This window comes from Reyranella massiliensis 521 (assembly GCF_000312425.1).
GTDB lineage: Bacteria > Pseudomonadota > Alphaproteobacteria > Reyranellales > Reyranellaceae > Reyranella > Reyranella massiliensis.
The window spans coordinates 344,002-457,633 of sequence record NZ_HE997181.1 but is presented as its reverse complement, the minus strand read 5'-3'; the positions used below and the strand labels follow the sequence as shown (position 1 = coordinate 457,633).

At 64.6% G+C, this 113,632-nt stretch carries 105 protein-coding genes, 1 tRNA gene and 2 rRNA genes (2 of these 108 running past the window's edge); 50 read left to right on the top strand and 58 right to left on the bottom strand.

The genetic code is table 11. The annotated features are described in order from the left end of the window. Positions 1-514: the final stretch of an adenylate/guanylate cyclase domain-containing protein gene (locus BN60_RS02250; RefSeq protein ID WP_020694353.1), read on the top strand. 896 nt of this gene lie to the left of the window's left edge; 514 of the gene's 1,410 nt are visible here — the last part of the coding sequence; its start codon lies beyond the left edge, outside the window; it ends in the stop codon at positions 512-514. Here the strand turns inward: BN60_RS02250 and BN60_RS28490 are convergent. From BN60_RS28490 to BN60_RS02230, 4 genes are read right to left on the bottom strand one after another with little or no spacing between them, the layout of a single operon-like run. Next, a complete protein-coding gene (locus BN60_RS28490) occupies positions 499-1,389 on the bottom strand; it encodes a DUF3592 domain-containing protein (RefSeq protein WP_020694352.1) in 891 nt (296 codons plus the stop codon). The two genes, BN60_RS02250 and BN60_RS28490, sit on opposite strands and share 16 nt — an antisense overlap. An 11-nt stretch (positions 1,390-1,400) precedes the next feature. Further along, the gene (locus BN60_RS02240) at positions 1,401-2,084 is read right to left on the bottom strand and encodes a hypothetical protein (protein WP_020694351.1); all 684 of its coding nucleotides are present in this window, start codon (positions 2,082-2,084) and stop codon (positions 1,401-1,403) included. Next, complete coding sequence (locus BN60_RS02235; protein WP_020694350.1) at positions 2,081-2,848, bottom strand: SDR family NAD(P)-dependent oxidoreductase; 768 nt, start codon at positions 2,846-2,848, stop codon at positions 2,081-2,083. Before BN60_RS02235 ends, BN60_RS02240 begins: the two co-directional genes overlap by 4 nt. A gap of 7 nt (positions 2,849-2,855) precedes the next feature. Continuing rightward, complete coding sequence (locus BN60_RS02230) at positions 2,856-3,725, bottom strand: aldose 1-epimerase (protein WP_020694349.1); 870 nt, start codon at positions 3,723-3,725, stop codon at positions 2,856-2,858. 174 nt (positions 3,726-3,899) lie between these two features. On the opposite strand from BN60_RS02230, the gene BN60_RS02225 reads away from it, so the two are divergent. The 6 genes from BN60_RS02225 to BN60_RS02200 all read left to right on the top strand — a co-directional run bounded on the left by BN60_RS02225 (position 3,900) and on the right by BN60_RS02200 (position 10,742). Then, complete coding sequence (locus BN60_RS02225; protein WP_083855917.1) at positions 3,900-5,258, top strand: extracellular solute-binding protein; 1,359 nt, start codon at positions 3,900-3,902, stop codon at positions 5,256-5,258. Between the two features lie 70 nt (positions 5,259-5,328). Then, on the top strand, positions 5,329-6,213 hold the full coding sequence (locus tag BN60_RS02220; RefSeq protein ID WP_020694347.1) for a carbohydrate ABC transporter permease: 885 nt from the start codon (positions 5,329-5,331) through the stop codon (positions 6,211-6,213). Then, a complete protein-coding gene (locus BN60_RS02215) occupies positions 6,213-7,100 on the top strand; it encodes a carbohydrate ABC transporter permease (RefSeq protein ID WP_020694346.1) in 888 nt (295 codons plus the stop codon). The genes BN60_RS02220 and BN60_RS02215 overlap by 1 nt, the downstream gene beginning before the upstream one ends. Positions 7,101-7,207: 107 nt before the next feature. Continuing rightward, positions 7,208-7,993 carry an HpcH/HpaI aldolase family protein gene (locus BN60_RS02210; RefSeq protein WP_020694345.1) on the top strand — a complete coding sequence of 262 codons (786 nt, stop codon included), beginning with the start codon at positions 7,208-7,210 and terminating at the stop codon, positions 7,991-7,993. 19 nt (positions 7,994-8,012) lie between these two features. Next, complete coding sequence (locus BN60_RS02205) at positions 8,013-9,194, top strand: amidohydrolase family protein (RefSeq protein ID WP_020694344.1); 1,182 nt, start codon at positions 8,013-8,015, stop codon at positions 9,192-9,194. 15 nt (positions 9,195-9,209) lie between these two features. Continuing rightward, positions 9,210-10,742 (top strand): ABC-F family ATP-binding cassette domain-containing protein, encoded by a 1,533-nt coding sequence (locus BN60_RS02200; RefSeq protein WP_020694343.1) that lies wholly within the window; start codon positions 9,210-9,212, stop codon positions 10,740-10,742. Positions 10,743-10,752: 10 nt separating this feature from the next. On the opposite strand, the gene BN60_RS02195 is transcribed toward BN60_RS02200, so the two are convergent. From BN60_RS02195 to BN60_RS02170, 6 genes are all read right to left on the bottom strand, one after another. Continuing rightward, the gene (locus tag BN60_RS02195; protein ID WP_020694342.1) at positions 10,753-11,529 is read right to left on the bottom strand and encodes an ABC transporter permease; all 777 of its coding nucleotides are present in this window, start codon (positions 11,527-11,529) and stop codon (positions 10,753-10,755) included. Next, positions 11,526-12,308 (bottom strand): ABC transporter ATP-binding protein, encoded by a 783-nt coding sequence (locus BN60_RS02190; RefSeq protein WP_020694341.1) that lies wholly within the window; start codon positions 12,306-12,308, stop codon positions 11,526-11,528. Before BN60_RS02190 ends, BN60_RS02195 begins: the two co-directional genes overlap by 4 nt. A 3-nt stretch (positions 12,309-12,311) precedes the next feature. Beyond that, a complete protein-coding gene (locus BN60_RS02185) occupies positions 12,312-13,337 on the bottom strand; it encodes an ABC transporter substrate-binding protein (RefSeq protein ID WP_020694340.1) in 1,026 nt (341 codons plus the stop codon). Positions 13,338-13,435: 98 nt separating this feature from the next. Further along, positions 13,436-14,239 carry a glutathione S-transferase family protein gene (locus tag BN60_RS28485; RefSeq protein WP_020694339.1) on the bottom strand — a complete coding sequence of 268 codons (804 nt, stop codon included), beginning with the start codon at positions 14,237-14,239 and terminating at the stop codon, positions 13,436-13,438. Positions 14,240-14,291: 52 nt separating this feature from the next. Then, the gene (locus BN60_RS02175) at positions 14,292-16,052 is read right to left on the bottom strand and encodes a glucan ABC transporter ATP-binding protein/ permease (RefSeq protein ID WP_020694338.1); all 1,761 of its coding nucleotides are present in this window, start codon (positions 16,050-16,052) and stop codon (positions 14,292-14,294) included. A gap of 36 nt (positions 16,053-16,088) precedes the next feature. Continuing rightward, positions 16,089-17,267, bottom strand: a complete 1,179-nt coding sequence (locus BN60_RS02170) for a M20 aminoacylase family protein (protein ID WP_020694337.1) — start codon at positions 17,265-17,267, stop codon at positions 16,089-16,091. Between the two features lie 47 nt (positions 17,268-17,314). Here BN60_RS02170 and BN60_RS02165 point away from each other — a divergent pair, with 47 nt between their 5' ends. Continuing rightward, a complete protein-coding gene (locus BN60_RS02165; protein WP_020694336.1) occupies positions 17,315-18,274 on the top strand; it encodes a threonine dehydratase in 960 nt (319 codons plus the stop codon). Here the strand turns inward: BN60_RS02165 and BN60_RS02160 are convergent. Next, positions 18,244-18,744 (bottom strand): Lrp/AsnC family transcriptional regulator, encoded by a 501-nt coding sequence (locus BN60_RS02160; protein WP_020694335.1) that lies wholly within the window; start codon positions 18,742-18,744, stop codon positions 18,244-18,246. The two genes, BN60_RS02165 and BN60_RS02160, sit on opposite strands and share 31 nt — an antisense overlap. A gap of 110 nt (positions 18,745-18,854) precedes the next feature. Here BN60_RS02160 and phhA point away from each other — a divergent pair, with 110 nt between their 5' ends. After that, positions 18,855-19,598 carry a phenylalanine 4-monooxygenase gene (gene phhA / locus BN60_RS02155; RefSeq protein WP_020694334.1) on the top strand — a complete coding sequence of 248 codons (744 nt, stop codon included), beginning with the start codon at positions 18,855-18,857 and terminating at the stop codon, positions 19,596-19,598. A gap of 24 nt (positions 19,599-19,622) precedes the next feature. On the opposite strand, the gene BN60_RS02150 is transcribed toward phhA, so the two are convergent. Both BN60_RS02150 and BN60_RS02145 read right to left on the bottom strand, forming a co-directional pair. Further along, positions 19,623-20,111: a cupin domain-containing protein gene (locus BN60_RS02150; protein WP_020694333.1), complete on the bottom strand. Its 489-nt coding sequence runs from the start codon at positions 20,109-20,111 to the stop codon at positions 19,623-19,625. Between the two features lie 18 nt (positions 20,112-20,129). Further along, a complete protein-coding gene (locus BN60_RS02145) occupies positions 20,130-20,972 on the bottom strand; it encodes a class I SAM-dependent methyltransferase (RefSeq protein WP_043284559.1) in 843 nt (280 codons plus the stop codon). 147 nt (positions 20,973-21,119) lie between these two features. On the opposite strand from BN60_RS02145, the gene BN60_RS02140 reads away from it, so the two are divergent. Then, positions 21,120-22,559 (top strand): aminotransferase-like domain-containing protein, encoded by a 1,440-nt coding sequence (locus BN60_RS02140; protein WP_020694331.1) that lies wholly within the window; start codon positions 21,120-21,122, stop codon positions 22,557-22,559. A gap of 6 nt (positions 22,560-22,565) precedes the next feature. Here the strand turns inward: BN60_RS02140 and BN60_RS02135 are convergent, their stop codons facing one another. Beyond that, positions 22,566-24,659 (bottom strand): acetate--CoA ligase family protein, encoded by a 2,094-nt coding sequence (locus tag BN60_RS02135; RefSeq protein ID WP_020694330.1) that lies wholly within the window; start codon positions 24,657-24,659, stop codon positions 22,566-22,568. A 20-nt stretch (positions 24,660-24,679) separates the two neighbouring features. On the opposite strand from BN60_RS02135, the gene BN60_RS02130 reads away from it, so the two are divergent. Continuing rightward, positions 24,680-25,651: a Bug family tripartite tricarboxylate transporter substrate binding protein gene (locus BN60_RS02130; protein ID WP_020694329.1), complete on the top strand. Its 972-nt coding sequence runs from the start codon at positions 24,680-24,682 to the stop codon at positions 25,649-25,651. A gap of 13 nt (positions 25,652-25,664) precedes the next feature. After that, the gene (locus BN60_RS02125) at positions 25,665-26,060 is read left to right on the top strand and encodes a RidA family protein (protein WP_020694328.1); all 396 of its coding nucleotides are present in this window, start codon (positions 25,665-25,667) and stop codon (positions 26,058-26,060) included. Positions 26,061-26,084: 24 nt separating this feature from the next. Here the strand turns inward: BN60_RS02125 and BN60_RS02120 are convergent, their stop codons facing one another. The 5 genes from BN60_RS02120 to BN60_RS02100 form a co-directional block, all read right to left on the bottom strand. Then, positions 26,085-26,636, bottom strand: coding sequence for a cytochrome b (locus tag BN60_RS02120; protein ID WP_020694327.1), 552 nt, complete (start codon positions 26,634-26,636; stop codon positions 26,085-26,087). Then, positions 26,633-27,676 (bottom strand): catalase family peroxidase, encoded by a 1,044-nt coding sequence (locus BN60_RS02115; RefSeq protein WP_202949772.1) that lies wholly within the window; start codon positions 27,674-27,676, stop codon positions 26,633-26,635. Before BN60_RS02115 ends, BN60_RS02120 begins: the two co-directional genes overlap by 4 nt. A 173-nt stretch (positions 27,677-27,849) precedes the next feature. Then, entirely contained in the window at positions 27,850-28,290 is a 441-nt protein-coding gene (locus tag BN60_RS02110; protein WP_020694325.1) for a GNAT family N-acetyltransferase, read from the bottom strand. After that, entirely contained in the window at positions 28,290-29,210 is a 921-nt protein-coding gene (locus BN60_RS02105) for an SMP-30/gluconolactonase/LRE family protein (protein WP_020694324.1), read from the bottom strand. Before BN60_RS02105 ends, BN60_RS02110 begins: the two co-directional genes overlap by 1 nt. Continuing rightward, positions 29,211-30,611, bottom strand: a complete 1,401-nt coding sequence (locus tag BN60_RS02100) for an aspartate aminotransferase family protein (RefSeq protein WP_020694323.1) — start codon at positions 30,609-30,611, stop codon at positions 29,211-29,213. Between the two features lie 99 nt (positions 30,612-30,710). Here BN60_RS02100 and BN60_RS02095 point away from each other — a divergent pair, with 99 nt between their 5' ends. After that, positions 30,711-31,889: a pyridoxal-phosphate-dependent aminotransferase family protein gene (locus BN60_RS02095; protein WP_020694322.1), complete on the top strand. Its 1,179-nt coding sequence runs from the start codon at positions 30,711-30,713 to the stop codon at positions 31,887-31,889. A gap of 52 nt (positions 31,890-31,941) precedes the next feature. On the opposite strand, the gene BN60_RS02090 is transcribed toward BN60_RS02095, so the two are convergent. Then, positions 31,942-32,682 (bottom strand): carbonic anhydrase, encoded by a 741-nt coding sequence (locus tag BN60_RS02090; protein ID WP_020694321.1) that lies wholly within the window; start codon positions 32,680-32,682, stop codon positions 31,942-31,944. An 81-nt stretch (positions 32,683-32,763) separates the two neighbouring features. Here BN60_RS02090 and BN60_RS02085 point away from each other — a divergent pair, with 81 nt between their 5' ends. Both BN60_RS02085 and BN60_RS02080 read left to right on the top strand, forming a co-directional pair. After that, entirely contained in the window at positions 32,764-33,543 is a 780-nt protein-coding gene (locus tag BN60_RS02085; protein ID WP_020694320.1) for an enoyl-CoA hydratase/isomerase family protein, read from the top strand. A gap of 29 nt (positions 33,544-33,572) precedes the next feature. After that, positions 33,573-33,977 (top strand): hypothetical protein, encoded by a 405-nt coding sequence (locus tag BN60_RS02080; RefSeq protein WP_020694319.1) that lies wholly within the window; start codon positions 33,573-33,575, stop codon positions 33,975-33,977. Between the two features lie 113 nt (positions 33,978-34,090). Here the strand turns inward: BN60_RS02080 and BN60_RS02075 are convergent, their stop codons facing one another. Continuing rightward, on the bottom strand, positions 34,091-34,834 hold the full coding sequence (locus BN60_RS02075; RefSeq protein WP_020694318.1) for a 2-keto-4-pentenoate hydratase: 744 nt from the start codon (positions 34,832-34,834) through the stop codon (positions 34,091-34,093). A gap of 38 nt (positions 34,835-34,872) precedes the next feature. Between BN60_RS02075 and BN60_RS02070 the strand changes: the two genes are divergently transcribed. Further along, positions 34,873-36,069 (top strand): amidohydrolase family protein, encoded by a 1,197-nt coding sequence (locus BN60_RS02070; protein ID WP_020694317.1) that lies wholly within the window; start codon positions 34,873-34,875, stop codon positions 36,067-36,069. Next, positions 36,066-36,899, top strand: a complete 834-nt coding sequence (locus tag BN60_RS02065) for an enoyl-CoA hydratase (RefSeq protein ID WP_020694316.1) — start codon at positions 36,066-36,068, stop codon at positions 36,897-36,899. Before BN60_RS02070 ends, BN60_RS02065 begins: the two co-directional genes overlap by 4 nt. Here BN60_RS02065 and BN60_RS02060 read toward each other — a convergent pair. Together BN60_RS02060 and BN60_RS02055 are read right to left on the bottom strand one after the other, a co-directional pair. Next, positions 36,896-37,603, bottom strand: a complete 708-nt coding sequence (locus tag BN60_RS02060; protein ID WP_020694315.1) for a DUF4198 domain-containing protein — start codon at positions 37,601-37,603, stop codon at positions 36,896-36,898. The two genes, BN60_RS02065 and BN60_RS02060, sit on opposite strands and share 4 nt — an antisense overlap. Before the next feature lie 115 nt (positions 37,604-37,718). Continuing rightward, a complete protein-coding gene (locus tag BN60_RS02055; protein WP_020694314.1) occupies positions 37,719-38,339 on the bottom strand; it encodes a glutathione binding-like protein in 621 nt (206 codons plus the stop codon). Positions 38,340-38,406: 67 nt separating this feature from the next. Here BN60_RS02055 and BN60_RS02050 point away from each other — a divergent pair, with 67 nt between their 5' ends. From BN60_RS02050 to BN60_RS02040, 3 genes are read left to right on the top strand one after another with little or no spacing between them, the layout of a single operon-like run. Continuing rightward, on the top strand, positions 38,407-39,012 hold the full coding sequence (locus tag BN60_RS02050) for a TetR/AcrR family transcriptional regulator (RefSeq protein ID WP_020694313.1): 606 nt from the start codon (positions 38,407-38,409) through the stop codon (positions 39,010-39,012). Between the two features lie 30 nt (positions 39,013-39,042). Continuing rightward, positions 39,043-40,464, top strand: coding sequence for a carotenoid oxygenase family protein (locus BN60_RS02045; RefSeq protein WP_043283558.1), 1,422 nt, complete (start codon positions 39,043-39,045; stop codon positions 40,462-40,464). A gap of 60 nt (positions 40,465-40,524) precedes the next feature. Continuing rightward, on the top strand, positions 40,525-41,337 hold the full coding sequence (locus tag BN60_RS02040) for a glucose 1-dehydrogenase (protein WP_020694311.1): 813 nt from the start codon (positions 40,525-40,527) through the stop codon (positions 41,335-41,337). 20 nt (positions 41,338-41,357) lie between these two features. On the opposite strand, the gene BN60_RS02035 is transcribed toward BN60_RS02040, so the two are convergent. Both BN60_RS02035 and pdxR read right to left on the bottom strand, forming a co-directional pair. After that, positions 41,358-42,947 carry a serine hydrolase gene (locus BN60_RS02035; protein WP_020694310.1) on the bottom strand — a complete coding sequence of 530 codons (1,590 nt, stop codon included), beginning with the start codon at positions 42,945-42,947 and terminating at the stop codon, positions 41,358-41,360. 67 nt (positions 42,948-43,014) lie between these two features. Further along, the gene (pdxR, locus tag BN60_RS02030) at positions 43,015-44,523 is read right to left on the bottom strand and encodes a MocR-like pyridoxine biosynthesis transcription factor PdxR (protein ID WP_043283557.1); all 1,509 of its coding nucleotides are present in this window, start codon (positions 44,521-44,523) and stop codon (positions 43,015-43,017) included. Positions 44,524-44,619: 96 nt separating this feature from the next. On the opposite strand from pdxR, the gene BN60_RS02025 reads away from it, so the two are divergent. Continuing rightward, positions 44,620-45,381, top strand: a complete 762-nt coding sequence (locus BN60_RS02025) for a pyridoxamine 5'-phosphate oxidase family protein (RefSeq protein ID WP_020694308.1) — start codon at positions 44,620-44,622, stop codon at positions 45,379-45,381. Here the strand turns inward: BN60_RS02025 and BN60_RS02020 are convergent. After that, on the bottom strand, positions 45,357-45,980 hold the full coding sequence (locus BN60_RS02020) for a DUF2239 family protein (protein ID WP_043283555.1): 624 nt from the start codon (positions 45,978-45,980) through the stop codon (positions 45,357-45,359). The genes BN60_RS02025 and BN60_RS02020 overlap by 25 nt on opposite strands. A 63-nt stretch (positions 45,981-46,043) precedes the next feature. On the opposite strand from BN60_RS02020, the gene BN60_RS02015 reads away from it, so the two are divergent. Continuing rightward, complete coding sequence (locus BN60_RS02015; protein WP_020694306.1) at positions 46,044-46,379, top strand: GIY-YIG nuclease family protein; 336 nt, start codon at positions 46,044-46,046, stop codon at positions 46,377-46,379. 100 nt (positions 46,380-46,479) lie between these two features. Here BN60_RS02015 and BN60_RS29405 read toward each other — a convergent pair whose 3' ends face one another. Continuing rightward, on the bottom strand, positions 46,480-46,635 hold the full coding sequence (locus BN60_RS29405; protein WP_083856338.1) for a DUF3309 family protein: 156 nt from the start codon (positions 46,633-46,635) through the stop codon (positions 46,480-46,482). Positions 46,636-47,039: 404 nt separating this feature from the next. On the opposite strand from BN60_RS29405, the gene BN60_RS02005 reads away from it, so the two are divergent. Further along, positions 47,040-48,815: a PAS domain S-box protein gene (locus tag BN60_RS02005; protein WP_202949771.1), complete on the top strand. Its 1,776-nt coding sequence runs from the start codon at positions 47,040-47,042 to the stop codon at positions 48,813-48,815. Positions 48,816-48,908: 93 nt separating this feature from the next. On the opposite strand, the gene BN60_RS02000 is transcribed toward BN60_RS02005, so the two are convergent. The 3 genes from BN60_RS02000 to BN60_RS01990 form a co-directional block, all read right to left on the bottom strand. Then, positions 48,909-49,466: a fasciclin domain-containing protein gene (locus BN60_RS02000; protein WP_020694303.1), complete on the bottom strand. Its 558-nt coding sequence runs from the start codon at positions 49,464-49,466 to the stop codon at positions 48,909-48,911. A 158-nt stretch (positions 49,467-49,624) separates the two neighbouring features. Then, positions 49,625-50,437: a DUF1365 domain-containing protein gene (locus tag BN60_RS01995; RefSeq protein ID WP_020694302.1), complete on the bottom strand. Its 813-nt coding sequence runs from the start codon at positions 50,435-50,437 to the stop codon at positions 49,625-49,627. Then, positions 50,437-51,786: an NAD(P)/FAD-dependent oxidoreductase gene (locus tag BN60_RS01990; RefSeq protein ID WP_020694301.1), complete on the bottom strand. Its 1,350-nt coding sequence runs from the start codon at positions 51,784-51,786 to the stop codon at positions 50,437-50,439. Before BN60_RS01990 ends, BN60_RS01995 begins: the two co-directional genes overlap by 1 nt. A gap of 208 nt (positions 51,787-51,994) precedes the next feature. Here BN60_RS01990 and BN60_RS01985 point away from each other — a divergent pair, with 208 nt between their 5' ends. The 3 genes from BN60_RS01985 to BN60_RS01975 all read left to right on the top strand — a co-directional run bounded on the left by BN60_RS01985 (position 51,995) and on the right by BN60_RS01975 (position 54,599). After that, the gene (locus BN60_RS01985; RefSeq protein ID WP_043284544.1) at positions 51,995-52,576 is read left to right on the top strand and encodes a sigma-70 family RNA polymerase sigma factor; all 582 of its coding nucleotides are present in this window, start codon (positions 51,995-51,997) and stop codon (positions 52,574-52,576) included. After that, positions 52,573-53,226: a ChrR family anti-sigma-E factor gene (locus BN60_RS01980; RefSeq protein WP_020694299.1), complete on the top strand. Its 654-nt coding sequence runs from the start codon at positions 52,573-52,575 to the stop codon at positions 53,224-53,226. Before BN60_RS01985 ends, BN60_RS01980 begins: the two co-directional genes overlap by 4 nt. Positions 53,227-53,411: 185 nt before the next feature. After that, complete coding sequence (locus BN60_RS01975; RefSeq protein WP_020694298.1) at positions 53,412-54,599, top strand: pyridoxal-phosphate-dependent aminotransferase family protein; 1,188 nt, start codon at positions 53,412-53,414, stop codon at positions 54,597-54,599. Between the two features lie 18 nt (positions 54,600-54,617). Here the strand turns inward: BN60_RS01975 and BN60_RS28480 are convergent, their stop codons facing one another. The 8 genes from BN60_RS28480 to BN60_RS01935 form a co-directional block, all read right to left on the bottom strand. Next, a complete protein-coding gene (locus BN60_RS28480) occupies positions 54,618-55,505 on the bottom strand; it encodes a hypothetical protein (RefSeq protein ID WP_148283308.1) in 888 nt (295 codons plus the stop codon). 7 nt (positions 55,506-55,512) lie between these two features. Then, positions 55,513-57,072: an MFS transporter gene (locus tag BN60_RS01965; protein ID WP_020694296.1), complete on the bottom strand. Its 1,560-nt coding sequence runs from the start codon at positions 57,070-57,072 to the stop codon at positions 55,513-55,515. Beyond that, positions 57,069-58,052 carry a CobW family GTP-binding protein gene (locus tag BN60_RS01960; protein WP_020694295.1) on the bottom strand — a complete coding sequence of 328 codons (984 nt, stop codon included), beginning with the start codon at positions 58,050-58,052 and terminating at the stop codon, positions 57,069-57,071. Before BN60_RS01960 ends, BN60_RS01965 begins: the two co-directional genes overlap by 4 nt. Before the next feature lie 6 nt (positions 58,053-58,058). Further along, the gene (locus tag BN60_RS01955; protein ID WP_020694294.1) at positions 58,059-59,711 is read right to left on the bottom strand and encodes an amidohydrolase; all 1,653 of its coding nucleotides are present in this window, start codon (positions 59,709-59,711) and stop codon (positions 58,059-58,061) included. Positions 59,712-59,979: 268 nt separating this feature from the next. After that, entirely contained in the window at positions 59,980-60,963 is a 984-nt protein-coding gene (locus BN60_RS01950; protein ID WP_020694293.1) for a helix-turn-helix domain-containing protein, read from the bottom strand. Positions 60,964-61,128: 165 nt separating this feature from the next. Beyond that, positions 61,129-61,917 (bottom strand): IclR family transcriptional regulator, encoded by a 789-nt coding sequence (locus tag BN60_RS01945; RefSeq protein ID WP_020694292.1) that lies wholly within the window; start codon positions 61,915-61,917, stop codon positions 61,129-61,131. Between the two features lie 361 nt (positions 61,918-62,278). After that, on the bottom strand, positions 62,279-63,253 hold the full coding sequence (locus BN60_RS01940; protein WP_020694291.1) for a Bug family tripartite tricarboxylate transporter substrate binding protein: 975 nt from the start codon (positions 63,251-63,253) through the stop codon (positions 62,279-62,281). 281 nt (positions 63,254-63,534) lie between these two features. Further along, positions 63,535-64,677 carry an acyl-CoA dehydrogenase family protein gene (locus BN60_RS01935; RefSeq protein ID WP_020694290.1) on the bottom strand — a complete coding sequence of 381 codons (1,143 nt, stop codon included), beginning with the start codon at positions 64,675-64,677 and terminating at the stop codon, positions 63,535-63,537. 225 nt (positions 64,678-64,902) lie between these two features. Between BN60_RS01935 and BN60_RS01930 the strand changes: the two genes are divergently transcribed. Both BN60_RS01930 and BN60_RS01925 read left to right on the top strand, forming a co-directional pair. Further along, a complete protein-coding gene (locus BN60_RS01930) occupies positions 64,903-65,112 on the top strand; it encodes a hypothetical protein (protein WP_020694289.1) in 210 nt (69 codons plus the stop codon). Further along, entirely contained in the window at positions 65,109-65,510 is a 402-nt protein-coding gene (locus tag BN60_RS01925) for a hypothetical protein (RefSeq protein WP_020694288.1), read from the top strand. The genes BN60_RS01930 and BN60_RS01925 overlap by 4 nt, the downstream gene beginning before the upstream one ends. A gap of 18 nt (positions 65,511-65,528) precedes the next feature. Here the strand turns inward: BN60_RS01925 and BN60_RS01920 are convergent, their stop codons facing one another. From BN60_RS01920 to BN60_RS01895, 6 genes are all read right to left on the bottom strand, one after another. Continuing rightward, positions 65,529-66,182 (bottom strand): helix-turn-helix domain-containing protein, encoded by a 654-nt coding sequence (locus BN60_RS01920; protein WP_043284538.1) that lies wholly within the window; start codon positions 66,180-66,182, stop codon positions 65,529-65,531. A 92-nt stretch (positions 66,183-66,274) separates the two neighbouring features. After that, positions 66,275-66,880 carry a response regulator FixJ gene (gene fixJ / locus BN60_RS01915; RefSeq protein ID WP_020694286.1) on the bottom strand — a complete coding sequence of 202 codons (606 nt, stop codon included), beginning with the start codon at positions 66,878-66,880 and terminating at the stop codon, positions 66,275-66,277. After that, on the bottom strand, positions 66,870-68,423 hold the full coding sequence (locus tag BN60_RS01910) for a PAS domain S-box protein (RefSeq protein ID WP_020694285.1): 1,554 nt from the start codon (positions 68,421-68,423) through the stop codon (positions 66,870-66,872). The genes fixJ and BN60_RS01910 overlap by 11 nt, the downstream gene beginning before the upstream one ends. Positions 68,424-68,482: 59 nt before the next feature. Continuing rightward, a complete protein-coding gene (locus tag BN60_RS01905) occupies positions 68,483-68,698 on the bottom strand; it encodes a hypothetical protein (protein ID WP_020694284.1) in 216 nt (71 codons plus the stop codon). A 15-nt stretch (positions 68,699-68,713) separates the two neighbouring features. Further along, the gene (gene hemN, locus BN60_RS01900; protein ID WP_020694283.1) at positions 68,714-70,057 is read right to left on the bottom strand and encodes an oxygen-independent coproporphyrinogen III oxidase; all 1,344 of its coding nucleotides are present in this window, start codon (positions 70,055-70,057) and stop codon (positions 68,714-68,716) included. Next, a complete protein-coding gene (locus tag BN60_RS01895; RefSeq protein ID WP_020694282.1) occupies positions 70,057-70,893 on the bottom strand; it encodes a universal stress protein in 837 nt (278 codons plus the stop codon). Before BN60_RS01895 ends, hemN begins: the two co-directional genes overlap by 1 nt. Positions 70,894-71,078: 185 nt before the next feature. On the opposite strand from BN60_RS01895, the gene BN60_RS01890 reads away from it, so the two are divergent. Beyond that, positions 71,079-71,732, top strand: a complete 654-nt coding sequence (locus BN60_RS01890; protein WP_051150074.1) for a sulfite exporter TauE/SafE family protein — start codon at positions 71,079-71,081, stop codon at positions 71,730-71,732. On the opposite strand, the gene BN60_RS01885 is transcribed toward BN60_RS01890, so the two are convergent. Continuing rightward, entirely contained in the window at positions 71,707-72,528 is an 822-nt protein-coding gene (locus BN60_RS01885) for a DUF2189 domain-containing protein (RefSeq protein ID WP_020694280.1), read from the bottom strand. The two genes, BN60_RS01890 and BN60_RS01885, sit on opposite strands and share 26 nt — an antisense overlap. Before the next feature lie 124 nt (positions 72,529-72,652). Here BN60_RS01885 and ccoN point away from each other — a divergent pair, with 124 nt between their 5' ends. The 9 genes from ccoN to BN60_RS01845 are packed head-to-tail and all read left to right on the top strand — an operon-like array spanning position 72,653 to position 80,612. Next, entirely contained in the window at positions 72,653-74,116 is a 1,464-nt protein-coding gene (gene ccoN, locus BN60_RS01880) for a cytochrome-c oxidase, cbb3-type subunit I (RefSeq protein WP_020694279.1), read from the top strand. 11 nt (positions 74,117-74,127) lie between these two features. Next, positions 74,128-74,853 carry a cytochrome-c oxidase, cbb3-type subunit II gene (gene ccoO, locus BN60_RS01875; RefSeq protein ID WP_020694278.1) on the top strand — a complete coding sequence of 242 codons (726 nt, stop codon included), beginning with the start codon at positions 74,128-74,130 and terminating at the stop codon, positions 74,851-74,853. Positions 74,854-74,864: 11 nt separating this feature from the next. Then, a complete protein-coding gene (locus BN60_RS29400) occupies positions 74,865-75,014 on the top strand; it encodes a cbb3-type cytochrome oxidase subunit 3 (protein WP_020694277.1) in 150 nt (49 codons plus the stop codon). Between the two features lie 13 nt (positions 75,015-75,027). After that, complete coding sequence (gene ccoP, locus BN60_RS01870) at positions 75,028-75,888, top strand: cytochrome-c oxidase, cbb3-type subunit III (RefSeq protein WP_020694276.1); 861 nt, start codon at positions 75,028-75,030, stop codon at positions 75,886-75,888. An 18-nt stretch (positions 75,889-75,906) separates the two neighbouring features. Beyond that, positions 75,907-77,394, top strand: a complete 1,488-nt coding sequence (gene ccoG, locus BN60_RS01865) for a cytochrome c oxidase accessory protein CcoG (protein ID WP_020694275.1) — start codon at positions 75,907-75,909, stop codon at positions 77,392-77,394. A gap of 12 nt (positions 77,395-77,406) precedes the next feature. After that, on the top strand, positions 77,407-77,883 hold the full coding sequence (locus BN60_RS01860) for a FixH family protein (RefSeq protein ID WP_020694274.1): 477 nt from the start codon (positions 77,407-77,409) through the stop codon (positions 77,881-77,883). Beyond that, positions 77,880-80,267 (top strand): heavy metal translocating P-type ATPase, encoded by a 2,388-nt coding sequence (locus tag BN60_RS01855; protein ID WP_020694273.1) that lies wholly within the window; start codon positions 77,880-77,882, stop codon positions 80,265-80,267. The genes BN60_RS01860 and BN60_RS01855 overlap by 4 nt, the downstream gene beginning before the upstream one ends. Next, positions 80,267-80,407 carry a cbb3-type cytochrome oxidase assembly protein CcoS gene (ccoS, locus tag BN60_RS01850; RefSeq protein ID WP_020694272.1) on the top strand — a complete coding sequence of 47 codons (141 nt, stop codon included), beginning with the start codon at positions 80,267-80,269 and terminating at the stop codon, positions 80,405-80,407. Before BN60_RS01855 ends, ccoS begins: the two co-directional genes overlap by 1 nt. A gap of 10 nt (positions 80,408-80,417) precedes the next feature. Continuing rightward, on the top strand, positions 80,418-80,612 hold the full coding sequence (locus tag BN60_RS01845; RefSeq protein WP_020694271.1) for a hypothetical protein: 195 nt from the start codon (positions 80,418-80,420) through the stop codon (positions 80,610-80,612). 38 nt (positions 80,613-80,650) lie between these two features. Here BN60_RS01845 and BN60_RS01840 read toward each other — a convergent pair whose 3' ends face one another. Then, positions 80,651-81,205, bottom strand: coding sequence for a peptidoglycan-binding domain-containing protein (locus tag BN60_RS01840; RefSeq protein WP_177324742.1), 555 nt, complete (start codon positions 81,203-81,205; stop codon positions 80,651-80,653). A 246-nt stretch (positions 81,206-81,451) separates the two neighbouring features. Here BN60_RS01840 and BN60_RS01830 point away from each other — a divergent pair, with 246 nt between their 5' ends. Beyond that, positions 81,452-82,180 (top strand): TetR/AcrR family transcriptional regulator, encoded by a 729-nt coding sequence (locus tag BN60_RS01830; RefSeq protein ID WP_177324741.1) that lies wholly within the window; start codon positions 81,452-81,454, stop codon positions 82,178-82,180. Here the strand turns inward: BN60_RS01830 and BN60_RS01825 are convergent. After that, a complete protein-coding gene (locus tag BN60_RS01825) occupies positions 82,177-82,623 on the bottom strand; it encodes a VOC family protein (protein ID WP_020694267.1) in 447 nt (148 codons plus the stop codon). The two genes, BN60_RS01830 and BN60_RS01825, sit on opposite strands and share 4 nt — an antisense overlap. A gap of 108 nt (positions 82,624-82,731) precedes the next feature. Between BN60_RS01825 and BN60_RS01820 the strand changes: the two genes are divergently transcribed. The 6 genes from BN60_RS01820 to BN60_RS01795 all read left to right on the top strand — a co-directional run bounded on the left by BN60_RS01820 (position 82,732) and on the right by BN60_RS01795 (position 88,534). After that, a complete protein-coding gene (locus BN60_RS01820; RefSeq protein ID WP_020694266.1) occupies positions 82,732-83,976 on the top strand; it encodes an acyl-CoA dehydrogenase family protein in 1,245 nt (414 codons plus the stop codon). A 46-nt stretch (positions 83,977-84,022) separates the two neighbouring features. Beyond that, positions 84,023-85,156, top strand: coding sequence for an ABC transporter substrate-binding protein (locus tag BN60_RS01815; protein ID WP_043283552.1), 1,134 nt, complete (start codon positions 84,023-84,025; stop codon positions 85,154-85,156). Positions 85,157-85,220: 64 nt separating this feature from the next. Continuing rightward, positions 85,221-86,108: a branched-chain amino acid ABC transporter permease gene (locus BN60_RS01810; protein ID WP_020694264.1), complete on the top strand. Its 888-nt coding sequence runs from the start codon at positions 85,221-85,223 to the stop codon at positions 86,106-86,108. A gap of 2 nt (positions 86,109-86,110) precedes the next feature. Then, positions 86,111-87,064, top strand: a complete 954-nt coding sequence (locus BN60_RS01805) for a branched-chain amino acid ABC transporter permease (RefSeq protein ID WP_043283550.1) — start codon at positions 86,111-86,113, stop codon at positions 87,062-87,064. Further along, a complete protein-coding gene (locus tag BN60_RS01800) occupies positions 87,054-87,815 on the top strand; it encodes an ABC transporter ATP-binding protein (protein ID WP_020694262.1) in 762 nt (253 codons plus the stop codon). Before BN60_RS01805 ends, BN60_RS01800 begins: the two co-directional genes overlap by 11 nt. A gap of 2 nt (positions 87,816-87,817) precedes the next feature. Next, positions 87,818-88,534 (top strand): ABC transporter ATP-binding protein, encoded by a 717-nt coding sequence (locus BN60_RS01795; protein WP_020694261.1) that lies wholly within the window; start codon positions 87,818-87,820, stop codon positions 88,532-88,534. 24 nt (positions 88,535-88,558) lie between these two features. Here BN60_RS01795 and BN60_RS01790 read toward each other — a convergent pair whose 3' ends face one another. From BN60_RS01790 to BN60_RS01755, 8 genes are all read right to left on the bottom strand, one after another. Beyond that, positions 88,559-91,753, bottom strand: a complete 3,195-nt coding sequence (locus BN60_RS01790; protein ID WP_020694260.1) for a non-ribosomal peptide synthetase — start codon at positions 91,751-91,753, stop codon at positions 88,559-88,561. Positions 91,754-91,762: 9 nt separating this feature from the next. Further along, positions 91,763-93,019, bottom strand: a complete 1,257-nt coding sequence (locus BN60_RS01785) for an MFS transporter (protein WP_020694259.1) — start codon at positions 93,017-93,019, stop codon at positions 91,763-91,765. Between the two features lie 119 nt (positions 93,020-93,138). Continuing rightward, positions 93,139-94,518, bottom strand: coding sequence for a sugar porter family MFS transporter (locus BN60_RS01780; RefSeq protein ID WP_020694258.1), 1,380 nt, complete (start codon positions 94,516-94,518; stop codon positions 93,139-93,141). A gap of 36 nt (positions 94,519-94,554) precedes the next feature. Then, a complete protein-coding gene (locus BN60_RS01775; protein WP_177324740.1) occupies positions 94,555-95,862 on the bottom strand; it encodes a carbohydrate porin in 1,308 nt (435 codons plus the stop codon). Between the two features lie 72 nt (positions 95,863-95,934). Further along, a complete protein-coding gene (locus BN60_RS01770) occupies positions 95,935-97,443 on the bottom strand; it encodes an FAD-dependent oxidoreductase (RefSeq protein WP_020694256.1) in 1,509 nt (502 codons plus the stop codon). Beyond that, positions 97,443-98,777, bottom strand: a complete 1,335-nt coding sequence (locus BN60_RS01765) for a DegT/DnrJ/EryC1/StrS family aminotransferase (RefSeq protein ID WP_020694255.1) — start codon at positions 98,775-98,777, stop codon at positions 97,443-97,445. Before BN60_RS01765 ends, BN60_RS01770 begins: the two co-directional genes overlap by 1 nt. A 45-nt stretch (positions 98,778-98,822) precedes the next feature. Further along, positions 98,823-99,812, bottom strand: coding sequence for a glucokinase (gene glk / locus BN60_RS01760; RefSeq protein ID WP_043283548.1), 990 nt, complete (start codon positions 99,810-99,812; stop codon positions 98,823-98,825). A 38-nt stretch (positions 99,813-99,850) separates the two neighbouring features. Continuing rightward, positions 99,851-101,209, bottom strand: coding sequence for a sugar porter family MFS transporter (locus BN60_RS01755; protein WP_281015341.1), 1,359 nt, complete (start codon positions 101,207-101,209; stop codon positions 99,851-99,853). Positions 101,210-101,906: 697 nt separating this feature from the next. Between BN60_RS01755 and BN60_RS01750 the strand changes: the two genes are divergently transcribed. The 5 genes from BN60_RS01750 (at position 101,907) to BN60_RS01735 (ending at position 112,120) form a co-directional block, all read left to right on the top strand. Beyond that, positions 101,907-104,180, top strand: a complete 2,274-nt coding sequence (locus BN60_RS01750; RefSeq protein WP_020694252.1) for a hypothetical protein — start codon at positions 101,907-101,909, stop codon at positions 104,178-104,180. Between the two features lie 23 nt (positions 104,181-104,203). Continuing rightward, positions 104,204-105,142, top strand: a complete 939-nt coding sequence (locus BN60_RS29395) for an AAA family ATPase (RefSeq protein ID WP_083855911.1) — start codon at positions 104,204-104,206, stop codon at positions 105,140-105,142. A gap of 390 nt (positions 105,143-105,532) precedes the next feature. Continuing rightward, complete coding sequence (locus BN60_RS29390) at positions 105,533-106,786, top strand: hypothetical protein (RefSeq protein ID WP_148283306.1); 1,254 nt, start codon at positions 105,533-105,535, stop codon at positions 106,784-106,786. Between the two features lie 60 nt (positions 106,787-106,846). After that, positions 106,847-111,091, top strand: a complete 4,245-nt coding sequence (locus BN60_RS01740; protein ID WP_020694250.1) for a hypothetical protein — start codon at positions 106,847-106,849, stop codon at positions 111,089-111,091. 3 nt (positions 111,092-111,094) lie between these two features. Continuing rightward, entirely contained in the window at positions 111,095-112,120 is a 1,026-nt protein-coding gene (locus BN60_RS01735) for a hypothetical protein (RefSeq protein WP_020694249.1), read from the top strand. Positions 112,121-112,222: 102 nt separating this feature from the next. Here BN60_RS01735 and BN60_RS01730 read toward each other — a convergent pair. The 3 genes from BN60_RS01730 to BN60_RS01720 all read right to left on the bottom strand — a co-directional run. Next, positions 112,223-112,299 (bottom strand) — tRNA-Met (locus BN60_RS01730). Positions 112,300-112,356: 57 nt separating this feature from the next. Then, a 5S ribosomal RNA gene (rrf, locus tag BN60_RS01725) occupies positions 112,357-112,471 on the bottom strand. A gap of 82 nt (positions 112,472-112,553) precedes the next feature. Then, a 23S ribosomal RNA gene (locus tag BN60_RS01720) occupies positions 112,554-113,632 on the bottom strand; it runs 1,651 nt beyond the window's last position.

Genomic DNA, 113,632 nt, shown 5'->3' with positions numbered 1-113,632 from the left:
CACGTTCCTGTTCACCGACCTCAAGGGTTCGACCGAGCTTTATGAGCGGGTTGGCGATCTCGTGGCGTTCGACCTCGTTCGCGAGCATTTCCGTGTCTTGCACGAGATCGTCGCGGCGGAGAGCGGCGCCGTAATCAAGACCATTGGCGACGCCGTCATGGCGACCTTCCCGACGCCCGATCGCGCCCTGGCCGCCGCCCTCCGCATGCGCCAGGCCATGCGGGCCCTGAACGATACGCACGGCCGCGAAGATCTCCTCCTCAAGATCGGCATCCATGAAGGCCCCTGCCTCGCCGTCACCTTCAACGAACGGCAGGACTATTTCGGCCAGACGGTGAACATCGCGTCGCGCGTTCAGGGACTGGCTGTTTCCCAGTCGATCCTGGCGACCGCCTCCGTCATCGATCATCCGCAAAGCACAGACCTGCTCGAACGCAACGGGCAGAAACCGATGGTGCAAAGGCAGGCGCTGCGCGGCGTGGCTTCGGAGGTCGCCGTCTACGAAATTCCCTGAGCCGCCGCACCACGCCGCCGCATCCAGCGCGATAGCTTGGCCGCTCCGCCGAACAGGAAAGCAACGGCGAAGGCCACGACTGTCGGCAGCCACAGGTCGAGGAAAGACACGATCCGCGCCCGGCTGGGATTGGTGCGATCGTAGACCACCGTGACCACGTCTCCTGCCGAAAACGACGTGCCGCTGCCGCCACGGCCGTGGAATTCGACCTCGCGACCTTCCTGGGTGGTGAAGCGCACGACGGGCGCAAAGGAGACCTGCTCGACGTCGCGCCGCACTTCGCGCCCGGTGGCCAGCGTCACCTCCTCTGTGACGATACTGCTGCTCCTGCGAATCTCGACCACCGAGCCCTGCGCGCGGCCGCCCCCGGCATAGAGATCGGTCGCACTCCACAGTGCAAAGATGCCGATCAGAAGCGCCACGACGGAAACAACGTTAAAGGCACGCTCGCCGATGACCGACAAGTCGCCGTTGCGCGACAGCCCCCAGGCAATGGCGCCGAACATCAGCCAGAAGGAGCCGAAGCCAATGGCGATGATCGGCACCAGCCAGAGCCGCTCGAAGGTATCGAGACGGATGCTCCGCGGGTCCTCGGGCATGTAGAGCACCGTGACCAAGTCGCCCGTGGAAAAGTCGGGTGCGCCGCTACCGAGATCGGTGACTTCGTGGAGTTCACCACTGGGCAGGCGAAAGCGCACCACCGGCGCATACATGCTGCCGTCGCGCACGATGTCGACCACCACGCCGTCGGCCTGGTCGCCGTAGAGAACATGGCGCAGGTTGCCGAGCCCCAGGAGAATGCCGCCCGCAACGATGAGGCCGCCGATGGCCAAGATGCCCCAGGCGATCCGATGCCAGCCCATATCCATGGCCATCGCCAATTCCCTCAGACCGGCTGACGCTTGCGCAGTCTGTCGATGAGGGTGATCAGCCGCATGCCCTGAGGAGTGGCGGAATCGAGGAGCTGCTCGCGCGGCGTATTCTCCGCCAGCCGGCTGATCTCGATGAGCGCGCGGATATGCTGACGTCGCGTCAGCCGATACTCCGAAGACCGATGATGAAAGAACAAGCGCTTGAGCTGGCCGTCGCCTACCAGCGCGTTCAACTCCGACGCGGTCACGTAGATCAGGAAGCAGATGAAGATCCACAAATGGACCGCCACGAAGCGGTGCCAGGTGAAGGCTTCGACTTCGGCCTGGAAACTGCCGCCGAAGCCGCCGGTGTCGAGGGCGAAATGCACCAGCTTCTCCAGGAAACGCACGATCAGCACGACCAGAGAATAGAAGATCGTCTTGTACAGGATCGGCTGAATCAAAGGAGCGCCGCGGAACTTGTCGATCAGGCGGACCTTGTCGACAACCAGAACGACCTTGCCGACAACCAGGGCGGTCGTGCTGGCGAGAACGAAGCTCGACAACCGGAACCAGTAATCGTGGACCAGCAGGTCCGTCGTCAGCGAGATCAGGTTGAAGGCGACGAAGAAATAGAGCGTCGGCGGCAACAGATGACGGATCATGTTGAACCAGCCGCGATAAATCCGCACCGGAAGGGAGACCGCGGCCACGCTCACATCCGGCCTCCGTCGACGACGAAGTTCTGCGCCGTCACCAACCGGCTGTCGTCAGCGGCCAGCCACAGCACCATGCGCGCTATATCGGGGGGATAGACCTTCTCCTTGAGGCACTGCGCGACCATCAAGGCGGCTTCGGCCTGCGGGGTCAGCCAGAGATCGATCTGGCGCTGGGTCATGATCCAGCCCGGCGTCAGCGAATTGAGGCGGATATTGTCGGGTCCGAGATCGCGGGCGAGGCCACGCGTCATGCCGATCACCGCAGCCTTGGCCGCTTGATAGACGGAGAGTTGCGGCGTCATCGCATGATAGCTCACGGAGCTGAAATTGATGATCGAGCCGCCACCGGCCTTCTTCATGCCGGGCACCACGGACTGAATGGCGAAGTACTGGTGGCGCAAATTGACCGCGATGCGCTCGTCCCAGAAGGCGGGAGTCACCTGGTCGATCGTGTGGCGGTCGTCACGGGCCGCATTGTTTACCAGCACCTTGAAAGCACCGAGCTTGCCCGCCATGCCGTCGATCGTCGCCTGATAGGCAGGGAGATCGCGCACGTCGGCCTTGGCAAAGAGCGGTGCCGGATGGCCGGCGCCCTTGATCTTGTCGACCAGCGCCACAGAAGCCGCTTCATCGATATCGACGAAGCCCACTTTGGCGCCCTGTTCGGCAAAATGCTCGACGATCGAAGCGCCGATGCCCGAACCGCCACCCGAGACGAAGACAGGCCGGCCGGCAAGGCTGGGATAGGAGGCGAATTGCGGCATGGCGTCCTCACGAAAACGAAAGACGGAAGGCGATCTCGCCCGCGAGCGTCATCCCGGCGGCCAGTCGGGTGCTCCCGACAGCTCCGTTGGCATGACTCACCGGCTCGATACAGAAAAACGTCTGGCCGTCGGGAACATAGATCACCAGATGGCGGAACGCCTCCGTGGCAGAGAGTTCCAGCCGCATACCCCGGCGCGGCCAGGCGATGGTCGCGCGCCCGTCCCAGCCGTCGAAACAATGATCGAGCCCCAGCCCCTCGACCCGACGCCCCTGGGAGAAATCCCAGGCCAGGGGCACCGGCACATGATTCAGCGGCAGGACTTCGGCATCGGTCTCCCAGACGCCACGCAGCCGGCAGGTCAATTCGGTCTCGGCATCGCACGGGAAATACGGATGCAGGCCCAGCCCCGCCGGGACATCGCGATCTTCGAGATTCTCGATCGACATGCCGGCCACGAGCCCTGTCTCGTCGAGCACGAAGGTCTGGCGGGCGCGATATCGGAACGGCCATCCAGAACGGCCATCGTGCTCGTACATGAGCTCGGCCGAGCGAGCATCGCGGCCAACGACAGTCCAGGCCTGTGACCAGCCATCGCCATGCATGGGATGGGGCACACCTGGCCAGTTCAACGGTACATGAATCTGCTCGTCGCCGAAGAGAAGCCGCCCGTTCGCGATGCGATTGGAAAACGGCACCAGCGGATAGCAGGCGCTATCCTTCCCCGTACCCGACGCCAACGCCGCCTCCGTGGCGGGCCGCAGCGCATCGCTGGCCGCGTTGCCACCCCCCAGCACGACAAAGCGCGCAATTGACCCGCCGGCTTCCGGCGCAAGGTCGACCAAGAGCCGGCCGGCCTGCAAAGACAGTAGCTGCATGAGTTCGTCTCACCTGCCTCCTGACGAATAATCCACCGTGGCCTACTTTTTGCTGGGTTGCACCTATGTCTGATGGCACGCCGATGATAGGCTTTCGCCAACTCGACGTTGTCGGCTTCGTGCCGAGTGCCATTCGTCTCGACACGGCCATCACCCGGACCTGGGGGCTATCACATGAGTGACGAGGTCATCGGCAAGTGGGAGTTGAGTCGCCGCCGCGTACTGGCCAGCACAGCGGGCCTTGGTCTGCTTGGTTCTGCAGGCCGAGCTTTCGGCCAGTCGGCAGGCCCTTGGAGTCAAGCGCCCAAGAGCAAAGTGGACCGCCTCAACTTCGTCGTCTGGACCTATGGCGACATCTACACGCGCATCGCCAAGCAGTTCGAGGCGGATTGGGGCGTCAAGGTCGACTCGACTATCTCCTCGTTCAACGACCATCCTACCAAGCTGACGACGATGTTCGCGGCCGGCGAGAAGATCGACGTCTCGCAATCCTCGCCGTTCTCCTTCCCGAACTTCGTCAATCAAGGTCTGGTCGAGCCGATCGACAGTCTTCCCGGCGCTGCCGACTACATCAAGGACTTCACGCCCTTCACCAAGCAGGTCGCAACGGTGAACGGCAAGACCATGGGCCTGCCTTACTTCTCCGCCGTGTGGGTGTGGAACTACTACGCCGACATGCTGGAAAAGCTGAAGATCGACAAGCCCTTCGCCACCTACGACGAGTTCATCGAGCATTGCGTGAAGGCAAAGAAGGACGGCGTCTCGCGCTATCCCGTGCTCTGGGTCGCGGGCGTCGGGCTCGAGCAGTTGCCGGGCACCTGGTACCAGATGACCTGGAACCGCGGCGGCACCTTCTTCGACAAGCAGGGCAATCACATGCTGGGCGCGGGTTCGGTCGCCCGCGAGACCTTGAAATGGTGGGCGAACACCTTCGAGAAGGGTCTCGACATCTCCGACCCGGAATCGCTCAAGGTGCAGTTCACAACGTCGGCCAAGGCTTTCGGCGCCGGCAAGAATCTCTATCGCGGTCCCAATCACCACTACGGGCTCAACGTCGTCAACGATCCGGCGCAGTCGCCCATCGCCGGCAAGGTCAAAGTCCACGGCTCGCCCGGTGACGGCAAGACGATCGGCGTCACCCATGTCTACTTCCTCACGTCAGCCACGCGCGACAAGGAATGGGGCTGGAAGCTGCTCCAGTATCTTGGCGGCAAGACCAAGGACGGCAACTACACGCAGGCCATCAGTCTCGCGAAGGATGCGATGCTGGGTTCCGGCTACACGTCGGTGATGAACAGCGATGCGGTGAAGCAGGGCTGGGCGCCGTGGGGCGACGTCCCCGCCATTCTCAAGATCTGGGACCAGGCGGCTTACATCGGCGAAGTCTGTTCGTCGGTCTATCAGCCCTGGCATTTCCCCTGGACGGATCAGCTCAACATCGAGGTCCAGAAGTGTCTTACTGGTCAGATCACGGCGGACCAATGCTGTGACAACCTGATCAAGGGCATTGCCGACGCCAAGCGCAAGGTCTGATCCCCTGACGACCCAGGCGACAGGACTTCCCATCGCGCGAGCGGGCCGCAGGCCCTGGCTTCAGCGCGAAATGTCGGCCGGCAGCTTCGCGTTCTTCATGAACGTGCCGACGCTGTTCTTCCTCGGCCTGGTGCTCGCCTATCCGGTGATCTACGCCGGCTACCTGTCGGTTCATCAGGTCGGCCTCGCGCAGCTTCGACGCGGCGTCTTCTCGTTCAACGGTTGGGACAATTACAGCCGCGTGCTCGAAGATCCGCTGTTCTGGATCGCGATCAAGAACACGTCGATCTTCACCGCCATCACCGTCGGCAGCGAGGTCGTACTGGCGGTGCTGATCGCGCTGCTGCTCAACCAGACAGGCATCTGGACATCGAGGATCACGCGTTTCCTGATCCTGTTGCCCTACGCCATTCCACCGATCGCCAACGGCCTGATCTGGTCGTTCCTCTACAGCTTCCAGTTCGGCTTCCTGAACCGGATCCTGTTTTCTCTTGGACTGATCGACGATCCGATCAATTGGGCAGGCAATCCCGATACGGCGCTCTACGCCGTCACCGTGCCCTATATCTGGCGAACCCTGCCCTTCGCGATCATCCTGGTGCATGCGGCCTTGCAAGGCATCCCACGAGAACTCTACGAGGCGGCAGCCGTCGACGGCGCCACAGCATGGCATCGTTTCTGGCACATCACGTTGCCGCTGCTCCGGCCAATCATCGCCATCATCCTGGTGCTGCGCACAGCCTTTGCGTTCGCCGTCTTCGAGGAAATTCTCGCCATCACCCAAGGCGGTCCGGGCGACGCCACCTGGGTGGCCGCCTGGTACAGCTACAAGATTACCTTTTCGCCGCCGAACAATTTCGGCATGGGCTCGGCATCGGCCTTCATCCTGACCTTGATGATCGGCCTCATCGCCCTGGTCTACATGCGCATGGTCTATCGCCGGGTGACGCTCTGATGTTTGCGACGTCGCGCACCACGAAGCTCATGCTTCACGTTGCCAACCTGATGGTGATCGCCTTCATCCTGCTGCCGCTGGTGGCGGTGCTGATCGGCAGCATCCAGTCGGAAAAAGCGTTGCAGGCTGACACGCGCCGCGTGCTGCCGCTGGAGTTCACCCTCGACAACTTCACCGTCATTCTCACCAAGGGCGAGCAGAAGGGCCGTATCTTCGAGCAGGTCACTTACCTGCCGGACAACATCAAGAACTTCTACACCGCCTTCCTGAACTCCGCGATCGTGGCGGGCTCGGTGACGTTCCTCACGCTGCTTTTCGGGTCGCTGTCGGCCTACACCATCGCCCGCCAGCGCTTCCGCTGGACCCTCTTCCTGCTACAGGCCAACATCGTCGCGCGCTTCGTGCCGGTGATCGTGCTGATGATTCCGCTATACGTGGTCATGCGGTCGGTCGGGCAGCTCAATTCGCTCACCGGCGTCATCATCGCGGAGACCGGCTTTCTTCTGCCCTATGCGATCCTGATCCTCGCCCCCTACTTCGACACGATTCCCGCCGAACTCGAAGAAGCGGCACGCATCGACGGATGCTCCCGCTTCAGCGCCTTCGTGCACATCGTGCTGCCACTGGCGACCCCGGCGCTCGCGGCCTGCGGGGTCATCATGTTCATCATTTCATGGCACGAGCTGCTGATCCCGTTGATCCTGAATGCCCGGCCGGACGTGATGACCCTGCCCGTGGTCATTGCCAGCCTGGTCGGCGACGTCCACGTCTTCTTCAATCTCATGATGGCGATCTGCCTGCTGGCCTTGGCCCCGACGGTGATCCTGGTGGCGTTGCTGCAGCGGTACATCGTCGAGGGTCTTTCCGCGGGTGCCGTGAAGGGCTGATCGCCCCGCCCGAGCCGCCCAGCGATACAACAAATTGGCCTCCCTTTTGTCGACGGGCTTATGATCCAGCCGTCTTTCAACGACCCTCGAGGGAAGGAAACGGACTGATGTCGACGAATATGCTGAAGAAGCGGCTGCAGGCGGGTAAGGCTTGCGTTAACGGCTGGCTGGCGATCCCCGACGGCTTCTCGGCCGAGACCATGGCGCAGTGCGGCTGGGACAGCGTCACCGTCGACATGCAGCACGGCGTTCAGGACTATCATTCGATGGTCCGCTGCTTCCAGGCGATGGACAAGCATCCGATCACGCCGCTGGTGCGCGTGCCGTGGAACGAGCCCGGCATCGTCGGCAAGGTGTTGGACGGCGGCGCCTGGGGCGTCATTTGCCCGATGGTGAACAACGCCACCGAAGCCAAGGCGCTGGTCTCCTATTGCCTCTATCCGCCCAAGGGCAAGCGTTCCAACGGTCCGATCCGCGCCGGCGCCTACGGCGAAGCGACGCCCTATCAGGCGACGGCCAACGACGAAGTGCTGGTCATCCCGATGATCGAGACCCAGGAAGCGATCGACAATATCGACGCCATCCTCGACGTGCCGGGCGTCAGCGGCATCTATGTCGGCCCGTCCGATCTCGGCCTGTCGCTTGGCCTGAAGCCCATACTCGACCGCGAGGAGCCGCAGATCCTTTCGATCTACGACAAGCTGCTGGCGGCCACCAAGAAGCGCGGCCAGTTCGCCGGCCTGCACAACGGCACGGCCTCCTATGCCGCCAAGATGATCGGCAAGGGCTTCCGTCTGGTCACCATCGCCAACGACAGCGGTCTGATGGCCCAGGCCGCCCGCGCCGCCGTCAACCAGACGCGCAAGGAAGCGGGCGACGTCGCCGCGAAGTAGGCGCGCCAAAACAAGCGCCGTGCGTTACGCCAACGCCAGGCTGCCCAAGGGCAGCCAGCATCACATCGAGGTCGAGGGAGGGCGGATTGCCGCCCTCCTCCCGATCTCGGCTCCGCCGACTGGCAAGGACACCATCGACCTCGGCGGCGCGTTGGTCCTGCCGCCCCTGGTCGATGGCCATATCCACCTCGACAAGACTCTGCTCGGCCTGCCCTGGGTGCCGAATCAGGCCACGGGCAACCGTGTTGCCGATCGCATCGAAGCCGAACGCAAAGTGCGCGCCTCCCGGACCCTGCCGGAAACCGAGACCGGCTCGAACCTGGTGCGACAGATCATGGCGAGCGGCACGCTGCACATGCGCACGCACGTCGACGTCGACAACCAGCTCGGCCTGCGCAATCTCCATGAAATTCTGAAGGTCCGCGAGCGCTTCCGCGATCTCGTCACCATCGAGATCGTGGCCTTCCCGCAAAGCGGCGTGCTGCGCTCTCCCGGCACCGCGGAACTGCTCGATGCGGCGATCCGCGAGGGCGCCGACCTCGTGGGCGGGCTCGATCCGGTCGGCATCGACGGCGACCTCGACGGCCACCTCGATGCAATCTTCGGCGTCGCCGAAAAGCACGGGATCGGGGTCGATATCCACCTGCACGACGGTGGCGAGAGCGGCATCGCGCAGATGCTGGCCATCGCCCAACGTAGCGAAGCCGCGGGCCTGCAGGGAAAGGTGGCCATCAGCCATGCCTTCGCCCTGGGCTCCGTTCCGACGGACAGCGCCGCCCGCACGGCCGACGTCCTGGCCAAAGCCCGCATCGCCATCATGAGCCACGGGCCGGGAGGCGCCACGATCCCGCCGCTCAAGCTCCTGAAGGAGCATGGCGTCGAGGTGTTCGGTGGCTCCGACAATATCCGCGATGCCTGGTCGCCGTTCGGCAACGGCGACATGCTGGACCGCGCCATGATGATCGCCTATCGCGCCAATTTCCGGCACGACCACGAATTGGCGCTCGCCTTCGAGATGGTGACGGACGCCGGCGCCCGGGTGCTCGGCTTGGCGGACTACGGTCTGAAGGCCGGTGGACCTGCCGACTTCGTAGCGGTCGAAGCCGAGACCCCGGCGGAGGCCGTCGCCACTCGCCCGCGGCGCAAGCTGGTGGTAAAGGCGGGGCGCGTCATCGCTCGGGATGGCGCCCTCGTCCCCTGATCCCCAGGACTTGTCATGGCGTCGCGTCAGGCCGTGCTCGGCATGGAGCAGGCCTCGTTCTTCTACGGCTCGGGCCGCGTCTTCGAGAACGTATCGTTCCTGCTGGACGATGCGCGCACGGCGCTGGTCGGCGAGAACGGCGCCGGCAAGTCGACCCTGCTCAAGTGCCTGACGGGCGCGCTTGAACTCAACGCCGGCCAGGTGGTCCGCTCCCGCGGGCTTCGCGTCGGCCAAGTGCCTCAGGACATCCCGGAGGCGCTCGCCGGACGGCCGGTGCGCGACGTGCTGGGCGATGCCCTGACGCGAGCCGGCCAGGACGGCGACTACTGGCGCATCGATGTGCTGTTCGACGAGATCGGCGTCGCCCCGGAGACGCTCGACAAGCCGTTCGGCACCCTGTCCGGTGGCTGGCAGCGGCTGCTGCTGATCGCGGCGGCAGCTCGACTGGAAGAGCCCGACATGCTGGTGCTCGACGAGCCGACCAATCATCTCGACCTCGCCAACATCAATACCCTGGAACGCTGGCTCACGTCGGATTTCGCGGTGCCGATGCTGATCGTGAGCCACGACCGCGAATTCCTCGACCGCGTGACCGAGCGCACCCTCTTCCTGCGCAGCGACGGCGTACATGCCTTCAAGACGCGCTTCTCCGTGGCGCGCGAGGAGCTGTTGCGCCGCGACGCCACGGCGGCGGCCCGGGCACGCCAGGAGGACAAGGAGATCAAGCGGCTGGAGCAGGCTGCAGCGCGCTACAAGGTCTGGGCGGTCAAGAACCCCGACCTCAACAAGCGCAAGAACGCCGTCGAAAGCCGCATCGCGCGCATCGAAAAGGAGCGCACGCAAACCTATGTCGCGCGCGAGCGCCGGCTCGAACTGGCCGACGGCGACATCGACGCGCGCGTAGCGCTGCGGCTCTCCGGCCTCGACGTCATCGTACCGGGTTCGGACCGCAGGCTGATCGCCATCGACCGGCTGGCCATCGCCGCCGGAGAGCGTGTGGCACTGCTCGGCGTCAACGGCGCCGGCAAGTCGACCATGTTGGCGACCCTGGCCGCTGCCTTCGACCCGGCGCGCGAACACTATGACGGTCAGGCCGCGGTCCGGTTCAATCCCGCCTGCCGGCTGGTCTATTTCGACCAGACCATGAACGACCTGCCGACCAAGCAGTCCATCCTGGACTATGTGGTCGAGGCCGACGGCATCACCGAGAAGGACGCGATCCGGCAACTGGCCGGCGCCGGCTTTGCCTTTGCCCGCCTCGGCGAGCCCATTGGCGTGCTGAGCCACGGCGAGCGGGCGCGGCTGGTCTTCCTGAAGATGAAGCTCCTGCGGCCCAACTTCTACGTACTGGACGAACCGACCAACCATCTCGACATCGAGGGTCAGGAAGATCTCGAGGATCAGCTCGAGAAGAGCGACGTCTCCTGCCTGTTCGTGAGCCACGACCGCTTCTTCACGCGGACCGTGGCGACGCGGTTTCTCGAAATCCGCAAGGGCCGGCTGGTCGAAGTCGAGGACGCCGACGCCTTCTTCGACGCCCAGACCTGAAGCGTCGCTCTCAGGCGACGATTTCGCCGCGGAAGGCCCAGCGTGTCATGCGCTTCTCGATCATGGCGCAGACTGCATACATCAGCACGCCCATGATCGCGATGGCGAACAGGCCGGCGAAGGTTGTGGGCGCATCGTTCCGCGCGCTGGCCGACAGCATCAGAAAGCCGATGCCATTGTTGCCGCCTACTGTCTCGGAGATCACCGAGCCGATGAAGGCCAAGGTAATCGCTACCTTCAGACTGGCGAAGAGATAGGGCATGGCGCGCGGAATGCCGACCTTGGTCAGGATCTCGATGCGCGTGGCGCCCAGGCTGCGCAGCACGTCGCGCATCTCCGGCTCGATGGTGGCAAGCCCCGTGGCGACGTTGACGACAATCGGGAAGAAGCTGATGGCGAAGGCCGTGATGATGGCAGGCAGCGAACCGACGCCGACCCAGATCATCAGGATCGGGACGATCGCCACCTTGGGGATGGCGTTGAAGGCGATCAGCAGCGGATAGAGGCCGGAATAGACGAACGGCGATGCGCCGATCGCCAGCCCCATCAGCAGGCCGCCGGCGATGGCCAGCAGAAACCCGATCATCGTGGTCCACAGCGTATCCCAGGAATAGGCCATCAGGATGTCGAAGCGCTGGAAGAAGACCGCGAAGACCTTGCTGGGCCTCGGCAGGATGATCTCGGGAATGCTGAAGACGACGCAGGCGATCTCCCACACGATCAGCAGGCCGGCCAGCACCAGCCACGGCATGGCGATCTTCAGCGCCTCGCGGCGGAGCTCGGTCATGCATGCTCCTGATGGATGCGGTCGCGCAATTCGTGGACGAGGTCGACGAAGTGCGGCTCGAAAGTGGTGGCGAGCGTGCGGGGCCGCGGAATGTCGATCTTCTTGGCCATGACGATGCGGCCCGGACGGCGGCTCATGACATAGACGGTATCGGCGAGATAGACGGCCTCGCGCAGATCGTGGGTCACCAGCACGCCGGTGAAACGCTTCTCCATCCACAGCGCCTGCATGACGCCCCACAGCTCCTCGCGCGTGAAAGCGTCGAGCGCGCCGAACGGCTCGTCGAGCATCAGGAGCTCGGGCTCGTGGATCAGAGCGCGGCAGAGGTTCGAGCGCTGCTGCATGCCGCCGGAAAGCTGCCAGGGGTACTTGTCGGCGAAGTCGTGCAGGCCGACCGTCTTCAGGAGTTTCATGCCGCGCTCGACATACTCGGCGCGATGTCTACGGAAACGCCGCTTGTGCGGCTCCACCACCTCCATGGGGAGGAGGATGTTGTCCATCGTCGAGCGCCAGGGCATCAAGGTCGGGTTCTGGAACGCCATGCCGACGCCCTTGATCGGACCCGTCACCTTGGCCCCAGCCACATGCACCTCGCCGCCCGACGGCGGCAGGAGGCCCGTGACCAGCTTCATGATGGTGGACTTGCCGCAACCCGAAGGTCCGACGACGGCGACGAATTCGCCCTTGTCGATGCCGAAGGTGGCATCGGCAAGGGCCAGCGTGCTTTCCTTGCCGAGACGGTAGGTGAGGCTGACGCCCTTGAGATCGACGAACGCCACGGCCTACTTGGAAACCATGCGGTCCGCCTTGGGCGGCAGATACTTGTTGCTGAAGACCTTGTCCGGCGCCGGCGCATTGGGCAGGCCATAGGCCTCGGAAACTTCCTTGACCGCGCGCGCGAAGCGGGCGGGATCGACGTCGCCCAGACCGTTGGCCTTGACGTAGGGCGTCAGGATGTTGGTCTCCAGCGAGATCTTGAGGCGCTCCAGTTCGAGCTTCTCGTCGATCAGCGGATCGCGCTTCTTGGCAGCGGCGACGCCAAGCTGCGGATTGGCGATGACGTCCTTCCAACCCTTGATCGTGGCCGCGACAAAGCCCTTCACGGCCTTCTCGTTCTTGGCCATCTCGGGCGAGATCACGATGCCGTTGCCGTAAACATCCATGCCGAAATCGACATAGCGCATGGCGACGATGTCCTCGAAGGCCACGCCGCGCGCCCTGAGATCGAGCATCGAGGAGAAATAGTGGCCGGAGACGAAGTCGACCGAGCCCTGCACCAAGCTCTGCTCGCGCAGCTGCGGCGTCAGGTTGACGTGCTCCCACTTGGAGATGCCGTTCTTCTTGGCAAACGCCGGGAAAAGACGGAACGAGGCATCGAATACCGGCGCGCCGAGCTTCTTGCCTTCGAGGTCCTTCGGCGTCTTGATGCCGCTCTTCTTCAGGGCATAGACGCCGAACGGTGCGAAGTCGTAGGCCATGAACACGCAGAGCACTTCCTTGCCCGGGTTCTTGGCGTTGTATTCGATGGTGGCGTTCACATCGGCGAAGCCGATCTGATAGGCGCCGGTGGCGACGCGCTGGACCGCGCCGGCCGATCCCTGGCCGGGGTCCATCGTGACGTCAAGGCCCTCGGCCTTGTAGTAGCCCTTCTCCAGCGCCACCAGGAACGGCGACGTCGGCCCCTGGAACACCCAGTCGAGGGTAAACTTGATGGCGGTCTGCGCATGGGCGGGCAGACTCCCCAGCACCAGCGCGATGGCTGTCGCACCAGCCAGCGGCTTGGCCAGCAGTTTGGCAACTTTGCTCATGTGATCCCCCTCAAGCTCCCTGCCCGCGACTCTTAGGCGGACATTTCACGGCCGCCAAGGGGATATCAGGCAGATTCTATGCCAGTCAGGGCCATAGCCTAGCCGACGCCCAGCATCCCCCCGATCAGGCGGAAGACATGCAATTTCGTCCAGATGTCTGCAGGGCCAAAGCTCGGGCGCGCCTGCATGGCGCGCCAATAGCGCGCGAGCGCCGGCCGCTTCTGCAGTTCGGCGCCCAGGCCGACGAATTCCATGCGGGCGAGGAACACGGTCCAGACCACGTCGGCGGCGCCATAGGCAGGCGGCACGAGCACCGACCGGCCATCGTGAAGCGTCTGTTCGAGCCGATCTAGAAAGCCGACCGCTTCGGCGCGACGCTTCTCGGAGAGCCGCGCGACGGCCTCGGGATCGAAGGCGCGGATGCGCCCGGCAAAGACCGCGGCGCGCTCCTCATAGACCTTGGCAAGGTCGGGATTCTGGACCGCCCGTTCGAGGAGGCGACGACGGACCTGCTCGAGTCGCTTGGGGATCATGATCCGCGCCATCGGGTTGCGGGCGAGAAGCCCGCCGAAGGTCAGCTCCTCGATCGGGTAGCCGTAGTGGAGGTCGAGCCAGGATTTCGTGTCGCCATCGATGGTCGCTTCGCTGGCGCCCAGCGCGTATTCGGCAATGTCCCGACTCTGGTCGAAGATGCGGTCCGGCAGCACCAGTGTCGGCACGGTCATGTTCGGATTGAGCCGCACATAGTCCGGCCGCTGCTGGACCATCTTGAGGTGGATGTCGATCACCTTCGATTCATAGGCGATCCCGCCTTCGACCAGCGCCAGGCGCGCGATCATCGAATAGTAGGACGACAGCGCGTGATAGAGGCGCGGCCTGGGTTCCAGTAGGGGTTCTGGCATGCCCGATCATCGCCTGCGGGGACCGCGGATGCAAAAGACGGATCGAGTCGCCTCAGGCGGCCTCGATGCCGGCCTGCTGTGTCGCCACGAGCCGCGAGAAGGCACCGCCGGCTGCGGTCAGTTCCTTGTAGCCGCCCTTCTCCACGACCCGACCATGCTCGAAGACCACGACCTGATCGGCGTCGCGAATGGTCGAAAGCCTGTGGGCGATCACGAAGGTCGTTCGGCCCTGCATCAGCACCTTGAGCGCCTTCTGGATCCGCGCTTCGGTGACCGAATCGAGGGCGCTGGTCGCCTCGTCGAGGATCAGGATCGGTGGATCCTTCAGGAGCGCACGGGCAATCGCCAGACGCTGGCGCTCGCCGCCCGACAGCGTCGTGCCGCGTTCGCCGACCATCGTCTCGTAGCCGTTGGGCTGGCGCATGATGAAATCGTGCGCCTCGGCCAGTTTGGCTGCCTGCTCGAGTTCCGCCTGCGTGGCGTTGGGCTTGCCGATGCGCAGATTGTCGGCAATCGAACGGTAGAACATCGTGCTGTCCTGAAAGACGACGCCGATGTTGCGTCGGAGCGATTCGAGCTTGATGTCCCGGTGATCGACGCCGTCGATGCGGATGACTCCCGACTGGGCATCCCACATGCGATGCAGCAGCGACAGGGCCGTGCTCTTGCCCGCGCCGGTCGGGCCGACGAAGGCCACCGTGGTGCCCGCCGGTACGTCCAGCGAGAAGTGAACCAGCGCCGGCCGCTTGCCGTCGTAGGAGAAGTTGATGTCCTCGAAGGAAACGTTGCCGCGGACTCGGCCGACATCGAGCCCGTTCGGCTTGTCCGGCACCGTCGACTGCGAATCGAGCACGCGGAAGAAGTCGGCCAGCGCCGGCATCTGGAAGAAGATCCGGCTGACGAAGCCGGAGGCCTGGTCCATGCGGCTGATCAGCATGGTCGCGAAGCCCATGAAGCTCACGATCTCGCCGACCGTCGCCTCGCCCTTGGTGTAGAGCCAGGTGCCCAGCACGAAGATCAGGATCACCGTGACGGTCGAGGCGGCACGGGTCAGCACCGAGAGCAGCGCCCACCAGTTCAGCACTGGATATTGAGCGGCGAGTGTCTCGCGCATGATGCGGTGCATCTCGCCCGCCTCGGCGCCCAGTCGCACAAAGCTCTGGATCAGATGGATGTTGCCCAGCGCATCCCCCGCCCGGCCGGCGAGCTGGCTGTGGAAGTCCTCGACCTGCTGCTGCAGCCGGTCGGTGCGGCTCACCACCCAGGCGTTCGCCACGGCGAAGAAGAGGATCAGCACGATCAGCAGCAGGCCGAGCCGCCAGTTCATGAACAGGCTGAGCGGCAGCATGACGAACAGCGCTACGAAGGTGGCGAGGTTCTCGCGGAAGAACGACAGCCAGATGCCGAACAGATGATCGACGCCCGTCAGCATGACCTTGAGCAGGCGCCCCGAATGCTGCCCGTGATGGAAGGCGAAGGGCAGCACCAGCACATGCTCGAAGAAGGTCGCCATGGCGCCCAGCCGCCGGCGATGCGCCATGCGGTCGGCCTGCAGCGAGACCACGATGTTGGCGGCAATGCCGCCCAGGCCCACGATGGCCCAGAGGATGAGGAGCTGAGTCGCCTCCTGCCACAGCACCTCGGTCGACTTCTCGCGCGCCGAGCTCAGGAGATCGACGACCTTGCCGAACAGGACCGGCTCGTAGAACTGCAGGCCCGCCACGGCAATGTTGGCCAACGCCAGGCCGATCGCCAATCCGCGCTCGGCCCTTAGCAGGCCGATCACCCGGCCATAGACTCGAAAGAACTCCATGGGATCCTGTCAGCCGGCACTGTGCACGATGTCGTCTTACGCTGACTTCCCAGCGTCGAGGAAGCGCTCGACGGTGCGCACGAAGAAGCTGACGCCGAAGGGAATGGCCATGTCGTTGAAGTCGTAGCGCGAGTTGTGCAGGCTCACGGCGTCCTTGCCGCCGCCATTGCCCAGCCACACCATGGCGCCCGGCACCTTCTCCAGCATGTAGGAAAAATCCTCCGCCCCCATCCGGGAGGCGGCCTTGTCGGTCGCGGCATGCTCGCCGCAGACGCCCGCCGCGACGTCGAGAGCAAAGCGGGCGCGCTCGACATCGTTCACCGTCGGCGGATAGCCGGGCTTGTGCTCTACGGCGATCTCGACGCCGTGCATGCGGGCCGCCCCTTCGCAGATCTCGTCGATGCGGCGCTTCACCAGCTCGCGGTTCTGCGGTGTCGTCGTGCGCGTCGTGCCGCCGATATGGGCGCCGCCGGGAATGACGTTGTAGGCGGAGCCGGCATTGAAGAAGCCCACGGTGACCACCGCCGGCTCGATCGGATCGATGTTTCGGCTCACGATGGTCTGCAAAGCGAGGATGATGTTGGCGCCGACGACCATGGGATCGAGCGTCGAGTGCGGATGGGCGGCATGCCCGCCGCGGCCCGTGATGCGGATGTCCCAGCGGTCGGCCGAGGCCAGGATCGGCCCGCCCTTGGCGACGATATGGCCGACCGGCAGGCCGGGCTTGTTGTGGATGGCGAATACGGCGTCGCAGGGGAACTTCTCGAACAGGCCGTCGTCGATCATCACCTTGGCACCGCCGCCGCCCTCCTCGGCCGGCTGGAAGATGCAATGAACGGCGCCCTCGAAATTCTTGGTCTCGCTCAGCACCTTGGCGGCGCCCAGCAGCATGGCGGTGTGGCCGTCATGGCCACAGGCGTGCATGCGGCCGGCGTTCTGGGAGCGGTGCTCGAAGTCGTTGGTCTCGTCCATCGGCAGGCAGTCCATGTCGGCGCGCAGCCCGATCGACTTCACCGAATTTCCCTTGCGCAGGGTGCCGACCACGCCGGTCTTGCCCAGTCCACGGGTCACCTCGAAGCCCCACTCCTGCAGCTTGGCGGCGACGATATCGGAGGTCCGGTTTTCCTCGAACGCCAGCTCGGGATGAGCATGGATGTCACGACGGATGGTGGTAACTTCACCCTGAATTTCGAGCGCACGAGGCAGAACGGGCATCACGTACTCCGGTTGGATCGGCGGCCATCTTAGCCCAAAGTGGCGCCATGTTGTCTCTCAAGGACGTCGAAGACGCCGCCGCCATCGTAATGGCTGCCATGCCGCCCACGGCACAGTACGCCTGGCCGCTGCTCGCCCGCCGCACGGGTTGCGAAGTCTGGGTGAAGCACGAGAACCACACGCCGACCGGCGCCTTCAAAGTGCGTGGCGGGCTGGTCTACATGGAGCGTCTGAAGCGTGAGCGGCCGGGCCTCAAGGGCGTGATCAGCGCCACCCGGGGCAATCACGGCCAAAGCATCGCGCTCGCCGCCGCCCGGGCGGGTATCGCCGCCACCATCGTGGTGCCACATGGCAACTCGGTCGAAAAGAATGCCGCCATGCGAGCGTTCGGCGCCGAGCTGGTCGAGGCCGGGCACGACTTCGACGCCGCCAAGGAAACGGCGATGCACCTGGCCGACGAGCGCGGGCTCGCCATGGTGCCCTCCTTCCATCGCGACCTTGTGCGGGGCGTTGCGACCTATGCGCTCGAACTCTTCCGGGCGGCACCCGTGCTCGACACGGTCTATGTGCCGATCGGCCTGGGATCGGGCATCTGCGCGACCATCTCGGTGCGCAATGCCCTTGGCCTCTCGACCAAGGTGGTGGGCGTCGTCTCGACGGAGGCTGCGGCCTATGCCCTGTCCTTCGCCGCCGGCAAGGTCGTGGCCACCAACAGCGCCGACACCATGGCCGACGGGATGGCCGTGCGCGGTCCAGACCCCGAGGCACTGGAGATCATCCTGAAAGGGGCGGACCGTATCGTGCAGGTGAGCGACGCCGAAATCGGTGCCGCCATGCGCGCCTATTACGAAGACACCCACCAGCTCGCGGAAGGCGCCGGGGCGGCCGCGCTGGCGGCTCTTCTGCAGGAGCGCGAGCGCATGAAGGGCAAGCGCGTGGGCCTCGTCCTGAGCGGCGGCAACATCGATCGCCCCGTCTACTTGCGCGTGCTCGGCGGCGCAGGCTGAGGAGCCGGTTGGGGGGCCCAGGCCAGATCGCTCTTTACCGCCTGCATGATGAAGGACGATCGCGTGCCGCGAACGCCCGGCATGCGCAACAAGGCCTTCATGGCGAACTCGCTGAAGCTCGCGAGGTCGGGCGTCTGCACATGCAGCAGGAAGTCCATGTCGCCGGTCACGGCGTAGCAAGCCACCACCTCGGGCCGCGCCCTGATCGCCGCCTCGAAAGCCTCGACGTTCTTCTCCGAATGGTCGTCGAGGGTGACCTGCACCAGCGCTTGCAGCGCGAGACCGAGAGATAGCGGCGATACCAAAGCGGCATAGCGGCTGATGACGCCCTCTTCCTCCAGCCGCTTCACGCGACGCTGGCAAGGCGTCGCCGAAAGGCCGACGCGCTCCGCCAGTTCGACCATGGGAAGACGGCCATCGGCCTGGAGGGCACTCACGATACGTTTGTCGATGTCGTCGAGGGCAATCATAGTGTTTTTCTCTAAAAGTACTTCTAATTATAGAGAATACACCCGCAAAGAGCCACCAAGAAGGTCAACTTTGCACGGATTCACCTGCGGGGACGGCCCATATTCGATGCATGAACATTGCTCCTCTCGACAATCTGCGCGGCGACTATGCTGGCATGGCGCCGGACTGGACGGTGACGCAGCATCCCGCCCACTACTCCAATGAGGAGCAGGCGGTGTGGCGGCTTCTGGTCGAGCGTCAGAGCGCCCTTGCCCGCCAGTATGCCTGCGCGGAATTCCTGAAGGGTCTCGAGACGCTAGGTATCGGCGACACGATCCCCGACTTCGCCGCGGTGAATGCCAGGCTGGAGCCGCTGACGGGCTGGCGGGTCGTCGGCGTTCCGGGCCTCATCCCGGACGCGGCTTTCTATGACCACTTGGCGCATCGCCGCTTTCCCGTCACCGTGTGGATCCGCAAGCGCGAAGAGCTCGACTATCTGGTCGAACCCGACTTGTTCCACGATTTCTTCGGACACGTACCGCTGCTAACCGATCCGGTGTTCGCCGACTACATGCAGGAGTACGGTCGCCGCGGCGTCGAAGCCGGACCTGATGTCCACCTTCTGGCGCGCCTCTACTGGTTCACCGTCGAGTTCGGCCTGATCCGCACCCCGCAGGGCCTGAAGGCTTACGGTGCAGGCATCCTCTCATCGGCTGCCGAAGTGAAGCATGCGATTGAAGGTGACGGCGTGCAGCGCGTGCCCTTCGATCCGGCCAAGGCCATGCAGAGCCCCTACGAGATCGACAAGTTGCAGCCGATTTACTTTGTGCTGAATGACTTCCGGCAGCTCATGGAGCGGCCGGACCGCCATTGACGTCGCCGCCAGCGCGACGCCGGGCTACTTCTTTCGGGGATCGTCCGCTGGATTGACGTAGGTGACACCCCACGGTCCTACGCTATGAATCTGCACGATCGTCTCCTCGGACGTCCAGGCGAAGTGAGGCGTTCCCGGCTGCATGATGGCGAAGCCGCCAACCGTCAGCGGCATGGTCTTGGACATATCGAGCTTGTCGCCCGCGCCCATGTTGAAGGTTCCCGACAGCACGGTCACATGCTCGATTACCGGATGATGGTGCGCCGGCAGGCGATAGTTCGCTGGGAACTTGATGCGCGCCGTAATCGGCTTCGCCTCGTTGAGCGGCCCCTCGATGACAGAGATCTGGGCACCTGCGGGTAGGGACGGTACGTCCACCCACTTCAGTTCCGACGGCAGGACCATCAAATGTCCGCCGCCGTGGGCCACGGTGTGAGTCTGTGCGCCCGCGACCGAGGCAAGCGCCAGCCAGAACGTACCGCCGAGGGCGGCGATCGAAACGATCCGTTTCATGGCGCTCGTCCTTTCCATTCAGCGCCGGGTGACGACGATCTCGATGTACGCACTGGGCACGACCATCGAACTGTCGCCTGAGCGATTGAACTGGCCGACCAGCGCAACGAGATCTGCCGCCAATGCCGGTTGGGCCTGCGAAGGAAGCGCCTCGAATGCCTTCAGGACCGGGCCGTAATAGGTCCTGAAAACGTCGAGCCAGTGCTGCGCCGACTTGTAGCGAAAGACGAAATCGCGCTCCTTGATCGCAATCGACGCTGCCGCCGGTCCGAACAGTTCGGTGAGACGCGCGCTCGTTCCCCACAAGGCCGGCGACTTGACGCCTGCCGGCGGCGGCAGGTGCTTCCCGATGGTCTTGAAGAGATGGCCGATGAAACCATCCGGCGTCCAGTTGGCGAGCCCGATCTTGCCGGAAGGCCGGCAGACCCGAACCATTTCCGCGGCGGCCTGCTCCTGATTTGGCGTGAACATGACGCCGAAGGTCGAAGCCACGACATCGAATGCGGCGTCTGCAAAAGGCAATGCCTCAGCGTCGGCCTGCCGAAAGTCGATGTTGAATCCTTCGGCAGCTGCGCGGGCCCGCCCGCGCTCGAGCAGCGAGGGAACATAATCAGTCGAGACGACGTCGCACCAGCGTCGCGCCGCAGCGAGCGTTGCATTGCCGTTGCCGGCAGCGACATCCAGAACCTTCTGGCCGGCGCGGAGGTCGAGGGCTTCACACAACTGTTCGCCTACAATCTGAAGTGTTGCGCCGACGACCGCATAGTCGCCGGAAGACCATGCGCCCTGTTGGCGGGTCTTCACGGCCGCGAGGTCGGCCGGAGCCGGCGCGGCATTCGATTGGGCAGCAACAGCGGTCATCGTCATTCTTGCCTCCCTGGCTTGGCGTTCGGCTGCAGGCGGATGATGTCTGTCAACCGGGCGGACAAACATGTACAGTTCGACTGACACCACCCTGACCTGTATCGGTCGTTCCAGCAGGCCAGTTACCCGAAGCCGGAGACAGCGATGATCTCCTTCAAAATCGATCCCGGCGATTCGACGCCGCTGGTCGTTCAGGTCGTCGAGGGCATCCGGCGGCAGATCGACGATCGGCTGCTGCGTCCGGGCACCAAGCTGCCATCGATTCGCAAGCTCGCCGAGACCTATCGGATCAGCCGCTTCACCGCAGTGGAGTCCTACGACCGGCTCGTTGCGCTCGGCTATCTCGAAGCCCGCCGCGGCGCCGGCTTCTTCACGACATCGTCGCGCAATGTCCCGACGCGTCATTCATCGTCGGATGACCAGAAGCGCAACGAGGAACTGGTCTGGCTCGTCCGTCGATTGCTCGAAGCACGCGAAGGAACCATCCTCGCGGGCGGCCCATGGCTTCCCAACGACTGGATGGACGAAATGGGCATCCGTCAGAGCCTTGCAGCGCTCGCCCGCAAGAACGGAACGCACTTGATCGAGTATGGCAATCCGCGCGGCTACCTGCCCCTTCGCGAGCATATCGTTCTCATGCTGTCGGAATTGGGCATCACCGCCAGCGCGTCCCAGATCGTCCTGACTCAAGGGACAAGCCAGGCGCTCGACCTGATCATTCGTCATTTCATCAAACCCGGCGACGCGGTGCTTGTGGACGACCCAGGATACTACAATCTGTTCGGCAGCCTTCGCCTGTACGGCGCCAAGCTGCTCGCCGTGCCGCGCAATGCGGATGGGCCCGATCTGGCGATGCTCGAGCAGCTCGCGGCCGATCATCGACCCAGAATCTACTTCACCCAGTCGGCTCTGCAGAACCCCACCGGGACCAACATGAGTCCGCACGCCAGCTTCCGCGTGCTGCAGCTCGCCGAACAGTTCGGTTTCCTGGTCGTCGAAGACGATATCTTCTGCGACCTGCAAACCAAGAAGACGCCGCGGCTGGCGGCGCTCGACCAGTTCAACCAGGTCATCTATGCGCGAAGCTTCTCGAAGACCCTTTCAGGCAGCCTTCGAGTGGGCTTCCTTGTGGCGGATCAGGCCATCGCGGACGAGCTGACGGACATCAAGATGCTTTCCAGCATCACAAGCTCTCAGTTCATAGAACGACTGCTCTATTCGATGCTGGTCGATGGCCACTACCGGAAGTTCCTGACTCGGCTGCACAAGCGTCTCGATGAGGCGCGGGCCAGTGCGATCCAGACGTTCGAGCGCATCGGGATGCCATTGTTCGTCGAGCCGGGCAGCGGCATGTTCCTGTGGGCACGCTTCCCTCAGATCGAGGACTCGCTGGCGCTGGCGAAGGACGCATCGGATCACGGCATTGTTCTGGCGCCCGGCACGGTCTTCCGGCCGCACCTGCAGCGATCGCCGTGGATGCGCTTCAACGTGACGACCTGCGGCGATTCCCGTCTGCATCGCTGGCTTGAGCACATTGCGGCCCGGCCTGAAGACGATTGGAGCCGGCAGCAGGCGGCGGAATAGCCCTCCTCAGCGCAGCACGACGAGCCCATCGACGGCCACGACGCTCTCACCCTCGCGCTTCACCAGCAATGGGTTGATCTCGGCTTCGGCCACGCCATCGAAGGTCTTGTGCGCCAGGTTCGAGAAGGCGGCGATGGTGCGTGCCAAAGCGGCCACATCGCCTTTCGGCAGGTTGCGATAGCCGCGCAGGGTCGCCAGCCCCTTCACCTCGTCGATCATCTGCCGAGCCTCGGCCTCACCGACCGGGGCGAGCCGCGTCGCAGCATCCCTGTAGATCTCGGCCAGCACGCCGCCGAGGCCGACCGTAATCGTTGGTCCAACCAATGGATCGCGGCGAAAGCCCAGGATGACCTCGGCGAGCCCGCGCTCCATCTTCTGCACCAGGAAGCCTTCGAGGCGTGCCTGGGGCGCATGAGCCCTGACCCGCTTCTCCATCTCGCGCGCCGCGATGGCCGCGGTCTGGCCATCCTGCAGACCGAGCGCCACCCCTCCGGCTTCGGTCTTGTGGGCGATATCGGCCGACAGGATCTTGAGGACCACAGGCGCCCCTACCTCCGCCACCGCCGCCACGATGCGCTTGGCATCGGGGACGGCCATTGACTTCGCCATGGGCACGCCCAGCGTAGCAAAGAGATCGGCGGCCCGCCGTTCGTCGAAGCCCGAGACGCGGCCCGCCTCCAGAGCTCCCAGTGCGGCGACCGATGGCTCCTGCAACGCAGGCACTTGCTGCAGAGGCTTGCGCAGAAGGCAAAGCGCCAAGGCCTCGGCACAGGATTCGGGATGGCGGAAGGCCGGCACGCCCGCTGCCGTCAGCAGAGCCAGCGACTTGTCGGCCGCCGGCGTCAGCGCCACCGCGAACGGCTTGGTGGATTTGGCGAAGCGCAACAGGGGCTCGACCGCCAGCTCGGGATTGAACTGCGCGGAGGAGCCCACGACGAAGATCACCGCGTCGTTGGCGTCGTCGGCCAGCAGACGCTCGATCGTGCCCGCCACGATCTCCGGCTTGGCGCCGGCGAGCGTGAGATCGACCAGCTTGCCGTCCCCGGCCGCAATGCCCAGCGGCTTCAACCAGTCGACCAGCGCGCGCGGTGGCCCGGCGATATCGAGACCTGCCACCGCCATGTTGTCGACGACCATGGCGGCGCCACCGCCGGTGGTCGTGGCGACGGCAACCCGCGAGCCGCGCGACGGCGGCCGGTCCACGAGGAGCGGCGGCACGTCGATCAGGGACTCGAACATCGCAACCCGCGCGATGCCATGCCGGCGGCAGAAGGCATCGAACGTGGCGTCGGATCCCGCAATCGCTCCGGTATGCGACTTGGCAAGCTCCTGGCCGATCGACGAACGGCCGAGCTTGTAGGCGATCACCGGCTTGCCGGCCGCATGGGCGCGCCGCGCCGCATGCGCCAGCCGCTCGCCGTCGCGCAGGGTCTCCATGAAGAGCAGGATGGCATCGGTCCGGGGATCGTCGACCAGCAGATCCGAGATCTCGCCCACGGCGAGATCGACCTCGTTGCCGACCGAAATCAACCGCGAGAAGCCGATGCCGCGGGCATCGGCCCGCGAGAGCAGCGCGCCGATCAGGCTGCCGCTTTGGCTGACCACGGCCCAGCGTCCAGTCCGCAGCTTGTCGACGGCAAAGGCGGCATTCGCCGTCAGCGCCACGGCGGGATCGGTGCTCACCGTGCCGATGCTGTTGGGCCCGACGAGGCGTATGCCTGTCTCGCGCACGATGCGCGTCAGCTCGTCCTGCAGCGAGGCACCGGCCGCGCCGGCATCGGCGAAGCCGCCGGCCAGGATAGACGCCACCTTCACGCTGCGGCGGGCGCAGTCAGCCAGGGCAGTCACAGCCGCCGCGCCATTCAGCAGGATGTAGGCGTGATCTATGTCGCCCGGAATCGCGTCGAGATCCTTGTAGGCTTTCTCGCCGAGAATTTCGCCGCGCGAAGGATTTACCGGCAGGATCTCGCCGGTAAAGCCGTGCTTGCGCAAAAAACGCTGCGGCCGCGACGTCGTCTTGGCTGGATCGGCCGATGCACCGATCAGGGCAATGCGGCGCGGCTCGAACAGAGCTGCGAACAGGTTCTTGGGATCGCTCATGCGCCGAGTATACTCCGCGCATGTTTTCTCGCCGCACTTTCGTCGCTTCAGCACTCTCCACCATCGCCCTGCCGGCATACGGCCAGACCGGACCATGGCCCAACAAGCCAATCCGGCTCGTTGTGCCCTACGCTCCCGGTGGAACGACCGATGTCGTTGCCCGCGTCGTCGCCGAGTATCTCGGCAAGCGTCTGGGACAGAACATCATCGTCGACAACAAGCCCGGCAAGGGCGCGATGGTCGGCACGGCGCTGGTGGCGAAAGCGCCGCCGGATGGCTACACCCTCCTGATGTCGGTGATTTCCGGCCTCACCATTTCGCCCACGCTCTACGGCGGTGGCGACTTCGACCCGATGGCCGACTTCATCCATGTGTCGATCGCCTCGACCAATCCCAGCGTGCTGGTCGTCAATCCGACCTTCGAGGTCAAGACGTTCAAGGACTATGTCGCGTACGCCAAGGCCAATCCGGGCAAGCTCGCCTATGCCACCTCCGGCGCAGGCTCGAGCAACCATCTTCTCGGCGTGCGTCTCTCGCAGGTGATCAGCGCCGAGATGGTTCACGTGCCTTATCGCGGCGCAGGTCCTGCCATGATCGACACGATCAATGGCAATGTGCCTTCGATGTTCGACTCGCTGCCCTCGGCGGCGCCACACATCAAGGCCGGCAAGGTCCGGGCGCTTGCGGTCAGCGGCGAGCAGCGCAATCCCGCCTTCCCCGATGTGCCGACCATGAAGGAAGCGGGCTACCCCGACCTCATCTCCTACTCCTGGTTCGGCATCTCGGTGCCCGCCAAGACCCCGGCGCCGATCGTCGATCGCATCGCGACAGAGATGCAGGCCGTGCTGAAGGAGCCGGCCGTCGTCAAACGCTGGGAAGAGATCGGTGCCGAACCCAGCACGATGACACCTGCCGAGGTCACGCGCTTCGTGCAGGAGGAAATCGACAAGTGGACGCCGGTCGTAAAGTCATCCGGCGCCAAGCCCGAGTAAGGAGGAACTCAACATGACCATCCGTCGCGTGATCTCGCCCGCCGTCGCCGAGCCGCCGCCCGAGCGTTGGTCCAACTGTCTCGTCGTCGATGGCGTCGCCTATGTCTCCGGCATGACGGCACGGACCGGCACGACCGTTGCCGGGAACGACGAGTACGAGCAGGCAAAAGTGATCTTCGGCAAGATCAAGTCCCTGCTCGAAGCCGCCGGCGGCGCCATGTCCGACGTGGTCAAGATCACGGTGTTCGTCACGGAGATCGCCAACAACACCAAGGTCTGGGCAGCCCGACGCGAGTTCTTCACAGGTGACTTCCCGGCCTCGACCTTGGTCGAGGTGAGCGCGCTCGCCGCGCCCGAAATCCTGGTCGAGATCGAAGCTGTGGCCCATCTCGGCAAGGGAAAGCGGTAACAGCGGCAACCGCCAACCAGGGTGTCAGTGCTTGCCGCGCGACGGCATAGGCGACATGGCCTCGAAGACACCGTCGCGCCGGATCAGGGCATGGAACAGCGCCGCCGCGAGGTGCAGCAGGATCAGCGCGAAGAAGGCCAGCGCCAGCCAATGATGTGCGCTGCGCAGCAGCGTGTGCAGGGCGTCGCTCTGCGGCAGGATCGCCGGCAGCCGGATTCCGCCATAGAGCACGATCGGATAGTCGCCGGCCGACAGCATCGCCCAACCGATCAAGGGCATGGCGATCATGAGCGCGTAGAGCGCGTAGTGAGAGAGGATCGCACCCAGCCGCATGAGCGGCGGCAGGCTTGCCGGGAGCGGCGGCGCGCCCAGCACGAGGCGCACGCCGAGCCGCAGCAATGCCAGGACGAAGATCACGGCGCCCAGCGTTTTGTGCGTCTCCAGCAAGGGTACGTAACGCGGCGCGGTGGTCGAGACCATGCCGATGCCGATGAACAGCATCGCCACGATGCACACCGCCATCAGCCAATGCAGCAGGCGCTGAAGGCCAGTGAAGCGGGTCAGCTGCCTGCTCATTGTTTGGGGCTCCCGGAAGTCCTGGGATAATGCTTCGCCTCCGCCGTGCGCCGGTCGTAGGACCTCGCGTATGCGGCCGAGCGGGCGGCGGGAAACGGATCGTCCGAAACTGAGATACCCTTCGGCAGGATTGTCGGATCGAAGTTGATCTCGCGACAGGGACCGTCGGCCTCCGCCTCGATCCGCTGCACCACCAAGGTGCCGACCTCGACAGTGCGCCGATCGGCCGGCCAGGCCTTGCTGGGATCGGCGGTGACGTCGCCCGGCTCGGCCACGGTCACCGTCATCGTCCAGCGTTGCGGTCCCGCGGCGACGCGCTGTGCGATCTCCTGTTCGAGATAATTGGGGCCACGCTTGGCAAGCTCGGCGGGCGCGATCGGCACCGGCTCTGCCGCCGGCCGCAGCGACCAGCGCACCGCGCGCGCAACACCGGTCTTGTCGACGAACAGGAAGGCGTTCAGGCCGTTGTACGGGTCTTCGGCATAGCTCGACGTCCAGGGCGCGGTGGCGGCCCATTTGCCGAAGGCCGCGATCTCCGGATGCGCGGCGACCACGCGCTTCATCGCCTCAGGGTCCTTGCTGTGCGCGGCCTTCTGCAGTTCATAGAAGGCTTGCGGTGTCGCGACGGGAAAGAACGGCGGGTCGATCATCGCGCTGCGCCAGACCCCGCCGTCCGGCGTCGTGATCTGCAGCCCCAGGCCGCGAACCCGAACCGTCGCATCCGCCGCCGTGGGACTGGGTGTCGCGAGATTGAAACGGCCGACGACCGGATAGCTACCAGGCGCAAAGACCTGAGCGACCGAGAGATCCGCACCTTTGCCATTCGAGTCGAACATGCCGGTGAAGCAGATGCCCTTGGCGTGATTGCGGCGATAGCCGAGGGCGGGCCCCTCCGCCGGCGCCAGCACATCGACCAGCTTGGCCGGCGTCAGGCGGTTGGGCGAGAGCCAGCCCGCCGTGTAAGCGAAGGCGCCCGCGCCCACCGCCACGACGACGGCGATCAGCACACAGGATGCGGCGAACGAACGGGACGGCGACATTGGAGGTTCGACCATGGAGGACCGTTGGCGAAAGCCGTTGGTTGCTGTTCTCCATCCCGAGTTAGTCCCGCAGGCAATTCTCTGCGAGTAACAATCCCGTGGTCATTACGTCAGAATCGCCGGCACAGTTCTTGCGGCGAGGACGACGTCGTTCCGAGCGGAATGCGCTCGGGCTATGCGTCCAGCTCGATATCGTAGCGGATGAAGCCGCGGTTGACGGCGACCTTGTCGTAAAGCAGCCGCGCCGTGGCATTGCTCTCCTGGGTCTGCCAGTAGACGCGTGGGCATTTGCGTTCGCGCGCCCAGTCGGCGACGGCCTCGATCAGCGCCCGCGCCACGCCCTTGCCGCGCACGTCAGATGCCGTGAACAGGTCCTGCAGATAGCAGACGTCGGCAGACGAAGTGTTGGCGTGGATCAGGAAATGCGTGATGCCGACCAGGCGACCATCGAGCTTGGCGCCCAACGCATGCATGCGCGTATCCTTCTGGAACTCGTTCCAGGCACGGTCGTACATCTCCTGCGAAAGCGTCCGCTTGTAGAAGTCGATATAGGCGCGGAACAGGACCTCCCATTCCGTGCGGTCACCTTCGACGAGCTTGCCGACTCTCAACATCACGCGTGACTGAACATGGATTTGCCGGCAACTGGCATCGTGGCTTTCAGGATGGTCCCGCTCACGACCTTGCCGCTCTGGCGCGAGACGACGAGGTAGAGATCGCGACCGGAGAAAGCGACATTGGTGCAGTAGATATCGTCGCCGCAATCGACATGGTGGGTCGGCCGGCCGAGATGATCGAAGCGCCAGGCGGTCGTGCTGGGATGGGCGATCACCAGTCCACCCTCCTCGTCCAACGCCATGCCATCAGGCCCGGCGTGGCCACCACTCATCTGGATGAACAGGCCGACCTTGCTGGCGGAACCATCAGCCATCAACGGCAGGCGCCACACGGCATTGCCGCGCGTCACCCCGACATAGAGCACGTTCTCCGCCTTGTTCATGACGAGGCCGTTGGGGCTGGGCACCGTGCCGACCAGCATCGTGAGCTTGCCGGCCGTATCGTAGCGATAGACCCGGCCTGTCGGGTCGTGCAGGCCGGTCTGGCCCTGGTCGGTAAAATAGAGATCACCATTGGCGGCAAAGAACAGATCGTTGACGCCCTTGAAGCTCTCCGAGCCGCGCGTCTCGATCAGCGGCGTCACCTTGCCGGTCGCCGGATCCAACAGAACGATGCCGCGCTTGTAGTCGGTGATGAAGATGCGGCCGTCCTTGTGAATCTTGAGACCGTTCGGCCAGCCATCGTACTCCGTCACCAGCGTCCACTCGCCCTTCGGGTCGATGCGAAAGACGCGACCGAACGGAATGTCGGTGACGTAGAGATTACCGTCGCGATCGAAGCTCGGCCCTTCGAGAAAGGAGTCGAGCACCTGGCCGACGGCGTTGGCATCGCCCCATGAGGTCCGACCAGGTTTGCGAAACCTCTCCGGCAGCCGCGTGAACTCGGTCGCGGCTACCGGCTTGGTGAGGCCATACATCTAGGCAGCCTTCACTTCACGCTCGGCCTTGAGCGCACGCACCGTCTGGCGGAACGCATGGACGGTCTTCTCGATCTCCGCCGCGCCGTGGCTCGCCGACACGAAGCCGCCCGGGGCGCCCATGACATCCACGCCATGGGTCATCAGGCCCATGCGGATCTTGCCGCTGAGCGGGCCCGAACGGCCGCCCTTCAACTTGGCGAAGCCCTGCTTCAGCGGATCGAAGGTCGCCGGATCGATGTCGTCGCCGGTCGGGTTGGGATAGATCAGGAAGGTCGAGGACTGGCCGTAGATGCCCCAGGGAATCCCCTCGTCGACCAGCACTTGCGTCAGCGCCTTGCGCAACACGGCCGCCGTCCGGTTGGCCTTCTCGGCAAGGTCCTCGTCGCGCAGCAGCGAGAGCGCCGTCACCGCTGCGGCGGCCGATAGCGGGTTGGCGTTGTAGGTGCCCGGATGGCCGATGCGCTCCTGCTTCTTCGCGGCGGTCGAGGCATGATCGATCAGATCGAGGATCTCGCGCTTGCCTGCCACCGCGCCGCCCGGCAGTCCGCCGGCCACGATCTTGGCCAGGATGCAGAGGTCCGGCGTCACGCCGAAGGCTTTCTGGGCACCGCCGGAAGACCAGCGGAAGCCCGTGATGACCTCGTCCATCAACATCACGACGCCACGCTTGGTCGTCACGTCGCGCACCGTCTGAATGAAGCCCGGCGGCAGCGGCACCTGCCCCCACGATGCGCCCGACGGCTCGAACATCACGGCGGCGATGTCGTCGCGGCTCTCGAGCAGCTTCACGACGGCGCCGACATCGTCGGACGGCATCAGGATGGTGAGATCGGCGACGCTTTGGGGAACACCTGGGGTGGTCGTGCCGTCATAGTGCGAGGTGGCGCCGGCGGCGACCGTGTCGTGCCAGCCGTGGAAGTGGCCGATGAAACGTACGATCTTGTCCTTGCCTGTGTAGGCACGCGCCAGCCGGATCGCCATGTGCGAGGCCTCGGTGCCCGATGCGGTGAAACGCACCTTCTCGGCCGACGGAATCAGCTCGCACACCAGTTCGGCCCAGCGCACCTCCAGCTCGTGGCTCGATCCATAGTGCGTGCCCAGTTCGATCTGCCGCTTAACCGCCTCGATGACGGCGGGATGCGAATGGCCCAGCAGCATCGCACCGTGGCCGCCGAAATAGTCGACATACTCGTTGCCATCGACGTCCCACTTGCGCGGGCCGACCGCGCGCGAGACGTGAATCGAATAGGGGTCGAGGTAGCGCGCGTCGTGCGTGATGCCGCTCGGCAGCACCTTGGCCGCACGCTCGTACAGCACGGCGGAGCCGCCGGTACGCGCACGATAATCGGCCACGATGGCCGAATTCGTCTGTGATGAATCGTTCTTTTGCGTGGTCATACTTGCCCTCAACCCAGCTAATGGCAGAGCATCGCTTGTCTCGCTTGTCTCGCCAAGGGGCACACGCCAGAGTTCCGCCTTCCAGAGCGGAGGAACGCAGTGAACGCCAAGCCTCGTGGCCGCCAATTCTTCAATAATCCCGGCCCAACAAACATTCCCGACCGCATCCTGCGGGCGATGGACCGGCCGGTCATCGATTTCATGTCTGACGAGTTCCTCGCCATCCATCACGCCTGCCACAACGGTGTGAAGCGCGTGCTGAAGACCGACCAGAACCTGTTCCTCTACACGTCGTCCGGCCACGGCGCCTGGGAGGCCGCTCTCGCCAATCTCTTCTCTCCCGGCGAAACCGTGCTGATGGTCGAGACAGGCTACTTCTCGGACAGCTGGACCGAGATGGCCAATCACCTGGACATCAAGGTCGAGACGATCCACGCCGACATCCGCAAGGGCGCCGACATATCGAAGATCGCGGAGCGCCTTGCCAAGGACAAGCAGCACGAGATCAAGGCGGTGCTCACAGTCCACAACGAGACGGCGACGGGCATGGTGCTGCCACTGGCCGAGGTGCGTCGTGCTATCGACGAAGCCAAGCACCCAGCCCTGCTGCTCAGCGACACGATCTCCTCGCTCGCCAGCATGGAATACAAGATGGATGCCTGGGGCGTCGACCTGACCGTGGGCGGCAGCCAGAAGGGCCTGATGCTGCCGACCGGCATGTCGTTGACCGGCGTCAGCAACAAGGCGCTGGAAGTGTCGCGCAAGTCCAAGACGCCGCGTCACTACTGGAGCTGGGACATGATGACCGGCCGCGCGCCGCAGAAGTTCGTGGGCACAGCCCCCGTTCACATGTTCTTCGGTCTTCAGGAGTCGCTGAAGATGCTGGAGGAGGAAGGCCTCGACGCCGTGTTCGCGCGACACGCCCGCCTCGCCGAAGCGACCCGCGCTGCCGTGCGCGTCTGGGGCTCCGACGGCAAGGGACCGCAGCTCTTCTGCCAGACGCCCGACCGCCTTTCCAATTCGGTCACCGCCGTCGTCATGCCCGAGGGCGTGAGCTCCGATCCGCTGCGCAAGACGGCCGTCGACCGTTTCAACCTGTCGCTGGGTGGCGGCCTCGGCAAGATGATGGGCAAGATGTTCCGCATCGGCCATATGGGCGATCTCAACGAGCCGATGCTGCTGGGCTGCCTCGCCACGACCGAGCTTGCCATGCAGGCGTCGGGCGTGCCGTTCGTGCCCGGCGGCGTGGACGCAGCGATCAAGTCGCTGGCAGCGTAACTCTTCGTCCTCTCCCGCTACGCGAGAGAGGATAGAAGAGCAGGTGGGCCCGTCAGAAGTCCGGTGTCTTGCCGGTCAGAGCGGCGACGAAGCGCTCCGGCTTCAGTGCCGAAAGGCGAGTGTCGCGAGTGACGGCGGGCTCGAGGTGGATGCCGTGCACCGGCTCGAATGTCGCCGTGTCGGGATGAAAGGCATAGAGCTGGCCTTCCGTCAGATTGAACCACCATGCATGCAGCACCAGCTTGCCGGCGGCGACGCGCTCGGCGAGCCAGGGGAAGCCCATCAGGTTCTTCATGCTGTTGACGACGGCCGCCTGCTCGACGGCGCGCATGATCTCCGCGCGCGGCCGGCCGGCCATCTCGCGCACCACGACGTCGCGTGTCTCGCGCGCGACACTTGTCCAGGTCGAGAGATAGTCGAAGCTGGCAAAGACGCTGTCCTGCCCGTCGACCAGCGCTGCAATGCCGCCGCACAACGCGTGCCCCAGGATGACGACGTGCTCGACCTCGAGCCCGCGCACGGCAAACTCGATGGCCGCCGACGTGCCGTGCTGCCGCTCGTCGGGCGGAATCTGCGCCGGCGGCACCATCGCCGCCACGTTGCGGATTGTGAAGATGTCGCCCGGCTGGGTCTGGGTCAGGATACCCGGATCGACCCGGGCATCGGAGCACCCCACGATCAGTATCTTGGGCGACTGGCCCTCGGTCGCCAGCTTCTCGAACAGGTCGAGGTGCTCACGATAGTAGCCCACGCGGAAATCCGCGAAGCCTCTGAGAAGCCGTTCCAGCGCCATGGGTTGCCTCGTGCCTGTTTGCGGGGTGCGGCGACATAGACGATGATGCTGCCTTCGGCAAATCCAACAAGTTTGTGCGGTATGACTGAAGAACTTCTCTACGAGAGGCGCGGTGACATCGGCTGGGTGACATTCAACCGGCCCAAAGCACGCAACGCGCTGACTTTCGCCATGTACGAAGGCCTGGCCGAGATCTGCGGCCGGATCGGCCAGACCAAGGAGATCCGCGCCCTGGTGATTACCGGCGCCGGGGAAAAGGCTTTTGCCGCCGGCACCGACATCGCCCAGTTCAAGAGCTTCGAGAGCGGCGACGACGGCATCGCCTACGAGCGCAAGATCGACCGCATCGTCGGGACGATCGAGGCCTGCCCCGTGCCGACGATTGCGGCCGTGTCGGGCTTTTGCACAGGCGGCGGCGCGGCCATCGCCGCTGTCTGCGATTTCAGGATCGCCGCAACGAACGCCCAGTTCGGCTTCCCCATCGCCCGCACCCTGGGCAATTGCCTGTCGATGGCCAACTACGCACGGCTGGTCGCTCTGCTCGGGCCCCAGCGGGTCAAGGAAATGCTGATGCTGGCCAAGCTCATCGATGCCCAGGCGGCGCTGGCCTGCGGGCTTGTGAGCGAGCTGTTGCCGGATCCGGGAACCCTCTATACGCGGGCCGAAGAACTGGCCCAGACACTGGCCGGCCACGCGCCGATCACCATGCAGGTGACCAAGGAGGCGCTGCGGCGGCTTCAGGCCCGCTTGGGTGACGAGAATATCGACGATCTCGTCAGACTGGCTTACGGTAGCGCCGACTTCCGCGAGGGCATGGCGGCCTTCCTGGAGAAGCGGGCGCCCAAATGGTCAGGCGCCTGACTTAAGGAACGACCACCGAGGGGGACGTAATGATACGGATTGCCAAAATCGCCACGGTTCTGGGCCTGTGCGTAGCCGCCGCCGCCTGCCAGAATCCGAAGCAGGTAATTGCGAACAAGGAAGACATGATGATCGCGGCCGGCTTCAAGTTCGTGCCGGCGAACACACCGCAGCGTCAGGCGGCGTTCCGCTCGCTGCCGCCGCACAAGTTCTCGCGCGAGATCAAGAACGGCCAAGTCTTCTACGTCTATCCGGACCCGACCGTCTGCGTGTGCATCTATGTCGGCAACTCGGCCGCCTATGGCACGTACCGCAACAACGTCTTCCAGAAGAACCTGGCGGACGAGCAGCAGATGACGGCCGACGAGAACGCCATGAACGATTGGGATTGGGGTCCCTGGGGCGGCTATCCCTATCCCGGCTGGTACTACTAGCCACAAGCCTACGGCTGCCAGAACCACTTCCCGGCCTGCGCGCTTTGCTGCGCGGGGCTCAGGGCCAAGATTGTCCAGCGTATGGGCGTCGAGCATCGTGAGCTGACGACGCGTCAGAACTGCGCCTCGACAGAACCCAATCCGACGAAGGTGCCACGGGCGTGCGTGCCCGGCGGAAAATAGCGCAGGCCGGTCCATGAACCCGTCGTGATCGCTTGGCCAACGCGGAGGCCGCCACGGAGGCGCACCGCATGGTCGATCATCCAGGCGAGCGGCCGCACCGGATCGACGGCGCCGAGCCCGCCCTTCTGATCGACGATCGTTTGGCCGTCGATGTCGAGCGTCACTCGAAGATTCGCCCAGTCCAGAGCCTTCCAATTCTGGATCGCCCCGCCCACCACCAGCGCATGGTTCATCTGGTTGTCGGCGAGCAGCCATTCGGGATCGAGCTTCTGGAAATTGGCGAGTCTCGTGTCGACGACTTCCATGCCGACGAAGGCATCGCCCACCACAGAGAGGGCTTCGTCGTAGCTCACCGGCGTGTCGCGTGCTGCGATGTCGCGCGCGATGTGGAAGGAGATCTCGATCTCGACCCCGATCATGTGCATCGCCTTGCCGTCGAAGCGCGCCGGCGAAGGAACGAGTGCACCCGCCAGAAGGGGCGCCGGATTCGGTTCCGCCGTCGGCGTCCGCGCGCCGACTTTCCAACCGGCGACTGGTCCCGTCGCGGCGGCAACACCGTCCTGAATGGCATAGACCGCAGAGCGGTCCGACAGTTCGAACGGCGGCGCCACCTGCGTGCCGGAACGTCGGGCATTCAGCAGAGCGTGCACGGCGTGGGAAATATCGATGGTCATGTTAAGCTCGCGCAAAGCAACGAAAGACCGGAGGAACAATGCCCTACGCGAGCGGGCGCGTCATTCACGACGCCGACGCCCACATCATGGAAGTGCCGGGCTTCCTCGAAAATTATCTCGAAGCCGGACATCGGGCGACAGTGACCGACAAGGTGCTGTTCCCTCGGCACGAGGGATTTCATAGCCACCTCAAGGACGATCACCGTCAGGGCATCGCCGATGGCAGCGGTTTCGACGAAGCGCAGATCATGCTCGCCAAGAACTGGGATGCGCTCGGCGCCTATCGCAAGGAGGATCGCACGCGGTCGGTCGAGTTGCTGGGCTTCGCCAGCCAGCTCATGTTCACGACGGCGCTGCTGAACTACTCCTCGGTGCTGGAAGGAGGACGCGACCCCGACCTCGCCTATGCCGTGGCCCGCGCCCATACGCGCCATATGGTCGACTTCTGTTCGGTCGACCGCCGGCTGCTGCCGACGGGCTATGTGCCGCTGATCGACTTCGAGCGCACCGCCAAAGCCGCACGCGAGGCGATCGACCTCGGCGCCAAGGCACTGATGATCCCCTCGCGCTGCCCCGACGCCCATTCGCCAAGCCATATCGGCTTCGATCCATTGTGGGCCGTCGCCCAGGATGCCGGCCTGCCGATCGTGTTCCATGTCGGCGGCGGCGGAAAGCTCCTTGAGGACGCCTACTTCAACAACGGCCTTCCGCCGGTGCCCGACTTCCATGGCGGCGACGACAATTTCAAGTCTATCGACTACATGGCCATCGCCTATCCGGTAATGAAGACGCTGACGGCGCTGGTCGTCGACCGTGTACTCGACCGCTTCCCGCGCCTGAAATTCGGCGTCATCGAACAAGGCGCCTCGTGGGTCCCGGGCTGGATGCGCAACATGGATAGCGCCCACAACGCCTTCTACAAGAACGAGGAGCGGCTGCAGAAGATGTCGCTGAAGCCCTCTGAGTTCGTGGCCCGGCAGGTCCGCGTGACGCCCTACCCGCACGAAGATGCCGGCTGGATCATCGCCAACACGGCCGACGAGGTCTGTCTCTTCTCCTCGGACTATCCCCACATCGAAGGCGGCCGTCATCCCATCAAGCGCTTCGAGGCGTCCATGGAAAAGGCCGGCACCAGCGAACGCCAGAAGCAGAAATTCTATTGCGACAATTTCATCGACCTGATGGGCAACGGCCTCGCCACCGATCTGCGCCATCCGACGCAGGCAGCGGCATGAAAACCTATTCGACGCTTCTCCAGAGCCAGACCGGCGCGGTCCGCACCATCACCACCAACCGGCCGGACGTGCTGAACGCGCAGAGCCGGCTTCTGCTCGAGGAACTGGACGACGCCTTCCTGCGCGCCGCCGACGATCCCGAAGTGCGCGTCATCATCCTGGCGGGCGCCGGCAAGCACTTCTCCGCCGGTCACGATCTCGGCAGTCCGCAGGAGATGGAGGACCAGAAGAAGACCGCGCTGGAGCCCGGCTTCAAGGGCGAGTACCGGCGCCTCTGGGAGCGCTTCTTCGAAAACACGATGCGCTGGCGCGACCTGCCCAAGCCCACCATCGCCCAGGTCCAGGGCTACTGCATCATGGGCGGCATGATGATCGCGTCGGCTTGCGACATCATCATCGCGAGCGAAGATGCACAGTTTGCGGACCGCGCCGTCAAATGGGGCGGCTCGCACGTTCAGTATTTCTCGATGCCGTGGGACTTCGGCCCGCGCAAGACCAAGGAATACCTGTTCACCGGCGAGTTCATCTCCGCGGCCGAGGCCGAGAAGGCCGGCCTGGTGAACCGCGTGGTGCCGCGGGAAAAACTCGAAGACGAGACCATGGCGCTGGCCCAGAAGATCGCCGAACGCGACCCCTATGCGCTGAAGCTCGCCAAGGCGTCGGTCAACGAGACACAGGACGCGCAGGGCTGGCGACAGGCCATGGAGGGCGCTTTCAAGAACTACATGCTGACCATCCCGCATCGCATGGAGATGGGAACCTATGGCCCGGCCGCCCGCGAGAAGGCCCCGAAGGACCGCTTCGCCGTTCTTAACAAGAAGGCAGGCTAGCGCTTCGGCGTGACGACCGGCGGCCTCGGCGGCGCTTCGAGGCCGGTCGACATCTTGAAGGTGAGTGTGGTCATGAAGCGCATCGAGTCGTAGGCCTGCGTGCCGTGCGTGCCGGGCGTAGAATCGATCGCCATCACCTCGACCATGTAGGTGCCTTTCCACGGCAGATCGACATCGAACGCGCCGCTGTCGTCGGTCTTGAGCTCACGCTGCCAGCCGAACTCGGCGGCAACCTCGACCTTTGCCTTGGGCAGCGGCTTGCCGTCGTAGAAGACCCTGAAGGCACCCGGCTTGCCCGTCGGCACGATGTCGAGGGTGATCAACGGCTTGCGCTCGGTGAAGTCGCTGACATAGCGCGCCGACAGGCGGCCGAGGGTACGCGTGACCTCGTCGCCCCGCTTGCGCTCCATGACCCGCACCTGCTCGGCAACGACGCTTCCGGTTCCAGTCGGAGCGCCGCCGAGCTGGAAGGCGGCCGGTCCCTTGTCGATCTTCAGCACGGTCTCGCCGGACGCTCCAAACGCCTTGGCGGCCGGCAGCGGCTCGAAGCGATCGAGCAGGCCAGGCGACCCCTCGCGCAAATTCTCGCCAAACTCACCGAAATAGAGCTGGAAGCCATCGCCTTCCGGCTCGATCCAGAGCGCATGCGCCGAGGCAGCGGTGGTGAACGACAGCCAAAGAAGAGCGGCGATGACAAGACGCATGACGATGTCCTCCGAAGGACGAGAAATACCTTCGGCCGATATCGATTACTAGACGCAATCTAAATTATGAGAGACGAAGGCAGGCGACCTTGAGGCCGCCTGCCCCTCTGCCCGATCAAGCCGCGCGGCGCTTGCGCTCGGCCATTTCGATCCCCATCGCATGTGCAACCGACGGCCGCTGCAGGTGCTTCTGGTAGTAGGCGTTGATCGTCGGCCATTTCTTTAGATCGACGCCCACGAAGCCGAACCAGTTCAGAAGCGTGACGAAGTAGGCATCGGCCACGGTGAAACTCGTGCCGACCAGCGTGTCATGATCCCCCAGCTTCTTGGCGAGATAGTCCAGCGTCGGCTCCATCAGGGCACGGGCGGCCGCCTTGGTCGGCTCGGCCGCGGTCTGGGAGAAGACGTTGGCAAAGATGCGCTTGTGTACCTCGGTCGACAGATAGTTCAGCGTATCGATCAGCTCGTAGCGCTCGATCGTTCCCCAGGCCGGCGCCAGCCCGGCGTCCGGCTTGCGGTCGGCGAGATATTGCAGGACCGACGGTCCCTCGTTCAGGACGCGACCATCCTCCAGGCGCAACGCCGGGACATAGCCCTTGGCCGAGATTGCAAAGTAGTCGCCGCCATCGTCGGTCTTCTTGTTCTCGATGAAGCGGACCTTGACCGGCAGACCAGCCTCCACAGCCGTGATATGCGACGCCAGTGAACACGCAAGTGGTGAAGCGAAGAGTTCCATCGCATCCTCCTTAATTTTGTGCGATGTAGTACATAAATATGCGGCGGAAGAGACGTCAAGGATAATTATGCGAAGCGGTACAGAATCAAAGAAGAAGCCCCGCGGCCGTCCCCGCTCCTTCGATACGGCCGAGGTCCTGGAACGGGTGCGCGGCGTGTTCATGGAGAAGGGCTTCGCCGCAGCCTCGCTCGACGAGCTCTCGGAAGCCGCCGGTCTCAACCGCCCCAGCCTCTATGCTGCCTTCGGCGACAAGGAGCAGCTCTACATCCAGACGCTGCGTTACTACGGCACCACGAGCATCGAAGCGATGAACAAGGTGCTGGCCGGCTCCGGCACGATCGAGCAACGTCTCGGCAAGGTCTATATGGCAGCGATCGATTTCTATGCCGCGCCGCCCAGCAGGCTCGGCTGCATGATCGTCGGCACTGCGGCCGTCGAGTCGCCGACCCATCCGCAGATTGCCGCTGCTGCGGCCGAACTGCTGGCGGAGATCGAGAAAAGCCTGGAGCGCGCTTTTGCCGACTCCGGACTTTCGCCCGAGCCGACGCCGGCCGCTCGTGCGCGCATGGCCGGGGCCATCATGTATGCCATCGCCATTCGCGCCCGTATCGGCATGAAGGCCGCCGAGCTGCGGGCCTTCGCCAACTCCATGGTGCCGGTGATCTGCCGGTAGAGCGCACCTCTCGCCGTGGTAGACTGGCGTATGGATCAAAAGGCGCCCCATCCGTGGAGCCCGGGCTTCCGGACGTTGGCGGAGGAACACAGTTACCGCGTCGAGGAAATCGACGGCGTTGTACCAACTGCCTTGCGCGGTACGCTCTTTCGCAATGGATCAGGCCGCAACGACCTGGGCGGGAAATGGTTTCCACACTGGTTCGACGGCGACGGCATGATCTCGGCGATCCGCTTCGCCGACGATGGCATCCATTACCGCAATCGATATGTCGCGACCGAGAGCTATCGCGACGAGGCGAAGGCTCGGCGCATCGTTCATCGCGGCTTCGGCAAGATGCGACCCTACGGCGTGCTCGGCAACGCGTTCCGCCAACCAGCCAATGTCTCGAACACATCGGTCGTGATGGAGAACGGCAAGCTGCTCTCGCTCTGGGAAGGTGGGCCTCCAACGGCGCTCGATGCTGCGACGCTCGACACCAGAGGCATCGAAACCTACGCCGGCGCGCTGAAGGCTTTCTCGGCTCACCCCAAGATCGATCCGGCGACCGGTGAGCTGTTCAACTTCGGCATCGACTATGGCTCCAAGACGACGCTGACGCCCTACCGGCTGGAGCGCGGCATCGCGACTCGCCTGCCGCCTGTCACCCTGCCCTATCCGGTGATGAACCACGATTTCGTGCTGACCGAGCACTTCCTGGTCTTCTGCATCGGCCCGATCCTCGTCAAACCACTCAAGTTCCTGCTGGGATTCAGCAGCTTCGATGGCGCGCTGCATTGGGCGGGCAACAGGCCCACTCTGATCCTACTGGTGTCGCGCGACGGACGCGGCACGCCGCGGCTGATCGAAACCGGCGCTTTCTTCCAGTTCCACTTCGCCAATGGTTTCGAGCAGGATGGTGCGCTGATCCTCGATCTCGCGCTCTATCCCGACTACCTCACAATTGGCCAGACGTTGCGCGACTATTGGCGATCGGACTGGCCGGCCAAGGGCATGGCTGCGCTGACGAGGCTCACGGTCGATCTGGCGACAGGCCGTACGCATCGGCGCACATTTGACACCGGCGCGGCCAACGAATTCCCGACAATCAATCCTGCCTTCACCGGCCGCCGGCAGCGCTATGCCTACATTGCCTGCAATCCGGCAGATCGCTCGATCGGCCTACAACAGCAGCTCGCGCGCATCGACTTTGAAAGCGGCGCCGTCGTGCGACACGATTTCGGGCCGAACGGCTATCCTGGCGAGCCGTTGTTCATTCCGACCGGCGACGCAGAGGATGACGGCATCATTGTCACGCTGGTGTTCGATAGTGTGAGCAAAAAGACATCCATCGTCGGCCTGGATGCGCGCGATCTCGCCGCTCGACCGCTCTTTACCGCAAAGCTGCGCCATCACGTGCCGTTCTCACTGCACGGTTGCTTTGTTGCGGATAGCCCCGCCGCCCCGCGGTGATAGACTTCCCTTCAAGCGGCGATTCCGCCGTTGAATGGGCCAGGAACAGGGACAGGAAACATGGATTTCACCGGGAAGGTCGCTCTCGTTACTGGCGGCGGCAACGGGATCGGCCGCGCAGCCTCCTTGGCTTTTGCCCGGCATGGCGCGAGGGTCGTCGTCGTGGATCGTGACGGTTCGGCCGCCGACGCCACGACCGGCATCATTCGCCAGAACGGCGGCGAGGCCATCGCCGTGACGTCGGACGTCACGAAGTCTTCCGACGTGAAGGCTTACGTGAAGACCGCGATCGAGACGTATGGCCGGATCGACTGCTTCTTCAACAACGCCGGCATCGAAGGCAAGGTGACGCCGACGGCCGAGTACGACGAGGCGATCTTCGACGCCGTGATCGGCGTCAACGTGAAAGGCGTGTTTCTCGGATTGCGCCACGTCCTGCCGGAGATGATCCGCCAAGGCGGCGGCTCGGTCGTGAACACTGCCTCGGTCGCCGGCCTGGTCGGAACGCCCGGCATGCCGGCTTATGTCGCCTCCAAGCATGCGGTGATCGGACTGACCAAGACCGCAGCCGGCGAAGTTGCGCAGCAGGGCGTGAGGGTGAACGCCGTGTGCCCCGGCCCCGTCGACACGCGGATGATCCACGCGCTGGAAGAGCAGATCGCTCCCGGCGATGCCGCCGCGATGAGCCAGCGTTACCAGGCGGCGCAACCGACGGGGCGCTACACGACCCCCGAAGAGATCGCCAACATGGTGCTCTTCCTCTGCTCGGACCTCGCGGCCAACACCACGGGCGGCCAATTCGTCGTCGATGGCGGCCGAACCGCGACGGGCGGCGCCGTCACCAACCTCGCGGCAAAGCCTGCATCGCGTTAGCTCGCGTCGGTGTCTCGATCTCAGTAGTCGTAGACGTTGACGGCCTTCGCCACCAACGCGTCGAGGGCCTGCGCCATTGCTTTCACCGTTGACTCGTCCCTGACGCCGTACTCGGCAGCGAGACGGTCCAGGGCGTGATAGCCCACCCAGACACGGCTGCGCGCGTCTTCCCAAATGGATAGGCGCAGCGGCAGGTCGAGCGCTATCGCCTGGTTATCCTGCATGAGCTTGGTGCCGACCTTGGGATTGCCGAAGACGAGGACCTTGGTCGGCCGCAGTTGCATCCCGACCTGCTGTGCATTGGCCTCGTGATCGAATATCGCGAAGACCGGCACGTTCTGCGCCTTGAGCCGAGCCTCCAGTCGGGAAATGGTCTCGCCGACTGGAAACTTGCTTTCCTGTGCCACGATTCCTTCGGACGCTACTCCGGCACCGAGCCCCGCCTTGTAGGAGTCGGCGATGTCCCGCGCGAGGACCGTCAGGTCCAGGCCTTCCTTGTTCGCGAGCAGCGTCACGCAAACGAGATCCTCGGCTGCGGTGAAGCGGCTGAGATAGGCGCTGAAGCCCGGCGCCGAACCCTTGATCTCCATGAAGCCGGGATGGTGTGTGAACTCCCAGCCGGCCATAGCAGGAACGACGGTTCCGTTGGCGAGTTTGGTCGGCTTGTAAATCAACGCCCTGTTCGCCTCGTTCTTGACGAGGATGCCGCCCGCGAGAGCGATATCCCAGGCGCTGATGTCTTCTGCCGAGGACCAGAGACTGCCGAAGGCGAAGAGGTTTGCCGACGCCTTGGGATCGGTCGGCACGAGCTTGCCGTCGACACTCTTGTAACCGGTCGCGGGCTCGACTGGATTGATGAAGGCGATCTCGGACTTGAACCGGCTGTGCTGGTTCGAGCCGGCGGCTTTCTGCGGCCGATCGGTGAAGGACTTCGCGGCGAAATCGTCGGCGAACATGGTGCTGCGCAGCCCCAGCGGTTCGATCTGATGGCGTGTGACGTAGTCGTGGAAGGACACGCCACTCGCCCGTTCGACGATCATGCCGAGCAAGAGGAAATTGGTTGCGCTCAGACGTACTTGGCTGCCGCGCTCGAACAAGAGCGGGGCTGCCGACACCATCGCTGTCAGCTCGGCAGGCCTGTAGCTGCGGTTCGCATCGAAACCAGAAGCGGCCCGGTAATCAGGAATGCCCGATGCATGCTGCAGAAGCTCCAGCACCGTAGTCTTGGCCCACGCTGCAGGCAGGCCCGACAGGTGCTTCTCTATGGCGTCGCGAACGTCGAGCTTCTGCGTCTCGTGAAGCTGGAAGATCGCGACGGCGGTAAAGCCCTGCGTGAGGGGGCCGACGTTCCACGAGGTCCGCGTCGAGGCCAGCTCGTCATGCGTCAGGCTTGCGCGACCGTAGCCGGCAGAGCGCGGAATATAGGGCGCCTGGACGATGGCCATCGCCAACCCCGGCACATCGTGTTTCTCCATGAATTCGGCAATGCGCTGATCGATGTACTTGCCGCGCACTTCCAGCGCCGGCTTGCCGCGCGCGCTGTCGGTTGGGGTTGCGGCGCTCGATTGCGCGAGAGAGGAGCCACCCGACAGCCCCAGGGACAACACCATAGCGGCCACCGTAAAGTATATTGCTCCTCTACTTACCATCCGCCCTGCCCCTTGTTTTCGTCAACTATTAGTAGAGGCCGCGAAGGGCAGTCTGCAATCGCACGATTGCACGCTCGATTTCAACTTCGGGCGTTCCCGCATAGCCCAAGATGAGCCCCTTTTCCTTCCGAACGCCAGCATAACAGGCCGAGAGTGCCGCGACGCTGACCGAAGCGGCGGCAGCGGCGTCAACAACCGCAACGTCGTCGAATGTCGCGGCGATGGCGGCATGAGGTCTGGCGATCACATGCATGCCGGCGGGATCCGGCATGATCTCGAGCAGGCCGGAAAGGTGGCGCTCGGCGGAGGCAATTAGCGCCTGCTGACGGCTGGCGTAAAGGAGGCGCGTGCGCCGCAGGTGAGCCACGAAATGCCCTTCAGTGATGAAACGGGCCAGCGCGCCCTGCCCCAGCAACGAGGCGCGCGGCGAAACACCCACCATTATCCTCTCGGCCGCCTCGACGAGCGAGGCTGGCAAAGCCAGGAAGCTCAACCGCAGCGTGGGAAACAGGAGCTTCGAGAAGCTGCCGAGATAGGCCACGCGACCGCTGCGATCCAAAGCGCGAAGCGGCGCAAGGGGACGGCCGGAATAGCGATACTCGCCGTCGAAATCGTCCTCGACGATCCAGCTGCGCGTACGTTCGGCCCAGCTCAGCAAAGCAAGCCGCCGCTGCAATCCGAGTACGGTGCCGAGAGGAAACTGATGCGAGGGCGCCACGATGGCCAAGCGCGCATCCGGTGCCAGCCCCAATGCTGTCTCGACCGAGAAACCCGAGGCATCGACTGGCACCGGCACGGCACGTACATCGGCCGCCGCCAATCCCTCGCGCGTGCCTCGAAAGCCGGGATCCTCGACCCAGGCCTCGTCGCCGGCGTCCAGGACCATGCGCGCCAGCGTCGCAATGCTCTGACGAAGCCCCGAAGTCACGACGATCGCGCGCGCGTCGCACGTGAACCCTCGCGCCGCCCCCAGGTAACTCGCAATCGCCTCGCGCAGGCGAGGATGCCCGAAGGGATGCGGGGCGCCGGCCACTTGCCAATCCGGCTTGCGCCATTCCTGCTCCAGCAGCTTGGCCCAGAGCCGGTAGGGAAAGGCGTCGCGGTCCGGCTGCCCGAGCGGAAAGGCGATCGCCGGATCGCCGAACGGCGCCTGCGGCGACAGGCCGGTCGCCAGCAGATCGACCGTGCGCCGCGACAGGATCGGCGCTTCGGCCACCGCACCCGACGGCTGGCCGTCGACACTGGGCGAAACGAGCATCTCGTCCGGCAGATTGGCCGCGACGGAGATCCCCGACCCGGCCTGGGTGACGAGGTACCCTTCGGCAATGAGCTGATCGATTGCCAGCAGCACCGTGCCTCGGGCGCAATCCAGCTCCGTTGCCATCAGTCGCGACGACGGCAGCTTCGTCCCCGGCGCCAGCCGCCGTTCGAGGATGCCGCGCCGAAGCTGCTCGCCGATCTGCCGATGCAACGGTTCAGGCCCGGTCGGGTCGAGCGCAATGCCGAGCGGGGGTGCTTTACGGGCTCGCGGCCTCATAACTGGTACAGCCTGCTTTCGCCAAACTGGATCTTTCTTATAGACCATATCGGAAGCATGGTCCGCCCCACAATGATCCAGGCAGGAGTGCGGGCGATGACGAGCGCGACGATGGCGGAAGCGAAAGTGGCGACAGAGGCGGACGGCGCCGTGTCGAGCTTTCCGGTCTCGCAGGTCAACAAGGTCAAGCGTCTTCACGAACGCGGGCGCTACGACAGGAAGACCATCTACGAAATCCTCGACGCGGCACTTGTCTGCCATATCGCCTACGTCATCGACGGCCGCCCCTACTGCACGCCCACCAGCTTCTGGCGCGAAGGCGACCATCTCTACTGGCATGGCTCTTCGGCCAGCCGGATGATCCGCACCCAGAAGGAAGGCATCGATGTCTGCCTTACCGTCACACATCTCGATGCGCTGGTGATGGCGCGCTCCGGCTTCCATCACTCGGTGAACTATCGCGCCGTCATGGCCTTCGGAAAGGCGCATGTCATCGACGACGTCGACCACAAGCTGAAGCTGATGGATCGCTTCATCGACCGCATCTATCCCGGCCGCTCGGAGCTCATCCGTCAGCCCAACAAGCAGGAGATGAAGGCCACGACGATGATGGGCATGGAGATCGAGACGGCTTCGGGCAAGATTCGCGACAAGCATGTCGCCGACGACGAGGAGGATTACGAGGCCGTGCCCGCCTGGTCGGCGCTCTATCCGATCACGCAGGTCCTCGGTGCGCCATCCGACTGCCCGCGCCAGCTCCCCGGCCTCACGCGGCCCGACGAGATGGCCGACTTCACGCCCGGCGACCGACTCGACGAGATCATGACCAAGACCTATCGCCGGACGTTCGGAGATTGATAGGCAAGCCGGAAGGCATAGGCACGAATGTCTTCCGGCCAGCTCGATATCTGCTGCTCGAACCGGGCGCGGTCGTTGGCGAACAAGGCGCGTATCGCCTCTTCGAAGCCCGGCAGATTTCCGGCCATTGCCGACATGAAACGATAGGCAGCCTCCTGAGCGGCGCGCCGCGCCTCTGCCGGGCCGCCGGCTTTCCGCGCTTCGTCCACCAGCTTGCGCAGCGCCACCGAGGCGCCGCCGGGCTGCGCGGCGAGCCACTCCCAGTGGCGCGGCAACAACGTCACCTCGCGGCCGACCACGCCCAGCTTCGGCCGCCCCCGTCCGCGACGCCCGGGGCTCGGCCCTTCGAACGGCGATGCAGAATCCTGAAGTCCGGACCCGGCCGAGGACGACGACAGACGTGCAGCGATATCGGCCTTTGTGCCGCGAAGGTCGAAGTCGAGGGCGCGGCCGGTAGCGTCGTCGAAGACGAGGATGGGCTCCGATACGCCGCGCTCTGCCGAAGCCTTCACAGCCAGAACGACGTCGATCAATGGGCCGGACAGCAACATCCGACCGCCTTCGAAGGCCGTCGCCGGTAAGGAAAGGGGGTTATCCATTTGGATATTTATACCAAGGTAAAATATCTTGCGCCAATATTACCCGTGTAATATTAAGCCCACATGAAGCCCCTCGACAAGAAGCTGGCGATCGCGGCCTACAAGGAGCGCAAAGCCGTGGCTGGGATCTACATGGTCCGCTGCGCAACTTCGGGCGAAGCCTGGATCGGGCAAAGCCCGACCCTGGATACCGTCCAAAACCGCATCTGGTTCGCGCTCCGACTGGGAAGCAGTCCGCACGCCGACCTTCAGAAGGCGTGGCACGAACATGGTGCAGACAACTTCACCTTCGAAATCGTCGAGCAGATCGACGACGAGGAGGCTCCCTATTTCAAAGACGATCTCCTGAAGAGGCGTCTGGAGCACTGGCGGTTGAAGCTTGAGGCCACGCCACTCTAAAGCCCGATCCGGCGGTGGCCGCGTCTGCGCCGCGCGGACACCACGCACAATTGAATGGCGTTCAGATGAATGGCGTTCAGAGATCGGGGAGCGCCGGCGGCTATATTCTCCCCATTAGCAGCAAGATCAGAATGATGATGAGCACCAGCCCGATGCCGCCGCTGGGATAGTACCCCCAGCCACTGCTGTACGGCCAAGTTGGCAGCGCACCGATCAAGATCAGGATCAGGATAACCAGCAGGATAGTTCCCAACATGACCGTCGCCTCCAGGCTTTGATTGGCCTTCCAGGAAGCCGGGACCATACCGATGACAATGCAGATGGCACGCCCGGCGCCGACCACGAGCCGATCGGCTCCTCACAAACGGCACCGATAACGGATCGTTCCGGGTCAAACTGACGGGCCTTCCCCGCGACCGTACGGAAGCTGACGCTCCCGTTGCCGATGACGGATGCCGCACGAGGAGCCATCGCGCGCGCCGCAACGCGAAGCCGTCACGGACGTTACCGTTACGGTACCCCAAGCTGGACAAAGCGCGGACTCTCGGTCACGAACGGGCGTGGGCGGGGTTTGCAAATAGCGGGGTCTCGGGAGGCAGGATGCGAGCTCTCGGTCAATCTCGGCGCACCGCAGTGCTACAGCATTCCTTCGAGGAGCATGTGTTCGATCTTCCTTCAAGTTTGTTCGACCTGCTTCCGACCGCTGCCTATGTATGTGACATCGACGGAAAGATCGTCCGCTATAATCGCCGCGCTGCAGCCCTTTGGGGACGAGAACCGGCTCTCGACGATGCCGGTGACCGCCTCTGCGGTTTCCGTCGCCTGTATGGCCTCGACGGCAGTCCGATTGCCCTTGGCAATTGTGCGATGGCCGAAGTCCTCGCGAGCGGCATTGCCGTACGAAATCGCCAGGTCGCCGTAGAACAACCAACCGGCACGCGACTCGTCGTCGAGATGAACGTCGACCCGCTGAGGGACTCGACCGGCCGCTTCGTCGGAGCGGTCGGCTGCCTGCACGACATTACACAGCGTCATGCCTCCGCCGCGGCAGCCACAAGCGGCACCGCGCAGCAGGCGCGGAACCTGCTCGAAGCCCTTCCCCTGGCGGTCTACACGACCGATACCGCGGGCGTGATCACCTTCTATAACCAGGCCGCGGCAAATCTCTGGGGCTATCGTCCGGAGCTGGGAAAGAGCGTCTTTTGCGGAGCGTGGAAGCTCTATCGGCCCGATGGCAAACCGCTGCCCCACGATGAATGCCCCGTGGCGCTGACCCTCAAGGAGCGGCGGGGGGGTCACAACGGCGAGGCCATCGCCGAACGACCCGACGGCAGCCGCGTTCCCTTCATCGCATATCCCACGCCCTTGAACGACCAATCCGGCCAGTTCGTTGGCGCGATAAACGTTCTGGTCGACATCAGCGATCAGAGACAATCGCTGCGACTCCTCGCGGAGATCGTCAATTCCTCCGACGATGCCATCATCACGAAGGACCTCGACGGCATCATCACAAGCTGGAACCCGGGTGCCGAGCGGCTGTTTGGCTACACCAGCATCGAAGCCATCGGGCACCACGTTACCATGCTGATGCCGCCCGATCGTTACAACGAAGAGCCGGGTATCCTCGCGCGTCTCCGCGCCGGCGAACGCATCGACCATTACGAAACGATTCGCCGGCGCAGGGACGGAAGCCTCATCGATATCTCGCTCACTGTATCGCCGGTGAAGGACGAAAACGGCATTGTCGTCGGCGCATCGAAGGTCGCCCGCGACATTACCGACCGGCGGCTTGCGCAGGAACGGCAGCGGCTTCTGCTGCGGGAAATGGCCCATCGGGTAAAGAACATGTTTGCCCTGGCGGGTGGCGTCGTGTCCCTGAGCGCGCGCTCTACTCAATCGGCGCCTGAGCTTGCGTCGACGGTGAACGAACGCCTCGCGGCACTCGCGCGCGCTCATTCTCTCACCTTGCCGGATCCCACGGCCGACGACATCATCAGCGAGCGAACGACAACGCTCCATACCCTGCTTCGGACGATCCTGTCGCCATACGACGTGCAAACCAAGGCTGGGCAAACACGTTTTGCGATCCAAGGCACCGACCTTCCGCTTGCTGGCGGTTCCGTCACCTCCTTCGCGCTGCTCTTCAACGAATTCGCGACGAACGCGGCGAAGTACGGAAGCCTGTCGACATCCGATGGCACCGTGGCCATCGCCTGCAGTGAGCAGAAAGGCATGCTTCACATCCAGTGGACGGAAAAGGGCGGCCCCTCGCCGGATACTGCGGCCAAGGACAGAGGATTCGGCAGCACGCTCGTGGAGGCGACGATCGTGCAGCTGGGCGGCAAAATCTCGCGAGAGTGGCGACCCGAAGGGCTGGTCATCGACCTGTCGGTCGACCGGAACCGATGCATGGCGGCACCAAGGCAGCGTTCGTAGAGACCTGGACCCAACGCCCTTCGAGAGGGCGCAGCCGGCGCTCTTCGCCGGCCGCGCCCAGCGCAGGTCCATGGGCCGAAGAAGCGCGCCTCGCTACGTCTTCGGCAAGAGGACCGTGTCGACGACGTGAATGACACCGTTGGATTGCTTGACGTCGGCAATCGTAACCGTCGCGACGGTGCCGTTCTCGTCGGTCAGCGTAATCTTCTCGCCCTGCATCTTGGCCTGGAGCGTACAGCCACCGACCGTCTTCACCGGATGGGTGCCCTTGTCGTCCTTGATCATCTTGGCAATCGCACCGGACATGGCGTTCGCGGAAACGACGTGGCAGGTGAGAATCTTGGTGAGCTTCGCCTTGTTCTCCGGCTTGACCAGCATTTCGACAGTCCCCGGCGGGAGCTTGGCGAACGCGGCATTCGTCGGCGCAAACACGGTGAAGGGGCCGGCACCGGACAGGGTGTCGACAAGGCCGGCTGCCTTCACCGCCGTCACGAGGGTGGTGTGGTCCTTGGAGTTCGCGGCATTCTCGACGATGTTCTTCGTCTCGAGCATCGGCGCGCCGCCGACCATTGGATTTGCCGCCAGCACGGGACCGGCCGCCACAATGGCCAGTGCCGTTACCGCGGCGGAGAAAGCGTTATGCTTCGGCATCTTTACCTCCTGAAATAGGAACGAACGCGTCACAGGTCTGTCACGCGGCACGGCGACGGGAGGCTCCGGGATTCTCCTCACTGTCATCGTTCGCAAACTGTTTACGACCTGCGCGCCGCCGCGGATCACAAGCCGCGCGCCGAAGTCCGGCTCTCTCGCTACACGCTTGTGTGAGCGCTCTTCGTAGCGGAAGGCAATCTCTCATGACCAAGCGTGACGGCTTCGCGTGGCGCCGGCGGCCGGCGCTCCAGGCGAACTCCCTTGAGCCAGAGCAAGAGAGCTTCCCAGTGAATGCCCGCGATCACCTTCAACGTCAGCAGCGGGTAAACGACAAAGGCGCGGGCAAGCGCTGCGTCGGTCAATGCCTGGCGTGTTGCCGCAAGTTTGGCGACCAGCAGGGGCCCCTTGCCGTCGCGCCCCGCAATCGTCACCGACAGCTGTTCGCCGGGTGGCGCGACGGTAAAGGAATAGCTCATGTCGACACCGAGGAAGGGCGAGACATAGAGCGTCTTACGGCTTGCTTGATGAATGGTCCCGGTCGAGCCGGCTTCAAGGGGAATGAGATAGCTGTGACGTTCTCCGAACGTATTGCTGACCTCGTAGAAGATCGCCGCGAGCGAATTGTCCACCCGATGGCAGAAATAGATGCTGAGCGGATTGAAGACGTATCCTAGCACGCGCGGCATCGTCAGAAGCCGGATCGGCCCGCCGGCTTCCACGCTCGCCCGACGCAGATGACATTCTATCTGTTCGCGCAACGGTGCGGCGGTGCCGTCGCCATGATCCCTGTCGCGAAAGCCAAAAAGGTTGAACCGATTGCGCGAGAACAGCCGCAGGGAGTCCGTCACGGTGTCGATTTCGTCGAGATCCAGCAGAAGATAGAAGACCTTGTAGCGAAGCCGATGCCGCTTCGGGCGCAGCCTGTGGTGAGCCACCTCGCCTGTGTAGAGAGCCGACCGAAAGCTCGCCATCAGGCCGCCTCTTGTACGGCCCGGGCTGCAACAAGACCGTCGACATGGATGCGGCCGGATTCGTTAGGGACGATCCAGGGCCGCCGCACGCCACCGAGAGCCTCGGCCACGGCAAGCCCCGCCTGGAGGCCGTCTTCGTGGAAGCCGGCACCGAAATAGGCGCCGCAGAACCATGTGTTGCGCCCGCCCTGCAGAGCCCACAGCTTCTCCTGCGCCGCCATGGCAGTCGCATTGAAGCTGGGATGCCGGTAGTGCAGCCGCTCGACGATGCGCGCACTTTCGATCTGCCGGTGAGGATTGAGCGTGACGAACAGGGGCGTTTCGTCGGCGATGCCCTGCAGTCTGTTCATCCAGTAGGTGACGGCGAGCTGGCGATTGTCCCCGGCATTGCACGACATGTAGTTCCAGCTCGACCACACCTTGCGACGACGAGGCATCAGGCTGGCATCCGAATGGAGGATGGCGTCGTTGCCGACATAGGAAAAAGCGCCAAGCAGGCGTCTTTCGTCGGCGCTCGGGTCCACGATCATGTCGAGCGCCTGATCGGCGTGTGTTGCAATGACGACATGGTCGAAGCGACGGCGGTCTCCGGTTTCGCCGACGATCTCCACGCCCACTGGCAGGCGCGAAATGGCCTTGATGGGATGATTGGAAACAATTTCCGGAATGGCCCTGGCGAGGCACCGCACGTAGGAGCGGCTGCCGCCGTCGACGGTGCGCCAGGTCGGGCGACCGGACAACTTGAGAAGGCCATGTGTTTCGCAGAACCGTATGAAGGCGGTTGCCGGATAGTTCCCGATGTCGGCGGCCGGTGTCGACCAGATCGCGGCGGCCATCGGAAACAGATGGTCGTTGCGGAATGCCGCGCCATAGCCGGCAGCGTCGAGATAATCACCGAGCGAGGTGGCGCCGAGCTGCGCCGCATCGAGCGGCGCCTTGCGATAGAATCGTATGAGATCCCACAGCATTCGCCAGAACCGGGGGCTCATGGCGTTCCGGCCCTGGGCGAACAGACCCGAGAAGCCGGTACCGGAATATTCCAGCCTGCCATCGTCGAGCGAGACGGCGAACGACATGTCGGATGGCTTGGTCTCGACGTCGAGATGGCGGAACAAGGCAGCGAGGTTCGGATAGGTGACGTCGTTATAGACGATGAATCCGGTATCGACGGCCACGCCGGCAGCCTCGACCGTATGGCTGTGCCCGCCCAGGCGATTTTCCGCCTCGAACAGTGTCACACGGTGACGCCGCGACAGCAGCCAGGCAGCAGAAAGACCGGCAATGCCGCTGCCGACGACCGCAATCGTCAGCGTCTGGCTGCCGGTGGTGCAGATATTATCCTTCCCCATCAACTCCTCGGGCCGGTAGGTTCGGTGTGACGGGTTTCCCCTTGGCGGATTGCGCCGCCATCGTTCTACGGTGTTGCAGACGCCATGGATCACCGCCTGGCCAGTGATCCAATCGAATCACCCGGGCGTACAAGGGCAAATGAATGTCGCAGGCCTACATCCAGGAAAGAGGCGCCTCTTCGCGGGCCGGACCGCGAGGGTTGTGCCTTTGAAGCCTGTCGAGCAGCAAGGGACACTCCCCACCCCTGGCGAGCTGTGCCAGCTGATGCATGCCGTTGCGGCTGCGCAGGATCGAAGCGCCTTTGCCGCACTGTTCGGCTATTTTGCACCGCGTGTGAAGGCCTTTCTCATGCGTTCCGGCCTTTCCGCCAACATGGCCGAGGAAGTGACCCAAGAGACCATGCTGGCGATATGGCACAAGGCATCCTACTTCGACCCGAGTCGTGCCGGCGTGTCGACGTGGATCTATGCGATCGCCCGAAACCAGCGCATCGATCGCTTGCGGCGCGAGCGCACCCATGCGGTCGACCATCATTCTGACCCGAGCGACGAGCCGGAACCGCCGGACTCGGGGGAAGACGTCGCCCTGGTGGCCGAGCGCGAGGCGCAAGTCCGAACGGCGCTCGCAGGTTTGTCGAAGGAACAGGCCGCAATTGTCCATCTCTCGTTCTTTGCAGAGAAGCCGCATTCCGAGATAGCGCGCGAACTCGGCGTTCCCCTGGGGACGGTCAAGTCGCGGATCCGGCTGGCATTGAACCGCTTGCGCGCTCTGCTGGGCGACGAAACATGACGATCAATCACCATCCGAGCGACGAGACGCTGCTGCGGCATGCAGCCGGAACATTGGGCGCCGGCCCGGCCGTGGTGATCGCTGCGCATCTTGAAGGATGCGAAACCTGCCGCAGGCGGGTCTCCGAATTCGAGTCGCTGGGCGGAGCGATCCTTGAAGGCATGCCCCTCGAACCCTTGAGAGTGGATGCGCTGGCGCGTGCCCTCGAACGGCTCGACCTTCCGTCATTGTCGCCTCGACCAGAAACAATCGTCGTTCGGCAGCGCCACCCTGTCGGGTTGGAACTTCCCTCTTCGTTGCATCACTGCGACGTCGGCCCCTGGCGCTGGCTCGGACCGGGCTTCAGGTGGAGCAAAGTCTCTCTCCCTGGAAATTCCGACGCCAAGGTCCTGCTGCTCAAGGGGCGGGCCGGCCTGAAGCTCCCGGCTCATGGACATGACGGCACGGAGTTCCTTCAGGTTCTGTCCGGCTCCCTTTTTGACGAACGTGGTCGATATTATCCGGGCGATCTGGATGAAGCCGACACCGACGTCGATCATCAACCCGTCGTCAGCTCCGACTCCGAGTGCATTTGCCTTGTCGCCCTGGAAGGCGATACGCGCCTGCACAGTGCTCTGGGACGGCTGCTATGGCCAATCGTAGGCTTCTGAAGCGGAACGACGGCCGCACTTACCTGCACGGGCATTGACGGGCTATCCCACGCGTCCCGCATCCACCGCGCGAACATATGCAGCAGGCGCAGACCTGCCGGATTTCTTCTTGTGCTAGTCTCCGCAACCCAGGCGTGACGTCACGCCCGAGCAATCAGGGCGCGAAGGCGCGCGGAGGAAACGAGATGAGCGTACGTGCGGGGCGTGAGTTCCTGGCAATCCCTGGGCCGACGACGGTGCCCGACGAAGTCCTGCGGGCAATGCATCGCCCGGCCGTGGACATCTATTCCGGCCCGCTCCTGGCGCTGACCGACGGCCTGCTGCGCGATGTCGCCCGTGTTTTCAACACCAAGGGCCGGGCCTACATCTACATCGCCAATGGACACGGCGCCTGGGAGGCCACACTCACCAACGTGCTGTCCAAGGGCGATAAGATCCTGGTCCTCGAAAGCGGACGATTTGCCATTGGCTGGGGAGACAATGCCCGCCGCATGGGTGTCGACGTCGAAGTGCTGAAGGGCGACATGCGCCGTGCCGTACGACCTGCCGAGGTGGAGGCACGCCTGAAGGCAGACAAGGGCGGCACCATCAAAGCCGTGCTGGTCGCCCAGGTCGACACCGCCTCCGGCGTGGTGAACGACATCGCGGCCATCGGCCAGGCGATGCGCGCCGCCGGACATGACGCCCTGCTGATGGTCGATGCGGTCGCCTCGCTGGGCTGCATGCCGTTCGAGATGGACCGTTGGGGCGTGGACGTGGCGATGTCGGGCTCGCAAAAGGGCATGATGACGCCGCCAGGACTGGGCTTCGTCGTCGCCAATGACCGCGCGCGCGACGTGCACAAGACCGCCGGCCTGCGCACTCCCTATTGGGACTGGACCGAGCGCGAGGGCGATCTCCACTATCAGAAATACGCCGGCACGCCGCCCGAGCATCTGTTGTTCGGCCTGCGTCAGGCTCTCGACATGCTGTTCGAGGAGGGCCTCGACAACGTATTCCGTCGCCACAGGCTGCTGGCGGAAGCGGTGCGCCGCGCCGTCGGCGTCTGGGCGGAAGGTCAGGCCATCGGCTTCAACATCATCGAGCCGTCCGAACGCAGCGACGCGATCACGGCGGTGCTGCTGAACGGCGGCCACGATCCGGAGGCCCTGCGCGCCTATTGCAACCAGAAGTGCGGCGTGATCCTCGGCCACGGCATCGGCGACCTCTCGGGCAGGGCCATCCGGATCGCCCATATGGGCCATGTCAACGCGCCCATGACGCTGGGCACCCTGAGCGTGATCGAAGTCGGCCTCAACGCGCTCGGCATCCCGCACGGCAAGGGCGGCGCACAGGCGGCAATCGACTGGCTGGGCGAACAGGTGAAGGCATAGCCGCCTTCGACCTGGTGTTCAGAACCTGATGCTGAATCCGATCAGCGGGCCGTGCAGCAGCAGATCGATCCCCCTCGTATCGAGGCCGGACCCGGTCGTGTAATTGGCTGCGAGGGCACGATAGCCCAGCGTGGCGGCGAGTTGGTAGCCATCGAACTGCCAGGCATATGAGTAGGCCGCGACCGCCTGCCACGAAAACTGGCTACCGAGGCCGAAGCCCCCGATATCGCCGCGCACGAATGCTGTCTGGCTGGGGGTGAACTGGTGACGCACCCGAAACCCGACCACCGGGTCGACCCATTGGAGGTTGCCTGTCTTGGCGACAGCGATACCCTGCGATTGTTCGAAGCCCAGATTGTAGAGATTGGCCGTTATCATCGCATCGAGGTTCGCCGAGACGGAATTGTTCCAGTAGCGAAAGCCCAACAGAGCGTCGGCTGCGGTGAAGGAGCCCGGGCTGTGCGACCAGCGCGAGACCTCGTAGATGCCGCCCATCTCGACGATGGTCATTGTGTAGTTGAGCTGGGCATTCACGACGCCATTGACGTTGAGGCCCGGCAAGGGATTGCGGTAGCGCGCGGCCGATTTCGAGAAGCCGAGATTGGACCAGACCAAGTCGGCATAGAAACCCACCGGCCCCTTGTTTGCCTCGAAGTAGGCATTGAATGCTGCAATCGAGCTGCTGTTGTTCAAGATGTCGAAGAAGCCGGCATTGACGTCGATTATCTGGCCCCGTGTGGTCGTGCTCCCACTTACGCTGGTGAACCAGGCATAGGTGGCGGCATTGAACCGCCAACCGTCACCTGGTGCGACCTCCTCAGCGGCGGCGGGCTGCAGGGCGCTTGCCATAAGGACGATGGCGGTCGCAGCGACAGCGACGCCTCGGCATTTCCCATCCCTGGTCATTCGCGTTTCACTCCGCGTCGGTTGCAACCGCTCGTCTCTTCCTGGCGAGGATCCAGTAGGACAGCACGGCGATCAATGTAATCAAGCCGGCCATGGCCAGCATCGTGATGCGATAGCTGCCGAGATAGGCGGTCGTGCCGTTGGCAATGACCTCGTGCACCAGCTTGGCATCGAACCTGTCCGTATGGCCGGTCTGCACATAGGATTGGAGAATCCCGATGGCCTGCGCCTGTTCGCCAGGCGTTGCACCGGCGTGGTCCAACCGCTGCCGCAGCAGGGGCGAGAACATACCGTAGATCAGCGACGAACTCAGCGCCAGCCCCAGTGCGAAGCCGAACTGCCCGAACGCCGTGCGCGAGGAGCCGATGGCGCCGACGAGCGCCGGCGGAGGCTTGGCGACGAAGACGTTGGCGGCCGGGGCCTGCGTCAGCATCATCCCGATGCCTGCCACCACCAGCGGAACCACGAAGACGAGGTAGGGCGTCTTCTCGCCCGCGAACGCCATCGCCGCCAGCGCCGCCGCCATGGCGACCAGGCCTCCCGGGATCATCAGCCGCATGGCAACGCCGCGCGCCACGAGGCTGCCGGCCCAACTCGCGGCGACGATACAGGCCGCGATGAAGGGAAGCTGCCCCAGGCTCACCTCAAACGGCGTGTAGCGATAGACGTACTGCCACAGCAGCGAGAGCTGGATGGCGACGACGGCGTTTCCGATGTTGAATCCGATACCCGACACGGCGCCGGCCAACAGTTCCGGATCGGCGAAGGAGCGGATGGGAAAGGCCGGGCGCTCGCAACGCCACTCCCACCAGGCAAAGCCCGCCAGGCCGAGGAGCCCCACCGTCATCGGGACCAGCACCTTGGCGCTGCCCCAACCGGCCGAAGCCGCATTGCTGACGGCGTAGAGTGCGCTGACCAGTCCGATCGCGACCAGGACCAGCCCCAGCACGTCGAGACGCCCGGCCGCCGGATCTTTCGCTTCAGGCACCACCTTCAGGCACCAGACCAGCGCCACCACGCCGACCAGGGGCCCTAGCAGGTAGGCGGCTCGCCAGCTCACGCCGGCGAGATAGCCGCCCAGTACGCAAAGGACCACGATGCCGAGCGTCTGCAAGGCGAGCCATTTGGCGACTGCCCGCGCCAGCACTTCAGGCTCCGGAGCCACGGCGCGCAGCAACGCGAACGACAGTCCGAACGAAGCTGCAAATCCAACACCTGAAAGGGCGCGTCCCAGCACGAACAGGGTGGCGTTCGACGCCAGTGCGGTTATCAACCCTCCGGCCAACGTCACCAGCAGCCCGAACAGCATCACCCTCTTGCGGCCGATGCGATCGCCGAGGCTTCCTGTCGCCATGATGCTGGCAGCGATACAGAGCGTCCCGATGCTTGCCGCCAGCGACCGTTCCGCACCAGTCATGTGCAAGGTATTGCCGGCGGCGACGACAGCTATGTTATGGATCGCGGGATCGAGATTCATGGGCAGCGACGCGCCGACCAGCGCCAGCAGGGCCGACCTGCCGACCGCCCGTGTCCCCTCTTGTGCCGATACCTGCGCCGTATCGCTCATGACCTGCCTTCTCTCCGAAGCAAGGCCCTCGCAGCCTGCGGCACATGCCCCGTCGGCGTCGCAGCGAAGAGTGCTTCGAGGCCTTCGGGCTCCAATTGGTCTGCCAGGCCAATGCAGACGATCACGCTCGGGTCGGACGCCCAGTCGTCCCGGACTTCGCCGGCTTCCGGCTCCAGGGACCAGCGGCGTCCGACAAGTTGCAGCACGAACCGGCGTTCGGGCGCCTCGGAAAGCCGCACGACCCCCTTGGCACGCACCACCGCAGGCGGAAGCGCCGCGATCGCTGCACGCAAGGCGCCCCCATCGAGCGTCTGCCGGCGGACGAAGCTCCATGTCGCGAACTGCCGGGCGTGCTCGTCGTCGGCCCGCGGGCGGGACATGGCCTCGCAACCAGCAGCGCCGGAGAGCACGAGGTCGGCGACCTCGCCTGCCCCGGGGGCCGCTACCACGCGAGCGCCGGGAACCTCCGCGGCAAGCCATGCGCGGACCTGTCGGCAGGCGTCGGCATCGACCAGATCCGTCTTGCTGAGCACGATCACGTCGGCCGCCGCGAGTTGGTCCCGCACAAGGTCGCCGACATATTTGTCCTGCACACGCTCGCGTACCGTTTCCGCGTCGGCCACCACCACGATGCCGTCGAGGAACAGGCGGGGATGGCTCGCGGCATAGTCGGCAATTCTGACCGGATCGGCGACGCCACTTGCCTCGATCACGATGTGCTGGGGACCATCCGGCCGTTCGGCCAGGTCATGCAGTGCGAGCGCGAGATTGTCACCGATCGAGCAGCAGACGCAGCCGTTGGTCAGGCTGATGGTCTCGCCCTCCCGGTTCGCGATCAAATCTGCGTCGATATTCACGCTGCCGAAGTCATTGACGACGACGGCGAGCTTTACGCCCTGCGGGTCCGCCAGCAGGCGGTTGAGCAAGGTCGTCTTCCCTGCGCCCAGATAGCCGCCGATCACGGTGACGGGAATGTTCACGGGCTGTCAGCCCGCAACCGGAAAGACGCGCCCGCCCAGGATGGTCGCAAGCACCGGAACATCCTTGATGGCCATCGGCTCGACGCCCAGAGGATCGTCCCCCAGAACCGTGAAATCGGCCCGCTTACCGACGCGGAGGCTGCCGATCTCGTGATCCCGATGGAGCAGCCAGGCGGCGTTGTATGTCATCATCCGCAGACCTTCGTAGGCGGAGACCCGCTCTCTGGCCCCCTGCACCCGGCCTGTCGTCGTGACGCGGTTCACGGCGGCCCACATCGTCAGCAGCGGATCGACCGGCGACACCGGCGTGTCGCTGTGTGCGGAGACGACGAGCCCGAGGCGGAGCGCCGTTGCCGCCGGATTCATGGCCGCGGCGCGGAAAGCGCCGAACGTGTGGGCGCGATGGAAGTCGCCCCAATAGTACATGTGATTGGAGAACAGCGTGGCCGAGATGCCCAGCGCCGCCATCCGCCGCAGCTGCGACTCGTCCAGCAACTGGCCGTGGACAATGAAATGCCGGTGGTCGGCGCGCGGCTTCTCCGCCTGCGCCGCCGCCACCGCCTCGATGAAGGCTTCGGAGGCCTGATCGGCGTTGCAGTGCGCGACGATCTGCATACCGGCGGCGTGCATGGCCGACACGATCCGGGTCAGCTCCTCCGGCGCGCGGTTCCACAGGCCGTTGGCTCCGGTGCGAAGATAGCCCGGCGCCCGCAGCCGGCCGGTGAAGCCCTGATTCGAGCCGTCCACCAGGATCTTGATCCCCTGAAAGGCGAGCTTGTCGTTGCCCTTATCCTTCAGAGACGTCGCGGCAGCGATCATGTCCTCGACTTTGGGCACGGTGATGCCGTTGTTGTGCGCGACGATGCGCACCGGAAAATCCGGCGAGCCGGTTGCAGCAAGCGCTGCCTGTAGGAATGCAGGCTCGAAGTAGGTGCTGCCGCCGCCATCGACGATGGTCGTCGCCCCGCGTGCCTGGGCGACTTTGGCGAAGTTGAAGAACTGCTCTGTATCGGTCGAGGCGCCGACCAGGTCGGAGGCCACCGCCTTGATCGCGGCCATCATCGCGGCCATTTCCTGCAACTCGCCGGTCGGAGCCCCCGAGGCATCGCGCAGGACGCCGGGGGCCTTGATGGCAGCATAGTTCGCGAGTTCGAGAGTCGCGGAATTCACATAGGCGAGGTGGCAACTCGCGTGGAGCAGGAAGATCGGGCGGCTCTTCGACACCTGATCGAGATCATGGCGCGTGATCGGATCGACGAGATCGTTCAGCGAGGGGTCGACACCCCAGCCGATGAGCGGCGTCCCAGGAGCGGCGATCGTGGCCTCGATCTCCTTCAGCCGCCTTACGAGAGCAGAAACGCTCTTGAGGGCCTTGTGCTGTTTACCCGACGGATCGCAGCGGTCGATCGGACCGACATACTCGGCCTTGGCCCAGAGAAGACCGTCGAGCAAATGCGCATGGCTCTCGATCAGGCCGGGGACGAGGACGCTGTCGCCGAAGCGATCGTCCAGCGTGTAGGGTCCCCAGACGGCGCACTCTTCCAGCGTGCCGAGTTCGAGGATGATGCCATCCCGTACCGCGACGTGCGTGGCCTCCTCCACCGCCGGATCCATGGTGATGATCTTCCTGGCGCTGAAGATGGTGATCGGTCCTGGCATGGTCGTCTCTCTCCACTGAAGGAATCCGGCGGGATCGTGTCATTGCGGCTCGAAGGTCGAAATCGGGACAAACCCGCGGATGCCCAACGCCGCGTGCGCGTTGAGACAGCCCGCTCCATGTCAGCAGCGCGACTGCGACGACGCCACCGGACCTGACTGCAAGTCCACCCATTGATCCAATGACAGCAGGTTGCCATGGCCAACCGCTATCCATTTTGCGCAAAAAAGACTCGTCGGCTCCGCGGTTCGGCAGCGCCCCTCTAACGCGTCAGTCGTTCCGCGCGAGCCCTCTGGCGTTCCTGTGGCGCGCCGATCCGGAAGCTCGGGCCAGGGTCGTACTGGGACGCTCGCCGAAGGCCGACGCATAGACGGCGGCGAAGCGGCTGAGGTGCCAGAAGCCCAACTTGAAAGCGACATCCGTTACGGTGGTGCCTTCTGCCGGTCGACGAAGCATTCCCCGAGCCCGCCACAGGCGGCGCCAGCGCAGATAGTCCTGGGGTGATCGGCCGGTCCGAAGCTGGACCACCGCTTCGAGCGAGCGCCGCGACGTCCCGCTCCTGCGGCAGAGTTCCATCATGTCGATCGGCGTGTCGCCCACTTCCTCGATCGTGCGTTCAAAGAGCGCCATGATCTTGGTGTGCCGGCCGACTGCTGCCCGGTCAGGCCGGAATGTGCCCGATTCGCCTAGCGCCATGATCGCCTCGAGCAGAACGTTGCGCAGCGTCGTACGAGTCGCCGACACTTTCAGGAGCTGAGGTTGGGTGTCCAGCTCCGCCAACATTGTCCGGTTGAGCGCATTGAACCGCCGCCGCGCCGCGACCGAGGCTACGTGCCAGCGGCCTGCTCGCCGGGCATTGGACGGGCCGAACGGCAGCTCCCAATCCGGCGCCTCGGCGAACAGGGAAGTTTCCAGGCCGAACGTCGCGACTTGCGCGTCGTCGGCGCTGCGCATCGTTCCGCCCTCGCCGGGTCGCACCATGACGACATCCCGACCGCCGACATCCCGACCGTTCGCCGAGCAGCGCGGGCTCATGACATGCCAGACGCTGAAATCCGGTATTCTTTCGTCCACCGTCAAGACGCTTGCCTGGTCGACTTCCAGGCGGCTGAGCACGACGCCGTCCAGATGGAGGTGCCAGTACCGTCCGCCGAACGAGGGGCCGGCGTCCGCAACGCAGTGGAAATTCGCGCCGGGAATGGCTCGCGCCAGTTCTTCCGAACTATCGGTAACAGTACGACGGTAGAAGTGCATGGTTACCCGTCATTCTCTCACGCCGCGCACGTGACAAAGTACGACTCTGCCGCGTTGCGCGCCACTGGGCCGGCGCTCCAGCCGGCGGAGGAGCGCCCTTCCCCTGCCCGTCGGCACGCTTGCTCCGCAACAGGGGAAACACTTGGGGGCATATCTCGAAGTCACTCAGCCGCGTGGCCGGTGCTGGCCTGCCATCGCAGACGAGATCGCCGCCGCACGGTCGCGCAGGTCTTCGCCGAGCGATTTGATATCGGCCCTGCTCATCTGTGCACCGAAGCCGACGGCACTGATGGCCATCAGCGGCTTGCCCGAAGCATCTACCACGACGGACGAAACCGTGGTCACGCCCCTCACATAGTGGCTCTGATCGACCGCGTAGCCTCGCCTGCGCGTCTCTTCGACCTCGGTCAGGTAGGTATCGAAAGTGAGATCGCCCTCCCAACGCAGCTTGGCGAAGCGCGAGCGCAGCTCCGGCGTGGTCAACCCGGATTGCGCGGCCATCGCCCGACCCAGGGCCGCGATATACATCGGCAGGCGCTGGCCGATGCTCATATGGACGCGGATCGTCGCATCATTGTCAGCGCGATCAACCAGCACCACGCGCTCGCCGCCCATCACGTGCCACAGCGTGCAGGTCACACCATGGTTCGCGGCCACCTCGCGAAGATGCGGCCGTACCATGGCGATGTAGCTCACCTCCTCCAGCGTCCCCTTGGCCAGCGCCAGCAGGCCGAGCCCGATCGAGTAGGTTTTGGTGGTCTCGTTGAAAACGACAAGACCTTCATGCACGAGTGTCTTGAGAAGGTTGAAGCAGGTACTTGGATTGAGTTCGAGATCCCGGGCGATGCGGCTGACACCGACAGGGGCCTGTGTCGCCACCAGATAGCGCAGGACAGCAAGGCCGCCGATCAAGGCACCAACGAGCTTCTCCGGCGCCGGCTCTTCACGCGGCATGGCATTCGTTCTCGGCATCCAGATCGACGCGCTGCACTCCAGATTATGGGACCACATTATTCGGCATCGGAAATGATCGCCATCCCTCCGAATGCAGAGCTGAGAGATCCTGGCACACCGTCGACGGGACGAACCTATCGAGATACCGGGCAATAAGCTTGCGCACACCGGATGCAAGCCCAGTGACGGTGCCCACTTCCATGGCCGAGTGGCGCCAATCGCGGCGGCCAAATGGAAAGTCAGCAATGGGCAACTGCATCCGACACAGGCCTGCCCGTCAGCCGAGCAGCGCGCACCGGCCATCCTGTCGGCAACCGACGGATCGAGCAGACCCGTCGGCAATCAGTGCGGTAGGCCTCTGTCAGTCGACTTTGAGGTTCAGGTCCTTGACCATCTTCGTCCACACCTGCAGCTGATCCTTCTGATATTGCGCTGCCTGCTCGCGCGTCGACGGCGTCGGCACCAGACTGCTTTGCAACAGCTTCGTCTTGATCGCCTCCGTTTCGAGGACCTTGACGACCTCCTTGTTCAAGCGGTCGAGAATTTCGTTGGGCGTCCCGGCAGGCGCGACCAGGGCCCACCAGCCATCCATGTTCGGCGGCGTGGCCAGGCCGCTTTCCACGAAGGTCGGAACGTCGGGCAATAGCTCATAGCGCTTGGCGGACGGCACGCCGACCGGCCGGATCTTGCCTGCCCGGATCATGCTCAACGACGCAGGCACGTCGGCCACCATGATCTGGACGTGTCCGCTGATCAGGTCGGCCAGCGCCGGAGGCGTCGACTTGTAGGGCACATGCGTCACGTCGAGCTTATGAGCATTCTTGATGTAGCCACCGTAGGCGATGCCGCCTGTGTTGCCGCTTGCGTAGTTGTACTTTCCTGGGTTGGTTCTGATCAGCTCGATCAGCTCGGGGGCGGTCTTCGCTTTGACGTCGTTGTTGACGAGCCACACGTAATTGACCGACGCGACCAGCGTCACATAGGACAGGTCCTTGACCGGGTCGTAGCGGACTCCGCTCGTCAGGCCGCCCGGGCTCGCAGCGAGACCGGAGTTGGTCAGGAGGCCGAGCGTGTATCCGTCCGGCGCGGCCGTCGCGACAATCTCGGTGCCCACCGTCGTATTGTTCCCGGGCTTGTTGTCGATGACGATTGGCTGGCCCAACGCCTGAGATAATGGCTCGGAAAGAATACGTGCAAGGATGTCACTTCCGGAGCCGGGCGCAAACGGCACGATCAGCCGGATCGGCTTGTTCGGATATGACTGCGCCGCGACGGGCACGGCCGCTACCAGGCTCGCTGCAGCAGCGAAGCCGGCAAGCCAGCGGACAAAATTCATTGGGGTTCCTCCTTTTATGTTATGTCTTTTTGTCGTGATGCTTTTTGCATCGAGATGCGACGGTCGTCATGGCACGGTGAGCAGGCATGTGGTCAACCGGCATGCAAGGCATTCCGGAGCCAAATTCTCTTCCAAGAAAATTCTATTCTCAATAGAGAAATCCGCCATCGGCGCGGCCTACATGCCACTGTGCGACGGTTGATGCGGATCAGCAGCGTAGCGCCTGCGCAGAACAAGCGCGCCGTCCGGTATCTTCGACGTCGTAGCGAACGCGCTGTCTCTCAGGACTTGAAGCCGAGATCGCGCGCGATGATGTTCTTCTGGATCTCGCTGGTGCCTTCGCCGATCACGTAGACCAGCGCGTCGCGGTGGATACGGCCCACCGGATACTCGCGCATGATCCCCGCGCCGCCGTGAATGCGGATCGCCTGCTCGCTCACCGCCACCGCGGTTTCGCTCGCGATCAGCTTGACGCGCGCGGCCGTCGACGAGTCCAGCGAATTCTGGTCGACGCGCCAGGCACCGTAGTAGACGAGCCATCTGGCCGCCTCGATCTGCGCCGACATCTCCGCAAGCTTGTGGCCAATTGCCTGGTAGTCGCCGACACGCTTGCCCGCGACCATGCGGTCCTGCGCATAGACTGTGGCCGCATCGAACGCCGCTCGCGCCATGCCGAGCGCATTGGCCGCGACACCGACGCGGTTCTCGCTCAACGACTCGAGGATGACAGGGTAAGTCCCGAGGCGTCCGCCCAGGACGCAATCGTCAGGCACGAACACGTCCTCGATGTGGATCAGGCCGGTCTCGGAGGCACGGATGCCCTCCTTCTTCAGCTTGTCGATGTGCATGCCCCTGGCCGGCAGCTCGACAATGAACAGGCTGATGGCGTCGCTGCGAAGCTCCGGCGCAGTGCGGGCTGCAACGAGCAGGAAATCGGCGATCGGCGCATTCGTGATGTAGAGCTTGCTGCCGTTGAGCTTCCAGCCACCGGCAGTGCGTTCGGCACGGGTCTTGAGCGCACGGATGTTCGAGCCTCCATCGGGTTCGCTCAGAGCGAAGCCGGCGATCTTCTTCCCTGCCACGGCAGGCCGGAAGAAGCGCTCGCGCTGATCGTCAGTGCCGGCTTTCCAGATCGGCCAGATTCCGAGATGGCTGTGCGCCGACCAGCTCGATGCGAAGCCCTGGCTCATGTAGCTCAGCTCCTCGCGCACGATGCAGTCGCTGACCTTGTCGAGACCGCTGCCGCCGTCGCTTTCCGGATAGCGGACGCCCAGCAGGCCGAGTTCGCCCCAGCGCGCGAACACTTCGCGCGGCAGAACCTCGTTCTCCTCTGCGGCAACAACCAGCCGCTGATGCTCCGACTGACAGAGACGTCTCACCGTGTCGCGCACGGCGACCTGCTGTTCGGAGAAGGAGAAATCCATGGCGGAGCGAAATTCTCGATAGTGAATAAGTTTCTATTTGAAGAAGATTGCTCCCCTTCCCAATGCAGGTCAACGAACGAAAGTCGGATGATCGGCAGAAACTGCGAGTCATCCGGACAGCCCGCGCGCCGAACCGGCAGACGCGCCCCTTCATCGCAGCGGTCATCCTTGCGGGCTTGCGCTGGATCAAAGCGCCGCGTCTTCCAAGGCGCTACGGGATTGCTAATGCAGACCTTCGTCTTCCGCTGTCCAAGTACAGGCTACAACGTCCAGGGAAGCTTCGAGGAGACCAACTCGCCACTGCCGACCTACGTTGGGCAGCACTGCTTGGCTTGCCGCCGCCTGCATATCGTCGATCCGCGCAACGGCCGGCTTCTGGCCGAGCGTCAGCCGACGTCGGCAAACCTGTCGCGACATACCAAGGAGCTGAAATGACGCACAGCCACGCCATTGTCTGGATGGACTCCAAGGAAGCCCGGATCTTCCGCTTCAATGCCGTCGACATCGAGCGGGAGACCATCAAGGCACACAACCCGTTCCGCCAAGTCCACCACAAAGCCGGCGTCATCGGTTCGGGCCACCAGGCCCTCGATATGAGTTTTCTGGATCACATCATCGATGCCCTGCGCGGCACCACGGAATGGCTTCTGGTCGGTCCAGCCCAGGCGAAGCTTGAGCTGGTTCGTCACGTCGAGAAGACGATGCCCTGGGTCCACGCCAAGCTCGTCGGCGTCGAGGCGATGGACCACCCGACCGATGGGGAACTGCTCGACCAGGCGCGTCGCGCCTTCAAGGCCATCGACCGGATGCAGCCCGTCCCGCCCGCGGGCTGAGTGTTGCGGTCGATACGCTTAGACGTTGAGCTGCCGTAGCGCCTGCAGATTGCAAAGCTCGATCGATCGACTGGCAGCCGGCAGCCGGATCAGCCCGTCGCGTGTGAACTGGCTGAGTGTCCGCGACACCGTTTCGATCGTGAGGCCGAGATAGTCAGCGATGTCGGAGCGCGGCATGGGCAGCTCGAACTGGCCGTTGCCATCAGGCATGCGATCCGCCATGTCCAGGAGAAAAGCGGCGACCTTTTCCTGCGCCGTCTTGCGTCCGAGCAGCAGCATGTGCTCCTGCGCGCGGTCGAGACTGCGGATTGCCGAGGCGAGCACCTCTTCGCGCAAAGCACCGCCATCGCGGGCCGACGGTTCCAAGCAGGTACGGCAATAGGCGAGAACTGTGGCTCCGGCCAAGGCTTCGGCGGTGAATCGATGGTTCTCACCAGCCTCCAGCCCGAAAATCTCCCCGGCAAGATGGAAGGCGCCGATCTGGCGCCGACCGTCGCTCAGCAGCTTGCTGGTCCTTATGGCGCCCGTCACGACCTTGTAGAACCAATCGGCGGCATCGCCCTCGGCGAACAGCTCCTCGCCCTTTCTCAGGGTCTGCGGCACCCCTCCCGACATCGCGCCCCGCAGGGCGAAGGCGGCAGGCATCTGGATAGCGCTTGCGAGGATCTGCATCGGTATCTCCCCGGTTTCAGCCGGAAGGTTGTCGATGCGCATCGGTATCCCGCCGGCCGCCCGGCAACCATTCGGGGTTGATCTAAGGGATTCTACGTAGCCGCCAGCACCATGCGGACGAGCTCGGAAAGGCTGTCGGCCTGCATTTTCGTCATCACATTCGCCCGATGAACCTCCACGGTGCGCGCACTAATGCCGAGATCGTAGGCGATCACCTTGTTGGCCTTGCCGGCGACGAGCCCTTGCAGCACTTCGCGCTCGCGTGACGACAATCCCGCCAGGCGCGCCTGCACAGCCGCCAACCGCGCCTGGCGCTCGCTGTCCGTGGCATGCCGGGCGAGCGCGGTCCGGACCGCCGACAAGAGCGCCTCGTCGTCGAACGGCTTCTCGATGAAATCGACGGCGCCGGCCTTCATCGCCGTCACCGCGAGCGACACATCGCCATGCCCGGTCATAATGATGACAGGAAATCCCGCCTTCAGTTCGTTGAGGCGGCGTTGAAGTTCCAGCCCGTCCATATCGGGCATGCGAATGTCGGTAAGGACACAGCCGTCCTGCGCGTCGGGGAGCGCCTTCAGGAAAGCCAGCGCCGAGTCGTGCACCCGGACGGCATGACCTTCCGTGCTCAGCAGAAAGGCCAGGGATTGACGAACGTCGGCATCGTCATCGATGACGTGTACGACCTGGCTAGCGGCCATGGCCGCCCTCTTGCCGGCCGAAGCCCGGTAAAGTGAAGCGGAAGACGGTACCTCCACCGGCAGGCGTCTCCACCCAGATCTTCCCGCCATGTGCCTCGACGATCGTGCGGCAGATCGAGAGCCCCAGGCCCATGCCCTTGCGCTTGGTCGTCATGAACGGCTGGAAGAGGTTACGGGCGATCTCGGGCGCAAGGCCGCCGCCCGTATCGGCAACGCTCACCACGACCATGTCGTCCGGGTCGGCCGCGGTCGCGATCTCGAGCGTACGCGGCGGCTCGCTGTCCGCCATCACCTCGATGGCATTGCGAATCAGATTCACCAGCACCTGCTGAATCTGGATCCGATCCGCCAGAACCTGATCCGCCCGGGCGTCGAGCCTGAAACGCACCTCGACACCGACATCTTTGATGCCGACCAGGGCCAGCGTGCTCGCATCCTCGATCAGTTTGGGCAGGCTCTCGATTCGCCGCTCGCTTTCGCCACGCGACACGAATTCGCGCAGGCGACGGATGATCTGGCCGGCGCGCAAGGCCTGCTCGGCCGCCTTCCCGACGGCGTCGCGCAACTGGGGCACCGGCTCTCCCTCCAGACGATCGATCAGACGCTGCGAGCCTTTCAGGTAGTTGCTGATCGCCGTCAGGGGCTGATTGATTTCATGCGCAAGCGTCGAGGCCATTTCGCCGAGCGCCGTGTAGCGCGACATGTGCGTGACTTCGGACTGCAGCTCCTTGAGGCGGGTCTCCGTGATCTGTTGATCCGTGAGATCCCGAATGAAGCCAGTGAAATGGTGCCGCTCGCCGGTTTGAAGTTCGCCGACCGTGAGATGCATGGGAAAGGTGGTGCCGTCCTTGCGCTGCCCGACGACGATACGGCCAATGCCGATGATGCGCGGCTCGCGGGTCGACAGATAGCGCTCGATATAGACGTCGTGCTGTTCGCGATAGGGCGACGGCATCAACATGCTGATGTTCTGTCCGACGACCTCGCCGGCACTGAAGCCGAACAGCCGTTCCGCCGTCTTGCTGAGCGACTCGATCCGCCCCCGCTCGTCGATGATGATCATGGCGTCCGGCACGGTCTGCAGGACCGAGCGCAGCCGCGCCTCCGCCGCTTCCAGGGCCTGCGCCAAGTGTGTCCGCCCACCTTCACCGGGAAGGGCCGCACCATGGAGCAGCCACCTCACCCCGCCGTCGGGCGACGGCACCGGGCTGCTGACCGTATCGGCCAGCGACAGTCCCGCGGCACTGCCGGCTGGCGATTGCACCAGCAGCCTTCCGGACCTGTCGTTGCGGTGCGGGCGCCCCGTCTCGCGCGCGACTTCGAGGGATGCCTTGAGAATCTCCAGATCCGGCCCCGGAGCGAAGACCTCGTCGAGTGTCCGACCGGCCAGCGCAGAGCGCCCGAGGCCCAGCGCAGCGCAGTAGCCGTCGCTCGCCGTCACGATGCGCAGATCGGGCCACAGGAGAAGCTGCGCATGACCCGACGCCGCGACGATGGCGGCGACTTCTTCCGGGGACGTCGCGGATTGCGAGGGTTGACTCATCGATGCATTGTCTTTCCCGGCCACGATAGCATGGCCGGCGGCGACACCGACAAGACGGCTCAAGGCCTGATGAAAGCAAGCGGAGTGGACTCGTCCAGATTGTCGGCGGCGGCCGTCAGTTCCGCCGCAATATCGTCGTTCGGCCGGCCGCGCTGGAAGATCCGTATCGCCTCCGACAGAAGGCACCGTGCAACAACATCCTCGGAGATGCCCTTGCCGCCGGCCTCGGCGAGCGCTGCTTCGACATGCGCAGCGACCAGTTGATGCGTACTCATGGCCCAATTCTCCCTTCAGATGCCGCGCGAGTGGCGGCCATCGGCATGATGCAAGTGATGATCGAATGCCGCACAGACGAAGCGCACCAGCGGTTGCCCGCGCTCGGTGACGTTGATCCTGTCTCCCTGCCGTTCAACCAGGCCGTCATCGACAAGCGCCGGGAGCGCCTCGATCTCGGCCAGGAATGACGGCAACGACACTTGGTGACGACAGCACACCTCGGCGAGATCGACCGAGAAGGTGCACATCAGCCGCTCGATGATTTCGCCGCGCAGCCGGTCGGCAGCGCAGAACTCCAGCCCCCGGGCCGTCGCGAAGGTGGCGGCATCCATCAGCGATCGATAGCGCGTCGTGTCGGCGGCATTCTGCGTATAGCCGCGCGGCAGGCTCGAGATGGCCGAAGCACCGAGGCCCACGACCCACGGTCGCTCTTCGGCGACGTACCCCTGGAAACTACGGCGGAGCTGGCCGCGCCCCGCCGCCATCGCCAAGGCGTCGTGGGGGCGCGCATAGTGATCGAGTCCCACTTTCACGTAGCCACCGGCGAGCAATCGCTCCGACACGAGCGCAGACATGGCCGACCGCTCGGCCGCACCGGGCAGTGTTTCGGTGTCGATCAGCTTCTGGCGCGCCTTCATCCACGGCACATGCGCATAGGCAAATACCGCGAATCGGTCGGGTGCCAATTGCAGGGCGGCATCGAGTGTGCGCGCCAGCGTCTCGGGAGTTTGCCGAGGCAGACCGTAGACGAGATCGATGTTGATGCGTCGAATGCCCGCTTCGCGCAGGCGAGCGACTGCCGCGGCCGTGTCGTCGACCGACTGCAGCCGGTTTATCGCCTGCTGGACGCCGATATCGAAATCCTGAACGCCGAGGCTGACACGATTGACGCCGATTGCCTGCAGGGCGCCGACGAGCGCCTCGTCACAGAAACGCGGGTCGATCTCCATCGAGGTCTCTTCGCCACTGCGTCGATCGAAGCGGGCCGCAAGCTGTCGGGCGACCGACACGATCCGGTCCACGCCGAGTTGCGACGGCGTGCCGCCGCCCCACTGGATCGACCCGATGCAGAGATCGGGGGCCGCCGCGGCGACGAGGTCGATCTCTTTCGCCAGGGCCTGCGCGTAGGCGTCGAGCGAGTCCGGCCGGTTCACCGCCGACGTGTGGCAAGCACAATACCAGCAGAGCCGGGCACAGAACGGAACATGCAGGTAGAAAGTCGCGCTCGTGCGGGCGAGATCCTGCAGCCAGGCCCGATGCTCGACCGGGCCGATGGCGCCGTGAAACTGCGCGGCCGTCGGATAGCTGGTGTAGCGCGGCACCGCACGATCGTAGGCCGCGAGGGTACGGGCATCCATCAGTGGGACACGAACAGAGGGACGGTCATGCTGGACAGGAGCGTGCGGCTGGCGCCACCCAGCACCATCTCGCGCACCCGCGAATGGCCGTAGAGGCCCATCACGACCAGATCGATATTGTGGTCGACCGCCCGCGACAGGACCACGCCCCCGACATCCGAGTCAGCGGCAACATCGCGCTGGACGGTGACATCGATGCCGTGGCGCGCCAGCCAGTGCGCCACATCTGCCCCCGGCTCCGCGCCGTGACCATCGGCCGAGGTATGCGGATCGACGACCAGCACGATGACCTTCTTTGCCGCCCGCAGGAACGGGAGGGCATCTGCCGCCGCACGCGCGCTTTCGCGGCTGGCGTTCCAGCACAACATCACCCGTTCACCCGGCTGCGAACGGACTCCGACATGCGGCACGATCAGCATGGGCCGCCCTGTCGACAGCACGACGGATTCCGGAAGATCGGACGGCGTCGGCGTCTGGGCATCGAAGTCGGTCTGCCCGACGATGGTGAGATCGGCATAACGCGCCTGGATCGCGAGTTCGCTGTCGATGAAGCCGTCGACCGCCCGCCATTCGTGCGAGAGGTGTCGCCCCTTCAGCGCCTTGTCGAAGGCTGCCCGCGCCGCCTCTGCGTCTGCCTTGACGCCGGCTTCGTAGGAGGCAAACAGCGCGTCCATCGGCATCCCCCCTTCGAAGAAGACAGGAGCCTCGAACGGCGGTCGTGCATGCACGCCAACCAGATGGGCGCCGAATCGCTGCGCCAGTTCCGCTGCAACGGCAAGCCGCTGGCCGACCTTGGGCGCGGCGTCGCAGTGGACGAGGATCGTCTTGTATTCCATGGTCAATCTCCTCCGGTGATGTTTTGCTTTGCCGCCTGCGTGCAACGAGTGCCTTGACCTGCGTCAAGTCCGCGGCGAGGCCGAAATGATCTATTGTGAGCATGGAGACGATTGTCCGGTTCTTGGCGCTTTGCGCTGACGGGTTGCAGACGGCAGCGGCGGATCCAGCCGGGTTGCCCGTCGCGATGCTTCTCGCAGGTCTGGCCGGCAGCCTCATCCATTGCACGGGCATGTGCGGCCCCTTCGTGCTCGGACAAGTCATTGCCGATGCCGACAAACCCGCGCGGGCCAACTACGGGGAATGGCATCGGCTCGCAGGGGCCGCGCTCGCGCCCTATCATCTCGGGCGCCTCACGACTTATGTGCTGCTGGGGGCGATCGCCGGAGAGGCTACGGGGCTTTTCGCGTCGACGGCGGCCTTCGGCTGGCTGTCCGGCACCCTACTCGTGGCGGCCGCGCTGCTGCTGATTACCCAGGCACTGGGGGTGTCGCTGGGCATCAACGGGTTTGGTCTGCAGGCCTGGCTGTCGCGCCTCGCCGGACCTCTTGCCGGCGCCACCGGCAATGCCGCGAGATACAGCCTGGGCGTCCTGCTCGGCTTCCTGCCGTGCGGCTTGCTCTATGGCGCCCTGGCCGCCGCGGCCGGCACGGGTTCGGGGTCGAGCGGCGGCCTCGCGATGGCAGCCTTCGCCCTCGGCACGATGCCAGCCTTGATCGCCGTGGGCTGGGGCGGCCTGCTGATGCGCCGGAAGTTGCGAGGCGCGGGCCGATGGATGAGCGCGCCCCTCCTGCTTGGGAACGCGCTGGTGATGCTTACGCTGGCGAGCCAGCGCTTCTAGCGGGTTCGGGCAACGCCTCGAAGCTCACGATGTCGCGGTAGGCATGCCATGTCGAATGCGCCACGACCGGCAACACCACGACCAGTCCGAGGAAGCCCGGCACCATCGCCATAGTCACCAGCATGACGATCAACCCGGCCCACAAGAGCATTGGCTTGGGATTGAGCCTCACCGCGGCGACGGAGATGGCGATGGCTTCGAACAGGTTCGAGCAGCGGCGGTCCAGGAGATAAGGCATCGAAAAGGCTCCGATGACGAATGCCACCGCGGCGAGCACGGCGCCGATCGCCACGCCCGCCGCAAGGAACGGCAGGCTGCGCGTTGCGTGCCAAAGGAGATCCGTAAAATGGGTCCAGGATGGAACGCTCTGCCAGGGAAAGAAGGCGAAGAGAAGCTGCGCAATGCGCATCCAGGCGAGGTGCAGCAAGAGCAGGGCGAGGCCCATCAGGGCGATCTGATCGGCATTGCGACGCCAGGCGCTCAGGGTCGAGTCGCCATCGACGGGCAGGCCGGCTTCGAGCCGCCGGCTGGTCTCATAGAGGCCGACCGCAATGAACGGCCCGACAAAGAAGAAGCCGGCGCTGAGCGGCAACACCAGCGAGGGATAGTCGAACCACAGCAGCAGAGCGATTGCCAGCCAGCCCGTGATGACTGGGAACAAACCATAGGACAGGCTGATGACGGGAACGGTCCATAGATCGTTCCAGCCTGCTGCCAGCCAGGTCCACGGCCGGTCGATCGCAACGCGCCGGATGCGCGGTTGCGGTCCGGGGAAAACCGCGACGGACTCGCTCATGGCGTTTCACTCTCGAAATGCATGCGTCACTAGATATCGGCCCGGCAGACGTGGGCCTTGACCTAAATCAAGGTTCTCCGGCGGCGATCTCCTAGGGTCCGTCCGACCTTCGCGGGGAGAAAGTATGTCGAGTCAAGCAATCCTGAATGCCGGACGCCCCTCTGCGCCGCGCTATGTCGAGGATGTGATCCGTGCTGCGGTCGTGCTGACGATGTTCTGGGGCATCGTCGCCTTCCTGGCGGGCGTCGTCATCGCCGCCCAGCTGGTCTGGCCGCAGCTCAGTTTCGACAGCGAGTACCTGACCTTTGGCCGCCTGCGGCCGCTGCACACGTCGGCCGCCATCTTCGCGTTCGGCGGCACCGCGCTGATCGGCACGGCCTTCCATGTCGTGCAGCGCACCTGCCGCGCCCGCCTGTTCGGCGGCGCACCGCTCGGCTGGTTCGTGCTGCTCGGCTACCAGTTCTTCATCGTCACGGCCGCCGCCAGCTACCTGCTCGGCATCACCCAGAGCAAGGAGTACGCCGAGCCGGAATGGTTCATCGATCTCTGGCTGACGATCGTCTGGGTCGCCTACCTGGTTGTCTATCTCGGCACCGTGCTGAAGCGCGAAGAGCCGCACATCTACGTGGCGAACTGGTTCTACCTCGCCTTCATCATCACCATCGCCGGCCTGCACATCGTCAACAACATGGCGATTCCGGTGTCTATCACCGGTTCCAAGAGCTACGGCGCCTGGTCGGGCGTGCAGGACGCCATGATCCAGTGGTGGTACGGGCACAACGCCGTCGGCTTCTTCCTGACCGCGGCCTTCCTCGGCATGATGTACTATTACATTCCGAAGGCTGCGAACCGCCCGGTCTACTCCTACCGGCTGTCGATCGTGCACTTCTGGTCCCTGGTGTTCATGTACATCTGGGCCGGCCCGCATCACCTGCACTACACGTCGCTGCCCGACTGGGCGCAGACGCTCGGCATGGTTTTCTCCGTCATGCTGTGGATGCCGAGCTGGGGCGGCATGATCAACGGCCTGATGACGCTCTCCGGCGCGTGGGACAAGCTGCGCACCGATCCCGGGCTGCGCTTCTCGGTCACCGCCGTGGGCTTCTACGGCATGGCGACCTTCGAAGGCCCGGTCATGTCGATCAAGGCCGTCAATTCGCTCAGCCACTACACCGACTGGACGATCGGCCATGTCCATTCCGGCGCATTGGGCTGGGTCGCCTTCATCGTGTTCGGCACGCTCTACTATATGGTGCCGAAGTTGTGGAACCGCCCGGCCATGTGGTCGACCCGCCTGATTGGCTGGCACTACTGGATCGCGACCATCGGCATCGTTCTCTACATCACCGCGATGTGGGTGAGCGGCATCATGCAGGGCCTGATGTGGCGCGCCTACGACGAGCTGGGCTTCCTGCAGTACTCGTTCGTCGAGACCGTCGCCGCCATGCAGCCCTTCTACTTCATCCGGTTCCTGGGCGGGGTCTGCTTCCTGACCGGCGGACTGCTCATGGCCTACAACATGTGGCGCACGATCCGCGGCGAAGCCGAAGCGGTTTCCACGCGTCCCCACCCTGCTCTCGCGGCCTAGGAGACGCGCAAATGCTCATTCGTCACGAGACGATCGAAAAGAACGCCATCCTGCTGGTGATCCTGACCCTGATTACGGTCTCGATCGGCGGTCTGGTGCAGATCATCCCGCTGTTCTCCATCGAGACCACGATCGAGCGGGTCGACGGGGTGCGTCCCTACACGCCGCTCGAGCTGCTGGGCCGCAACATCTACGTCCGCGAGGGCTGCTACACCTGTCACAGCCAGCAGATCCGCCCGTTCAAGGACGAAGTCGAGCGGTACGGTCACTACAGCCTCGCCGCCGAAAGCATGTACGACCGGCCCTTCCAGTGGGGCTCCAAGCGCACCGGGCCGGATCTGGCGCGCGTCGGAGGCCGCTATTCCAACGACTGGCACGTCGCCCATCTCGTCTCGCCGCGTGCCGTCGTGCCGGAGAGCGTCATGCCGGCCTATCCGTTCCTCGCCTACAAGAAGCTCGACTACAGCGACATCGCCAGCCACCTCCGCGCGATGCGCGCGGCCGGCACGCCCTATACCGACGAAATGATCGCCAACGCCCGCGCCGACCTCGAAGCGCAGGTCAATCCGGAGCTCGATCCGACGGCGATGGAGAAGCGGTATCCGCGGGCCGTCGTCGGCAAGTTCAATGTCGACTCGACGGCGATCACCGAAATGGATGCGCTCGTAGCCTATCTGCAGATGCTGGGCACGCTGGTGCGCTTCGGCGACATCCCGCCCGAGCGGCTGCGGCAATAGGGAGAACGGACATGACTCTCGAAGCGCTCGGCGAGCTGCTCACCTCGATCTGGACCATCTGGGCGATCGTGGTCTTCGCCGGCATCGCCTTCTGGGCATGGCGTCCGAAGAACCGGCGCCGGTTCGAGAAGGACTCCCGCATCCCGCTCAACGACGAATGACGAAGGACCGGCCATGCCGACCAAGATCGAGAAGGACACGCTGTCGGGTCAGAACACGACCGGCCACGAGTGGGATGGCGTCAAGGAACTGAACACCCCGCTGCCGACCTGGTGGGTCTATACCTTCTACGCCACGGTGGTGTTCGCCATCGTCTACTGTGCCCTCTACCCGTCCTGGCCGTGGCTGAACGGCCATACGAAGGGTGTGCTGGGTTACTGGAGCCGCGCCGAACTCACCCAGGAGCTCGCCGAGCAGGCCAAGGCGCGCGCCGGCTTCGTCGACCGCATCCGGACCACTTCGCTCGCCGACATCGCCAAGGAGCCCGAGCTTTTCAGCTTCGCCATGGCCGGTGGTCGCTCGGCGTTCCAGACCAACTGCATGCAGTGCCACGGCGCTGGCGGTGCGGGCAGCCACGGCTTCCCCAACTTGGTGGACGACGACTGGATCTGGGGCGGCAGTCTCGACCAGATCCGCGCCACGATCGAGCACGGCATCCGCAATGCCGACGACAAGTCCCGCCAGTCGATGATGCCGCGCTTCGGCATCGACGGCATGCTCACGGGCGCCCAGATCGCGGCGGTGACGGACTATGTGCTGAGCCTGTCCGGCAAGGCGCAGGCCACGCCGGAAGGCGCGCAGATTTTCAAGGATCAGTGCGCGGCCTGCCATGGTCCCGAAGGCAAGGGCAACCAGGAGCTGGGCGCGCCCAGCCTCGCCGACGGGATCTGGCTTTATGGCGGCAATCGCGATGCCATCTATCGGTCGATCTTCTACGCCCGCAACGGCAGCATGCCGGCCTGGACCGGACGCCTCGACGAAGCGACCATCAAGATGCTCACGATCTACGTCCACGCACTGGGCGGCGGCCGCTAGGCAGTATGCGGGCGTATCATGGGTATCGACACAAAGGTTCGGGATGAAGACGCGGTCTCGCTCGCCGCACAGAAAGCCGAGCTGCCGCTTTACGTCACCCGCATCAAGGTCTACCCGCGTGCGATTGCCGGGCAGTGGCGGCGCATCAAGTGGGCCGTCCTTGTCCTGCTGCTCGGCCTCTACTACCTCGTGCCGTGGATACGCTGGGACCGCGGCCCCAATGCGCCGTCGCAGGCCATCCTGATCGATCTCGACGGCCGGCGCGGCTGGTTCTTCGACGTCGTCATCTGGCCGCAGGAAGTCTATTTCGTCACCGGCCTTCTGATCCTGGGATCGCTCGGCCTGTTCTTCGCCTCGTCACTGTTCGGGCGCGTCTGGTGTGGCTTCACCTGCCCGCAGACTGTCTGGACCGATCTCTTCATGCTGGTCGAGCGCTGGATCGAAGGCGATCGCAACGAGCGCATGCGCTTCGACCGCCAGCCGATGTCGGCAACCAAGGCTGCCCGCAAGGGCCTGAAGCATGCCGCCTGGCTTGTCATTGCGGCGGCGACGGGCGGCGCCTGGGTCTTCTACTACGTCGACGCTCCGACCACTCTGGTCAAGATCTTCCGCGGCGAGGCATCGCTCGAAGTCTATACGTTCGTCGGGCTGTTCACCGCGACCACCTACGTTCTCGCGGGTTGGGCACGCGAGCAGGTCTGTACCTACATGTGCCCCTGGCCGCGCTTCCAGGCCGCGATGCTCGACGAGCAGAGCCTGATCGTGACCTACCAGAAATGGCGCGGCGAGCAGCGCGGCAAGCACAAGGCCGGCGACACCTGGGAGGGTCGTGGAGACTGTGTCGACTGCCGCCTGTGCGTCGCCGTCTGCCCGACGGGCATCGATATCCGCGACGGCCAGCAGATCGAATGCATCGGCTGCGGCCTCTGCATCGACGCCTGCACCCAGACCATGGACAAGGTCGGGCGGCCGCTGGACCTCATCCGCTGGGACACCCTGGCCAACCAGCACGCCAAGGAGACCAGCGTGGTCAAGGGGACCGGCCGCGTGGCGTGGCGGCCGCTGCGACCCCGCACCCTGCTCTATGCCGGCCTGCTCGGCCTCGTATCTGCGATCATGCTGGTGGCATTCCTGCTGCGCAGCGACGCCGAACTGACGGTCCAGCGCGACCGCAGCCCGAACTATGTCCGCCTGTCCAACGGCGACATTCGCAACTCCTATACCCTCAAGATCCTGAACAAGCATCGCGAGGAGGCTCACTTCCAGGTGGCCGTCGAAGGACTGCCCTCGGCTGTTCTGAGCATCATCGGCGCCGACGCCGATGGCGCATCGGGATCGCCGAGCCTGGTGGTGCATCCCGACGCGGTCGGCACCTTCCGGGTGCTCGTTACGGTACCGTCGAAGAACGCGCCCGCGGGCTCCAAGCCGATCACGTTCCAAGTGCGCGAGGCATCACAGGCGCGTCGGGCCTCGCACGATGCCGTCTTTGTCGGACCTGGCCGTTAAAGGAGCTTGCCGATGAGCCCCCCCCTCGCCTCGCGCGGTCGCTACATTCCCTGGCTTTTCGTCCTGGGCTTTATGCTCGTCATCGCGGTCAACGGCATCATGATCTGGTTTGCCGTGGGATCGTTCTCGGGCCTCTATACGCCCAAGCCACGCGACCGCGGGCTGCGCTACAACGACGTCATTACCGCCCAGCAAAGCCGGGATTCTCTGGGCTGGCGAATCGACTCCAAATGGCGGCCGGAGAGCCGCCGGCTCGATCTCACCCTGTCCGATCGCGACGGCCGGCCACTCGCCGGGGCGCGTGCGACCGTCGAGCTGGTGCGGCCGACGGAAAAGCGGCCGCCGCTCGACATTGCCATGGCCATCGTCGGACCGGGACAGCTTACCGGCACGGTGGACCTGCCGGCCCGCGGGAACTGGGACATCGACATCGTGATCGAGCGCGACGGCCAGCGCTTCGCTCAGACCCGCCGGATGTTCCTGCAATGACCGACGTCGCCCTCTGCGCGCCCTCTCCCGCTGCCGTGGTCGAGCGGAGCTGCGCGCATTGCGGCGAGGTCTTGCGCGGGCTTTCCGACAGCAAGTTCTGTTGCGCAGGATGCGCCGGCGCACACGCCATCATCGGCGCGGCCGGTCTTGATTCCTTCTACCGACGCCTGGAGGAACGGCACGCAAGGCGGCCGGAGCCCCTGGAAACCGACTTCGCCGGCCATGCGCACGTCACCGGCCGGAACGAAGCCACGTTGGACCTGCTGGTCGAAGGCCTCGACTGCGCCGCCTGCGTCTGGCTGATCGAGAGCCTGCTGGCACGCAACCCGGCCATCACCAGGGCTCGCGTACACCTCTCGACGCGGCGTCTCTCTCTTGGCTGGCGTGGTCCGGCCGAGGACGCCAATGCCCATGCCGGCCTTGTCGCGGCCCTCGGCTTCAAGGTGGCCCCCTACGACATCGTCGCGGCCAACGCCGGCGAGGATCGCGACACGCGCGACTTGCTGCGCGCGCTCGGGGTGGCGGGATTTGCCGCCGCCAATGTCATGCTGTTGTCGGTCGCCGTCTGGTCGGGCCACGACGGCTCGATGGGCGAGGCGACGCGTACCCTCTTCCATTGGCTTTCAGCTGCCATCGCTCTGCCCGCCGTCGCCTACGCCGGTCGCCCCTTCTTCCGTTCGGCCATCGCCGCCCTGAAGGCCGGCCGCACCAACATGGACGTTCCGATCTCGATCGGCGTCATTCTGGCCTGCGTGGTGAGCCTCCACGAAGCCTGGGTCGGCGGCCCGCATGCCTACTTCGATTCGGCGATCACCCTGCTTTTCTTCCTCCTGGTCGGCCGCTATCTCGACCGTCGCGCCCGTGGCCGTGCGCGCCATGCCGTACGGGCCTTGCTGGCGCTGACAGCCCGCAGCGTCACGGTCGTCACGGCCGACGGCAGCACGGCCCCGCGCCGCGTCGACGCGCTCGTTCCCGGCGACGTGCTGCTGGTCGCGGCCGGCGAACGGCTGGGGGCAGACGGCATCGTCTGCCAGGGAAGATCCTCGCTCGACGCCGCCCTGATCAGCGGTGAAAGCGTACCGCAGGCGGTCGAACCGGGGGCCCGGGTATTCGCCGGCATGGTCAACCTCGGCGCCCCGCTGCGCGTACGCGTTACCGCCGCCGGCGACCGTACCTTGCTGGCGGAGATCGTCCGGCTCGTCGAGGCTGCCGAACGCGGGCGGTCGCGCTTCACAGCCATCGCCGACCGAATCGCACGCGCCTATGCGCCAGTGGTGCATGTCACCGCACTGCTGACCTTCTTCGGCTGGATGATGCTGGGAGACCTCGCCTGGGATCGCGCGCTGCTGGTGGCCACGGCGGTGCTCATCATCACCTGTCCCTGCGCGCTCGCCCTTGCGGTCCCGGTCGTTCAGGTGGTGGCGGGCACGCGTCTGCTGCGTTCGGGCATCCTGCTGCTTTCGCCGACGGCACTCGAGCGTTTGGCGCAGATCGACCATGTCGTCTCCGACAAGACCGGCACCCTTACCCTGGGGCGTCCCGAACTCGTCGACGGTCCTGCCGACCCCGAAACCAGGCGTCGCGCGGCCGCGCTCGCGGCGAACTCCCGCCATCCCCTGGCGCGCGCCCTCCTGCGCGCCGTGCCGGGAGTGGCGGCCACCCCGAACGTCGTCGAGCATCCTGGCGAGGGGCTCGAAAGCGGCGACGCGCGCCTGGGATCGGCCGCCTTCTGTGGCGTTGCCGATGCAGTGGACGACGGCCGGTCCGAACTCTGGTTCGTCGAGCCGGGCCACAAGCCAGTCCGCTTCGCCTTTGCCGATCGGCTGCGTTCCGATGCCGCGAAGGCCGTCGCGGCCTTGCATCGCGACGGGCTCGCCGTCGAGTTGCTCTCGGGTGACCGGCCGACCGCCGTGGCCGATGTCGCCCGGATCGTCGGCATCGATACCTGGCGTGCCGAGGCGAGGCCCGCGGCCAAGGCACAGCACCTGGCCGCGCTGGCAACGCAGGGCAAGCACGTGCTGATGGTCGGCGACGGGCTGAACGATGCGCCGGCCCTTGCCGCCGCGCATGCTTCTCTATCGCCAACGACGGCCGCCGAAGCGACGCAGAATGCCGCCGATGCGGTGTTCCAGGGCGATGCACTGCAGCCGGTCGTCGAAGCGCTGGATGTGGCACGTCGCGCCAATCGCCTGATGCGCCAGAACCTGGCCTTGGCGCTCCTCTACAACCTCGCCGCCGTGCCGCTGGCGATCCTGGGCGAGGTCACACCCCTGGTCGCCGCCGTGGCCATGTCCTCGTCCTCGTTGCTGGTGATCGGCAATTCATTACGCCTTGGCATTCGCCCGCCAGCCCCGCAGCCCTCCAGCCTTCGGCAGGTGCTCTGATGGACAGTCTGCTCGTTCTCGTGCCGGCAGCGCTCTTCCTGGGCTTGCTGGCTCTGGCGGCCTTTCTCTGGGCGCTGCGCAACGGCCAATACGACGACCCCGACGGCTCTGCAGGCCGCATTCTGTTCGACGACGATTGAGGAGAGAAAAATGTCTCACTGGATCATGGGCATATTCGTGGGCCTGCTCGGCCTTGTCGGCCTGTTCATGGCTGGCGCTGCTCGCGACAGCGGTATCCTGGCCTTCGGCCTGGCCTTGTCGGCGTTCGCCATCCTGTTCTGCTGGTGGATGATCAAGTCGGCTTACGACGAAGCCGAAGGGCACGACGGCCGGCGCGAGGCCTAAGCGCTGCGGCGCCGACGATACCGCCTGGGCCGGCTCGCTCAGGGCGACGCCGACGCGCACTTCTTCTTGAGCGCCACGAACAACATCTCGTTGGGCTCGCCTGATTCGGCTTCGTTGGCGGCGAACTGAAACTTGGCAATCGCCGCCCGGGTGGCCGGTCCCATCGTACCGTAGGTGGTGCCGGCATAGAAGCCGAGGTCGCGCAGCAGAAGCTGGATGATCTTGATCTGGCTCGTCCGGTCGGTGGGCCAAGGGCCGGGATCGACCGAACATTGGGAGGTCGACGTCGGCGGTTCAGGCGTCTTCGTCGACAAGGCCGCCGTATCGTCCTTCCCCGCCTCGGCTTGCTGCAGCAGGGGCACCGCCGGTTGCGGCGCCGCCTTAAGCTCCGTCGGCGCCGTCGCCTGAGGAGCTGTGGTGCGCGGCGGAAGGTCCAGCCCCCGACCGAGAGGGGACAATTCCAACTGTACCGCTTTGGACGCGGCGACAGATGCGGGCTCGGCTTCGGGGGCCCATGGCAGGCCGCCCCCCTCCATTGCCCAGAGAGCAACGCCAGCGCCGCCGAGCAGCGCGAAGACGAACGCGTAGGCCACGACAGGTATCGCGAGCCATCGCTTGCTCCACCCGCTTCCGGAAGCCATCACCATCAAAATGCTTCCTCTCGCCCGACCTCTCTCGCAGCCTGGACGCTACCGAGGAATCGGCCCTGCTTCAACGGCGCGCGCTCCCGGCTCCAATCTCCGCCGCCGGACCGCAAACTCCCGCCAGAGTGGCAGCAGGAATGGAAATGAGCGGAGCTTCCCTTTATGAGAGGCTCTCCATCGAAACCGGGAATCTTCGTGGCAACAAAGGCAGTGAGCAAGAAGAGCGGGCGCATCCGCGCGAAGAGTTCGCCCGCGAGATCATCGGGCGCCACAAGGCGGCGCCAGCGGCTCTCGAAGCCCAATCTGCCGGAGCGCATCCTAGACGTTGCCGAAGAGATGTTCGGCCGGTTCGGCTATGGCGGCGCGACCACGAGGGCCATCGCCCGCCGGGCCGGGGTCAATGTCGGCCAGCTCCACTACTATTTCGAATCGAAGCGCGCGATCTTCGAGGCCGTGGTCGCGCGCATCGGCCGGGAAGTCACCGACCGCCGCCGATCGTTGCTGCGCGAAGCCGAGTCACGGCATCCGAACGGCCGCGTCCCACTCGAGGCGTTGGTCGACGCGCTGGTGAGGTCGCTGCTGCTGCCGGAAGCCCGGCAGAGCGGAAAGCCTTCCACCATGCAGATGCATGCCCGGCTTTTCACCGATCCGGACGAGACGGCGAACGTCGTGCGGGCCAACATCTACGACGAGACCAACGCACTCTACGTCGCCGCGATCGGCCGTGCCCTGCCCGCCGTGCCGACCGAAACGCTCTACTGGCGCTACTACTTCATGATGGGCGCGTACGTCTGGACGCTGCTCCAGCCCGGCCGCCTGGAAGCGATCTCCCAGGGGCGCTGCGATCCCGCGGACATGGAGGCGGCCATCCGCGAGATCGTTCCCTTCCTGTGTGCGGGCCTCGCCGCGCCCGTGTCGGGCTAGGACGGCTTCACACGGCTCTTCAGCCGGCAGCGGCACTTATCGAACTGGTGGAGTTCCACCATGTTGCCGCACGGATCGTTGAGAAAGAGCTGCTCGGCATCCGGGCCCGTCGCCCCCTTCAGCGACCAGTACGATGCTCCCAGCCGATCGAGCTCGGCCTTGGTCTCGACGATGTTCTCGACGGCAAGCGCCACGTGCGGCGCCGTCGGATCTCGGCCCGGCCCCTGAGCGAAGGGTGACGGCAGGTCGCCGCCGATCAGGTGGATCTGCCCGACTTCGCCGACATTGATCCACATGCCCGGAATGCCGGGAATCTCCGGCCTGCCTTTGTCGCGCTCGAGGCCAAGGACGCCGGCATAGAAATTTTCGAGATCGGCGAGAGTCTTCTCGTCGGCGCCGATGCGCACCCCTTGATGATGGATTTCGAGCACCTTGATCGCCATTGTTCCTCCCGAGGTCACATGACCAAAAAATTAGGTCACTTGACCTGATCGTGCACGACGCGCATCGTTCCTTCAACGAACAACGCCGTATCGGTGGGAGGAATTGGGATGCCGAGAGAAGGGGCCACCGGCTGGTCGAAGTCGGCGACGCTGCCGGCCGAACCGACGTCATTCGCCGGCGTGAGCTACTCGGAAATGCTCGATCGGGCGCGCGCCCTGGTGCCAGCCCTCGCGGCACGGGCGGTCGATTGCGAGAAGCTCCGGCGGCTGCCCGACGAGACCGAGCGCGACCTCCATCGCAGCGGCCTCTTCCGCATGGTTCAACCGGCCCGCGTCGGTGGCGCCGATCTCGATGTCGGCATTCTGGTCGACACCTGCGCCACGATCGCCCGGGTCTGCCCTTCCACCGCCTGGAACCTCGGCAATCTCGCCAGCCATCACTGGATGCTGGGCTACTTCCAGCCGGAAGCGCAGGACGAGATCTGGGACATCTCGCGCGATACCTTGATCGCCACCTCGCTCGTCTTCCCGGCCGGCCGCGGCCGCAAGGTCGAGGGCGGCTACGAGGTCTCGGGCCGCTGGCCGCTTTCCTCCGGGGTCGACAATTCGGACTGGAACATGTTGGCCTTCATGGTGCGCGAGCATGACGATGGCCCGCCGGTCGACCAGCGCTTCGCCCTCGTCCATCGCTCGCAGTACGAGATCATCGACACCTGGCACGCCGTCGGTCTCTCCGGCACCGGCTCGAAGGATGTCGTGATCAAGGGCCTGTTCGTGCCGGACTACAGGACGGTCACGGCCTGGGCGATGAACGGCAAGCCGCACCCCGGCTCTACCGTCAATCCCTCCCCGCTCTTCCGCCTGCCGATGCTGGCGCTGGGTCCCTATGTGCTGTCGGGCACCATGCTGGGCTGCGCGCAAGGGGCCTACGAGACCGTCGTGGGGGCGGCGCGCAAGCGCAACGCCACGACCACGGGGCAGCCGGTCGGCGCCAGCCAGGCCGTCCAGCTCAGGGTGGCCGAGGCCAGCGCCCGCATCGACGCGGCAGAGATGATGATGCGGGCGATCTGCGCTCACGCGATGGACGTGGCCCGTGCCGGCCGCGAACCGCTGCACGAAGACAAGCTGCGCTATCGGCGCGACGCCTTCTTCTCGGTCCGCCTCTGTCTCGAAGCCGTAGACATGCTGATGACCGTCGCCGGCTCCAGCGGCCTTTATCTCAGCGGGATCATGCAACGCCTGTTCCGCGACGCGCACGCAGCCAACGCACACGTCATGTTCTCGCCCGACGTACAGGGCGCCCTGTTCGGCCAGCATGCCCTCGGCATGGCCGGACCGCCGCCGTTGCTCTGACGGCAAGCGGCCAATGAAGAAATCCATCACGTGGGAGGAAGCAAGAATGTCATTGTCATCGATTGCGAGGTTGACCGGCGCTGCGGCATTGGTCGGTTTGAGCGCCATGGCGGCGCAGGCGCAGACGTCGGGCGAACCGATCAAGATCGGCGCCATCGTGTCGGCCACCGGCGCCGGGGCGGGCCTCGGCGTGCCTGAGCGCAACGGCCTTCTGCTGGCCGAGAAGGACATCAATGCGAAGGGCGGCGTAAAGGGCCGTCCCATCAAGATCATCATCGAAGACGATGCGTCCAACCCCGATACCGCCCTCAGCAAGGCCAACGACCTGATCTTCGGGCAGAAGGTCGTGGCCCTGCTCGGTCCGTCGCTGACGGCGAGCACCGTTGCGGTCGGCGGCGTCACGCACGCCAACAAGATCCCGCAGATCGCCTTCACCGGCATCGGTCCGGCCGTCGAGCGTGAGCGCAAGTGTGTGGCGCACGTCCTGCCGCCGCAGCGCCTGAACGCCCAGGCCCTGCTGGAATATGCCAAGAGCATCAAGGCGACCAAGGTCGGCGTGCTGCATGACGCGGGCTATGGCAATGTCGTGATGGCCGAGTTGAAGCCCCTCGCCGACAAGTACGGCGTCAAGCTGGTGGCGGTCGAGAAGTTCGAGATCGGCGCCACCGATACGACCACGCAGGCCGCCAAGGTCAAGGCCGCACGCCCCGAAGCGGTGTTCATCATCGCCACGTCGGCGACGCCGTTCCGCAACGTCAAGCAGATCCAGATCACCCAGCCGGTGATCGCGGCGATCGGCTCGTCCTCGTACGAGTACGTGAACGCCATGGGTCCGGCGGCCGACAACATCGCCATCCCCGAGTTCGTGGTCGGCGAGGATCCGCTGCCGCACCAGAAGGCTTTCGTCGACCTCTACAAGCAGACCTACAACTCGACGCCGAAGAACTACGAAGCGGCGGCCTGGGATGCCGCCCACATCATCGCCGCGGCTCTTACCAAGGCCGGCGCCGACGCGACGGGCGAGAAGCTCTGCGAGGCCATGAAGGCGCCCTACACGGGCGTGCTCGCCAACTACAACTTCGCAGCCGACGACATGACGGGAATTCCGATCTCGAGCTTCGTCTTCTCGAAGCTCGTCGGCGGCAAGTACACCCGCACGCCATTCCGCGTCGCACAGTAACCACCGTTCGACGGCGCAGGCAGCAAAAACCTGCGCCGTCTCCTTGCCCGCGGAACCGCATTCAATGACTCTCAGCCTCGTCCTGCAGGCGATCTTCGCCGGCGTGACCAACGGCATCGTCTATGCCTTCGTCGGCATGGGCCTGTCGGCGATCTTCAAGGGAAGCCGCGTCATCAACGCCATGCAGGGCGAGTTCGCCGTTATCGGCGCCATGACGACGGTCCTTCTGCTCACCAAGTCCGGCTGGCCCTATCCGGCCGCCATCGCCGGCGGCGTGCTGGCCGGCGCGCTGGTCGGCGCCTTCATCGAGGTCGCCTTCGTCCGCTACATGGCTAAGAAGAACGCCAGCGAAGACAGCTTCCTCCTCCTCACGATCGGCCTCGCCCTGACGCTGTCGGCGTCCATCCTCTTCTTCATCGGCCGCGACGGCCATCTGCTGCCGCCGATCGGCGGCGAGGGCGTCCTGCTCGTCCTCGATGCCGTCATCCAGTTCCACGCGCTTTGGCTGATCGCGATCGGGATCGGCGCCACGCTGCTGCTGCGCGCCTTCTTCCATCGCACGACCGTCGGGCTCTCCATGATGGCCGCATCGATCGACGCCGATGGCGCGGCAACCACCGGCATCAATGTCGGGCGCATGCGCACCTACACCTTCATTCTGGGCGGCCTGCTCGGCGCCCTGGGCGGCATCCTCGTCACGCCGCTGATCTCCGTCGACTATACGCTCGGCCTCAACCTTACCCTGAAGGGCTTTGCGGCAGCCGTGCTCGGCGGCCTCACCAATCCCCTAGGAGCGGCCGTTGGCGGCATCACGCTCGGCCTGGTCGAGTCGCTGGCCATCATCGGCATTTCGTCGAGCTACAAGGACGTCGTCGCCTTCTCGGTGCTGATCATCATCATGATCCTCATGCCGAACGGCATTCTGGGCCGCGCCGGCCGGCGGGGAGGATGACCATGCAGCCCCGCCTCCTCTGGATCGCCGTCGCGCTCGTCATATGGGCGGCATTGCCCTTCGTCGTACCACGCAACATCGCCGACCTGCTGGTCTTCACCGGCATCTACACGATCGCCGGTCTTGGCATTGGCCTGCTGCTCGGGCATTGCGGCATCGTCAACCTGGCGCAGGCCACCTTCTATGGCCTCGGTGCCTATGCCAGCGCCTACTGCACGGTGATGATGGGCCTGCCGAGCATCGTGGGCTTCGTCGTCGGTGCTGCCATCAGCATGGCGCTCGCCTACGTGATCGGCCGTCCGATCCTGCGCCTCACGGGCTACTTTCTCGCCCTGGGCACCCTGGCGCTCAGCGCCATCGCCAGCGCCCTGTTCTTCGAATGGGACTGGCTCACCGGCGGCACGCTGGGCATCGGCGGCATCCCCAAGCTCGACCTGTTCGGGTTCGTTCTCGACCGCCCGTCGCGCTACTATTTCTTCGTCTGGATCGTGGCCTTCGCCTGCATGGCGGCGGCGCACAACCTCGTCGACAGCCGCAGCGGGCTGATGCTGCGCGCCATGCGCGACTCGAGCACCGCCGCCGCCGCCCTGTCGGTCGACCTGCAGTCGCTGCGAACGCGGGTCTTCGTGGTCTGCGCCCTGTTCGGCAGTCTCGCGGGCAGCCTGTTCGCCCATCATGCCTCGTTCGTAAGCACACAGAGCTTCACGGTCGACCGCTCCATCAGTTTCCTCCTGATCCCGGTGATCGGCGGCGCCACGTCCATCCCCGGGATCGTCGTTGGCGCCCTGTTCGTGACCTTCCTGCCGGAGTTCCTGAGCAAGCTGGGCGACATCCACCAGATCCTGTTTGGCCTCGCCCTCGTTGCCGTCGTCGTCCTGCTGCCCGACGGATTGATGGGCGCCTTCGGCCGTCTCTGGACGCGGCTTGCCGCACGGCAGGGCAACCATGCCCGCTAACGCCATCCTCGCGCTGAAGGAAGTCGGCCATTCGTTCGGCGGCCTCGCCGTGCTGCGGTCTGTCACGTTCGACGTCCCGGAAGGCGGCATCATCGGCCTGATCGGCCCCAACGGCTCGGGCAAGACGACGCTCTTCAACATCGTGAGCGGCTATATCCGCCCGCTCGCCGGGTCGATCACCTACCGAGGCGCTCCGCTCGTTCGCGAGTCGATCCAGCGGCGCGGCACGGCAGGCCTCGTGCGAACCTTCCAGACGCCCCAGGTCTTCGAGCAGATGACCGTGCTCGAAAACATCATGGTGGGGTGCACCAAGCTCACCCGCACGACGATGCTGCAGGACCTTCTGCGCACGCCGGCCGCCCGCGGACAGATGCGTGAGATTCGCCAGCGTGCCGAAGCCGCCTGCGAGCATTTTCAGCTCGGCAACCTGCGCGACCTGCCGGCCGCCAGCCTGACGGCCGGGCAACGCCGCATCCTCGAGATCGCCCGCGCGGTCGTGGGCGAGCCGCGTCTTCTCCTGCTCGACGAGCCCTCGTCCGGCCTGAATGCGCAGGAGATCGACAATCTGCGCGAGTGGATTGTGCGCCTGAACGAACAGGGCATTACGGTCCTGCTTGTCTCCCATGACATGGGCCTCATGACGGTGGCCCGCACCGTGCACACGCTCTACTTCGGCGAGATCATCGCCAGCGGCGACATGGCCGCAATCCAGCGAGACCCGCGGGTCCGCGAAGTCTATCTCGGGGTCTGATCGTGCTGGAAGTGACCTCCGTTTCCGCCGGCTACGGCGCCCTCACCGTCCTGAACGACATCTCTCTCAAGGTCGGCGATGGCGAAGCTGTCGCGCTGGTCGGTGCGAATGGCGCGGGCAAGACCACGCTCGTGCGGACAATCTGCGGTCTCCTGCGCGCGCGCAGCGGGCGCATCGTCAAGAACGGCACGGATGTCACCTCGACGCCGCCTCATGATCTCTCGCAGCACGGCCTCGCCGTCGTGCTCGAAAACCGCCGCTTGTTCGGCGAGCTGTCGGTCCGCGAAAACCTCGTTCTGGCAGAGACAGTCGGCCGCAAGGTCCGACGCGGCAACATGCGCTTCGCCTGGGACGAAGTTACGGCGCTGTTCCCCGTCGTAAAGGAGCGTCTCGACTCCCCCGTCGAGCTGTTGAGCGGTGGCCAGCAGCAGATGGTCGCGATCGCCCGGGCACTGCTCTTGCAGCCCGACCTGCTGATCATGGACGAGCCCTCGACTGGCCTCGCTCCGAAGGTCGTGAAGGACATCCTGCTCGTGATCAAAGCCCTTCGCGAGCGGGGTATGGGTCTCCTGCTGATCGAACAGAATGTCGGCATCGCCGCCGAAATCACGGACCGCGCCTATGTCATGGCGGTCGGAAGCATCGTGCACGAGGTCGGACCGGGCGAATGGCAATCCTTCCTCAAGGACGAACGCCTGATCCGGGCCTATCTCGGCTGAGACGGCCCACCCTCCTCCTTCGGGCTAGAGGAGCATACCGCGCATCGCCTCTCGCATGAGCGACGCCATGCGCTCGACAGATTCGACCCGATGATTCGGCCGTGTGTAGAACAGCTTCATCCGGAAGCAGCCGTCCATGACGTAGGCGTAGACATGCAGGTGATAGTCGGCCTGGTTTTCGGCCGCGACGGTGTCCGGCAAGTCCATCAGGGAAGATGCCGTTGGCTGAAACAACGTCCCGTCATAGTTCTCCTCCCAGACATCACCGATATATTGGAAGAGTGTCTTCACCTGGTCGAAACGAGCCAGTTCGGCGGTGCGTGGATCGTCCGAGAAATAGCGCAGGGCGCTGTGTGCAAGGCCATTGTCGGGAATGGCGCGATACTGTTCGGCGGTCCGTTCGAGGACCTGCGCCAACGCCCCGGCGCCTTCCAGCGACCCGTCAGGCAGACGCACGGTAATGGGCGTGTGGGTGATGAACCATCCAACCGTTCGCGAGACATCGGTGCCGGGAATGCAGGTTTCACGGCCATGCGCGACTTTGTGGAAGACGAGATTGCGTTGGCCCGAGATTCGGTGGGCCGTGAGCGCCAGGCCGGCCACGATGGCGTGAATCAGAGTCGGCTGGAATCCGCCCGCAAGACGACCACGGACGGCGTTGACCTCGTCGCTCGACAGAATTTCGAAGCCCAGGACATCGATGTCGCGCTGCAGGGCGCTGGCATCGGCATCGTCTTCCGGAAACGGATGAACCTCGCGCGCCTGGTCCAGCCAGTAGGCCCATTGAGCTGCAGCCGCCGGCCCGCGCGCGTAGTCGATGACCCGGTCGACCCACTGATGGAAGGGCGTCGTCGACGCGGGCAGCCCTGGTCGACGGCTGGCCGCGAGCGCCGTATAGGCCGTGCGCAGGTCTTCCAACGTGATCTGCAACGACATGGCGTCGGTGACGAGTTCGTGCATCGTGAAGAAGAAGTGATGATCCGTCCCCGCCGGGTCTTCGAACAGCCCGACCGTCATGACCGGGCCGTTGTCGATGTCGAGAGAATCGTGCAGGCGCGCGACCTGCGTCTCGATGAAGGCAAGCCGGGCGCCTTCGTCGCCAGCCGGCAGCCGGAAGGCATGGATCGGCACATCGAACACGTCGGGACTGCTCTGGTACCGCTGGTGAAATTCGCCATCGGCCGCGCGGCGGAAACGCAATCTCAGCGCATGGTGGTGCTCGATCACCGTGCGCAGAGCCTGCCGGAGAATCGATGGATCGAGCAGCGTCGGCAGCCGTGCGATGAACCCGACATTGAACTTGTTGGGGTTCGGGCGTGCCCAGGTGAAATAGTAGCGCTGCATCGGGCTGAGCGGCGCTTCCCCTTCGGGCACGGATGCGTCGATCTCGAGGGCCTGCGCCGTGCGGGCGCGGCGCGCCAACGCTTCGAGCGTCGGGTGCTCGTAGAGGTCGCGCGGCGTCAGCGCATAGCCCGCCTCCCGCGCGAGAAGGCTTACGCGGAAGGTAAGGAGCGAATCGCCGCCCAGCTCGAAGAAGTCGTCCGTGACGCTCACCGACCTGATGCCGAGCGTTTCGCGCCAGATGTGAACCATGTCCTCCTCTACGGAATCCCGGGGAGCGACGATGTCCTGACGGATGTCGAAATCGGGCGGCAGACGAAGGCTTCTGCGGTCGAGCTTGCCGTTGGGCAGGCGTGGCAGGTCGTCGGCCATCGCCACGAAGTGGGACGGCACCATGTAAGGAACAAGCCGCTGGCTCAGGAAGTCGCGCAGAGCCGACGATTCCACATCGGTCGTCTCGGCATCCGGGCTGCGAACGTAGAAGGCGACGAGTTGGCGTCCGCCCTCGGTGTCGATCGCACTCACCGCACAATCCCGGACGGCGGGATGGGTGGCGAGCGTAGTCTCGATCTCTCCGGGTTCGATGCGGAAGCCGCGCAGCTTGATCTGAAAATCGCGCCGGCCGATATAGTCGATCTCGCCGTCGGGACGCAGCGACACCAGATCTCCGGAGCGGAACAATCGGACATGGTCCGCTTCCGCCGCCGTCGCGAAGGGGTTCCGAATGAACTTCTCCGCCGTCAGGCTCGGATTGTTGTGATAGCCGCGCGCGAGTCCCGGGCCGGAGACACAAAGCTCGCCCGGCTCGCCAACCGCGACCGGCTGCAGCTCCTCGTCGAGGACATGAACGCGCATCTGGCCGAGCGCCTTGCCGATGGAGACGATCTTGCCCTTGAGGGCGTCCGGACCGACCACGCAGCAGGTCGCGTCGGCCGCCATCTCCGAGGAGCCGTAGAGGTTGAGGACCGTGGCGTTCGGCGCGAGTTCGTCGATGCGTCGGGCGAGGCTGCTGGGCAGCAGTTCGCCGGACGAGGTGACGTAGCGCAGCGCATCGAGACGTGTGCCGGTATGGCGGGCCGCATCGATCAGGGCCGCCAGCAGTGACGGCACCACGATGATCCGCGTCACGCGTCGGCTGGCCAGCAGGTCGAGAAGCGCCAGCGGATCGCGCGCCGTAAGGTCGTCGGCGATGACACTGGGAATGCCCTTCAGCAGGCCGCCGAACATTTCCCAGACCGAGTCGACGAAGTTCAAGGCGGTCTTGTTGCAACAAAGCTCGTCGGCGGCGAACGGGAAGGCTTCCCACATCCACTCGAACCGGCTCAGCATGGCCCGATGAGGCCCCAGTACACCCTTGGGCGTTCCCGTGGAGCCGGACGTGTAGAACACATAGGCCAGCGGGTCGGCATGCCCTTCGGCAGGGTGCCTGTCAGGCCGTCGTTGGACGGTGGACGATGCGGTGGCCAGGATCTCATCGAGGCAAAGCGTCCCTGCCGGCGCGTCGGCGAGGAAGGAGAGCTTCTCGAGCAGCGGGCGTGTGGTCAGAACCAGCGGCGCCGCCGTGTCCCCCAGCATGAACTTCAGCCGGCTTTCCGGATAAGACGGATCGAGCGGAACCCAAGCGCCGCCCGCCTTGAGGATACCCAGCGCGCCGGCCGTCGCCTCGATCCCGCGCCCCAGGGCCAGGCCGATCATCGTATCGGGCGGCAGGGTCGCGTCGGCCGGCAGGCCGCGGCTTGCGAGGATCGCCTGGGCGATGCTCTCGGCGGCGCGATCAAGCGCGGCAAAGCCGATACGACGCTCTCCGGCGTACAGGGCGATGGCGGCCGGCGTCCGGTCGGCGGCCGCTTCGAAGAGGCGATGGATCAACTTCGGCATCGGCACCGATCATTCTCCCTTGAGCTGTGCAACCGATTGCACGGGCCGCATCGTGGCGAGGCCGGCGCTTGCGAACATGGCGACGAGGGCGAGAACAAACGGCGCCATATAGTCCAGGCCGCTGAGCATGCCGGCTGCGATGGACGAACTGCCCCAGGCGAGCGCCGTGACGGAAATGGATATTCCCAGGATCCAGCCTTGGCGGTCGCTTTCGACAGCATCGGAAAACTGGGTGATGATGGCGCCGTAGGCGATGGACACGACGGTCGCTATGGGGAAGGCGATCGCCCACTGCACCTCGAGATCGTGCGACCAGAACGAGACCGCCATGAGCGCAGCCGTGCCCCATAGGCTCCACGCGGCAATGGTCCGCGCCGCAATGCGCTTTTGCAGCCACGGCAGGCAGAGGCCGTAGGCGGCACAGAATCCCACGCCGAGAAGCCCCATCATCAGCGAAACCGCCCCGGTATCCACGTCGAAGCGTTCGAAGAGGAGCGAGGGCAGGAACAGGAAATAGGCGCCCCACGCCACCTGCATGCAGGCGAATATCACGACGATTCGCCGGATCACCGGATCGACGAGCGCCGCCCGGAAGCCGCGCACGCCCATCAGCAGGTCGACGTCCTTGAGCACCATCCGCTGAGCCTGCGGACGCACGGGCTCCCGATACCAGAGCAGGATCAACGCCACCGCAAGCAGGGCAAGCAAGGCGGTGATGCCGATCGGTATCGTGAAATCGAACACGGTCGGCCGCTCGGCATGCGCCATGGCTCCGCCGATCAACGGCCCCAGAATGAAGCCGACCGAAGAGGCGAACAGGCAGAGACTGAGCGCCAGCGGCTTCGTCTCCTCGTTGCTCTGATCCACGGCCGCGGCCTGGGCGACGGCCTGACTGCCCGCCATGGCGCCTCCCAGGATGCGGCCGAGCAGCAGAAGGGCCACGATGTTGAACAGAATGGCGCCGCCGATCAGCACGAAGCTTGCCGCCACCCCGATCAGGCACGCGACCAGGACGGGACGCCGGCCTATGCGGTCCGATATTTCGCCCAGGACCGGCGCCATGTAGAGCATCATGAGCTCGAAGACGCCCAAGGCCACGCCGTAGACGATGTAGCGGATGCTCTGGCCCTGCCCCGTCATGAGGATCGGATTGTCGCTCACGAGCGCGGCGGCAAGGACCGGCACGACGATCGTGTAGCTGATGCTGTCGATCAGGATGGCGGCCAACAGCGGCACCAGACGGAGGACGAAGCGCACGGTCGTCATCGCGCTACCCTCGCAGGCCGCCCAGGCCAGCCGGTTCGGCAGCGGTCGTCAGTCGACAGATGCAGCGCGTCGCTCTGCCGAGAAGCGACGCGTGCGATCCATTGGCGGCCGGCAACCACCTAAGCCGTTCGAGGGGCGGCGGTCGAATCCTCGCGCCGCATCGCCCCCAGGGCCTTACCCGACATCAGATGCTTCTCGATCGCCTCCAGCGAGTGCCCGGTGGTTTCCGGCACGCGTGTCAGCGTAAAGGCGATGCCGCCCAGGCAAATGACGGCAAACACCGTAAAGGTGAAAGCCAACCCTGGGCCGGCAAGCATGAGCGGAAAGGCGAAGACCACCAGGAAGTTGAAGCCCCAGTTGCTGAGCGACGCCATGCTCATGCCCGGACCGCGCACCCGCAGCGGAAAGATCTCCGACATCAGCAAATGCGGCAGCGGTCCGACCGCAATCGCAAAGGAAGCGATGTAGAGCAGCAACATGGCGATGATGATCCAGGACGGCACCGCCTGCGGGAAGATCACGCCGACGGCGATGACCAGCATCGTGAAAGCCGTGCCGAAGAAGCCGATCACCAGCAGCGGCCGGCGGCCGATCCGGTCGATCAGGAACATCGCGACGATGGTCGTCAGCACGTTGACCGCCCCGACGCCCACCGTGGCCAGCGTCTGCGTACGAACGCTGTCGAAGCCGGCGTGGCTGAAAATCTCGGGGGCGTAGTAGATCACGGCATTGATGCCGCTCAGTTGCTGCAGGAAGAACAGCCCCGTACCGACGATCAGCGCCGGCCGGATCGCCGGTTCGAGGAGCGCGCGATAGCCGACCCGCCGGCCGAGTTCCTCCTTCGCGGCACGGACCATCCCGACCAGTTCGCCATCGACGTCCCAGGCGGGTCCCCGCAGTCGAATGAGGCCGGCGCGGGCCTTCTCGGGAAAGCCCTTGAGGACCAGCCATCGCGGCGATTCAGGCAGAAAGATAAGCCCGATCAGGAAAAGCGCGCCCGGTACGACGCCGAGGCCGAACATCACCCGCCACGTACCGTCGCCACCGAGCAGCAAGCCGGTGAGATAGGACATGAGAATGCCGACGGTGATCGCGAGCTGGTAGGTCGAGACCAGCGCGCCGCGGATGCCGTGCGGCGCGCATTCGGCGATGTAGAGCGGCGCGGCGACGGCGGCCGTGCCGATCGCAAGACCGAGCACGAAACGGGCGCCGATCAGCATCCACAATGCGGTGATGCTGGCTGCCACCAGCGCGCCGACCATGAACAGGGCAGCGGCGGCCATCAGCACGGAGCGCCGCCCGAAACGGTCGGTTATCCGGCCCGCCACGCACGCCGCGACCAGCGCCCCGAGCGGCACCGCCGACGTCATGAAGCCGACGACCAGCGGATCCATGGGAAAGTCCTTGCTGAGGGATGCATGCGCGACGGCGATCACACCCTCGTCGTAGCCGAACAGGAAGCCGGCGATCGCTGCGATAAAAGCCAGGAAGTAGATCATGGGAGGACCCGTTGTTTGCTGGATCGACGCATCGCGTCAGAAACTGATCACGCTCTTGAGACCGAGGACGAAGATGTTGGCGTTCTGGCTGGTAGCGCCCGGCGTGGCGATGTACTGGACGTTCGGCCGGATCAGGAGGCCGGGCACCGGCGCGATGGTGTAGAAGAGCTCCATCACGTACTCCGAGTTCCTGACCGGCACGGGTCCGAGCCCCATGGCATTCTGCAGGTTCTGCAGGTCGGTCAGCCGTTGGTTGACCTGGGTCGTGCCGATGGCAAAGCCGATGGAATCGTGCGGTCGCGAGCTGAACGTACCTGTGTAGAGAAGTCCGGCGGCGATCTGGAAGCTGGTCGCCGACGTCTCGCCGTCGGCGACCGCGGCGTTCAGGAACAGCTTGAGACCGGCGTTCGGGTCGCTCGAGCTGTTGCGCGTGACCTGTTGCTGGAAGGTCAGGTAGCCGCCATAGAGGCCGCGCCGCTGCATGGCGGGATCGCCCGTCAAGGCGGCGAGGTTGCCGTTCACGTCGAAAATTAGGTCGTTCAACGCCGACGTCGAATACCAGGCGCCGATCTTGTAGCTACCCGGCAGGCGGCCGTTGTCGAAGGTCGGCAGCCAAGCCAGCTCGAACGGCAGCAGCACGCCGGTCGAGCCGGAGTACCAGACCGGCCAGAGCTTGTTCTCGTATCCCAGATACTGCTCATTCTGGTCGTAGGCGCCGGCCTGGACATAGCCGAAGCCGTCGATCGCCACCCTTACACGGGCACCCCACTGGCTGATCGGCCAGTTGTAGATGTAGTTGCCGACGAGATTGCCGGGCTGCGAGCCGCAGAAGGTGAGATTCTGGAAGTCGCATGAGAAGACGGCAAAGGAATCGCCCATCGACGAGCGGCCCCAGCGCAGATTGATCAGGTCATTGAAGAAACGGTGCTCGAGATAGAATTGCGTCAACCGCACGGTCTGGCCGCGACCGTAGACTTCCTGGACGAGCTGCAACGTATCTAGTCCAGCGTCCTCCACGAGGTTGCGCCCAGCACGCTCGGTATAGGTAATCTGCAGCAGCGAGTTCGGCAGGGTGATCAGTTTCTCGAGATCCAGGGTCGCGCCGACGGCGACCTGATCGGTATAGGTGGCTAGCGACTTGGCGCCACCTACGGGGTTGTAGCCCACCTCGCTGACATAAGTGATCTGAAAGTCTACGCCCTTCTCGAAGAGGTGCGTCCGGAACCCACCCCAGTTGCCGAGCAGCCACGGCTCCGAAGGGGCGGTCGGCTTCTGCGCATACGCGCCATTGCAGACGAGCAATCCCACAATGATCGTGATCAAAGTTGCGACTGCGCGCCACACGTTTGCCCCCACTCTACCAGCCCCCATCAACAGCTCGTCGAATTACAGCGCTGCGCCCGCAAGAAGGCGGCGCTATTGCGCCGCCATTGCCGCTTGCCCCGCTTCCATCCCTGCCGCCAGTCGCGATGCGTTGCGCAACGCGACGGCCGTGATCGTCAGGTAGGAATTGGCGCTGCCCTGATGCGGCCAGATTGCCGCGTCGGCGCAGCTCAGGTTGCCGATCCGCCAGAAACGGCCATCGGGATCGGTTACCGAAGATGCCCGGTCACGTCCCATGCGGAGCCCACCAAATTCATGCAACGCCGAACCCGCGGCATTTTCCTCGGTACGAACGACCTTCGCGCCGAGTCCGGCCGCAACATCCGCGGTGAACTTTGCCATCTCGGCGAGGGTCTTCGAATCGCCGGGGCTGCGCTCGTTGACGATGCAATAGTCCGTCTTCGCCATGCCATCGCCGCACAGCACCATGCGTCCCGCTTCTTCCGCTTTGCTGATGCCGAAGCAGTAGAACAGAATGTAGCGCCCGTTGGCGTCGCCATCGAGCCAGCAGGTCGCGTGCAACGGGCTGTACCAGGTCTCCTGGAACATGCCCTGGAGCTGCGCGTGAAACGGCCGCTTCGCCGTCGGCGGAATGAAGATGTAGAGAGACTTCTCCTGCAGGGGCTCCGGCAATTCGAACACGGCCTGGCGGAAGAGATGGTCGCCCATGTAGCGACCGACCAAGGGATCGACGTCGGCCAGGCCGGAAGCCATGGCCAGCCGCGTCGACTGCATGCAGCCTCCCGCCAGCACGAAGTGGCGCGCGGGAACAGCGAAAGTCTCGCCAGTCCGATCCCGTACGGTAACGGCGCTGACGACATTGCCATCGTGCACGAGCTGCAGCACTTCCGTCTCGGCGGCGAGCGACAAGCGGGCGCCGTCCTCGATGCGGCCGAAATGCTTGCAGCGCAGCAGCCGGGAAACCGAGGAATCGAACCCGAGCGACATGCGGCCGCCATGGACCGAGCGCGTATCGATGCACAACGGTGCATGCGTTGCGGGAATGTCCTTGGCCGCAAGACGTCCCAGCAGACGTTCCTGCGCAGCGTGGGTCATGAAGGGCGGCGTATCGTTGTCGCCCTCGCTTCCCGAGACGCCCATCAGACGCTCGGCGCGAACGTACCACGAGCGCATTTCGTCTGCGTCGTACGGCCAATCGGCGAAGTCCTCGTCGCGGAAGCGCGGCGTGCAGCCGCCCCAGAACACCGTTCGCCCACCGACGATGGACCACGCGTTGTTGTTGGTCTCGGCCGTCCGCGCCTGTACGGCCGCCAGTTCCTTCTCCGAGGTCCAGGTCGTGCGAAAGCGCACGAGGTCATGGATCTGAGGAACAATGTCCGCCCGATTGGCGAAGGGGCCGGAGCCGACATGCTCCGTCAGGATCAGCGGGCCGGCCTCCAGGATGGCGACCTTGAGGCCGCGCTCGGCCAGTTCGATGGCGGTCGTCACGCCGCTGGTGCCACTTCCGATGACCAGGCAGTCGACGGCAGCATTGGCGACGGCACGCGCGTCGCTCAACAGGATGGGAGCTAGCGGATGCATTACTCGGCGGCCTTCATGTAGGTGGCAAAGGCGTTTCCGACCTTTCGGAACGCGGCGATGATGTCGTCGATGTCAGAGTCGGACAGAACGGACGCGACGGTCAGCAGTGCCGCACGCTCCGACATCGCGTCACAAACCGGCAGTGCGCCCTTGGCGTAGCTGTAATCGGCGGCGAATGCGTTCGCCGGATGAGTCCAGGGGAACCCTTCCTTGGCGTTGGAGCGCTTCTTCACCAAGCTCGGGATGTTGAAGTACCAGTGCATGCCCCACTCGCGCATCGTGATGCAGGTGAGGCTTCCTTCGGGTCCGCGTACGCCTTCGGCCCTGATGGCATCGACGAAGCGCTGGCAGGCCTCGGCCGTCGGATAGACCGTAATCAGGACCGGCCCGGTATCGCCGGCCGGATCGTCGACCTCGCGCAGGCCGATGCCGGGAATATCCTTGATGGCCTCGCGGATCTTCCACTTCGCGTCCCGCATCTTGGTCGTGATCTTCCGCACCTTGCGCATCTGGGCGAGCGCCATCGCGCCCGAAAGCTCGGACATGCGGCTGCCGATGCCCCAGTACTGATAGCGTTCGTCCGACGGGTCGAGCCGGCCCTCGGCGTTGCGCGCATAACCGAGGTCGTGCAGCGCGACGCAGCGCTTGTAGAGGTCCTCGTCTTCGGTGACGAGCAACCCGCCCTCACCGCTCGTCATGTTCTTGTTGAGCTGGAAGCTATAGATACCGATGTCACCGTACGAGCCGGCGGAACGGCCCTTCAGAGAAGCTCCGATCGCTTGCGCACAATCCTCGAGCAGCCTCAAATTGTGCTTGCGGCAGATCTCGGCGATGCGGTCGTTGCGTCCCATCACGCCGCTCATGTTTACGATGAGAACGGCCTTGCTGCGCGGACCGATCTTGCGCTCTAGATCCACCGGATCCATGCAGAAGCTGCCGTCGATATCGACCAGGCGTGGAATGGCGCCCGTGCGCACGATGGCGCTCATGCAGCTCACCCACATGTAACCCGGCACCAGCACTTCATCGCCGGGACCGACCCCGAAAGCCGCCAAGGCAATATGGAGGGCAGCGCTGCCGCTGTTCACGCCCAAGGCATGCTTGTGACCGAAAGTGGAACACCACTCTGACTCCAGCCGGTCGACCATCCCTTGAGCATCCAGACCGTAGAAACGGAACGGGCTGCGCGCATCGATCACCTGATTGACGAGGCGCTTCTCTTCCTCGTCGATGTAGTAGGCGCCGGGCAGTTCCCAGGGCAAAGGCGTAGAGCGAACCGGCGTGCCGCCATCGATGGCCAGCCGATTCGACAGATGGCGTACGTCTGCCGTCATTATAGTCTCCCCCGCTAGATCAAAAAGTACGACAAGCTCTCAGCGTCACCAAGCATGCTCACGTGCACGCGGCCTACTTCGGACACTCGCCAGATGAGCGAGGCCGATAAATGCCGGCGTCGCGTGCACGATGACAGCCGTGGGAATCTGGGCGAGATAGGTCGACATCCGGCCCTTCGCCTCGAACCGTTCGCGAAAGGCCGAACGGCGTAGAAAATCGACGAAGCGTGGCGCAATTCCACCAGCGATGAAAACGCCGCCTCGCGCTCCCAGGGTCAGGGCAATATTGCCCGCAACGCTTCCCAGGAAAGCGCAGAACAGTTCGAGGGTTTCTCGGCTGACCTCGCAGTCGCCGGCCAGTGCATGCTCAACGATCTCGCTGTTATCGCGCTCCGGTACCGTCGTGCCGTCGACTCTGGCGATGGCGTGGTACAGGTGCATCAAGCCGGAGCCGGACAGCACGCGCTCTACGGAGACATGGTGAAGCTGCTGCCGGAGGGCGAGGATGATGGCATCCTCGCGCCGGTTCTCGCTGGACAAGGTGGCGTGGCCGCCTTCGGTGACCAGTACGGCTTCGCCCGTCATGCCAAATGCCATGGCGGCCAATCCGAAGCCGCTGCCCGGTCCCATCACCGCCATGGTTCCGCCGCCGCCCGCGCGCGGCGTACCCAGCATGGCGAGGTCATCCGGACGCAATGCCGGAAGCGCCCAACCGAGCGCCTCGAAGTCGTTGAGCACGACGACGTCGGTCATTTTCAGACCGTCGCGAATGCGATCCGAATCCACGATCCACGCGGCATTCGTCAGCGCGACCCGGCCACGATCGACAGGCCCGGCCGCCGCAATCAGAGCCTGGTCCGGCGAGTGGCCCGCAGCAGGCCCTGCAAGAAACGCGCGCGCCGCCTCTATCGGCGAGGCGTAGTCGGCAACCGCATAAGTCTCGGACGCGACGATCCGCGAATCCACGAGCAGCGCGAAGCGTGCATTGGTTGCTCCAATATCGGAGATCAAGGATGAAGACGATGACGCCGTCATGATTCCATACCGTGTTTCATCAGTCCCACTGTACGCGATCAACCGCTTCGAGCATTGGCAGGCAGAGGCAGACCGAGATCGCGCACCGGCCGGCCGCTGGCCAGATTGGCCTCGATCAATTCCAGCGAACGTCCACGCGTCTCGGGCACCAGTGCCAGCACGAAGAGCAGCGCGGCTATGCTGATGACTCCGTAGAAACCGAGCACGAGCGCCAGCCCGAACGCTTCGACAAGCACCGGAAAGGTAAGGGATACCAATACATTGACTCCCCAGGCCGTGGCAGATGCGATGCCCATCCCCGTTCCGCGCAAGGCCAACGGGAAGAGCTCCGACATGAGGACATAGGGTAGCGGGCCGAGGCTGAGACCGAAGGCCAGCACGAACAGTCCCAGGCACGCCACTGCGACAATGTTCGACCACCCGGCGCCCTGACCATTGGCGAGAACGACGGCAAGGACGATCAGACTGGCCGCCATGGGCACCAGACCGCCGATCAGCAATGGCCGCCGTCCGAGGCGATCGATCAAAGCCATGGCGATGAGCGTCGCGATGACATTGACCACGCCGATGGCGACCGTCGCCAGGATCGGTCCGTAGGCCCCGCCGAAACCGACCTGGGCGAAGATCACCGGCGCATAGTAGAGGATCGCATCGATCCCGCTCAGATTGGCAAAGGCGAACAGGCCGGTCGCCAGGATCAGGACCATGAAATTGCGCCCCACGAAGAGGTCACGCCAGTTCCCGGTCACAACATTGGCCGTTTGCGGGGGCAGCGGATCGCCCTGGCCGCCGCTCAAATGCAAGTGCGCCCGCTCAGCGTCGGCTCTGCGGCCATGCAGAAGATACCAGCGCGGGCTTTCGGGCACCGCGAGGGCAATAAGAAGCAGCAGCGCGGCCGGCGCGGCGCCGATCAGAAGCATCGGCTGCCAGGCCTGCGCCGGCGTCCACACGGCTCCGGCAAGGTACGATGCCAGTATGCCCAGCGTGATCGTAAGCTGGATGATCGAGACCAGCGCGCCGCGTACCCGCGGCGGCACGGTCTCGCTGACATAGAGGGGCGCCACCATGGTCGCCGCTCCAACGCCAAGACCGGTGACGGTGCGCCACAGGAGCCACGGCAGAAAAGTCTCGGAAACCGCCGCCCCGACACCACCGACAGCGAAAAGAACGGCGGTCGCCAACAAAGTCGGGCGCTCCCCAGTACGGCGGATCAACCCGCCAGCGAGCAGCGCCCCAACGAAACCGCCGAACAGCACGGACGACACGGCGACACCCTGCATGAACGGGCCCAGGGCGAAGTCCCGAGTAACGAACTCCAAAGCGGGCGCGATAACCGCGGTGTTGTAGCCGATGAGCAAGCCGGACATCGCCGCCATGAGGCCGATGAGGATGATCATCATGAGTACATGCTTGGATATTCGAACTGCCAGCTTGCCGGCCCGGCTCGGCCGTACAGTTACAACAAACCGACGACATCTCGCCCTGCGAACGCGCCTGCCAGTTAATGTTAGGGCAAGACACGATTTCCATCCGCCCCTTAGTCTGGAAAAGACGGAGAATTCCAGAGCCTTCTGTGGCTGGATGTCAGGAAGACAAGTGTTCGGAGAACAAGAATGCTGCGGCGCAACATCCCTGCTCAACCTCCAATCGCGCGTGTCGGCGATCCTAAAGCTCCGCCGCTTGCTTGCTCAGCCAGCATTCTCGGAAAGCTCGGTTCATCCGATCTGTGAATGGCGGCCGATGCATAGACATCCATAGCAGGCGCGATACCATCGTTTCCGTCGGCAGGGCTTCGTTGCGGGAGCCGCCCACAATGACACCCGTGCCCAGTCACTCCCACACAGCCAAGATAATCTCACGGTGTTCTTCGTTGCCGAAGGCATCGCCCTTCACCTTTACAACTCATGCGAAAGTGGCGAATCATACCCGTCGTGGGACGGTGGGTGCATATCTTGGCGGGCTACTTTCGGAATCGACCGGTGAACGGCGTGGTCGGCCTTTCAGCCGGTTGCCTGCCTTTCGCCCATGAGATGCAGAGCGCCCCCAAGGCGTCGAGGAAGACTCGCCTGGTGATCGGGGAATCAGCGCTTCGCCATGCGCACTGACATCGTCGGTTTTTTGAGGCGGCCGTGGTCGCCGGTATCGATGTCGCGGAGTATCATCGGGAACTTCGTTCCGCCACCCGCATGGTGGGCGGCGGCCATCGCAGGTACGGCGCTCATCTTCACTATACGCGAAGTACCGTGGTCGACCGAGATTCTCGCCATCCTGTTTGTCCTGTGCGCCGCCGCATTTGCAGGATTGATGGCTGCGTCGTGGTTCACAGAGCGCGCAAGCACGAGAGACTACGTCCGCTCTCGCCGTGTTGGTCTCCTCAGCCACTCCACGGGCCTCTGGCTGCTTGGCTGGCATTTCGCTGCAGCGACGATGCTGCTCGCAGGCTGGTTGGCCGCGCAGCAGATCTTCGGGGCCACGACCGTTGGCCTGTTTCTTTCCCTCTTGGCCTCCATAACATTGGTTTACGTTGTGGTGGGCATTTTTCGCGCGAGATGGACAGCACGGGCGGCGCTTGTCGCGCTCATGCCGCCGCCGCTGTCGCAACCGGGCTGGCAGTATTCGGCTCTGTCCACGCGCACCGATCTGCGTGAGAAGGAAGCGCGCGATCGCGCCTTGCGTCTCCAACCGACGCTTGCCGTACCCATCCTCACGGCGCTGGATGACCTCGGGGCGTCGAACGCGGGACAGCTCCCCCCTCTTGCTCAGCGGCCCGGGCTTTCTTGGAGCGGCGAGCCGATCATGCGCCTCATTGGTCTCGGCACTCCCATCGCCGCCGCCATACCGCTCGCCATGATCGTCGCCCTGGCCTTTTCATTCGAGTGGAATATGGACGAGCTCGGGGAGCGCCTTGGACTTCCTCCCGTGACATCGGCCGCCCGGAGCCCGCAGCCTCAGGAGGCGAAGGAATTAGGCGGACAGAACGATCGCACGCACGCCAATCAAGGTGACAGTTCGCAAGGGCATAACGAGACCAGCCAGGGTGGTAGTTCCCAAGCACCTCGGCAGGCTAACCAAAGCGGCAGCTCGCAAGGACAGAACCAGTCTGGCCAGGGCGGCAATCCGCAGTCATCGCAGCAGGCCAACCAAGGTGGCGGCGCAGGGGGGCAACACCAGTCCGGCCAGCGCGGCAGCCCACAAAGTCAGGGGCAATCCGGCCAAAGCGGCAGCTCGCAAGGACAGAACCAAGCTGGCCAGGGCGGCAATCCGCAGTCATCACAGCAGGCCAACCAAGGTGGCGGCGCAGGGGGTCAACACCAGTCCGGCCAGCGCGGCAGCCCACAAAGTCAGGGGCAATCCGGCCAAAGCAACAACCCGCAATCTCCGCAGCAGGCGAACCAAGGCAGCGGCGCAGGGGGGCAACGCCAGTCCGGCCAGGGCAGCAGCCCACAAAGCCAGGGGCAATCCGGCCAAAGCGGCAGTTCGCAAGGACAGAACCAAGCTGGCCAGAGCGGCAATCCTCAGTCATCGCAGCAGGCTAACCAAGGCAGCGGCGCAGGAGGGCAAAACCAGTCCGGCCAGGGCGGCAGCCCACAAAGCCAGGGTCAATCCGGCCAAAGCAACAACCCGCAATCTCCGCAGCAGGCCAATCAAGGCAGCAACGCACAAGGACAGAACCAGTCCAGTCAGGGCAACAGCGCCCCAGGTCAAAGCCAATCGAGTCTAGGGAGCAGCCCGCAATCTCCGCAGCAGACCAACCAAGGCAGTGGCACACAAAGTCAAAACCAGCCGAGCCAAGGCAGCAGTCCGCAACTGTCACAGCAAGCCAATCAAGGCCGCAGCTCGCAAGGCCAGAGCCAGTCCGATCAACGCAGCGACGCCCAAGGCCAGAGCCAATCGGGCCTCGGTAGCGGTCCGCAGCTACCGCAGCAGGCCAATCAAAGTGGCGGCTCGCCAAGCCAAAGTCGACCTGGAGAGCGCAGCGATCCGCAAGGACAACAAGGGCAATCGGCGCAGGCCAATTCTCAGGATCGGCGGGGTGCGCAAATTCGGCGCGTACAGGAAACAAAAGACAAGGTCGACGGCACCGAGACGATCAAAGTGGGCGGGAGAGGCTCTCCAGCAAATGGCGAACCGGAACTGATACTCGAATCGGCGCCGGAAGCGATGCCGCCATCATCGGAGAACGGTTCGGCCATCGTCATCCAGCAGACCCAAGACCTGCTGGCGAAACGCGGATCAGGCTTCTCGGAGCCTGCCCTCACACTGTCGCTCTCGCCCGATCGGAAGCAGGCGCAGGCCACTCGTGCGTTCGAGCCGCGGCAGCATTTGCCGTCATGGGTCGAACGTCTGCTCGCCTCCCAGAATAGATAGCCAATCGGCCAGGAAACCACGCAATGTCAAAAGAAGACCTGATGACGCCGGAGGATATCGAGCGTCTGCGTAAAGCAAAGGCCGAGATCGGCGACAGGATCAAGGGGAACGATACGGTCATCGACGGCCTCTTCATCGCTCTCTTCACACGCGGCCACGTGTTGCTGGAAGCCAATCCCGGCCTTGGCAAGACGAGCCTCATGAAGGCCTTCACGGACGCCCTAGGCCTTAGTTTCGAAGACCGTGGGCGTATTCAGTTCACGCCGGACCTGATGCCTGCCGACATCACCGGCACGCTCATGCCGGTCGAAAACGACGTGACCAAGCTCGCCTTCCAGGCCGGCCCGATCTTCAGGTCTATTCTTCTCGCTGACGAGATCAACCGAGCGACACCCAAGACACAGTCGGCAATGCTGGAGGCGATGGCCGAGAAACAAGTCACCGTGCTTGGGAAGACCAGACGCCTGCCGCTCGGCGATCGTGGCGACGATCCGCGTGCGCCCTTCATGGTCATTGCCACGCAGAACCCCATTGACCAGGAGGGCACCTACGAACTGCCCGAAGCGCAAACCGACCGCTTCATGTTCAAGTTTCTGATGAACATGCCGCCGGCCAATAGCCTGCGCGAGATCGTCGAGCGAGAAACCGGCCAATCCGTCGCTGACGGCGCCAACCTTGTGCGGCGCGAAGAGCTGCTGCGCCGTTGTCGCCGCCGTCAGGAATGTGCCGTCGCGATAGAGCCGCAGGCCCGTCGGTGTCAGTGCCCACCAGCGGCCGCGCTTCCGCACGATCTCCTGCGCGTCGTCGAGCAGCAGCCGAACTTTGCCATCCGTCGACAAAGCGACCACACGGCCTTTCGGCAGCGAAAGCCACAGCTCGTCTCCGACTTCTTCGGCAACGATTCTCGCCGGGTCGACGCTGCCGGCGGCCACCCTGGTCAGATCCTGCGTGATGTCGAGTGAACTGCGAGCCGGACGGTTAACAAACAAGACGCGGCCGCGCTTGTCGAAGAAGAGCGTGCGGTCCGACCAGCCGAAGGCAGCGGCAACATCGCCGGCATCGACCTGCAACGCCGGCGCCAGTATCTGTCGGCAGTCGGCGATCCGGCCCGGCATTGCCAGAGGACAGGACAAAGCTTGGCCGTTGGGCAGGTAGCGCAGCAACTCATGGGCTGTCGCACTGCGGGCCGCCGAGTCGACGATGGCCAGCTGCTCGCCAGGCGCGGGCACATGGAAGTAGGCGATTGAGGAAAGAATTGCCGGCTGGCTGCTGCCAACGACGAGCGCGGTGCGTGGCAGGAGAACGAGTTCACGTGGCGCGGCGACCTCGCCATCGACCAGCACGAAGTGGCTTTGCCAGTTCTGCAGGCGTGTGCCGACACTGCGATCCAGCGTGATGACGGACACCCAGCGACGTTGCTTGACATCGAGTACCGCCAGTTCGCGGCTGGTCTGGAAGAGCCAGAGATGCGGCTCGATTTCGAGGACCTGCTGCAAGGTCTGCGGGTCGAAGGGCGCTGCCGGCACCGCCTGCTGGGGTATGACGGCGAGCGGCACCTCCAGCGTATTCGAGAGAAAGCCGAGATGGTGATTGCCGCTGCGGTCGACAGCGGTCACCGCCAATCCCCCATTCGCGGAGCCCGACGGATTGGCAACGAACGAGAGACCGACGTCGAGGATTGGGGCCGAGGCCGTGAGCGCCAAGCGGCGCCACTGGCGGCTCGTCAGGTTGTAGGTCCAGAGCGCATCTGTTGCGGCAAAGTGGACCTGCTCGCCGTCGGCCGCCAGCCGGCGCAGGGTACGCGGATTGGGTGCCTCGCCGGTCGGTGGCAGCAGGGTAGTAGGTTGACCGCCTGTAGACTCCTCCACTTCGCCGCTCTGACCCAATACGAGGAGGCGCGAGCGTGGCTCGTCGACCACGATCTGTCGGCCGCGCAGGACTTGCGGCGTGTAGCTTATCGCCCTGCCTTCGCACGAGGAGGGCAGGGACAGCCCGCCAGCGCCGGCAAGAGGCACGAGGCGGGCCTGGTCGTTCTCGTGGATCACCAGGTGGTTGGGCAGGCTGGCCAGGCGCGCGGACTTGCCGGCGCTCGACTGCTCAAGCGCGAAGCGCCGGTGGGCTGGAAGATAGAAGCGCAGTCCGCGCTCGGTCAGAAACGCCAGGTGGCCGCCGATCTCGCGGACATCAAAAACGTCGTTTGCCGACAAGTCGGGCTGACGATAGAGGCACGCCATGTCACCGGGTACCCGTTCGGCGATAAAGCGTTGGCCCGTTCGGGTGCGATGCGTCGTCAGGATATGCTGGTCTCGAACCGACGCGGCGATTGCGGGAACGCCGTCGACCGCCAGGAACGTCGAGCCATGCAAGGCGTCAGCACGACGCGTGATATCCGGCGCGGCATCATAAATTACCGGCGAATGGTCGACGAAGCCGGCAATGCGCGGTACTGCGGCGTTCGTGCTGAAGCTTTCGACGATGCGACGCCTTTCGGTATTGTAGATCAGCGCTGTGCCGCTGGCGGCGAGAGCAAGCGAGCTCCGGCCGTCCACCATCGCATCGACCAGCTCGCTGTCACCAAACGGCAGCGGCCGGTCGGAGCCCAATAGGCGCGGTACATTGCTGTCGTGGCCAGTCGGTCGAACCACCGACCCGTTGGCTCCCAGGACATGCGGCGTGCTGAATGCATACGCCATGCCCGCGAACGCTTCGCCACCCTTGATCGCGAAGGCTTCGCGGTAGCCCTCGGCAACGACCGCACTATCTTTCACGAACGCAACCAAGCCGGACAGACGGCATCACTGCAGCCCGACGGACTGCTTACTACGGCGAAGCTAACGCCAACTCTGGCGCAAGACGCGCGGCCGCTGCAGCAGGGCCGCATCGACGAGACCGAGGGCTGGTGGTTTCGCGACGCGCACGAGGTCTTCTTCATCGGCAGGGAACCCTGCCCGCCCGCTGCACCCGGTTCGCCTGCCGATTGCAAGCTGCGGTCCTACAAACTGCCGGCCAGCGATGCCGAGGTGCGCGAGATTACGGGCGATCCATCGCCGGTCTTTTATCTGTCGATCAATGGCGCGCTGGAGGCTTATGCGGCACCGACGCCGGGAGCGCCATTGGAAAAGGTGGCGACACCCACTCCGCGATCGCTTCAGGATACGAAACGAACGATTCCCGACAACCTTCAGGCATTCACCCGGTCGATCGTCCATGGCGTTCTCGATCCCGGTACGCTGCGCCAATCCGGACTACAGGTGTCGATCGAGTACGGTGCCTTCACGTTACAACGGACAGGCCGCATCGCAGGCAGCGACGTCGAATCGCTGCGACGTCCCTGGCTGGAGTGGCTGGCCGCAACGCGACAATTCCAACTGTACGCTCAGGACGGCGGCATCATACAGGTCTCGCCCGGCGAGCTGTTCGACAACAACGGTTTTGCGCCGACACTGCCTGGCGCCGTGCTGGCGACATCGGCGCGCGAGATCGTCGTCGCAAACGCCTACGGGCTGTGGGCGCGGTCGCTGACCGACGATCTCGTCGAACGAGGACCACGCTGGACCCGCTTCGACCGGCCGCTTCCGCCTGTCGTCGCGGCAACTGGCGGCCGTTTCTACTTCGATCGCGACTCGGTGGCCATCGATGGCCGCGTCATCGAATCCGATTCCAACACGGTCGATGTCCAGCGCGACGCGTTACGGTTCAGTGCGTCCGCACGCCAGGCCAGCGTCGCGGCACAGCTGATGGTCGATGGTCGGCTGGTCGACGATTTCGCCACGACTGGTTTCCTGCACGATCAACGGCTGGGTATTGGGATTGATGGTGGCACAGAGGTCGTTCTGACGCGCGTCGGCGTGCTACGGCTGACCGACTTCCGAGAGGTCCGGCCGCTGCCCGGCCGCGCGGAAGCCAGCGCGCTGTTCGCACACGGCGATGAACTGCACGCGCGCGTCGACGGTGGAAGCGTGCTGAAATGGAGCCAAGCGGGATGGGCTGCTGTCGACGATCCGAGACGTAGCGGCGTACTACATGGTGATGCCCATTGGCGTTGGGAGCGCGTCAACGACGAAGTCGTTCTGGGCGGCGCGAAGTGGCGTATCGGCCGGCGCGGCTGGCGCTTTGCAGCGGATGTCGTGATCGGTGCCGCCTGGGGCTCCGATAACATCGCCGTGGTCACCGAGGACGGCACGCGCACGGCGCGGCAGTTCGCCGATCTTGCCGATCTTCGCCCGGCCGACGGGCCACTGCCACCCGCGGCCATCGGCGAAGGAGTCGTGGAGACACGCTTTCTGGTGCCAGGAACCCCCGTCCTGGGCTATGCCGATCGTAACGGCTTCAACGTGATGTGGAATGATGCCCAGAAGACCTGGCAGCCGATGGCGCCGACACAGAATCCCGGCGTGCAACGCGTTGCCGTGGCGGGCGACTTTCTGAACATTGCCTTCACACAGGCACGGGCCACCGTCGAGCTGGTGGCGGCCCATGCCACGAAAGGCCGGTCGCTCGTGCCCGTGACGTGGCGCGCTCAGCAAGCCTTTCCATTCGACGTCGCACGTGCAATCGGCACCGACGGGCAGCGTCTTTTCATTGCGACTCTCACGACACTGCAGATCGCCGACTCCGCTGATGGGCCGCTGCGCATGATCGACACAAGGCCCAACGCGACCGGGCCGCCTGTGCCGATCACGCGGATCGGTCGCCCCGCAACCAATCCGCAGCGCTTCGTCGGCACCAGCGACGCGTCCACCTGCTTCGATTTGTCGGGTGCACTACCGCAGCCTTGCAGCGAGTCCGATACGCTCGTCGAGCGCAGTCTGGGAGAGACCGATTTCTGGCGCTGGACGCTGCGCGATCGAGCCATTGTGCGCTACCTCGACACCGCAGGTAACGCCGTCGGTCCGACTGTCCAGTCGATCGGCGGGCAAGGATTTCCGCACGACCAGTTGAACGCCTATGTCCAGTGCGGCCGCGGGTTGGCGCTGTGGGCCGACGGCACACTCGTCACCGAAGTGTCCGGCCCGCATCTTGCCATGGCGCCGCGCACGACTGTCGCGCTGCCGACCGGCGCTCGCACCTTGCATTGTCAGGAGGCCGCATCGATGCTAGGCGGTACCCAGCAGCAGATCGCGCCGGGCCTGTATGCCCTGGCCGGCGCTGCCTCTTGGCAGATGAGCGGTCGGCAGTGGACCAACGTCAGCGAACTCGCGGCCGCGCTCAACGAACGGGCCGCCGGCCTCCTGCCCTACGAGCGAGCCCGCCTGCGCTTGCGCCGCACTGCTGGAACGCAGTCCGCAGCCGCCAGCGGCGGACCGCTACGCCTTGAATACAGGACGCTCGCCAACACCTGGTTGCCGATCGAGGCAGCAGGCGCGCGCTATGCCATCGATAGCCGCCAGGGCTTGCTCGTTGCCGACGGCAAGGTCTGGAGCGTCACGCCCAAAGGTCTGTTGCGCCTCGCGTGGTCGGGGGACGAGCTTGCTCTTGATCCTAACGACGTGTTGCTGACGGTATTACCCACAGTTAGTAGGCAACGATGTCTGGTTGACCGTATCGAGCAGAGCGACGGCACCGGCATTGCTCTGACAATGAAACGCGGCAAGCCCATCATACTGCGGTGCCAAAACGGTTCGGTATTCGCCAGCACCAAGTTCGGCCAGTCGGACGATGGCGGCTTTCAGCCGCGTCGCGAGGATCCATTTATCGCCCGCACCCTGATCGGCGACGCGACGGATCCGCTGCAGTGGAGCATCGTCGATCGCGTACCGGGCAGCCACGGTCGCCTGCGCCTCGAGTGGCGCGGCGAGCCGGTTCCCCTGAACAACGGGCGCTTTCAGGCCGACGCTTTCGTTGGCGTCACCTCGGTCGAGGAGAATACCCTCGACCTCGTTGCCGAGAACGGCTGGACCCGCGCCCGCGGCACAGCCCTGTCGCTGGCCGGCGCGGACCGACCGACAGGCAGCAAGAATGTAGCCCCGTTCGTGCGGTCGGCAGCGCGGGACCGCGACAGTGCCGGCACCAACGTGCTCTGCCTCAGGGGCGAGCGCTCAGGCAGTCGCCAGGCCTTCCGCGACCTCTACCGAGCAGACGGCACTTGGGAACAGAACGCCTCCTGTGGCCGCTTCGAAGCAACCGAGGGGTTGTGGACCTATCGTGTCCAACCATCGGCGAACGGCACGCCCCGGCTCGACATTCGCGGGCACGATGCGGACGGCATCGACTTCGCCCGCCCCTTCGTCGGCGGCCGCTTCGGCGATCTCGTCGCGACTGGCGGCCCGCTTGCCATTACCGACCGCACAGGCCTCTCTATCCTCATGCCAAGCACGGCGGGCCTGACCACGTTGGCGCAGGGCGGCGGCTTTGCTGGCCCGATCCGGCGGCAAACGACGGGCGGTGACATCGCCCTCCTTGCGCTGCGCGACGGATCGCCGGCGATCGTCTCGGGAAGCGACGTGACCTCGCTCGATCACAAGTCGGCGCCCGAGTGCCCCGGTGCTCCCCGTCTGCTCGGCGCGTTGGGAGAACATGCACGCTTCGTCGCGATGAGCGTTACACGAGAAGGCCGGGTCGAGGCCGTGGCTAACCGCGAGGGCCGTCGCGTCATGATAGAGGGTCCTTGCATCGGCGCCGTTGCCCCGGCGGCCTGGCTCACAACGATCGAGCTTGCCAGCCGGCAACGGTTGCAGGCCCTCGGCGCGGCCTGGAAAGGCCCGCGGGTCGTGTCGTTGCTTGCAAAAGAGGGTCAATTGCTTGCCTCGCGCAACGGTGTTCGGCCGGCGGAGACGCCACTTCTAGACCGGACAGGCGCTCCCTTGCGTCTACTGCACGATGGCAGTGCGGCCTATCTTTTGACCGAAACCGAGGTTTTCCGCGTCGACGTCGACCGGCTGATCTCGCTGCTCGCCGAGCATGGCGGCTAAAGCATGACTGACGTGGACACTTCTGCTCCGCCCGCGAACGCTGCGCGCGAGCGCCTGCCGCTTGGCGGCAAGACGCTCGTCATGTTCGACGACGGGCAGGTCTCGTTGCAGACGCGGCAAGGCGCACCGATGAGCATGCGCGAGCGCGCCCAACTCATTGATCGATCGCCCGGTCGGGTCCTGACCTGGCTCACTACGAGCGCCGAGAGTCGCAACGAAGCAGAGGACCCCGTGGCCTCGCTTCTCCAGGTCGACGCACTCGCGATCCTGCAACAGGTCATGGCCGAGGGAGGTTACGCGGTCCCGATTCCGGTGCCGGCCTCGCCGAGGCCATCGACGGTGCCCCCACCCACCATCGCCGCATCTTCCCGTGGAGTCCCGTTGACCAGTCGGCTGGACCGACTGGCCGCGCGATGGCGCGCTCATGACCAGTGGCATAATCGCCTGCGCGAGCATCGCCAGTCTGCTGCGACCGCGGCGCAGGCCGAGGCCGACCTGCGCGCGGCAATCCGCTCGGCGGTGGCCGAGCCGCAATCGGACATCCCGAAAATCCTGCGGGGCGCAATCAGCTGCGTCGTTCAGCCGACGTCACCCACTGCCAGCGGCACCGTCCGCATCGCCTGCCGTCAGGCGAGCGATGGCAGGTTAGCAATCGGAATCCGCTGCCAGGGAACATTCCCTCGGCCGACATGGGTCCTGATCCGCGATGAGCAACGTCCAGTGGGGCTGAAACGCGGTGACTATCGGGACCCGCTGATTCTGGAACGGGCTCGCCGCAGTCTGATCGCCGAGTGCTACGTCACCGCTCTGATGGTGTTCGCTCTAGCGCCGGGCGAAAGCGTGCTGCTGTGGGAGACCCGGCACGCATCGCATTCGCCAGATGAATCCTCGAATGGCGTCATGATCGCGTCAAAAGCCACGATCAGCGCAATCGACTTCGGCGCGCACGGTCTGGCCTTGCGCGGCGCAATCGAAGGGGGGCTCGGCACGCCGCCGGAATGGCTCCACTGGAGCACCGAGGCATCCTAGCAATCAAGAAACTCGAGAGAGCGCGTGGAAAGCATTGCCCTGAGCCAAACAGCAAAAAAACCGACACCCTCGCAGCAAACGCCACGCGAATGTCGGTTTCTATGGTTGCGGGGGCAGGATTTGAACCTACGACCTTCAGGTTATGAGCCTGACGAGCTACCGGGCTGCTCCACCCCGCGGCAAATCCATGCTTTGCATATATCGTTTGTTCGGAAGAGGTTCTTCGCGCTTGGAAGATCTGGCAGCGACCTACTCTCCCGTGCCTTAAGACACAGTACCATCGGCGCTGAAAGTTTTCACGTCCGAGTTCGGAATGGGATCGGGTGTACACCCTTCGCTAGTGCCACCAGATCGTCGAAGCGCGAAGAAAGAAAGTCTTGGGTCTGTCGTGCACAAGGCCGACAGCGGATGTCGACCGCTGCACGGAACGAATGAAATCAAGCCGATCGAGCTATTAGTACCGCTAAGCTGAATGCATCACTGCACTTACACATGCGGCCTATCAACGTGGTGGTCTACCACGACTCTCAGCGAGACCTAGTTTTGAGGCGGGTTTCACGCTTAGATGCTTTCAGCGTTTATCCCTCCAGTACATAGCTACCCGGCGCTGCGACTGGCGTCACAACCGGTACACCAGAGGTACGTCCATCCCGGTCCTCTCGTACTAAGGACGGCTCCTCTCAAGTCTCGAACACCCACAGCAGATAGGGACCAAACTGTCTCACGACGTTTTGAACCCAACTCACGTACCACTTTAATCGGCGAACAGCCGAACCCTTGGGACCTGCTCCAGCCCCAGGATGTGATGAGTCGACATCGAGGTGCCAAACACCACCGTCGCTGTGGACGCTTGGGTGGTATCAGCCTGTTATCCCCGGCGTACCTTTTATCCGTTGAGCGATGGCCCACTCACGCGGAACCACCGGATCACTATGGCCGACTTTCGTCCCTGCTCGACTTGTCAGTCTCGCAGTCAGGCGGGCTTGTGCCATTGCACTCAGCGGCTGATTTCCGACCAGCCTGAGCCCACCATCGCGCGCCTCCGTTACTCTTTGGGAGGCGACCGCCCCAGTCAAACTACCCACCATGCAGGGTCCCGGATCTGGATGACAGACCTCGGTTAGACATCAAAGAACAAAAGGGCGGTATTTCAAGGTTGCCTCCACAAGAGCTAGCGCCCCTGCTTCAAAGGCTCCCGCCTATCCTACACATCCATTCTCTAATGCCACTGCAAAGTTGTAGTAAAGGTGCACGGGGTCTTTCCGTCTAACTGCGGGTACCCCGCATCTTCACGGGGAATTCAATTTCGCCGAGCCGGTGTTGGAGACAGCGGGGAAGTCGTTACGCCATTCGTGCAGGTCGGAACTTACCCGACAAGGAATTTCGCTACCTTAGGACCGTTATAGTTACGGCCGCCGTTTACCGGGGCTTCGATTCAAGGCGTGAACCTCTCCTCTTAACCTTCCGGCACCGGGCAGGCGTCAGACCCTATACTTCGCCTCACGGCTTAGC

Excerpts from the sequence above, each read along its gene's own strand:
- BN60_RS02150 (WP_020694333.1), bottom strand. The coding sequence starts at position 20,111 with ATGAAACGGATCGTTTCGATCGCCGCCCTCGGCGGTACGTTCTGGCTG.
- glk (WP_043283548.1), bottom strand. The coding sequence starts at position 99,812 with ATGACGGCGTCATCGTCTTCATCCTTGATCTCCGATATTGGAGCAACC.
- BN60_RS01765 (WP_020694255.1), bottom strand. The coding sequence starts at position 98,777 with ATGACGGCAGACGTACGCCATCTGTCGAATCGGCTGGCCATCGATGGC.
- fixJ (WP_020694286.1), bottom strand. The coding sequence starts at position 66,880 with ATGGCCGCTAGCCAGGTCGTACACGTCATCGATGACGATGCCGACGTT.
- BN60_RS01995 (WP_020694302.1), bottom strand. The coding sequence starts at position 50,437 with ATGGCGAGCTTTCGGTCGGCTCTCTACACAGGCGAGGTGGCTCACCAC.
- BN60_RS02040 (WP_020694311.1), top strand. The coding sequence starts at position 40,525 with ATGGATTTCACCGGGAAGGTCGCTCTCGTTACTGGCGGCGGCAACGGG.
- ccoN (WP_020694279.1), top strand. The coding sequence starts at position 72,653 with ATGTCGAGTCAAGCAATCCTGAATGCCGGACGCCCCTCTGCGCCGCGC.
- BN60_RS01935 (WP_020694290.1), bottom strand. The coding sequence starts at position 64,677 with ATGGATTTCTCCTTCTCCGAACAGCAGGTCGCCGTGCGCGACACGGTG.
- BN60_RS29400 (WP_020694277.1), top strand. The coding sequence starts at position 74,865 with ATGACTCTCGAAGCGCTCGGCGAGCTGCTCACCTCGATCTGGACCATC.
- BN60_RS02075 (WP_020694318.1), bottom strand. The coding sequence starts at position 34,834 with ATGACCATCGATATTTCCCACGCCGTGCACGCTCTGCTGAATGCCCGA.
- BN60_RS01810 (WP_020694264.1), top strand. The coding sequence starts at position 85,221 with ATGACTCTCAGCCTCGTCCTGCAGGCGATCTTCGCCGGCGTGACCAAC.
- BN60_RS02160 (WP_020694335.1), bottom strand. The coding sequence starts at position 18,744 with ATGATTGCCCTCGACGACATCGACAAACGTATCGTGAGTGCCCTCCAG.
- BN60_RS02055 (WP_020694314.1), bottom strand. The coding sequence starts at position 38,339 with ATGGAACTCTTCGCTTCACCACTTGCGTGTTCACTGGCGTCGCATATC.
- BN60_RS01800 (WP_020694262.1), top strand. The coding sequence starts at position 87,054 with ATGCCCGCTAACGCCATCCTCGCGCTGAAGGAAGTCGGCCATTCGTTC.
- BN60_RS02045 (WP_043283558.1), top strand. The coding sequence starts at position 39,043 with ATGGATCAAAAGGCGCCCCATCCGTGGAGCCCGGGCTTCCGGACGTTG.
- BN60_RS28480 (WP_148283308.1), bottom strand. The coding sequence starts at position 55,505 with ATGACCAGGGATGGGAAATGCCGAGGCGTCGCTGTCGCTGCGACCGCC.
- BN60_RS01895 (WP_020694282.1), bottom strand. The coding sequence starts at position 70,893 with ATGGAATACAAGACGATCCTCGTCCACTGCGACGCCGCGCCCAAGGTC.
- BN60_RS02135 (WP_020694330.1), bottom strand. The coding sequence starts at position 24,659 with ATGAGCGATCCCAAGAACCTGTTCGCAGCTCTGTTCGAGCCGCGCCGC.
- BN60_RS02050 (WP_020694313.1), top strand. The coding sequence starts at position 38,407 with ATGCGAAGCGGTACAGAATCAAAGAAGAAGCCCCGCGGCCGTCCCCGC.
- BN60_RS01820 (WP_020694266.1), top strand. The coding sequence starts at position 82,732 with ATGCCGAGAGAAGGGGCCACCGGCTGGTCGAAGTCGGCGACGCTGCCG.
- BN60_RS28485 (WP_020694339.1), bottom strand. The coding sequence starts at position 14,239 with ATGCCAGAACCCCTACTGGAACCCAGGCCGCGCCTCTATCACGCGCTG.
- BN60_RS02185 (WP_020694340.1), bottom strand. The coding sequence starts at position 13,337 with ATGAGCAAAGTTGCCAAACTGCTGGCCAAGCCGCTGGCTGGTGCGACA.
- BN60_RS01785 (WP_020694259.1), bottom strand. The coding sequence starts at position 93,019 with ATGACGACCGTGCGCTTCGTCCTCCGTCTGGTGCCGCTGTTGGCCGCC.
- phhA (WP_020694334.1), top strand. The coding sequence starts at position 18,855 with ATGAACATTGCTCCTCTCGACAATCTGCGCGGCGACTATGCTGGCATG.
- BN60_RS01845 (WP_020694271.1), top strand. The coding sequence starts at position 80,418 with ATGTCTCACTGGATCATGGGCATATTCGTGGGCCTGCTCGGCCTTGTC.
- BN60_RS01955 (WP_020694294.1), bottom strand. The coding sequence starts at position 59,711 with ATGCCAGGACCGATCACCATCTTCAGCGCCAGGAAGATCATCACCATG.
- BN60_RS02060 (WP_020694315.1), bottom strand. The coding sequence starts at position 37,603 with ATGCGTCTTGTCATCGCCGCTCTTCTTTGGCTGTCGTTCACCACCGCT.
- BN60_RS01945 (WP_020694292.1), bottom strand. The coding sequence starts at position 61,917 with ATGCCGCGTGAAGAGCCGGCGCCGGAGAAGCTCGTTGGTGCCTTGATC.
- BN60_RS01975 (WP_020694298.1), top strand. The coding sequence starts at position 53,412 with ATGAGCGTACGTGCGGGGCGTGAGTTCCTGGCAATCCCTGGGCCGACG.
- BN60_RS02090 (WP_020694321.1), bottom strand. The coding sequence starts at position 32,682 with ATGGCGCTGGAACGGCTTCTCAGAGGCTTCGCGGATTTCCGCGTGGGC.
- BN60_RS01930 (WP_020694289.1), top strand. The coding sequence starts at position 64,903 with ATGCAGACCTTCGTCTTCCGCTGTCCAAGTACAGGCTACAACGTCCAG.
- BN60_RS02080 (WP_020694319.1), top strand. The coding sequence starts at position 33,573 with ATGATACGGATTGCCAAAATCGCCACGGTTCTGGGCCTGTGCGTAGCC.
- BN60_RS01740 (WP_020694250.1), top strand. The coding sequence starts at position 106,847 with ATGCGGCGTGCTGAATGCATACGCCATGCCCGCGAACGCTTCGCCACC.
- BN60_RS02230 (WP_020694349.1), bottom strand. The coding sequence starts at position 3,725 with ATGCAGCTACTGTCTTTGCAGGCCGGCCGGCTCTTGGTCGACCTTGCG.
- ccoS (WP_020694272.1), top strand. The coding sequence starts at position 80,267 with ATGGACAGTCTGCTCGTTCTCGTGCCGGCAGCGCTCTTCCTGGGCTTG.
- BN60_RS02140 (WP_020694331.1), top strand. The coding sequence starts at position 21,120 with ATGATCTCCTTCAAAATCGATCCCGGCGATTCGACGCCGCTGGTCGTT.
- BN60_RS01965 (WP_020694296.1), bottom strand. The coding sequence starts at position 57,072 with ATGAGCGATACGGCGCAGGTATCGGCACAAGAGGGGACACGGGCGGTC.
- ccoG (WP_020694275.1), top strand. The coding sequence starts at position 75,907 with ATGGGTATCGACACAAAGGTTCGGGATGAAGACGCGGTCTCGCTCGCC.
- BN60_RS01950 (WP_020694293.1), bottom strand. The coding sequence starts at position 60,963 with ATGCACTTCTACCGTCGTACTGTTACCGATAGTTCGGAAGAACTGGCG.
- BN60_RS01755 (WP_281015341.1), bottom strand. The coding sequence starts at position 101,209 with ATGATCATCCTCATCGGCCTCATGGCGGCGATGTCCGGCTTGCTCATC.
- BN60_RS01990 (WP_020694301.1), bottom strand. The coding sequence starts at position 51,786 with ATGGGGAAGGATAATATCTGCACCACCGGCAGCCAGACGCTGACGATT.
- BN60_RS01855 (WP_020694273.1), top strand. The coding sequence starts at position 77,880 with ATGACCGACGTCGCCCTCTGCGCGCCCTCTCCCGCTGCCGTGGTCGAG.
- BN60_RS01910 (WP_020694285.1), bottom strand. The coding sequence starts at position 68,423 with ATGAGTCAACCCTCGCAATCCGCGACGTCCCCGGAAGAAGTCGCCGCC.
- pdxR (WP_043283557.1), bottom strand. The coding sequence starts at position 44,523 with ATGAGGCCGCGAGCCCGTAAAGCACCCCCGCTCGGCATTGCGCTCGAC.
- BN60_RS02000 (WP_020694303.1), bottom strand. The coding sequence starts at position 49,466 with ATGCCGAAGCATAACGCTTTCTCCGCCGCGGTAACGGCACTGGCCATT.
- BN60_RS01805 (WP_043283550.1), top strand. The coding sequence starts at position 86,111 with ATGCAGCCCCGCCTCCTCTGGATCGCCGTCGCGCTCGTCATATGGGCG.
- BN60_RS01790 (WP_020694260.1), bottom strand. The coding sequence starts at position 91,753 with ATGCCGAAGTTGATCCATCGCCTCTTCGAAGCGGCCGCCGACCGGACG.
- BN60_RS02220 (WP_020694347.1), top strand. The coding sequence starts at position 5,329 with ATGTCGGCCGGCAGCTTCGCGTTCTTCATGAACGTGCCGACGCTGTTC.
- BN60_RS02125 (WP_020694328.1), top strand. The coding sequence starts at position 25,665 with ATGACCATCCGTCGCGTGATCTCGCCCGCCGTCGCCGAGCCGCCGCCC.
- BN60_RS02110 (WP_020694325.1), bottom strand. The coding sequence starts at position 28,290 with ATGTTGAGAGTCGGCAAGCTCGTCGAAGGTGACCGCACGGAATGGGAG.
- BN60_RS02235 (WP_020694350.1), bottom strand. The coding sequence starts at position 2,848 with ATGCCGCAATTCGCCTCCTATCCCAGCCTTGCCGGCCGGCCTGTCTTC.
- BN60_RS02015 (WP_020694306.1), top strand. The coding sequence starts at position 46,044 with ATGAAGCCCCTCGACAAGAAGCTGGCGATCGCGGCCTACAAGGAGCGC.
- BN60_RS02035 (WP_020694310.1), bottom strand. The coding sequence starts at position 42,947 with ATGGTGTTGTCCCTGGGGCTGTCGGGTGGCTCCTCTCTCGCGCAATCG.
- BN60_RS02025 (WP_020694308.1), top strand. The coding sequence starts at position 44,620 with ATGACGAGCGCGACGATGGCGGAAGCGAAAGTGGCGACAGAGGCGGAC.
- BN60_RS01905 (WP_020694284.1), bottom strand. The coding sequence starts at position 68,698 with ATGAGTACGCATCAACTGGTCGCTGCGCATGTCGAAGCAGCGCTCGCC.
- BN60_RS02170 (WP_020694337.1), bottom strand. The coding sequence starts at position 17,267 with ATGCCCGTTCTGCCTCGTGCGCTCGAAATTCAGGGTGAAGTTACCACC.
- ccoO (WP_020694278.1), top strand. The coding sequence starts at position 74,128 with ATGCTCATTCGTCACGAGACGATCGAAAAGAACGCCATCCTGCTGGTG.
- hemN (WP_020694283.1), bottom strand. The coding sequence starts at position 70,057 with ATGGATGCCCGTACCCTCGCGGCCTACGATCGTGCGGTGCCGCGCTAC.
- BN60_RS02145 (WP_043284559.1), bottom strand. The coding sequence starts at position 20,972 with ATGACCGCTGTTGCTGCCCAATCGAATGCCGCGCCGGCTCCGGCCGAC.
- BN60_RS01770 (WP_020694256.1), bottom strand. The coding sequence starts at position 97,443 with ATGCATCCGCTAGCTCCCATCCTGTTGAGCGACGCGCGTGCCGTCGCC.
- BN60_RS29405 (WP_083856338.1), bottom strand. The coding sequence starts at position 46,635 with ATGTTGGGAACTATCCTGCTGGTTATCCTGATCCTGATCTTGATCGGT.
- BN60_RS01920 (WP_043284538.1), bottom strand. The coding sequence starts at position 66,182 with ATGCAGATCCTCGCAAGCGCTATCCAGATGCCTGCCGCCTTCGCCCTG.
- BN60_RS02105 (WP_020694324.1), bottom strand. The coding sequence starts at position 29,210 with ATGTATGGCCTCACCAAGCCGGTAGCCGCGACCGAGTTCACGCGGCTG.
- ccoP (WP_020694276.1), top strand. The coding sequence starts at position 75,028 with ATGCCGACCAAGATCGAGAAGGACACGCTGTCGGGTCAGAACACGACC.
- BN60_RS01860 (WP_020694274.1), top strand. The coding sequence starts at position 77,407 with ATGAGCCCCCCCCTCGCCTCGCGCGGTCGCTACATTCCCTGGCTTTTC.
- BN60_RS29395 (WP_083855911.1), top strand. The coding sequence starts at position 104,204 with ATGTCAAAAGAAGACCTGATGACGCCGGAGGATATCGAGCGTCTGCGT.
- BN60_RS02085 (WP_020694320.1), top strand. The coding sequence starts at position 32,764 with ATGACTGAAGAACTTCTCTACGAGAGGCGCGGTGACATCGGCTGGGTG.
- BN60_RS02165 (WP_020694336.1), top strand. The coding sequence starts at position 17,315 with ATGTTGTCTCTCAAGGACGTCGAAGACGCCGCCGCCATCGTAATGGCT.
- BN60_RS01815 (WP_043283552.1), top strand. The coding sequence starts at position 84,023 with ATGTCATTGTCATCGATTGCGAGGTTGACCGGCGCTGCGGCATTGGTC.
- BN60_RS02100 (WP_020694323.1), bottom strand. The coding sequence starts at position 30,611 with ATGACCACGCAAAAGAACGATTCATCACAGACGAATTCGGCCATCGTG.
- BN60_RS02225 (WP_083855917.1), top strand. The coding sequence starts at position 3,900 with ATGAGTGACGAGGTCATCGGCAAGTGGGAGTTGAGTCGCCGCCGCGTA.
- BN60_RS02195 (WP_020694342.1), bottom strand. The coding sequence starts at position 11,529 with ATGACCGAGCTCCGCCGCGAGGCGCTGAAGATCGCCATGCCGTGGCTG.
- BN60_RS01890 (WP_051150074.1), top strand. The coding sequence starts at position 71,079 with ATGCTTCTCGCAGGTCTGGCCGGCAGCCTCATCCATTGCACGGGCATG.
- BN60_RS01780 (WP_020694258.1), bottom strand. The coding sequence starts at position 94,518 with ATGATCTACTTCCTGGCTTTTATCGCAGCGATCGCCGGCTTCCTGTTC.
- BN60_RS01750 (WP_020694252.1), top strand. The coding sequence starts at position 101,907 with ATGCGCACTGACATCGTCGGTTTTTTGAGGCGGCCGTGGTCGCCGGTA.
- BN60_RS01925 (WP_020694288.1), top strand. The coding sequence starts at position 65,109 with ATGACGCACAGCCACGCCATTGTCTGGATGGACTCCAAGGAAGCCCGG.
- BN60_RS02065 (WP_020694316.1), top strand. The coding sequence starts at position 36,066 with ATGAAAACCTATTCGACGCTTCTCCAGAGCCAGACCGGCGCGGTCCGC.
- BN60_RS02020 (WP_043283555.1), bottom strand. The coding sequence starts at position 45,980 with ATGGATAACCCCCTTTCCTTACCGGCGACGGCCTTCGAAGGCGGTCGG.
- BN60_RS02210 (WP_020694345.1), top strand. The coding sequence starts at position 7,208 with ATGTCGACGAATATGCTGAAGAAGCGGCTGCAGGCGGGTAAGGCTTGC.
- BN60_RS02175 (WP_020694338.1), bottom strand. The coding sequence starts at position 16,052 with ATGGAGTTCTTTCGAGTCTATGGCCGGGTGATCGGCCTGCTAAGGGCC.
- BN60_RS01735 (WP_020694249.1), top strand. The coding sequence starts at position 111,095 with ATGACTGACGTGGACACTTCTGCTCCGCCCGCGAACGCTGCGCGCGAG.
- BN60_RS01825 (WP_020694267.1), bottom strand. The coding sequence starts at position 82,623 with ATGGCGATCAAGGTGCTCGAAATCCATCATCAAGGGGTGCGCATCGGC.
- BN60_RS02215 (WP_020694346.1), top strand. The coding sequence starts at position 6,213 with ATGTTTGCGACGTCGCGCACCACGAAGCTCATGCTTCACGTTGCCAAC.
- BN60_RS02130 (WP_020694329.1), top strand. The coding sequence starts at position 24,680 with ATGTTTTCTCGCCGCACTTTCGTCGCTTCAGCACTCTCCACCATCGCC.
- BN60_RS01885 (WP_020694280.1), bottom strand. The coding sequence starts at position 72,528 with ATGAGCGAGTCCGTCGCGGTTTTCCCCGGACCGCAACCGCGCATCCGG.
- BN60_RS02070 (WP_020694317.1), top strand. The coding sequence starts at position 34,873 with ATGCCCTACGCGAGCGGGCGCGTCATTCACGACGCCGACGCCCACATC.
- BN60_RS01940 (WP_020694291.1), bottom strand. The coding sequence starts at position 63,253 with ATGAATTTTGTCCGCTGGCTTGCCGGCTTCGCTGCTGCAGCGAGCCTG.
- BN60_RS02115 (WP_202949772.1), bottom strand. The coding sequence starts at position 27,676 with ATGTCGCCGTCCCGTTCGTTCGCCGCATCCTGTGTGCTGATCGCCGTC.
- BN60_RS28490 (WP_020694352.1), bottom strand. The coding sequence starts at position 1,389 with ATGGCCATGGATATGGGCTGGCATCGGATCGCCTGGGGCATCTTGGCC.
- BN60_RS02200 (WP_020694343.1), top strand. The coding sequence starts at position 9,210 with ATGGCGTCGCGTCAGGCCGTGCTCGGCATGGAGCAGGCCTCGTTCTTC.
- BN60_RS02120 (WP_020694327.1), bottom strand. The coding sequence starts at position 26,636 with ATGAGCAGGCAGCTGACCCGCTTCACTGGCCTTCAGCGCCTGCTGCAT.
- BN60_RS01980 (WP_020694299.1), top strand. The coding sequence starts at position 52,573 with ATGACGATCAATCACCATCCGAGCGACGAGACGCTGCTGCGGCATGCA.